Origin of the sequence: Paractinoplanes abujensis, assembly GCF_014204895.1 — a bacterium.
In the GTDB taxonomy this organism is placed as follows: domain Bacteria; phylum Actinomycetota; class Actinomycetes; order Mycobacteriales; family Micromonosporaceae; genus Actinoplanes; species Actinoplanes abujensis.
The window spans coordinates 4,771,536-4,886,194 of sequence record NZ_JACHMF010000001.1 but is presented as its reverse complement, the minus strand read 5'-3'; the positions used below and the strand labels follow the sequence as shown (position 1 = coordinate 4,886,194).

Annotated in this window: 103 protein-coding genes, 1 tRNA gene and 1 pseudogene (2 of these 105 cut by a window edge); 70 read left to right on the top strand and 35 right to left on the bottom strand. The window is 70.5% G+C overall.

What is annotated here, in order from left to right:
• Nucleotides 1-434, top strand: partial view of a membrane protein YczE gene (gene yczE, locus BKA14_RS22015; RefSeq protein ID WP_184952781.1) — the 3' portion only. 214 nt of this gene lie to the left of the window's left edge; 434 of the gene's 648 nt are visible here — the last part of the coding sequence; its start codon lies off the left edge, out of view; its stop codon occupies nt 432-434.
• Between the two features lie 264 nt (nt 435-698).
• Entirely contained in the window at nt 699-1,127 is a 429-nt protein-coding gene (locus tag BKA14_RS22010) for a hypothetical protein (RefSeq protein WP_184952780.1), read from the top strand.
• 317 nt (nt 1,128-1,444) lie between these two features.
• On the opposite strand, the gene BKA14_RS22005 is transcribed toward BKA14_RS22010, so the two are convergent.
• Nucleotides 1,445-2,665: an MFS transporter gene (locus BKA14_RS22005; protein ID WP_184952779.1), complete on the bottom strand. Its 1,221-nt coding sequence runs from the start codon at nt 2,663-2,665 to the stop codon at nt 1,445-1,447.
• An 80-nt stretch (nt 2,666-2,745) separates the two neighbouring features.
• Nucleotides 2,746-3,879 (bottom strand): S8 family peptidase, encoded by a 1,134-nt coding sequence (locus tag BKA14_RS22000; protein ID WP_184952778.1) that lies wholly within the window; start codon nt 3,877-3,879, stop codon nt 2,746-2,748.
• A gap of 123 nt (nt 3,880-4,002) precedes the next feature.
• Between BKA14_RS22000 and pdxR the strand changes: the two genes are divergently transcribed.
• Nucleotides 4,003-5,406 (top strand): MocR-like pyridoxine biosynthesis transcription factor PdxR, encoded by a 1,404-nt coding sequence (gene pdxR, locus BKA14_RS21995; protein ID WP_184952777.1) that lies wholly within the window; start codon nt 4,003-4,005, stop codon nt 5,404-5,406.
• On the opposite strand, the gene BKA14_RS21990 is transcribed toward pdxR, so the two are convergent.
• Together BKA14_RS21990 and BKA14_RS21985 are read right to left on the bottom strand one after the other, a co-directional pair.
• Nucleotides 5,295-6,593 (bottom strand): amino acid permease, encoded by a 1,299-nt coding sequence (locus tag BKA14_RS21990; RefSeq protein WP_184952776.1) that lies wholly within the window; start codon nt 6,591-6,593, stop codon nt 5,295-5,297. The two genes, pdxR and BKA14_RS21990, sit on opposite strands and share 112 nt — an antisense overlap.
• A gap of 66 nt (nt 6,594-6,659) precedes the next feature.
• Nucleotides 6,660-7,271 carry a TIGR03085 family metal-binding protein gene (locus tag BKA14_RS21985; RefSeq protein ID WP_184952775.1) on the bottom strand — a complete coding sequence of 204 codons (612 nt, stop codon included), beginning with the start codon at nt 7,269-7,271 and terminating at the stop codon, nt 6,660-6,662.
• A 110-nt stretch (nt 7,272-7,381) separates the two neighbouring features.
• Between BKA14_RS21985 and BKA14_RS21980 the strand changes: the two genes are divergently transcribed.
• Entirely contained in the window at nt 7,382-9,166 is a 1,785-nt protein-coding gene (locus tag BKA14_RS21980; protein WP_184952774.1) for an ABC transporter ATP-binding protein, read from the top strand.
• Entirely contained in the window at nt 9,163-10,920 is a 1,758-nt protein-coding gene (locus tag BKA14_RS21975) for an ABC transporter ATP-binding protein (RefSeq protein ID WP_184952773.1), read from the top strand. The genes BKA14_RS21980 and BKA14_RS21975 overlap by 4 nt, the downstream gene beginning before the upstream one ends.
• 90 nt (nt 10,921-11,010) lie before the next feature.
• Here BKA14_RS21975 and rpsD read toward each other — a convergent pair whose 3' ends face one another.
• On the bottom strand, nt 11,011-11,619 hold the full coding sequence (gene rpsD / locus BKA14_RS21970; RefSeq protein ID WP_184952772.1) for a 30S ribosomal protein S4: 609 nt from the start codon (nt 11,617-11,619) through the stop codon (nt 11,011-11,013).
• Between the two features lie 121 nt (nt 11,620-11,740).
• Here rpsD and BKA14_RS21965 point away from each other — a divergent pair, with 121 nt between their 5' ends.
• Nucleotides 11,741-12,466, top strand: a complete 726-nt coding sequence (locus tag BKA14_RS21965) for a DUF2470 domain-containing protein (protein WP_184952771.1) — start codon at nt 11,741-11,743, stop codon at nt 12,464-12,466.
• On the opposite strand, the gene BKA14_RS21960 is transcribed toward BKA14_RS21965, so the two are convergent.
• The 4 genes from BKA14_RS21960 to BKA14_RS21945 all read right to left on the bottom strand — a co-directional run bounded on the left by BKA14_RS21960 (nt 12,463) and on the right by BKA14_RS21945 (nt 17,336).
• Entirely contained in the window at nt 12,463-13,071 is a 609-nt protein-coding gene (locus tag BKA14_RS21960) for a TetR/AcrR family transcriptional regulator (RefSeq protein ID WP_184952770.1), read from the bottom strand. The two genes, BKA14_RS21965 and BKA14_RS21960, sit on opposite strands and share 4 nt — an antisense overlap.
• A gap of 8 nt (nt 13,072-13,079) precedes the next feature.
• Nucleotides 13,080-13,817, bottom strand: a complete 738-nt coding sequence (locus BKA14_RS21955; RefSeq protein WP_184952769.1) for an ABC transporter permease — start codon at nt 13,815-13,817, stop codon at nt 13,080-13,082.
• Complete coding sequence (locus BKA14_RS21950; RefSeq protein WP_184952768.1) at nt 13,814-14,533, bottom strand: ABC transporter ATP-binding protein; 720 nt, start codon at nt 14,531-14,533, stop codon at nt 13,814-13,816. Before BKA14_RS21950 ends, BKA14_RS21955 begins: the two co-directional genes overlap by 4 nt.
• Nucleotides 14,534-14,642: 109 nt before the next feature.
• A complete protein-coding gene (locus BKA14_RS21945; protein ID WP_184952767.1) occupies nt 14,643-17,336 on the bottom strand; it encodes a hypothetical protein in 2,694 nt (897 codons plus the stop codon).
• An 854-nt stretch (nt 17,337-18,190) separates the two neighbouring features.
• On the opposite strand from BKA14_RS21945, the gene hisI reads away from it, so the two are divergent.
• From hisI to BKA14_RS21930, 3 genes are read left to right on the top strand one after another with little or no spacing between them, the layout of a single operon-like run.
• Entirely contained in the window at nt 18,191-18,583 is a 393-nt protein-coding gene (gene hisI, locus BKA14_RS21940) for a phosphoribosyl-AMP cyclohydrolase (protein ID WP_184952766.1), read from the top strand.
• The gene (locus tag BKA14_RS21935; protein ID WP_184952765.1) at nt 18,580-20,112 is read left to right on the top strand and encodes an anthranilate synthase component I; all 1,533 of its coding nucleotides are present in this window, start codon (nt 18,580-18,582) and stop codon (nt 20,110-20,112) included. The genes hisI and BKA14_RS21935 overlap by 4 nt, the downstream gene beginning before the upstream one ends.
• Entirely contained in the window at nt 20,109-20,909 is an 801-nt protein-coding gene (locus tag BKA14_RS21930) for a Trp biosynthesis-associated membrane protein (protein WP_239092771.1), read from the top strand. The genes BKA14_RS21935 and BKA14_RS21930 overlap by 4 nt, the downstream gene beginning before the upstream one ends.
• A 125-nt stretch (nt 20,910-21,034) precedes the next feature.
• On the opposite strand, the gene BKA14_RS21925 is transcribed toward BKA14_RS21930, so the two are convergent.
• Complete coding sequence (locus tag BKA14_RS21925) at nt 21,035-21,295, bottom strand: hypothetical protein (protein WP_260416568.1); 261 nt, start codon at nt 21,293-21,295, stop codon at nt 21,035-21,037.
• A 369-nt stretch (nt 21,296-21,664) separates the two neighbouring features.
• Between BKA14_RS21925 and trpC the strand changes: the two genes are divergently transcribed.
• From trpC to BKA14_RS21895, 6 genes are all read left to right on the top strand, one after another.
• Nucleotides 21,665-22,468, top strand: a complete 804-nt coding sequence (gene trpC, locus BKA14_RS21920; RefSeq protein WP_184956883.1) for an indole-3-glycerol phosphate synthase TrpC — start codon at nt 21,665-21,667, stop codon at nt 22,466-22,468.
• Complete coding sequence (gene trpB, locus BKA14_RS21915; protein ID WP_184952763.1) at nt 22,465-23,706, top strand: tryptophan synthase subunit beta; 1,242 nt, start codon at nt 22,465-22,467, stop codon at nt 23,704-23,706. The genes trpC and trpB overlap by 4 nt, the downstream gene beginning before the upstream one ends.
• Complete coding sequence (gene trpA, locus BKA14_RS21910) at nt 23,703-24,506, top strand: tryptophan synthase subunit alpha (protein ID WP_184952762.1); 804 nt, start codon at nt 23,703-23,705, stop codon at nt 24,504-24,506. Before trpB ends, trpA begins: the two co-directional genes overlap by 4 nt.
• Nucleotides 24,507-24,525: 19 nt before the next feature.
• Nucleotides 24,526-25,704, top strand: a complete 1,179-nt coding sequence (gene lgt, locus BKA14_RS21905; protein WP_184952761.1) for a prolipoprotein diacylglyceryl transferase — start codon at nt 24,526-24,528, stop codon at nt 25,702-25,704.
• The gene (locus BKA14_RS21900) at nt 25,704-26,867 is read left to right on the top strand and encodes an FAD-dependent oxidoreductase (protein ID WP_184952760.1); all 1,164 of its coding nucleotides are present in this window, start codon (nt 25,704-25,706) and stop codon (nt 26,865-26,867) included. Before lgt ends, BKA14_RS21900 begins: the two co-directional genes overlap by 1 nt.
• Before the next feature lie 272 nt (nt 26,868-27,139).
• Nucleotides 27,140-27,511: an LPXTG cell wall anchor domain-containing protein gene (locus BKA14_RS21895; protein WP_184952759.1), complete on the top strand. Its 372-nt coding sequence runs from the start codon at nt 27,140-27,142 to the stop codon at nt 27,509-27,511.
• Here the strand turns inward: BKA14_RS21895 and BKA14_RS21890 are convergent.
• Nucleotides 27,506-28,372, bottom strand: coding sequence for a GNAT family N-acetyltransferase (locus BKA14_RS21890; protein WP_184952758.1), 867 nt, complete (start codon nt 28,370-28,372; stop codon nt 27,506-27,508). The genes BKA14_RS21895 and BKA14_RS21890 overlap by 6 nt on opposite strands.
• A 191-nt stretch (nt 28,373-28,563) precedes the next feature.
• Between BKA14_RS21890 and gltB the strand changes: the two genes are divergently transcribed.
• From gltB to BKA14_RS21870, 4 genes are all read left to right on the top strand, one after another.
• The gene (gene gltB / locus BKA14_RS21885; RefSeq protein ID WP_184952757.1) at nt 28,564-33,114 is read left to right on the top strand and encodes a glutamate synthase large subunit; all 4,551 of its coding nucleotides are present in this window, start codon (nt 28,564-28,566) and stop codon (nt 33,112-33,114) included.
• A complete protein-coding gene (locus BKA14_RS21880; RefSeq protein WP_184952756.1) occupies nt 33,107-34,579 on the top strand; it encodes a glutamate synthase subunit beta in 1,473 nt (490 codons plus the stop codon). The genes gltB and BKA14_RS21880 overlap by 8 nt, the downstream gene beginning before the upstream one ends.
• A 226-nt stretch (nt 34,580-34,805) precedes the next feature.
• Nucleotides 34,806-36,245, top strand: a complete 1,440-nt coding sequence (gene pyk / locus BKA14_RS21875) for a pyruvate kinase (protein ID WP_184952755.1) — start codon at nt 34,806-34,808, stop codon at nt 36,243-36,245.
• Entirely contained in the window at nt 36,242-37,126 is an 885-nt protein-coding gene (locus BKA14_RS21870) for an acyl-CoA thioesterase (protein WP_184952754.1), read from the top strand. Before pyk ends, BKA14_RS21870 begins: the two co-directional genes overlap by 4 nt.
• Nucleotides 37,127-37,201: 75 nt before the next feature.
• On the opposite strand, the gene BKA14_RS21865 is transcribed toward BKA14_RS21870, so the two are convergent.
• On the bottom strand, nt 37,202-37,888 hold the full coding sequence (locus tag BKA14_RS21865; protein WP_184957300.1) for a DUF308 domain-containing protein: 687 nt from the start codon (nt 37,886-37,888) through the stop codon (nt 37,202-37,204).
• A gap of 115 nt (nt 37,889-38,003) precedes the next feature.
• Between BKA14_RS21865 and BKA14_RS21860 the strand changes: the two genes are divergently transcribed.
• Nucleotides 38,004-38,546, top strand: a complete 543-nt coding sequence (locus BKA14_RS21860) for an RNA polymerase sigma factor (RefSeq protein ID WP_203722256.1) — start codon at nt 38,004-38,006, stop codon at nt 38,544-38,546.
• 4 nt (nt 38,547-38,550) lie between these two features.
• Nucleotides 38,551-39,312 (top strand): hypothetical protein, encoded by a 762-nt coding sequence (locus BKA14_RS21855; protein ID WP_184952752.1) that lies wholly within the window; start codon nt 38,551-38,553, stop codon nt 39,310-39,312.
• 265 nt (nt 39,313-39,577) lie between these two features.
• Here BKA14_RS21855 and BKA14_RS21850 read toward each other — a convergent pair.
• Nucleotides 39,578-39,663: transfer RNA gene (locus BKA14_RS21850), tRNA-Leu, on the bottom strand.
• A 126-nt stretch (nt 39,664-39,789) separates the two neighbouring features.
• On the opposite strand from BKA14_RS21850, the gene BKA14_RS21845 reads away from it, so the two are divergent.
• The 10 genes from BKA14_RS21845 to polA all read left to right on the top strand — a co-directional run bounded on the left by BKA14_RS21845 (nt 39,790) and on the right by polA (nt 51,038).
• A complete protein-coding gene (locus BKA14_RS21845; protein ID WP_184952751.1) occupies nt 39,790-40,413 on the top strand; it encodes an ANTAR domain-containing response regulator in 624 nt (207 codons plus the stop codon).
• 209 nt (nt 40,414-40,622) lie between these two features.
• Complete coding sequence (locus BKA14_RS21840) at nt 40,623-41,789, top strand: branched-chain amino acid ABC transporter substrate-binding protein (RefSeq protein WP_184952750.1); 1,167 nt, start codon at nt 40,623-40,625, stop codon at nt 41,787-41,789.
• Nucleotides 41,790-41,871: 82 nt separating this feature from the next.
• Nucleotides 41,872-42,822, top strand: a complete 951-nt coding sequence (locus tag BKA14_RS21835; protein WP_184952749.1) for a branched-chain amino acid ABC transporter permease — start codon at nt 41,872-41,874, stop codon at nt 42,820-42,822.
• Nucleotides 42,819-43,925: a branched-chain amino acid ABC transporter permease gene (locus BKA14_RS21830; protein ID WP_184952748.1), complete on the top strand. Its 1,107-nt coding sequence runs from the start codon at nt 42,819-42,821 to the stop codon at nt 43,923-43,925. Before BKA14_RS21835 ends, BKA14_RS21830 begins: the two co-directional genes overlap by 4 nt.
• Nucleotides 43,922-44,815: an ABC transporter ATP-binding protein gene (locus BKA14_RS21825; RefSeq protein WP_239092773.1), complete on the top strand. Its 894-nt coding sequence runs from the start codon at nt 43,922-43,924 to the stop codon at nt 44,813-44,815. Before BKA14_RS21830 ends, BKA14_RS21825 begins: the two co-directional genes overlap by 4 nt.
• Entirely contained in the window at nt 44,805-45,515 is a 711-nt protein-coding gene (locus BKA14_RS21820; RefSeq protein WP_184952747.1) for an ABC transporter ATP-binding protein, read from the top strand. The genes BKA14_RS21825 and BKA14_RS21820 overlap by 11 nt, the downstream gene beginning before the upstream one ends.
• Before the next feature lie 27 nt (nt 45,516-45,542).
• Nucleotides 45,543-46,448: an ABC transporter substrate-binding protein gene (locus tag BKA14_RS21815; protein ID WP_184952746.1), complete on the top strand. Its 906-nt coding sequence runs from the start codon at nt 45,543-45,545 to the stop codon at nt 46,446-46,448.
• Between the two features lie 8 nt (nt 46,449-46,456).
• A complete protein-coding gene (locus BKA14_RS21810) occupies nt 46,457-47,461 on the top strand; it encodes an amino acid ABC transporter permease (RefSeq protein ID WP_184952745.1) in 1,005 nt (334 codons plus the stop codon).
• A gap of 71 nt (nt 47,462-47,532) precedes the next feature.
• Entirely contained in the window at nt 47,533-48,285 is a 753-nt protein-coding gene (locus BKA14_RS21805) for an amino acid ABC transporter ATP-binding protein (RefSeq protein ID WP_184956881.1), read from the top strand.
• A 53-nt stretch (nt 48,286-48,338) separates the two neighbouring features.
• Nucleotides 48,339-51,038 (top strand): DNA polymerase I, encoded by a 2,700-nt coding sequence (gene polA / locus BKA14_RS21800; RefSeq protein WP_184952744.1) that lies wholly within the window; start codon nt 48,339-48,341, stop codon nt 51,036-51,038.
• Between the two features lie 866 nt (nt 51,039-51,904).
• On the opposite strand, the gene BKA14_RS21795 is transcribed toward polA, so the two are convergent.
• Nucleotides 51,905-52,354 carry a hypothetical protein gene (locus BKA14_RS21795; RefSeq protein ID WP_184952743.1) on the bottom strand — a complete coding sequence of 150 codons (450 nt, stop codon included), beginning with the start codon at nt 52,352-52,354 and terminating at the stop codon, nt 51,905-51,907.
• Between the two features lie 230 nt (nt 52,355-52,584).
• On the opposite strand from BKA14_RS21795, the gene BKA14_RS21790 reads away from it, so the two are divergent.
• A complete protein-coding gene (locus BKA14_RS21790) occupies nt 52,585-52,920 on the top strand; it encodes an ArsR/SmtB family transcription factor (RefSeq protein ID WP_239092783.1) in 336 nt (111 codons plus the stop codon).
• Between the two features lie 3 nt (nt 52,921-52,923).
• Here the strand turns inward: BKA14_RS21790 and BKA14_RS21785 are convergent, their stop codons facing one another.
• Genes BKA14_RS21785 through BKA14_RS21775 form a run of 3 tightly spaced genes read right to left on the bottom strand, consistent with a single transcriptional unit; the run spans nt 52,924 to nt 54,331 of the window.
• Entirely contained in the window at nt 52,924-53,253 is a 330-nt protein-coding gene (locus BKA14_RS21785) for a DUF3140 domain-containing protein (RefSeq protein WP_184952742.1), read from the bottom strand.
• The gene (locus tag BKA14_RS21780) at nt 53,246-53,467 is read right to left on the bottom strand and encodes a hypervirulence associated TUDOR domain-containing protein (RefSeq protein ID WP_184952741.1); all 222 of its coding nucleotides are present in this window, start codon (nt 53,465-53,467) and stop codon (nt 53,246-53,248) included. The genes BKA14_RS21785 and BKA14_RS21780 overlap by 8 nt, the downstream gene beginning before the upstream one ends.
• 48 nt (nt 53,468-53,515) lie before the next feature.
• Nucleotides 53,516-54,331: a class I SAM-dependent methyltransferase gene (locus tag BKA14_RS21775; protein ID WP_438861897.1), complete on the bottom strand. Its 816-nt coding sequence runs from the start codon at nt 54,329-54,331 to the stop codon at nt 53,516-53,518.
• Nucleotides 54,332-54,658: 327 nt separating this feature from the next.
• Here BKA14_RS21775 and rpsA point away from each other — a divergent pair, with 327 nt between their 5' ends.
• The 5 genes from rpsA to BKA14_RS21750 all read left to right on the top strand — a co-directional run bounded on the left by rpsA (nt 54,659) and on the right by BKA14_RS21750 (nt 61,628).
• Entirely contained in the window at nt 54,659-56,176 is a 1,518-nt protein-coding gene (gene rpsA / locus BKA14_RS21770; protein WP_184952740.1) for a 30S ribosomal protein S1, read from the top strand.
• 108 nt (nt 56,177-56,284) lie between these two features.
• Nucleotides 56,285-57,469 carry a dephospho-CoA kinase gene (gene coaE / locus BKA14_RS21765; protein WP_184952739.1) on the top strand — a complete coding sequence of 395 codons (1,185 nt, stop codon included), beginning with the start codon at nt 56,285-56,287 and terminating at the stop codon, nt 57,467-57,469.
• Between the two features lie 332 nt (nt 57,470-57,801).
• Complete coding sequence (gene uvrB / locus BKA14_RS21760) at nt 57,802-59,919, top strand: excinuclease ABC subunit UvrB (protein WP_184952738.1); 2,118 nt, start codon at nt 57,802-57,804, stop codon at nt 59,917-59,919.
• Nucleotides 59,920-59,955: 36 nt separating this feature from the next.
• Nucleotides 59,956-60,852 (top strand): GNAT family N-acetyltransferase, encoded by an 897-nt coding sequence (locus BKA14_RS21755; RefSeq protein WP_184952737.1) that lies wholly within the window; start codon nt 59,956-59,958, stop codon nt 60,850-60,852.
• Between the two features lie 47 nt (nt 60,853-60,899).
• On the top strand, nt 60,900-61,628 hold the full coding sequence (locus BKA14_RS21750) for a VOC family protein (protein ID WP_184952736.1): 729 nt from the start codon (nt 60,900-60,902) through the stop codon (nt 61,626-61,628).
• 364 nt (nt 61,629-61,992) lie between these two features.
• Here the strand turns inward: BKA14_RS21750 and BKA14_RS21745 are convergent, their stop codons facing one another.
• A complete protein-coding gene (locus BKA14_RS21745; RefSeq protein WP_184952735.1) occupies nt 61,993-62,295 on the bottom strand; it encodes an antibiotic biosynthesis monooxygenase family protein in 303 nt (100 codons plus the stop codon).
• Between the two features lie 659 nt (nt 62,296-62,954).
• Here BKA14_RS21745 and BKA14_RS21740 point away from each other — a divergent pair.
• On the top strand, nt 62,955-63,956 hold the full coding sequence (locus BKA14_RS21740; protein ID WP_184952734.1) for a TerC family protein: 1,002 nt from the start codon (nt 62,955-62,957) through the stop codon (nt 63,954-63,956).
• A 54-nt stretch (nt 63,957-64,010) separates the two neighbouring features.
• On the opposite strand, the gene typA is transcribed toward BKA14_RS21740, so the two are convergent.
• Nucleotides 64,011-65,876 carry a translational GTPase TypA gene (typA, locus tag BKA14_RS21735; protein ID WP_184952733.1) on the bottom strand — a complete coding sequence of 622 codons (1,866 nt, stop codon included), beginning with the start codon at nt 65,874-65,876 and terminating at the stop codon, nt 64,011-64,013.
• Nucleotides 65,877-66,039: 163 nt separating this feature from the next.
• On the opposite strand from typA, the gene BKA14_RS21730 reads away from it, so the two are divergent.
• A complete protein-coding gene (locus tag BKA14_RS21730; protein WP_239092785.1) occupies nt 66,040-66,828 on the top strand; it encodes a transglycosylase SLT domain-containing protein in 789 nt (262 codons plus the stop codon).
• 145 nt (nt 66,829-66,973) lie between these two features.
• Nucleotides 66,974-67,399 carry an uL11 family ribosomal protein gene (locus tag BKA14_RS21725; RefSeq protein WP_184952731.1) on the top strand — a complete coding sequence of 142 codons (426 nt, stop codon included), beginning with the start codon at nt 66,974-66,976 and terminating at the stop codon, nt 67,397-67,399.
• A 45-nt stretch (nt 67,400-67,444) separates the two neighbouring features.
• Here the strand turns inward: BKA14_RS21725 and BKA14_RS21720 are convergent, their stop codons facing one another.
• Nucleotides 67,445-68,050 carry an ATP-dependent Clp protease proteolytic subunit gene (locus tag BKA14_RS21720; protein WP_221477290.1) on the bottom strand — a complete coding sequence of 202 codons (606 nt, stop codon included), beginning with the start codon at nt 68,048-68,050 and terminating at the stop codon, nt 67,445-67,447.
• Nucleotides 68,051-68,210: 160 nt separating this feature from the next.
• On the opposite strand from BKA14_RS21720, the gene BKA14_RS21715 reads away from it, so the two are divergent.
• The 3 genes from BKA14_RS21715 to BKA14_RS21705 are packed head-to-tail and all read left to right on the top strand — an operon-like array spanning nt 68,211 to nt 71,222.
• The gene (locus BKA14_RS21715) at nt 68,211-68,927 is read left to right on the top strand and encodes a GntR family transcriptional regulator (RefSeq protein ID WP_184952730.1); all 717 of its coding nucleotides are present in this window, start codon (nt 68,211-68,213) and stop codon (nt 68,925-68,927) included.
• Nucleotides 68,928-68,962: 35 nt separating this feature from the next.
• Nucleotides 68,963-70,504: an NCS1 family nucleobase:cation symporter-1 gene (locus BKA14_RS21710; protein WP_239092787.1), complete on the top strand. Its 1,542-nt coding sequence runs from the start codon at nt 68,963-68,965 to the stop codon at nt 70,502-70,504.
• 1 nt (nt 70,505) lies between these two features.
• Nucleotides 70,506-71,222 (top strand): aspartate/glutamate racemase family protein, encoded by a 717-nt coding sequence (locus BKA14_RS21705; RefSeq protein ID WP_184952729.1) that lies wholly within the window; start codon nt 70,506-70,508, stop codon nt 71,220-71,222.
• Between the two features lie 18 nt (nt 71,223-71,240).
• On the opposite strand, the gene BKA14_RS21700 is transcribed toward BKA14_RS21705, so the two are convergent.
• From BKA14_RS21700 to BKA14_RS21685, 4 genes are read right to left on the bottom strand one after another with little or no spacing between them, the layout of a single operon-like run.
• Nucleotides 71,241-71,666, bottom strand: a complete 426-nt coding sequence (locus tag BKA14_RS21700; protein WP_184952728.1) for a PIN domain nuclease — start codon at nt 71,664-71,666, stop codon at nt 71,241-71,243.
• Nucleotides 71,663-71,872: a type II toxin-antitoxin system VapB family antitoxin gene (locus BKA14_RS21695; RefSeq protein WP_184952727.1), complete on the bottom strand. Its 210-nt coding sequence runs from the start codon at nt 71,870-71,872 to the stop codon at nt 71,663-71,665. Before BKA14_RS21695 ends, BKA14_RS21700 begins: the two co-directional genes overlap by 4 nt.
• Before the next feature lie 60 nt (nt 71,873-71,932).
• Entirely contained in the window at nt 71,933-72,580 is a 648-nt protein-coding gene (locus BKA14_RS21690) for an MBL fold metallo-hydrolase (protein ID WP_184952726.1), read from the bottom strand.
• 2 nt (nt 72,581-72,582) lie between these two features.
• Entirely contained in the window at nt 72,583-73,284 is a 702-nt protein-coding gene (locus BKA14_RS21685; RefSeq protein WP_184952725.1) for a maleylpyruvate isomerase family mycothiol-dependent enzyme, read from the bottom strand.
• A 367-nt stretch (nt 73,285-73,651) separates the two neighbouring features.
• On the opposite strand from BKA14_RS21685, the gene rsgA reads away from it, so the two are divergent.
• From rsgA to BKA14_RS21620, 13 genes and pseudogenes are all read left to right on the top strand, one after another.
• A complete protein-coding gene (rsgA, locus tag BKA14_RS21680) occupies nt 73,652-74,689 on the top strand; it encodes a ribosome small subunit-dependent GTPase A (protein ID WP_184952724.1) in 1,038 nt (345 codons plus the stop codon).
• Between the two features lie 25 nt (nt 74,690-74,714).
• Nucleotides 74,715-76,508: a DUF6311 domain-containing protein gene (locus tag BKA14_RS21675; RefSeq protein WP_184952723.1), complete on the top strand. Its 1,794-nt coding sequence runs from the start codon at nt 74,715-74,717 to the stop codon at nt 76,506-76,508.
• A 146-nt stretch (nt 76,509-76,654) separates the two neighbouring features.
• Nucleotides 76,655-79,606, top strand: a pseudogene (gene uvrA, locus BKA14_RS21670) (excinuclease ABC subunit UvrA); the annotation flags it as partial.
• A gap of 358 nt (nt 79,607-79,964) precedes the next feature.
• A complete protein-coding gene (locus tag BKA14_RS21665; RefSeq protein ID WP_184952722.1) occupies nt 79,965-80,501 on the top strand; it encodes a Rieske (2Fe-2S) protein in 537 nt (178 codons plus the stop codon).
• Nucleotides 80,502-80,609: 108 nt separating this feature from the next.
• Entirely contained in the window at nt 80,610-82,952 is a 2,343-nt protein-coding gene (gene uvrC / locus BKA14_RS21660) for an excinuclease ABC subunit UvrC (protein ID WP_239092789.1), read from the top strand.
• Between the two features lie 1,044 nt (nt 82,953-83,996).
• Nucleotides 83,997-84,896 carry an RNase adapter RapZ gene (rapZ, locus tag BKA14_RS21655; protein ID WP_184952721.1) on the top strand — a complete coding sequence of 300 codons (900 nt, stop codon included), beginning with the start codon at nt 83,997-83,999 and terminating at the stop codon, nt 84,894-84,896.
• Between the two features lie 2 nt (nt 84,897-84,898).
• Entirely contained in the window at nt 84,899-85,882 is a 984-nt protein-coding gene (locus BKA14_RS21650; RefSeq protein WP_184952720.1) for a gluconeogenesis factor YvcK family protein, read from the top strand.
• Nucleotides 85,883-85,935: 53 nt separating this feature from the next.
• Entirely contained in the window at nt 85,936-86,916 is a 981-nt protein-coding gene (whiA, locus tag BKA14_RS21645; protein WP_097322458.1) for a DNA-binding protein WhiA, read from the top strand.
• A gap of 377 nt (nt 86,917-87,293) precedes the next feature.
• The gene (gene gap, locus BKA14_RS21640; RefSeq protein WP_184952719.1) at nt 87,294-88,292 is read left to right on the top strand and encodes a type I glyceraldehyde-3-phosphate dehydrogenase; all 999 of its coding nucleotides are present in this window, start codon (nt 87,294-87,296) and stop codon (nt 88,290-88,292) included.
• Nucleotides 88,292-89,494, top strand: coding sequence for a phosphoglycerate kinase (locus BKA14_RS21635; protein ID WP_184956876.1), 1,203 nt, complete (start codon nt 88,292-88,294; stop codon nt 89,492-89,494). Before gap ends, BKA14_RS21635 begins: the two co-directional genes overlap by 1 nt.
• Nucleotides 89,495-90,283 (top strand): triose-phosphate isomerase, encoded by a 789-nt coding sequence (gene tpiA / locus BKA14_RS21630; RefSeq protein ID WP_184952718.1) that lies wholly within the window; start codon nt 89,495-89,497, stop codon nt 90,281-90,283.
• Nucleotides 90,284-90,380: 97 nt separating this feature from the next.
• Complete coding sequence (secG, locus tag BKA14_RS21625) at nt 90,381-90,638, top strand: preprotein translocase subunit SecG (protein ID WP_184952717.1); 258 nt, start codon at nt 90,381-90,383, stop codon at nt 90,636-90,638.
• A 161-nt stretch (nt 90,639-90,799) separates the two neighbouring features.
• The gene (locus BKA14_RS21620) at nt 90,800-91,144 is read left to right on the top strand and encodes an RNA polymerase-binding protein RbpA (protein ID WP_184952716.1); all 345 of its coding nucleotides are present in this window, start codon (nt 90,800-90,802) and stop codon (nt 91,142-91,144) included.
• A gap of 5 nt (nt 91,145-91,149) precedes the next feature.
• Here the strand turns inward: BKA14_RS21620 and BKA14_RS21615 are convergent, their stop codons facing one another.
• Entirely contained in the window at nt 91,150-91,749 is a 600-nt protein-coding gene (locus tag BKA14_RS21615) for a GNAT family N-acetyltransferase (protein WP_184952715.1), read from the bottom strand.
• A gap of 63 nt (nt 91,750-91,812) precedes the next feature.
• On the opposite strand from BKA14_RS21615, the gene BKA14_RS21610 reads away from it, so the two are divergent.
• Complete coding sequence (locus BKA14_RS21610; RefSeq protein ID WP_184952714.1) at nt 91,813-92,223, top strand: VOC family protein; 411 nt, start codon at nt 91,813-91,815, stop codon at nt 92,221-92,223.
• Here BKA14_RS21610 and pgl read toward each other — a convergent pair.
• The 5 genes from pgl to tkt form a co-directional block, all read right to left on the bottom strand.
• The gene (gene pgl / locus BKA14_RS21605; protein WP_184952713.1) at nt 92,216-92,950 is read right to left on the bottom strand and encodes a 6-phosphogluconolactonase; all 735 of its coding nucleotides are present in this window, start codon (nt 92,948-92,950) and stop codon (nt 92,216-92,218) included. The genes BKA14_RS21610 and pgl overlap by 8 nt on opposite strands.
• Nucleotides 92,951-93,023: 73 nt before the next feature.
• Nucleotides 93,024-94,037 (bottom strand): glucose-6-phosphate dehydrogenase assembly protein OpcA, encoded by a 1,014-nt coding sequence (locus BKA14_RS21600; protein ID WP_184952712.1) that lies wholly within the window; start codon nt 94,035-94,037, stop codon nt 93,024-93,026.
• Nucleotides 94,034-95,551: a glucose-6-phosphate dehydrogenase gene (gene zwf, locus BKA14_RS21595; protein ID WP_184952711.1), complete on the bottom strand. Its 1,518-nt coding sequence runs from the start codon at nt 95,549-95,551 to the stop codon at nt 94,034-94,036. Before zwf ends, BKA14_RS21600 begins: the two co-directional genes overlap by 4 nt.
• A gap of 92 nt (nt 95,552-95,643) precedes the next feature.
• Entirely contained in the window at nt 95,644-96,780 is a 1,137-nt protein-coding gene (gene tal / locus BKA14_RS21590) for a transaldolase (RefSeq protein ID WP_184952710.1), read from the bottom strand.
• Between the two features lie 11 nt (nt 96,781-96,791).
• Nucleotides 96,792-98,924: a transketolase gene (gene tkt, locus BKA14_RS21585; RefSeq protein WP_184952709.1), complete on the bottom strand. Its 2,133-nt coding sequence runs from the start codon at nt 98,922-98,924 to the stop codon at nt 96,792-96,794.
• Between the two features lie 285 nt (nt 98,925-99,209).
• On the opposite strand from tkt, the gene BKA14_RS21580 reads away from it, so the two are divergent.
• From BKA14_RS21580 to BKA14_RS21570, 3 genes are all read left to right on the top strand, one after another.
• A complete protein-coding gene (locus tag BKA14_RS21580; RefSeq protein ID WP_184956875.1) occupies nt 99,210-100,175 on the top strand; it encodes a heme o synthase in 966 nt (321 codons plus the stop codon).
• A 403-nt stretch (nt 100,176-100,578) separates the two neighbouring features.
• A complete protein-coding gene (locus BKA14_RS21575) occupies nt 100,579-100,872 on the top strand; it encodes a hypothetical protein (protein WP_184952708.1) in 294 nt (97 codons plus the stop codon).
• 2 nt (nt 100,873-100,874) lie between these two features.
• Nucleotides 100,875-101,780, top strand: coding sequence for an ATP-grasp domain-containing protein (locus tag BKA14_RS21570; RefSeq protein WP_184952707.1), 906 nt, complete (start codon nt 100,875-100,877; stop codon nt 101,778-101,780).
• A gap of 809 nt (nt 101,781-102,589) precedes the next feature.
• On the opposite strand, the gene BKA14_RS21565 is transcribed toward BKA14_RS21570, so the two are convergent.
• The gene (locus tag BKA14_RS21565; protein WP_239092791.1) at nt 102,590-103,513 is read right to left on the bottom strand and encodes a COX15/CtaA family protein; all 924 of its coding nucleotides are present in this window, start codon (nt 103,511-103,513) and stop codon (nt 102,590-102,592) included.
• Between the two features lie 71 nt (nt 103,514-103,584).
• Between BKA14_RS21565 and BKA14_RS21560 the strand changes: the two genes are divergently transcribed.
• The 9 genes from BKA14_RS21560 to BKA14_RS21520 are packed head-to-tail and all read left to right on the top strand — an operon-like array spanning nt 103,585 to nt 110,768.
• Nucleotides 103,585-104,307, top strand: coding sequence for a helix-turn-helix transcriptional regulator (locus tag BKA14_RS21560; protein ID WP_438861946.1), 723 nt, complete (start codon nt 103,585-103,587; stop codon nt 104,305-104,307).
• Nucleotides 104,304-105,725: a Fe-S cluster assembly protein SufB gene (sufB, locus tag BKA14_RS21555; protein ID WP_184952704.1), complete on the top strand. Its 1,422-nt coding sequence runs from the start codon at nt 104,304-104,306 to the stop codon at nt 105,723-105,725. Before BKA14_RS21560 ends, sufB begins: the two co-directional genes overlap by 4 nt.
• Nucleotides 105,726-105,729: 4 nt before the next feature.
• Nucleotides 105,730-106,860 carry a Fe-S cluster assembly protein SufD gene (gene sufD, locus BKA14_RS21550; RefSeq protein WP_184952703.1) on the top strand — a complete coding sequence of 377 codons (1,131 nt, stop codon included), beginning with the start codon at nt 105,730-105,732 and terminating at the stop codon, nt 106,858-106,860.
• The gene (locus tag BKA14_RS21545) at nt 106,857-107,189 is read left to right on the top strand and encodes a non-heme iron oxygenase ferredoxin subunit (RefSeq protein WP_184952702.1); all 333 of its coding nucleotides are present in this window, start codon (nt 106,857-106,859) and stop codon (nt 107,187-107,189) included. Before sufD ends, BKA14_RS21545 begins: the two co-directional genes overlap by 4 nt.
• Nucleotides 107,186-107,947, top strand: a complete 762-nt coding sequence (gene sufC, locus BKA14_RS21540) for a Fe-S cluster assembly ATPase SufC (RefSeq protein WP_184952701.1) — start codon at nt 107,186-107,188, stop codon at nt 107,945-107,947. The genes BKA14_RS21545 and sufC overlap by 4 nt, the downstream gene beginning before the upstream one ends.
• A 16-nt stretch (nt 107,948-107,963) precedes the next feature.
• A complete protein-coding gene (locus tag BKA14_RS21535; RefSeq protein WP_184952700.1) occupies nt 107,964-109,193 on the top strand; it encodes a cysteine desulfurase in 1,230 nt (409 codons plus the stop codon).
• On the top strand, nt 109,190-109,651 hold the full coding sequence (gene sufU / locus BKA14_RS21530; RefSeq protein WP_184952699.1) for a Fe-S cluster assembly sulfur transfer protein SufU: 462 nt from the start codon (nt 109,190-109,192) through the stop codon (nt 109,649-109,651). The genes BKA14_RS21535 and sufU overlap by 4 nt, the downstream gene beginning before the upstream one ends.
• The gene (locus BKA14_RS21525; protein ID WP_438861896.1) at nt 109,567-109,992 is read left to right on the top strand and encodes a metal-sulfur cluster assembly factor; all 426 of its coding nucleotides are present in this window, start codon (nt 109,567-109,569) and stop codon (nt 109,990-109,992) included. Before sufU ends, BKA14_RS21525 begins: the two co-directional genes overlap by 85 nt.
• Before the next feature lie 32 nt (nt 109,993-110,024).
• The gene (locus BKA14_RS21520) at nt 110,025-110,768 is read left to right on the top strand and encodes a maleylpyruvate isomerase family mycothiol-dependent enzyme (protein WP_184952698.1); all 744 of its coding nucleotides are present in this window, start codon (nt 110,025-110,027) and stop codon (nt 110,766-110,768) included.
• Here the strand turns inward: BKA14_RS21520 and BKA14_RS21515 are convergent.
• Together BKA14_RS21515 and BKA14_RS21510 are read right to left on the bottom strand one after the other, a co-directional pair.
• On the bottom strand, nt 110,765-111,460 hold the full coding sequence (locus tag BKA14_RS21515) for a histidine phosphatase family protein (RefSeq protein WP_184952697.1): 696 nt from the start codon (nt 111,458-111,460) through the stop codon (nt 110,765-110,767). The genes BKA14_RS21520 and BKA14_RS21515 overlap by 4 nt on opposite strands.
• Before the next feature lie 330 nt (nt 111,461-111,790).
• The gene (locus BKA14_RS21510) at nt 111,791-112,387 is read right to left on the bottom strand and encodes a DJ-1/PfpI family protein (RefSeq protein ID WP_203722268.1); all 597 of its coding nucleotides are present in this window, start codon (nt 112,385-112,387) and stop codon (nt 111,791-111,793) included.
• Nucleotides 112,388-112,473: 86 nt separating this feature from the next.
• On the opposite strand from BKA14_RS21510, the gene BKA14_RS21505 reads away from it, so the two are divergent.
• Nucleotides 112,474-113,076: a LysE family transporter gene (locus tag BKA14_RS21505; RefSeq protein ID WP_184952696.1), complete on the top strand. Its 603-nt coding sequence runs from the start codon at nt 112,474-112,476 to the stop codon at nt 113,074-113,076.
• Here BKA14_RS21505 and BKA14_RS21500 read toward each other — a convergent pair.
• Together BKA14_RS21500 and BKA14_RS21495 are read right to left on the bottom strand one after the other, a co-directional pair.
• The gene (locus BKA14_RS21500; protein WP_239092793.1) at nt 113,073-113,951 is read right to left on the bottom strand and encodes a Vgb family protein; all 879 of its coding nucleotides are present in this window, start codon (nt 113,949-113,951) and stop codon (nt 113,073-113,075) included. The genes BKA14_RS21505 and BKA14_RS21500 overlap by 4 nt on opposite strands.
• Nucleotides 113,952-114,107: 156 nt before the next feature.
• Nucleotides 114,108-114,659, bottom strand: partial view of a DNA alkylation repair protein gene (locus BKA14_RS21495; RefSeq protein WP_239092795.1) — the 3' portion only. It continues 126 nt past the right edge of the window; the window shows 552 of its 678 coding nt (coding positions 127-678); the start codon falls outside the window, past its right edge — the gene reads right to left on this strand; its stop codon occupies nt 114,108-114,110.

The following is a 114,659-nucleotide window of genomic DNA, read 5'->3' as shown; positions in this document are numbered from 1 at the left end:
GGATCCCGCTGCGGCAGAAACCCGGCTTCGGCACCCTGGCCAACCTGGTCGTCGTCGGCTTCGCGGTGGACGCCGCGCTGACCGTGCTGCCCGCCGGCGGCACGCTCCCCGCACGGATCGGCTACCTGGTCGGCGGCATCCTGCTCAACGGGCTGGCCACCGGCCTCTACATCGGCAGCCGGTTCGGCCCCGGCCCGCGCGACGGCCTGATGACCGGCATCGTCGGACGCTTCCCGCGGCTCTCCGTCCGCCTCGTGCGCACCACGATCGAGCTGCTCGTTCTGGGGGCGGGTTTCCTGCTCGGCGGCACGGTCGGCATCGGGACCGTCGCGTACGCTCTCGCCATCGGCCCGCTCGTGCACGTCTTCCTGCCGTGGTGCACCGTCAAGCCGCGCCCTGCGGTGCCGGCGGAACCGGCGCCCGCGGCGGCCTAGCCGCTCGGCCGGCTCGCGCCTCGCGGCTCGCTGCTCGCTCGGCTGGTGGGTCGCGCGGCTGGTGGCTCGCGGCTCGCGGCTCGCGGTGAGGCTCGCCGCTCGCCCGGCAGCCCTCACGTTCACTCATCAGTGGCTTGTGTCCTGTTTGGACTGAGCGTTTTGCCCCTCTGATTCGGTTTAGCACCCGAGATCCTCGGTCACAGCTTTGTGATCATCGCGACACATTCGCTTCCTCGCACCCATGCGGCACGGCATCATTGCCGCATGGGGGCTGGCGACTGGCAATGGAACGACGCTTGGATCTTCGTGTCCGCGGTCATAGCCGAACGCCTCGAACGTGACCGGGCCCTGCACGCCGCCCTCCCCATGACCGGCGCCAGCCTCGCCGACGTGCTCGCGGCAGCCGACTTCCTGCATCACAGCGTGCCCAGCCGGACCGAGCTGGAAGAATCCGTACGCCGCCTGGCCGGCGCGGGCCTGCTCGTCGTCGAGGACGACCTGGTCGAGGTGGCGCCCGCGGGGGAGCAGCTGTGGCGGAGCCGGCCGTTCAGCGGACTGTCGTCGGCCGTGATGACCCTGCAGGCGCAGCTCAACCGGGCCGCCTCACCGGGGGATGCCGAGTGGGCACTCGACGAGCAGACGTATGCGGCCGCCGTGCGGGAGTACAGCCACCGGCTGGCCGACGGGCGCTGACCTCGGACTCGCAGTGCCCCGTGGCGCCGTGGCCTTCGGATCCGCAACCGCGCCATGGGGCGAAGCGCTGATCGCCCCGTACGCCGGCCCAGCTGCCCCTGCGTAGCGCGGGACAAGCTGCATTCTCGAGCGCTGAGCGTGTGTTCCCTGGTTGCGCGTTCGCGCCGGATTCGGCGCCGGTCCGCCACCAACTTGACAGGAGACCGGTTGAAAAGAAACGACTCTCTTCCTGGCGAAGCGGCTCCATAGAGGAGTGCCACCGCGGACCCCGGCCGAACCGCAGCGGCCGTACGTGTGCCGCGTCGGGCCGCGGACTTTCAGGCGGGCACTGATTGCTCGATCGGGCGCATCGTGCGGATTGCCGGGGAGAAGGTGGCCGTGAGGGCCGACGCCGACACGGCGGCCGCGAAGAGCAGGACGCTCACAGTGGGCGTCCACACCGTGACGAACACGCCGGCCAGCAGCGGGGCCGCCGCGGCGGCGGACATGGCGACCAGGAAGATGACGCTCAGGACCCGCCCCTGCAGGTGGTCGGGGGTGATCGCAGCCTGGTAGCCGAACAGGGCCGCGTTGCAGGCCGGGCCCACGAGGATGGCCAGAGCCACCGGCACGGCCGCGGCCACGCTCATCGTGAGCAGGGCGCTGACCGTCAGGAACAGGGTGGCCGCCCAGCCCAGGCCGCGGATCAGGGCGGGGAACGACAACCTGCGCAGCAGGGCGGGGGCGGCCAGGGCGCCGATCAGGCCGCCCGCGCTGACGATGGTTTCGGTCAGTCCGATGACTCCGGGGGCCACGTCGTGGCTCTGCAGCGTGACGATGATGGTGAAGATCGCCCCGTACAGGGCGAAGTTGAGCGGCGCCGCGATCAGCAGCACGGCGCGCAGGAACGCGTTGCCGAAAACGAATCGGATGCCCTCCACCAGGGCCTTCGTGTGGCTGGGAGGGTCGGCGGGGCGGGCCGTCTGCAGCGGTTTGCGGATCAGCGCCACGCCGATCAGGGAGGCCAGGTACGACACGGCGTTGCCCAGGAACGGCAGCGCGTGGGCTATGCCGAAGAGCAGGCCGCCCAGCGGGGGTCCGGCCAGTGAGGTGCCGTAGCTGCGGGCCTCGTTGCGGGCCACGGCGTCGGGCAGCTGGGTGGCGGGCACGATGCTGCGCAGCGAGGCGTGTTCGGTGGTGTTGAACAGGGAGCCGCAGACCGCGTCGATCACGGCCACGACGATGATCGCGGCGAGGGCGGGCCGGTCCAGCGCGACCGCCACGGCCAGACCGGCGAAGGCCAGCAGCCGTACGATGTCGCAGGCCAGCATCGCCTGGCGGCGGTTGACCCGGTCGGCCAGCACCCCGGCCGGGAGCCGGCAGAGCAGCTTGGTGGCCTGGGCCGCGGTGCCCACCGCGCCGGCCTGCACGGCGGAACCGGTCACGTCGAGCACCAGCAGCGGGATGGCCAGCAGGGCGATCGCGCCGCCCAGGTCGGACAGGCATTGGCTGGTCCACAGCAGAGTGAACTCGCGGTTGCGCCACAGGCTGGAGTTCATTCCTCGGAGAGTATGTACTGCGATCGATGTCTGCCGTCCCCGCGGGCGCCCGGGGAAACCCGGACGCCCGGTGGAGGGAGCTATTGGACGACGAAGAGCAGCCGGTTCGGGGAGCCGGTGCCCGGGTTGGTGACGACCCCGGTGGTGGCGTTGTTGACCAGGCTGTCGCGCACCTGGGCCGGGGTGTAGCCGGTGTTGCGGGACAGGACGAGCGCGGCCGCGCCGGCCACGTGCGGGCTGGCCATCGACGTGCCGCTGATGGTGCTGGTCGCGGTGTTCGAGTTGTACCAGGCCGACGTGATCGACGAGCCGGGCGCGAAGATGTCCAGGCAGGTGCCGTAGTTGGAGTAGCTCGCGCGGGCGTCGGTGCTGGTCGTGGCGCCGACCGTGATCGCCGCGGCGACGCGTGAGGGCGACGAGTTGCACGCGTTGGCGGTCGAGTTGCCGGCCGCCAGGGCGTACGTGACCCCGCTGTTGATCGAGGCCGCGACCGCGTTGTCGAGCGTCGTGCTGACGCCGCCGCCGAGGCTCATGTTGGCGACCGCCGGCTTGACGGCGTTGTTGGTGACCCAGTTGACGCCCGCGATGACCCCGGCCGTGGTGCCGCTGCCCGAGCAGTTCAGCACGCGTACGCCGACGAGCCGGACAGCCTTGGCGACCCCGTACGTGCTCCCGCCGACCGTGCCGGCGACATGCGTACCGTGGCCGTTGCAGTCGACGCCGCCGCTGCCCACCGCGTCGTAGCCGAATCGGGCCCGCCCGCCGAAGTCGTTGTGCGTGTACCGGATGCCGGTGTCGATGATGTACGCCGTCACGTTGGACGCGGTCACCGGATACGTGTACGTGGTGCTCAACGGCCGGTTGCGCTGGTCGATGCGGTCGATGCCCCACGTCGCGTTGCTCTGTGTGGCGCTCAGTGCGATGGTCTGGTTCTGTTCCACGTACGCAACACCGGGGCTGGCCGCGAGCTTCTTGGCCTGGGCCTCCGACAGGGACGCCTCGTACCCGTTGATCACGGGCAGGCTGCGCTTGAGGCCGGTCGTGACCGAGGCGCCGGGCTTCATGACCACGATGTAGCTGCCGGCGATCGCGTTCGCGGTTCCGGCGAGCCGGATGTCTCCGGTGGCGGGGGCGGCCACGGCGGGGGTGCCGGAAGCCACGGCGGCGGTGACTACGGCGAGCAGGCCGGCGGCCACGATGCGGGGAGTCGCCATGCTGATCCTCTCTGAGCCGACTGGGGTTTGAAGAGATGGATATCGATACAGCTACGCAGAGCGTAAGCGGGGACCCCCGCGATCGCCGCATATCGATTGGGCCATAGTGCGCAGAATGAACACGTGGACCTGATCATTCGGCTCGACGGCGCGGACGGGAAGACGGCCGCGGTCTATCGCGCGTTGCGCACGGCGATCGTGGACGGCCGGCTCCCGGCGGGGGAACGGCTGCCCCCGACCCGGGCCCTCGCGGCCGACCTGGGCGTGGCCCGGGGCAGCGTGGCCACCGCGTACGAGCGCCTGGTGGCCGAGGGTTATCTCGAAGCCCGGGTCGGCGCGGGCACCTTCGTCGCGCTGAAAGCAATAAATCGAACACGGAGGAGGCATGCGGCCGACCCCATCCGGCCGCGCGACGACTGGAACTTCGAGCCGCTCGCCACCAGCGGCGCCGCGCGCAAACCCCGCTACGATTTCCGCTCCGGCATCCCCGACGCCCAGCTGTTCCCGTTCGACGCCTGGCGCCGCCTCGTCACCGCCGAGCTCCGCCTGCGAGCCAACAATCCCGGCACGTACGGGGATCCGGCCGGACACCCCGCGCTGAGAGAAGCAGTCGCGCGTTACCTCGGCGTCTCCCGCGGCGTCCGCACCACCGCGGCCGACGTGGTGGTCACCAACGGCGCCCAGCACGCGTTCGACCTGATCGCCCGGGTGCTGGTGAAGCCGGGTGACGTGGTCGCCGTCGAGGAGCCCGGTTATCCGCCGGCCCGCCGCATCCTGGCCGCGCTCGGCGCGAAGGTGGCCGGCGTCCGGGTCGACGACGAAGGCCTGGTGGTCGCGGACCTGCCCGCGCACTGCCGGCTCGTCCACACCACCCCGTCGCATCAGTTCCCGCTGGGCCGCGCGATGAGTCTGGCCCGCCGGCGGGAACTGCTCGACTGGGCCCGCGCCCGGCCCGCGGCGATCGTCGAGGACGACTACGACAGCGAGTTCCGCTTCTCGGCCCGTCCCCTGGAGCCGCTGCACAGCCTCGACACGGCCGGTCGCGTGCTCTATGTGGGCACGTTCTCCAAGAGCATGCTGCCGGCCCTCCGTACGGGCTTCGTGCTGGCCACACCCGGTCTGCGCGACCCGTTGATCGCCGCCCGGCAGCTGGGCGACGGCTACGGGCAGCCGGCGATCCAGGCCGCACTGGCCCGTTTCCTCGACGAGGGGCTGCTCGCGCGGCACGTCCGCAGGGCCGGCCGGGCGTACGGGGAAAGACACGCCCGGATCGCCGCGGCGCTGGCCGCCATGCCGGGCCTCGACGTCCTGCCCTCGGCGGCCGGGCTGCACGTGACGGCGCTGACCGGCGCCGACTCGACCGCGGTGGTGTCCGCGGCGGCCCGCGCCGGTCTGGCCGTCGACGACCTGCGCGCCTACTCGGCGTCGACGCCCGCGCCGACCGGGTTCGTCTTCGGGTTCGGCGCCACCGACCCGGCACTGCTCGACGAGGGGATGGCGCTCTTCGAGGCGCTGCTGAAAGCCTGATACGCCAGCGACGCCGCCACGATCACCAGGCTCAGCAGGGCGGGCGCGCCGTTGAGCCAGAGCAGCCCGGCCACGGCCACGAACGCGATCCCGGCGACCACCCGCCACGGCCCGGCCGGCAGCAGGCGCAGCGCGGCCGCCGTGCCGATCACGTAGACCAGCGTGAAGCACCCGGTGACCAGCAGCAGCGAGGTGTGCAGGCTGAGCGGCAGGGCGGCCGAGGCCAGGCTCAGCAGAAAGACCGTGAGCAGGGCCCGGCGCGGCGTGCGGCCCATCCACACCGGCAGCGCGCCGTCGCGGGTCAGGGCCGCCCCGAGCTGCGAGGCCCCGGCCAGGTAGGCGTTGACCGCACCCACGGTCAGCAGCACCGCCACGATCGCGGTGAGGATCCGCACCGGCCCGCCGACCCCGGCCGCGAGCAGGTCGGCCAGCGGCGCCGGGCTCGCGCCGAGCGCCGGGCCCAGCACGAGCACGCTGGTCACCGCGACCGCCAGGTAGAGCAGGCCGACCAGCACGACCGCGACGGCGGTGGCCCGGGGCACGTCCCGGCGCGGGTTGCGATAGGAGGCGGCCAGCGACGACACCGCCTCCCAGCCCGCGAAGCCCCAGACCAGCACGGCCGCCGCCGAACCGACGCCGGACCAGCCGTGCGGCGCGAACGGGGTCAGGTTGTCCCAGTTCGCGTGGGGCAGCGCGGTGAGCACGGTGATCAGCAGCAGGACGGCCAGCACCCCGGTCAGCACGAGCTGCACCCGGCCCGAGACCCGGACGCCGTACCAGTTCATCGCGAACACCGCGGACACGACGGCCAGGAACGTCAGCAGGGTGGTGACGCGGCCGCCCCCGATGATGTCGGCCACGTAACCCCCGGCGAACGCGACCGCGGCGGGCGCGCCCAGGGGGACGGCGAAGAAGAACGTCCAGCCGATCGCCGCGCCCACGCGCGGGCCGAAGGCGAGCCGGACGTAGGTGGAGACGCCGCCGCCGTCGGGGTGCCGGGCGCCCAGCGCGGCGAAGGTCAACGCGAGCGGTGCGGACAGGACGATCAGCGCGAGCCAGGCGACGAGCGAGGCGGGACCGGCCACCTCGGCGGCCAGGGCGGGCATCGAGATGACGCCGGTGCCGAGGACGGCGCCGACGCAGAGCGCGGTGCCCTGGGCCGTGGAGAGTCCGGAGTTCTGTGCCATGACCCCACGCTAAATCCGCATTGGCCTGTCGTTTGGACCAATGTGAGGCCGATCATTTAGGCCAATTCACAGACCCAGCCGTACGCCTTCCAGGCCGTCGCCGGCGATCTCGACCCGGGCCGCTCCCGTCCGCCCGGTGAGGTAGAGCGCGAGTTCCCCGGGCGGCCCCGAAAGGGTGGTCGCGGGCGCCTCGCCGACGGTGAAGGAGCCGTACCCGTCGGAGCGGACCGTCACCGCGACACCCGCCCGGCGTAGCACCAGCTTGCCCGTGACCTGCACGTTTCGCCACAGCGCGGCTTCCAGGCCGGGGTCCAGCGCGCGGGGTTCCCACTCGGGTTGCCCGCGCCGCGCGTCTTCGTGGTGCACGAAGAATTCGATGGTGTTGGCCAGTTCGTCGGTGAGAGGGTTGCTGACGGGACTCCACCAGGGCGGTGTCCGCACCTCGTGCACCACTTCCTCGTACGGGCGGTCCGCGGTTCGCAGCCGCACCCGTTCGCCGTGGTCGTGCAGGGGCTTGATCATCGCCCCGGCCGCCGCGTCGGGCCGCCGGTCCCGCACCACGAGGTGGGCCGCGAGATCGCGAGTCGTCCATCCCTCGCACAGGGTGGGCTGGTCGGGGCCGAGGCGAAGAAGCAGGTCGGCGAGCAGTCGCCGCTCCCGCTGGGCATAGGCGGTCACAAACGTGATCGTAGACACATGTCACGAAGGTGAACGGCGGCGGCCGGTTCGGCAGGATGGAGATGTAAGGCCGGAACGGTCGGCGAACACTTACCAGTCAGGTAGGAATTTTGAGCACCAGGTCCAGCGGCGATGTGCTGCTACGGGGGCTGCGGGTGCTGGGCCAGGCGATCAAGGCGGAGCCGCGTCTCTTCACCGTCGGCGTGGCCGGCAGCAGTCTGTTCGGCATTCTGGTCATCGCCAACTCGTACGTCGTGGGCGCGGTCATCGGACGCGTCGTGGTCCCCGCCTTCTCCAGCGGCTCGGTCGCCACGGGCACCCTGGCCCTGATCGCCGCGACGTTTCTCGGGCTCAGCGCGCTGCGGGTGGGCACCATCTTCGGCCGTCGTCTCGGCGCCGGTTACATGCAGTTCCGCCTGCAGGCCCGCTACCGCCGCGCGGTGACCCGGCGTTACCTGTCGCTGCCGCCGGCCTGGCACCAGAAACACGCCACGGGCACCCTGCTGTCCAACGCGAACTCCGACGTCGAGGCGGCCTGGGTGCCGATCGCGCCGCTGCCGTTCGCGGTGGGCACGATCGTGATGATCTTCGCCGCGGTGGTCGCTCTGTTCCTCACCGACTGGGTGCTGGCACTGGTCGGCGTCGTCCTCTTCCCACTTCTGTTCGCCCTCAACACGTTCTACGCGCGGATGATGTCGCCGCGGCAGATCCGGGCCCAGCAGATGCGGGCCAAGGTCAGCGCGGTCGCCCACGAGAGCTTCGACGGCGCGCTGGTGGTCAAGACCATGGGCCGCGAGGAGGACGAGGCCCGCCGGTTCAAGGCGTTCGTCGACGAGCTGCGCGACGCGCTGATCTCGGTCGGCCGGCTGCGTGGCCTGTTCGACCCGCTGATGGATTCGCTGCCCAGCGTGGGCACGCTGGCCGTGCTGCTGCTGGGGGCCTGGCGGCTGCAGGCCGGGGCGATCAGCGTCAGCGAAGTCGTCACCGTCGCGTTCCTGTTCACGGTGCTGGCCTTCCCGGTGCGCGCGATCGGCTGGGTGCTCGGCGAGCTGCCGCGCAGCGTCGCCGGGTGGGACAGGGTGCAGGCGGTGCTCGCGGCCGAAGGTGATCTCGCCTACGGATCGGCCACCGCGCCCGCGTCGGGTCCGGCCACACTGCGGTTCGAGCAGGTCGATTTCTCGTACGGGGACGGGCCGTTGGTTCTGCACGACGTGTCGTTCACCGTGCCGCCGGGCAAGACGGTGGCGCTCGTCGGCGCGACCGGCTCGGGCAAGTCGACCATCGCGTCGCTGGCGGTGCGCCTGGTCGACCCCGAGCAGGGCCGGGTCACCCTCGACGAGACCCCCCTGCCCGAGCTGAGCGAGGCCGCCCTGACGAGCGCGTCCGCCCTGGTGCCGCAGCTGCCGTTCGTCTTCGACGACACCGTGCGCGGCAACATCACCCTCGAACGCGACGGCCTGGGCGACGACGAGGTCTGGGCGGCTCTGCGGCTGGCCCAGGCCGACGGGTTCGTGGCCAAGCTGCCCGACGGGCTCGAGACGGCGGTCGGTGAGCGCGGCGCGTCGCTGTCGGGCGGGCAGCGGCAACGGCTCACGCTGGCCCGCGCGCTGGCCGGGCAGCCCCGGCTGCTCGTGCTGGACGACGCGACCAGCGCCGTCGACCCGCGCGTGGAGGCCGACATCCTGGCCGCGCTGCGCGGTCGCGACACGGGGGCGTCGATCCTGGTCGTCGCCTACCGGCGGGCCACGATCGCGCTGGCCGACGAGGTCGTCTACCTGGAGCAGGGCAAGGTCGTGGCGACCGGGACGCACCTCGAGCTGCTGGCCGCGCACCCCGGGTATGCCGATCTGGTCACGGCGTACGAGAAAGCTGAGTCGGAAAGAGTCGAAGCTTGAGCGAGGGAACGTTCGCCACCATCAAGCGGGGGTTGTCGCTCTCGCCCGAGCTGCGCCCGGGGCTGGCCGGCACGATCGCCCTGGCCGTGGTGCAGATGTCCGGCCGGGTCGCCGTCCCGATCGCCGTGCAGCAGGGCATCGACCACGGCATCCGCGCCGAGGGCGGCCCCGACCTGCAGTTCGTCGTCGTGGTGGTCGCGTTCACGCTGCTCGCGCTGATGATTTCGACGCTGGCCGGCTACCTGATGACCCGGCGCCTGTTCACGGTCAGCGAGACCGCGCTGGGCGCCCTGCGCTCGCGCACGTTCCGGCACATCCACGACCTGTCGATGCTGCACCAGCAGTCCGAGCGGCGCGGCACGATGGTGTCCCGGGTGACCAGCGACGTCGACCAGATCTCGATCTTCCTGCAGACCGGCGGCGTGCAGCTGCTGCTGGCCAGTGGTCAGCTGCTGGTCTCCACGATCGTGATGGCGATCTACTCCTGGCAGCTCACCATCGTGGTGCTGCTGGCGTTCGGCCCGGCCGTCGCGGTCATCCGGCTGTTCCAGAAGCGGCTGGCCGCGGTCTACGGCGCGGTCCGCGAACGCACCGGCGTGATGCTGGGCGCCATCGCCGAGAGCGTCGTCGGGGCCATGGTGATCCGGGCGTACGGGGTGGCCGGCCGCACCGAGAAGCGTCTCGACACCTCGATCGACCGGCTGCGGGTGGCCCAGCAGCGGGCCCTGCGCACGAGTGTGACCAGCTTCTCCAGCGGCGAGGTGGGCGCGGGTCTGGCCCTGGCCGCGGTGGTGGTGGTCGGCGTGCTGATCGGCGTCGACGGCGGCCTCACGGTGGGCCGGCTGACCGCGTTCCTGTTCCTGGTCACGCTGTTCATCCAGCCCGTGCAGATCGCCACCGACATGCTCAACGAGGCCCAGAACGCGGTGGCCGGCTGGCGGCGCGTGCTCGACGTGCTCGACCTCGAACCCGACGTCAAGGACCCGGACGAGGTGGGCGTGGACCTGCCGGCCGGTCCGTTGTCCGTACGGTTCGCCGACGTCTCGTTCCGGTACCCGGGCGGCCCGATCGTGCTGGCCGACGTGGATCTGACCATTCCCGCCCGGACGAAGGTGGCCGTGGTCGGCGAGACCGGCAGCGGCAAGACCACGTTTGCGAAGCTGCTCACCCGTCTGATGGACCCCGTGGAGGGTGAGGTCCAGCTGTCGGGCACGTCGCTGCGGAACGTGAAGTTCGCGGCGCTGCGCTCGCGGGTGGTGATGGTGCCGCAGGACGGCTTCCTGTTCGACGCGACGGTCGCCGAGAACATCCGCTTCGCCCAGCCGTCCCTCACCGACGAGCAGCTGAGGTCCGCTTTCGTCGAGCTCGGGCTGGCGGACTGGCTGGCCGGCCTGCCGCAGGGGCTCGAAACCCCGGTGGGCGAGCGCGGCGAGGCCCTGAGCGTGGGGGAGCGGCAGCTGGTGGCCCTCGTACGGGCTTATGTGGCCGACCCCGACCTGCTGGTGCTGGACGAGGCGACCAGCGCCGTCGACCCCGCGACCGAGGTGCGCCTGCAGCGCGCCCTCGACACGGTCACCCGCGGCCGTACGACGGTGGCCATCGCCCACCGCCTGTCGACGGCGCAGTCCGCCGACGAGGTCATCGTGGTAGACGCGGGCCGCGTCGTCCAACGCGGCCCGCACGCACAACTGGTCACCCAGGAGGGATCGATCTACGCCAAGCTCTACGCGAGCTGGCTGGAGCAGACCCGCTGATTTCCCGCGTACTCACTCCAGCGACCCGCGATCGCCTCTCCTCCTTTGCCGCAAAGAGGCGATCGCTTGCGGAGCGAAGCGGAGCCAGGATTACCGCGCGTAGAACTCGACCACCAGCTGCTCGTCGCACTGGACGCGGATCTCGGAGCGCTCGGGGATCCGCAGCACGGTGATGCGCAGGTCCTCGACCACTGTCGACAGGTAGGGCGCGGTCGGGCCGTCCAGGTGGGCGCCCGCCTTGGCCAGCTCGAACGGCGGCTTGGCCCGGCTGCTCTCGCGCACCTCGACGACCTGGCCCGGCTTGAGCCGGTAGCCGGGGCGGTCCACCTTCTTGCCGTCGACCGTGAAGTGGCCGTGCACGACGAGCTGGCGGGCCTGATAGATCGTGCGGGCCAGGCCGGCCCGCATGACGGTGGCGTCGAGGCGGCGCTCCAGCAGGGCCACCATCGTCTCGCCGGTCTTGCCCTCGGCGCGGTGGGCGTCGTCGTACGCCTTGCGCATCTGCGACTCGCTGATGTTGTACTGGTGGCGCAGGCGCTGCTTCTCGAGCAGCCGGACCTGGTAGTCCGAGGCCTTGCGGCGGGACCGGCCGTGCACACCCGGCGGGAACGGCCGCTTCTCGAAGTACTTCACGCACTTCGGCGTCAGGGGGATGCCGAGCGCCCGTGAGAGCTTGGCCTTCGGTCGGGAGTTGTTCATGAAGTCTCCGAGTCACTTGCGCTTGAGGCTGTGCTTACCAGGGGTCGACTTCGCCGACCTTGGTGTTACGGTTAGCCTCACCTTACTAAGGCAAGCCTAACGTAGGCCCGGAGGTACCACCATGCAGCCCACCCACGCCGAGATCGCGCGCACGCTCGCCGCCGGCCACCTCCCCGGCGTCGCGCACATCGCGTGCCGTCCGGGACCACTTCCGGTGCGGCACGTCACCGACGCGAACGGCCGGGTGCTGCTGCTCTCGCCGGCCGACGGCGCCTTCGCGGCCGCCCTGCGCCCGCAGGAGGGCAACGACGACACCGCGATGGTGCTCGACATCGCCGACGTGCCCCCGATGGCCGGGTCGCCCGCCCTGGGCCGCGTGTGGATCTCGGGCTGGGCCACGCTGCTGGAGGGCGACGAGGCCCGGGCCGCCGCGCTCGACTACGCCGAGATCGACGCCTCGGGCGATCTGCTCGACGTCGGTGAGGGCCAGGTGCTGCACCGCATGGACGTGGCCGAGGTGCGTTACGAGCGCAACGAGAACCTGCGCGACGTCGACGTGGACGACTTCGCCGCGGCCACGCCCGATCCGCTCTGCCGCATCGAGTTCGACCTGATCGCCGACCTGATCGACCACCACGAGGCCGAGATGAGCGCCTACGTGCGGCGTCAGCTGGGCAAGACGTTCCAGCCGGTGGCCGAGCCCAAGGTCGTACGGATGGACCGCTACGGCTTCATGGTGCGCCTGGACGACAAGCTGGCCCGGCTCGCTTTCCCCCGCCCGGTGGCCGACCGCCACGACCTCGCGCACCTGCTGCACCCGGTGCTCTGCCACCGCTGCACCGACTAGTCGCGTTTGAAGACCTCGGGCATCGGGTCGGTGAGGAAGCGCTGGACGTTGGGGCCCAGCGCCGCGGCCAGCACGTCGATGTCGGCACTGGCCAGTGGCTCGATCTTGAGCACGTACCGGGCCATGATCGTGCCGGCGATCTGCGTGGCCACCAGGGCCGCCCGCAGGTCCGCCTCGGCCGGGTCGAACGCCATCTCGTGCACCGCCCGGCGCAGCACCTGGGTGACCACGAAGTCGCGGAGCAGCCGCGCCGTCCACTCGTTGCTCAGCGCCGAGCGGAAGACGGCCAGCGCGGCGGTGCCGGCCGGCGAGTCCCACACACCCAGGGCCATCCGGACGAGCCGCTCCCCGGCCTGCTCCCGGGGCCCGGCCAGCGCCTGTGGCACCAGCTCGGCCGGGTTGATGGGCGCGTTCATCACCGCCAGGAACAGTTTCTCCTTGGTGCCGAAATAGTGGTGCACCAGGGCCGGATCGACACCGGCGTCGCTCGCGATGGCCCGGATCGACGCCTTGTCGTACCCCTTCTCGGCGAAACCGGTCCGGGCGGCCGCCAGGATGGACTCGCGCGTGTCCTGGTTGCCGGGACGTCGTCCGCTGCGCGCCAACTGCTCTCCTAACCGGTTCGCCGCCTCAGGGTCGCCGCCGCCAGCACCAGCGCGATCACCGCGGCCCCCGTGACGACGGCCAGGTCCTGCCACATCGTCGTGGTCGGCTCGGCCGAGACGCCCACCTGGGTCAGCGCTTCCACCGCGTACGTCAGGGGCAGCGCATCGCTGACGCCGGAGAGCCAGCCGGCCATCTGCGCGCGCGGCACGAACAAACCGCACAGCAGCAGCTGCGGCACGACGACCACCGGTAGGAACTGTACGGCCTGGAACTCCGTACGGGCGAAAGCGCTGCAGAACAGGCCGAGCGCGACCCCGAGCACGGCGTTGACGACCGCGATGAGCACGACCAGCCCGGCGCTTCCGGTGGTTTCCAGACCGAGCAGCCAGTACGCCGCCCCGGTCGCGACCGCTCCCTGGAGGGCCGCCGCGAGGCCGAACGCCAGCCCGTACCCGAAAAGCAGGTCGATCTTGCCCAGCGGTGTGGTGAGCAGGCGTTCCAGCGTGCCGGTCGTGCGCTCGCGGAGCATGGCGATGCTGGTCACCAAAAACATGATCACGAACGGGAAGACGCCCAGCATGATCAGGGCGATCCGGTCGAAGGTGCCGTCCGATCCGTCGTACATGAAACGAAGCAGAGCCAGAAGCAGTGCCGGTACGGCGATGAGCAGCGCGACGGTCCGGCGGTCGTGCCGCAGCTGCCGCAGCACCCGCCCGGCGGTGGCCACAGTGATCCGCGGACTCATGCCGCCACCTCCCGCTCGCGGATCAACCGCAGGAACGCCTCTTCCAGGTCGTCGGAGCCGGCCGCCGTACGGATGGCCGCCGGGGTGTCGTCGCCGATCAGCCGGCCGTCGCGAATCAGCAGCAGCCGGTCGCAACGACCCGCCTCGTCCATCACGTGGCTCGACACCAGCAGCGTGGTGCCCGCGCCGGCCAGCTCGTGGAAGCGGGACCACAGGTCGGCCCGCAGCACCGGGTCCTGCCCCACGGTCGGCTCGTCGAGCACCAGCAGCTTCGGCTCGCCGATCAGCGCGCAGGCCAGCGAGGCCCGGCTGCGCTGCCCGCCGGACAGGTTGCCGACCAGCTGATGCCGCGCGCCGGCCAGCCCGACGTCGGCGATCGCGCGGTCTGCCTCCGCCGCGGACAGGCCGAGCAGGGTGGCGAAGTAGCGCGCGTTCTCCCGTACGGAAAGGTCGGCGTAGACGCTGGGCGCCTGCGTGACATAGCCGAGCTCACGCCGCAGGGGAGCACTGCCCGCGGGCCGGCCCAGCACCGTCACCTCGCCCGAGCGGACGATCTGAACGCCCACGATCGCCCTGATCAGGGTGGTCTTGCCGCTGCCGCTCGGCCCGAGCAGGCCGGTCACCGAGCCGCCCGGGATCGAGCAGGTGATGCCGTGCAGCACCCGTCGTCTGCCTCGGTCGACGACGAGGCCGCGCACCTCGATGGCGTTCTCCATGATTCCTCCGGTTAATTCATCACCTGTTGAACTCAACGGTAGATGAATTACGCGCGCAGAAAAAGACCCCCATCGCTGGGGGTCGTCTTCTTGACTCTCTGCAGGCTTCTTACAGGCTCAGAATACGGTCCAGGAACTCCCGGTAGCCGCGCATCGCCATCCGCATGCTCTCCGTGTCGGGCTTGCCGTTGCCGCGCAGCGGGTCCAACTCGTCGCGCTCGGCCAGCAGCGCCTCCGTGAGCTCGTTGACGGCGTCCGTGAGCAGGTCGTGCGCCCGGGTCAGAGCCGTCTCCGGGTCGTCCACGAACTCGGCCTTGACCTCGTGCCAGGCCGCCCGGAAGTGGCGGACCGCGTCGTCGTCCCAGAACGCGATGTGCCCCGCCGCGACGTCACCCGGGCGCAGGGCGGGCTCCTCGGCCACCGGCTCGGCCTCGGGCTCCGCCTCCGGGGCGGCGCGACGGCCCCGGCGGGCCGGCTCGGCGTCCTCCAGGCTGGCCGAGCGGCGCGGCTCCTGCGCCGGGGCCGGCTCGGCCGCCGGTGCGTCGCCGGTCTGCGGCTTCGCCACCGGCACCGGGATGCTGGCCGCGGAACGCGGCGCGGGCACACCCGACACCGGGCCGGCCTCCGGGTCGGGCAGGGCCGGGGTGTACGCGGGCGGCTGACCGTAGCCGGCCCCGAACACCGGGCCCGGCGAGACCGGGGTGGCCGACACCGGGGCCGCCGACACCGGGGCGCTGGAAACAGGGGCGCTCGACACCGGGTTGCTCGACACCGGGTTGCTCGGGGCCGGCGGCGACGAAGTGGGGCCGACGATGGGGTGGGTCGAGGTGGGCACGGAGGCCCAGCCCGCGGCGGCCCGGCGGGCATCGATGTCGTCGTCGGCGCCGGGCGGCCCGGAGACCGGCTTCGCGGGCCCGGTGCCGGGAACCCGTCCGTTCATGTCGTCACGCCCGTTCTCGTCATGCGCTTCCGCGTCGGCCGCCCGCCCGTTCGTCCCCCCGGGCCCGTGGCCGTTCAGCCCGGGCTTCGCGTCCATCGGGTTGCGGCCGCCGAACAGGAACCGGTTGTTGCGCCCGCCCAGACCGAAACCACCGAAGTCCCGGTCCCAGGGGTTGCCCCGTCCGGACTCTACGGCCGTCTGGTTCCGGCCCTCCTCCGCCGCGTCACGGGAGTGATCAGGATCGCGCTCGGCCGGGCCGCCGGACTGCGGCGGGCCACTGACCGGGCCGCTGACCGAAGCGCTGTCCGGGCCGCTGCTCTGCCGCGGCGGGCCGCTGATCGGCTGCGGCGGTCCGCTGACCTGGTGCGGCACGACACCGGCGGGACCGTCGGCACTGTGCGCGCCGCCCCGGCTGCTCCCGCCGAAAAGCCCGGTGCCGCGGTCGCCCAGCGGGTCCTTCGTGGCGGGCCGGCCGCCGAGCGACTCGTCACCGTCCCGGTGCTGCGGGCCGGCCGAGTCGCCGCGGCTCAGGGGACGGTTGTCGGCAGTGGTGGCCGGCTCGTTGCTCTTCTCGTTCGCGGCGCTGCCCGACGGGCCCTGGCCGGCGCTGCCCGACGGGCCCTGGCCGGTGCGGCCCAGCGGGTCGTTCGCGCCACCGGCGAGCGGCCGGTTGTCGCCTGCCCCGCGGGGCCTGTCGGCGCCGATGGAATCACTTCCGAGCGGCCCGTTGGCGCCGATGGGGTCACTGCCGAAGGGTCCGTTGCCGCCGACGGCGTCATTCCTGAGGGGCCGGTTGGTGTCGGCCGCGCGGGGACCGTCGGAGCCGAAGGAGGGGCCGCCGAGCGGTCGGTTGTCATCGGGTCCGAGAGGGCCGTTGCCGCCGAAGGAGGAGCCGCCGAGCGGGTCGTGCGCGGCGCTCGGGCCGTAGTCGCCGGCCAGACTGTGCGTGCCACCCGGACCGCGGACGCCTCCGAAGCCGGCGGGGCTGCTTCCCGTTCCGCTTCCGCTTCCCGTTCCGCTTCCGCTTCCCGTTCCGCTTCCGCCGAAGTCGCTCGGACCCCTGCCGTGCTGGCTGCCCACAGCGGGGGAGCCCGCCGGGCCGCCGGGCCGTGGCGCTCCGGTAGGCCGAGGGCTGTCGGGAGCCGGACCGCCGGGCCCGCCGTGCCCCGGAGCACCCGAGGCGTACGGCGTCAGGGGCGCGCCGGAGCGTCCCGGCCCGGGCGGCGTCAGCGGCATCTGCGCCTGCCGGTTGGCCGCGGACTGCCCCACCGGAATGCCGATGTGCGGCGGCTCGCCGGCCTGCCTCGGCCCACCGGCCTGGCCCGGACCACTGACCTGCCTCGGCGCGCCGATGTGACCCGATCCGCCGGTTTGTCCCCCATGCGGCGCACCGCTGACCTGGCCCGGCTGCGGTGGCCCGCTGATCTGCCCGGGCTGGGGCAATCCGCTCGTCTGCCCGGGGTGCGGCAACCCGCTCGTCTGCCCGGGGTGCGGCAACCCGTTCGGCTGGCCGACGTGCGGCAATCCGCTCGTCTGCCCGATGTGTGGCAGCCCGCTCGTCTGGCTGACGTGTGGCAGCCCGCTCGTCTGGCCGACGTGTGGCAGACCGCTCGTCTGGCCGGGGTGGGGCGGGCCGGAGATCTGGCCGTTGTCCGGCGGCCCGCTGACCGAGCGGTCGCCGTCCAAGCCGTCGACCGTGCGCCGCGAACCCAACGGAACCATCTCGGTTTCACCCGAAAGAGTGCCCGACATCTCCGGCGAATCGGGCGCGACACCCTCGTCCTCGGCGTCGCGGTGCACCGGCCAGAAACGGGCCAGCCCGCGCGACGACCGACTGTTGTCGGGGTTGGACGTCGGCTCCATCGGTTTGAGACTCCCGTCGCTCCGGCTCCGCCACCCGCGGACTTGAGCTGCGGTAACCCGTTGGGGAGGCGGCGGCAAACACCCCTGACTGGGTGCAACGCAGGACGACGGTACCGTCCCGCGCTGCAAGAGGCATCCCCCGTGCCCGGATCGTGGGCCGCGTCGCCCCGGTACCCAGCCGCTTCGTTCGCTGCCGGAGCGAGCCCGTCCGCGCCACCCCGTCGCGCCGATCTGTGGACAACTTCGCCGCACCGTCACCGAGCGCATCCGCGGCCGTCCACCCGAGCCGATCGGCCCCGGAACGACGACCACGGACGGTCATCCCGCGCGACTGCCGAGAACATGGCGTCCTTCAGCACCGGCGATGCCCGCCGGCACCTCGCTGTCGGAAACCAGCCACCTCGGACACGCCCGGCCGACCCTCGGCCGCTCGCTCGTTTCCGGCGACGAGGGACGCGACTTGCTCGTTCCCGCGACGAGGGACGTGGCTCGGCGTCTCTGGCGACGAGAGACGCGACTCGCTCGTTCTCTGCGCCAAGACCCGCTCGCTTCCTGCACCAAGAGACGCGACTTGCTCGCTTCCTGCGCCAAGAGACGCGACTTGCTCGCTTCCTGCGCCAAGAGACGCGACTCGCACATCTCCGGCGACGAGGGAGGCGACTCGCTCGTTTTGTGCGGCAAAAGACGCGAAAAGAGGCCAACTGGTTGCGCCGAGTGACCGACAGGCGCCTGTGGACAACTCCGGCCCCGAACGTGATCAAGGTCTAGGGTCTGGGCCAGCCCCCTGGGTGGGTGGGGTGGGGTGAGTGGGGACCCGGCGGCGTCGTCGGCCGGGCGGCAGTGATGAGCGGTGGATGGGGGAGAATCGTCGCGTGGCAGTGAAGACCGACTTGGATCCCGCGATCGCCGACCGGCTCAAGCGCACCTCCGACGGCCTCGTGGCGGCGATCGTCCGCGAGCACGGCAGCGGCGACGTGCTCATGCTGGCCTGGATGGACGACGAGGCGTTGCATCGCACGCTCACCACGGGGCGGGCGACCTACTGGTCCCGCAGCCGCGAGGAGTATTGGGTCAAGGGTGCGACCTCCGGCCACTTCCAATACGTGCGCAGCGTCGCCCTCGACTGTGACGGTGACGCCTTGCTCGTGACCGTCGACCAGGTCGGCGCGGCCTGTCACACCGGCGCGCACACCTGTTTCTTCGACGAGCTGCCGGTGACGAGCCCGGCCGGTGGGGCGGACCGATGACCAGCGGAGCGGTGTTCCCCGACGAGGCCGGTTTCCTGCGGCAGCGGCAACGGGTGGTGCCGGTGACCCGGCGGTTGCTGGCCGACGGCGAGACCCCGGTGGGCGTCTACACGAAGCTGGCCGGCGGCCCGGGCACCTTCCTGCTCGAGTCGGCTGAGCAGGGCGCCGGGCCGTCGGGTGCGGCCTGGTCTCGCTATTCGTTCGTCGGGGTGCGCAGCGCGGCCACGCTGGTGGAGCGGGGCGGCGAGGCGCACTGGCTGGGCACACCGCCCGCGGGGGTGCCGCTCGACGGTGACCCGGTCGCGGCGCTGCGCGAGACCGTGGCCGCCTTGGCCGACGGGCCCGCTCCCGACGATCTGCCCCCGCTGACCGGCGGCATGGTGGGCTATCTGAGCTACGACCTCGTACGGCGGTTCGAGCGTCTGCCCTCGTCGGCCGAGGACGACTTGGCGCTGCCCGAGCTGGGCATGATGCTGGCGACCGATCTGGTGGTGCTCGACCACTTCGACGGCTCGGCCATCCTGGTGGCCAACGCGGTGCTGGCGGCCGACGCCGACGATCAGGCCCGGCGCGCGGCCTACCACAACGCGGTCGGCCGGCTCGACGCGATGACGACCGCCCTGTCCCGGCCCACGCCGCCGATGATCTCCACGGTGGAGCGCCGGCCGGCCGGGGAGCCGGTGAGCCGGACCGCGCCGGGGGAGTATCAGAAGGCGGTCGAGGAGGCCAAGGAGGCGATCCGGGCCGGCGAGTGCTTCCAGATCGTCGTGGCGCAGCGGTTCGAGCGGCCCACCGACGCCGACCCGCTCGACGTCTACCGGGTGCTGCGGGCCACCAACCCCAGCCCGTACATGTATTTGCTGCGCTTCGACGATTTCGACATCGTCGGTTCCTCGCCCGAGGCACATCTGAAGGTCAGCGCCGATGAGGAGGGCACGCGCCGGGCTCTTCTGCACCCCATCGCCGGTACGAGGTGGCGGGGCGCGACGCCCGAGCAGGACAACGCGCTCGCGGCCGAGTTGCTGGCCGACCCCAAGGAACGCTCCGAGCACGTGATGCTGGTCGACCTGGGCCGCAACGATCTGGGCCGGGTGTGCAAGGCGGGCTCGGTCGAGGTGCCGGAGTTCGCCCGGATCGAGCGGTACAGCCACGTCATGCACATCGTGTCGACGGTCATCGGTGAGCTGCGCGACGACCGGTCGGCCTTCGACGCGCTGGCCGCGACCTTCCCGGCGGGCACGCTCTCGGGCGCGCCCAAGGTGCGGGCCATGGAGATCATCGAGTCGCTGGAGCCGACGCGCCGCGGGCTGTACGGCGGCACCGTGGGCTATTTCGGGTTCGCGGGCGACATGGACATGGCGATCGCGATCCGCACGGCCCTGATCAAGGAGGGCGTGGCCTACGTGGGCGCGGGCGCGGGGATCGTGGCCGACTCGGACCCGGCGGCCGAGGAGCAGGAGACCCGCAACAAGGCGGCAGCGGTGCTGGCGGCGATCGCGTCGGCCGAGACGCTGCGCGCAGCCCGATGACCGAGCCGGCCGAGCAGGCGCAGGCCGCGCGGGCGGGGCTCGGGCGGACGCAGTCCGGCCAGACGGGTCCAGGGCAGCCCCAGGCCGGCCAATCTCAGGCCGGGCGGACTCAGGCCGGCCGGACCGAGACGGGGCAGACCGAGACCGGCCGATCCCAGACCGGGCAGACCGAGACCGGGCGGACCGAGACCGGGCAGGCCGAGACCGGGCAGGCCGAGACCGGGCAGGCCGAGACCGGGCAGACGGGGGCCGGCGGAGGAAACAGGCGGCCCTATCTGCTGGCGCTGCTGGCCTGCCTGGCCGGAGCCGGGATCGCCGCCTACGGGGCGACCCGCACCTGGTCCGTGGAAATCACTCCACGGCCTGAAATGTCAAACCTGCGGACAGTGCGGACCGGGGTCGACATCGCGCCCTGGGTGATCGGGCTGGCCCTGGTCGGGCTGGCCGGCACGGGCGCCCTGCTGGCCACGCACGGCCGGCTCCGGCGGGCCCTGGGCGGCCTGCTCATGCTGGTCGGGGCCGGGGTGGCGATCAGCGCCGTCGCCGGCCGGGCCGGTCTCGACACCGGGGAGGCGGGCCCCGGCGGCACGATCTGGCCCCTCGCTTGCGTCCTGGGCGGAGTGATCGTCGCGCTGGGCGGCCTGACCGCGGCCCGGCTGGGGCATCTGTGGCCGCGCATGTCGGCCCGTTACGAGCGCAAACCGGCGGCGACGGAGAACCGCGAGGTCACCACCGGCCCCGTCGACAGCCGCGCGGCCTGGGACTCGCTCGACCGCGGCGACGACCCCACGGTGTAGAGACGACCCCACGGTGTAGAGACGACCCCACGGCGTAGAGACGACCCCACGGTGGGACGACCGCACAGCGTAGGTACGACCGAACGGTGCAGGCGGGCGGTCGTGCTGCGTATGGCGGAAGGGGTCTAGCGGGTCGGCGTGAGGTGCCGGCGCGGGGAGCGGCGGGCGACCAGGGCGGCCACCTCGCGGGTGAGCTCGGCCCGGGCCTCGTTGCGGGCACGGTCCTCGAGGGTGGCGGCCCAGGCGTTGTCGCGCGCGGTGCGGATGTTGGCGTCACCGATCACGCGGCGCTGGACGCCGATCACGAGGTCGGCGGCGGCGGCGACGAGGGCGCGGGAAGCGTTGGCGAAGCCGGCGGGAACGTCCGGCTGGGCGGTGGCGGCCACGGGCAACTCCACATCGATCGCTCGGTCTGGTCGGCGCCGTCGGGCGCCCGCACCAGTTTGCCTCGGACCCATCATGGCCGGACCCTATTTCCGGTGCGTGACGCTCGTGTCAACGCGCCGTGGTATCCACCGATCAGATGAGGTGTCGCAGCACAGCGGCCGGAGCGGACGGGGCCGCTGTGACCGAAGTGACAGGTCGCGGGCGGGCAGGCGGCATTATGCCCCAGACCGGTTGGTGAGGCGCGCCATACCCCGGGGGGCCTTGCACGACCGCGACCTCCTAGCATCGGGCGGAGGACACCCGGAGAGGGGAGTCGTTTCGTGACATCCGATCAGCAGGCGGAAGCGGGTTCTGGCGGACCGCAGAACGTGCTGGAGGAGATCCTCGCCGGAGTGCGCGAGGACGTGGCGGCCCGGCAGGAGCAGGTGCCGCTGGAGCAGGTGCGGGAGGCCGCCGCGGCGGCGCCACCGGCCATCGACGCCTACGCGGCGTTGCGCAAGCCCGGGGTGGCGGTGATCGCTGAGGTCAAGCGGTCGTCGCCGTCGAAGGGCGCGCTGGCCGACATTCCCGACCCGGCCGAGTTGGCGGGGGAGTACGCGGCGGGTGGCGCCCGCTGCATCAGCGTGCTCACCGAGGGCCGGTGGTTCGGCGGGTCGCTCGACGACTTGCGGGCGGTCCGGGCCTCGGTCCGGATCCCGGTGCTGCGCAAGGATTTCGTGGTCTCCAGCTATCAGGTGCACGAGGCCCGGGCCCACGGCGCCGACCTGGTGCTCCTGATCGTGGCCGCGCTCGAGCAGAACGTGCTCGTCGGGCTGCTGGAGCGCATCGAGTCGCTGGGCATGACAGCGCTCGTGGAGGTGCACAACGAGGAGGAGGCGGATCGCGCTTTGGAGGCGAACGCCAAAGTCATCGGGGTCAACGCCCGTGACCTGCGCACCCTCGAGGTGGACCGCGCGGTCTTCGAGCGCATCGCGCCCGGCCTGCCCAACAACGTCGTGAAGATCGCCGAGTCGGGGGTGCGCGGGCCGCACGACCTGATCCGGTACGCGTCGGCGGGCGCCGATGCCGTGCTGGTGGGCGAGGGCCTGGTGACCCAGAAGTCGCCGCGCGACGCCGTGGCCGAGCTGGTCAACGCGGGTAACCACCCGGCGACGCCGAGGCCGGTCCGATGAGCGCACCGGTGCTGCCCGACCTGTCCGGGCATTTCGGGCGGTACGGCGGCCGGTTCGTGCCCGAGGCGCTTGTCCGCGCGTTGGACGAGCTCGATGCGGCATATCGGACAGCCAAGACGGATCCGGAATTTCAGGCGCAGTTCAAGGACCTGCTCCTGAACTATGCCGGCACCCCGTCGCTGCTGTACCGGGCGGAGCGGCTCTCGGCCGCACTCAACGCGGAGATCCTGCTCAAGCGGGAGGACCTCAACCACACGGGCGCCCACAAGGTGCGCAACGTGCTGGGCCAGGCCCTGCTGGCCAAGCGGATGGGCAAGCCCCGCGTGATCGCCGAGACCGGGGCCGGTCAGCACGGCGTGGCCAGCGCGACCGCGGCCGCCCTGCTCGACCTCGAGTGCGTCGTCTACATGGGCGAGACCGACACCGAGCGGCAGGCGCTCAACGTGGCCCGGATGCGCATGCTCGGCGCCATGGTCGTCCCGGTCACCAACGGCTCCCGGACGCTCAAGGACGCGCTCAACGAGGCCTTGCGCGACTGGGTGGCCAGCGTCGACACCACGCACTACCTGCTCGGCACCGCGGCCGGGCCGCACCCGTTCCCCGAGATCGTGCGCGACTTCGTGGGCGGCATCGGCATCGAGGCCCGGCAGCAGTGCCTCGACCAGCTCGGCCGGCTGCCCGACGCGGTGGCGGCCTGTGTCGGCGGCGGCTCCAACGCGATCGGCATCTTCCACGCGTTCGTTCCCGATGAGAGCGTGCAGCTGTACGGCTTCGAGGCCGGCGGCGACGGCGTGGCCACCGGCCGGCACGCGGCGTCCATCACCGGCGGCTCGTCGGGCGTGCTGCACGGCGCCCGCACATACGTGCTGCAGGACGAGGACGGCCAGACCGTCGAGTCGCACTCCATCTCGGCCGGTCTCGACTATCCGGGTGTCGGGCCCGAGCACGCCTGGCTGCACGACACCGGCCGGGCCGAGTACGAGCCGGTCACCGACGCCGAGGCGATGACCGCGTTCCAGCTGCTGTGCCGTACGGAGGGGATCATCCCGGCCATCGAGAGCGCCCACGCCCTCGCGGGCGCCGCCCGCATCGTACCGACGTTGACGGCAGAGCTCGGCCGCAAGCCGACGATCGTGATCAACCTGTCCGGCCGCGGCGACAAGGACGTGCACACCGCGGGCGCGTACTTCGGCATTCTCGATCCGGTCGAGACGCTGGTCCCGGGGGAGAACTCATGAGCATCGCCGAGATCTTCCACAAGGCTCGCGCCGAGGACCGGGCGCTGCTGATCGGCTGCATGCCGGCCGGCTTCCCGACCGTCGAGGACAGCATCGCCTCGATGGTCGCGATGCACGAGGCCGGCTGCGACGTGATCGAGGTCGAGCTGCCCTACTCCGACCCGGTCATGGACGGCCCGGTCATCCAGAAGGCCAGCGACATCGCGCTCGGCCGGGGCGTGCGCACCCGCGACACGCTGCGGATCATCGAGGCGGTGGCGAGCGCCGGGGCCCCGGTCGTGCTGATGACCTACTGGAACCCGATCGAGAAGTACGGGGTCAGCGCGTTTGCCCGGGACCTGGCCGCGGCCGGCGCCACGGGCATGATCACGCCCGACCTGATCCCGGACGAGGCCGGCGAGTGGATCGCCGCCGCCGACGAGCACCGGATCGACCGGACGTTCCTGGTCTCGCCGTCCTCGACCGACGAGCGGATCGCCATGACGGTGGCCCAGTGCCGTGGCTTCGTCTACGCGACCGCGCTGATGGGGGTCACCGGCGCCCGTACGGCGGTCTCGTCGCAGGCCCCCGAGCTGGTCGAGCGGGTGCGGCACGCCAACCCCGACATGCCGGTCGGCGTGGGCCTGGGGGTCGGCAACGGCGCGCAGGCGGCCGAGGTGGCCGGGTTCGCCGACGGAGTGATCGTCGGCAGTGCGCTGATCCGGTGCGTGCTCGATGCCCCCGACCGGGCCACCGGTCTGTCACGACTGCGTAACCTGAGCTCGGAACTGGCCGAGGGAGTGCGTAACCCGGCTCGGTGAACCGGTAGCGTGTGCACCCGTGAACCTCGCCGCGATCCCGAGTCCGACAACGTCTGTCTGGCACGTGCTCGGCCTGCCCGTGCGGGCGTATGCGATCTGCATCGTCCTGGGCATCGTCGCGTCCTGCCTGATCATGGAATATCGGCTGCGCAGCCGGGGCGTGGCCCGCTGGGCCTCGCTCGACATCGCGGTGTGGGCGGTGCCGTTCGGCATCGTCGGCGCCCGGATCTATCACCTGATCACCTCGCCGCAGGACTACTTCGGCGCCGGCGGTGACCCGATCCGCGCCTTCTACATCTGGGAGGGCGGCCTCGGCATCTGGGGCGCGGTGCTCGGCGGCGCCCTCGGCGCCTACCTGGGCGCTCGCCAGCTCGGCCTGCCGTTCGGCGTGGTGGCCGATTCGCTCGCGGTCGGCCTGCCGGTGGGCCAGGCGATCGGCCGGGTCGGCAACTGGTTCAACAACGAGCTCTACGGCAAGGAGACCACGCTGCCGTGGGGTCTCGAGGTCCACGACATGGACAGGTCGAATCCCGGGCACGCCACGGTGATCGACGGGCAGGCGGTCACGCTGCCCGACCTCTATCACCCGACGTTCCTGTACGAGCTGCTCTGGAACCTCGGCGTCGCGCTGCTGGTCTACCTGGCCGACAAGAAGTTCAAGTTCGGCCGCGGCCGGGCCTTCGCGCTCTACGTCATGGCGTACACGCTGGGCCGGGTCTGGATCGAGGCGCTGCGGGTCGACGAGGCCAACCACCTGTTCGGCATCCGGCTCAACGTGTTCACCTCGATCATTGTGTTCCTCGGCGCGCTGATCTACTTCCTGGTCGTGCGTGGACCCCGGGCGTACGTGGTGCCCGACGACGCGCCCGAGACCGCCCCCGAGCCCTCGGCCGCGAGCGACGTCTCTCAGGTCGACGTGACCGCGGCCGCCGGCTCGCGCGAGGCCACCCCCAAGGGCTATCAGGTGGTCAGCGAGGCGAGGTTCGAGGCCTACCGCCGTACGGGCATCCTGCCGCCCGACACCCCGCAGGACATGGCGGAGGAGATCGCCGCCGGCGGGCACCCGGTCGAGCGCGATCCGGCCGGCCCGGCCGGGGTCGAGGAAGCCGTGCTGGCCACGGGTGCGGCCGCCGGCGCCGGGCCGGACGGCGCCTCCGGCGGCGACGTCGAGCAAGAGTCTCGTAAAGACGACCGCTAGTGCGCACCGCCGTGGTGGTGGGCGCGGGCATGGCCGGGCTGGCCACCGCCGGCGGTCTCGCTCGCTGCGGCTGGCAGGTCGTGCTCCTCGAGCGCGGCGAGCGGATCGCCGCCCCGCCCACGGCCCTGGTGCTGTGGCCCAACGGCCGGCGCGCCCTGGAGTCGATCGATCCCGAGGGCGGCTGGTCGGCCATCGCGGCCCCGCTGCCCGACGGCGGGGTGCGCCGCCCCGACGGGCAGTGGCTGGTCGCCCCGCGCGGCGCGGGCGCCGGCCCGGCCCCGGCCGCGGTGCACCTGGAAGACCTGTACGACGCGCTCGTGGCCGGGCTGAACGACAACGTGCAGATCCGCACCGGCTTCGACGTCACCTCGGTGCGCACGGGCCCGCGGCAGCGCCCGGTCGTGAGCGACGGCCGCACCGAGATCGAGGCCGACCTCGTGGTCGCGGCCGACGGCATCGACAGCGCGGTCCGGCGGCTGCTCGCGCCCGAGGCGACCGCGGTCGGGTCCGGTTTCGCCGCGTGGCAGGCCGTGATCCCGGGCTTCCGGATGCCCCGGCTCCCGGCCGAGCAGGCCGCCGGGGGCGAGACGCTGGGCGCGGGCTTCCGGTTCGTGTCGATCCCGCTGGGCGAGCGGGCCGCGGGCCGGGGTGGCGTCTACTGGGTGGCCACGGCGGCCGGAGCGCCCCGTCCCGAGCCGCCCGCCACCCAGCTGGCCCTGTTGCGGCGGTGGTTCGCCGGTTGGCACGAGCCCGTGGGCGCGTTGCTGGCCGCGACCCACGCCGACGACCTGGTGCCGCAGGAGGTCCGCGAGCTGCGGCCGCTTCCCCGCGCGTACGGTTTCTCCTCCGGCCCGGGCGGTGTCGTGCTGCTCGGGGACGCCGCTCACGCCATGCCGCACCACCTCGGGCAGGGCGCCTGCCTCGCGTTCGAGGACGCGGCCACCCTGCAGTCGCTGGTAAAAGGCGCGGCGCCGGGCGTGGCCCTGTGCGCGGCCGTCGAGGAGTACGGCCGGCTGCGGCGCCCTCGCACGACGAGCGTCGTGCGGCAGGCCCGGCGCATGTCGGCGGTGGTGCAGGCCCGGGGCCGCCTGGCCCTGCGCGCTCGGGACGCCGCCCTGAGCCACATGCGTCCGCGCATGCCCGAGTGGTCGCCGCCGGAGTGACCCGGCGGGGGTCGCTGGGCCGAATACGTCGACCTGGGCCCGGTCGTGCGGGGCGGGGGCTCGCTGGTGGTCCGTGACCGCACCGCCCCGGTCACCGTCGGCCTCAAGCCGCTCCGGAACGAGTGGTACGGCTACAAGGGCGCCGGCGCGGCCGTCAACGGCACCGAACTCACCGCGAGGATCCCTCGTCGGCCTCCAGCGGTGGCCGCCTGACCGTCACCGGGAAGTCCGGGCAGCTGGCCCGCGTCTGCGACCTGGCCTCCTGCGAGGCGATGGACTGGCTCGACCCGGCCCGCGAGCTGAGGCTGCAGGCGCGTGCGGGCGCGAACGCGCCGTGGCGGACCGTCGCCACCACGAAGAGCCGCGCCGACGGCACGTATGCGTTCACCACCCCGTTCGCCGGGACCAGCGACTATCGGGTCATCGCCCCGCCGGTCGCGTGGGTCCCGAACGAAGAGGCCCTCGCGTACGCGGAGACGCCCGCCACGACCGTGCGCGGCGCGGCGGGCGGCGGCGGTCAGGGTGGTGGCGGCGGCCTGCCCGTTACCGGCGCCTCCGTGACACCGATCGCGATCGCCGGCGGCCTGCTCGTCCTGCTGGGTGTTCTCTTCGCCACTCTCGGCCGCCGCCGGCGCGACTCATAGCGGAGCGGCGGCGGGCTCGGCGATGCAGGCCGTGCCGATCCGGCGGAAGCCCACCTTGGTGTAGAGGCGGGCCACGTCGTCGTCGCCCGCCGACAGGAAGACCAGCGTGGCCCCCTCGGCCAGCGCGCGGCGGGCCAGCGCGGCGGTGAGCTGCGAGGCGTACCCGCGGCGGCGCGCCGACGGCAGGGTGGCCACGCCGGCCACCTCGGCCACGTCGCCCGAGCGCATCGCGGCGCCGGTGGCCAGCAGCCCGTCCGGCGAGTCGATCACGGCGGTGAAGTAGTCGCCCGACGCGCTGCGTTCCCGCTGGCTGGCCACGAGGGCGTCGCTGAGCCGGGTGGTGGCGGCATCCCGCTCGGCCGGCCCGGCCGGCGCGATCAGCAGCGAGCCCTGCAGCGGTGACGCGGGCCCGGCGGGGGCGCCGAAGCCGAGCTGGGCCACGGCCTGCGAGGCGGCCAGGTCGTCGGCGAACGCGGGGCCGTCGGGGTCGAGGAAGCGGACCGTGCCCCGGTCGACCGGCAGGTCGGGCACCAGCGCGGCCGGGTCGAGCACGAGCAGGGGCGCCAGCAGCACGTCCAGCCCGGCCGAGCGGGCCACCGCGAGCAGGTCGGGGGTGGTCTCGTGGACCCACTCGAACGACTCGGGGACGCCCAGCTCGCGCTGCCTCTGCCGGACCGCAGTAATATCGGCCGCGGACGGTGTGTCGGCCCCCGCGCGGGGCCGGGCATAGTAGGGCCAGCCCTCACCCTCGCGGACGAACAGCACAAGTCCGCCGATTTCCTCGGCTCGTGCGTAGGGTCGGGGGAGGGCGTCGTAAAAACGCTCGAGCCTGACGAAGACGTCGGTATCCTGTTGCGCCACCGCGCGAGACTACCCAACCGGAGCGGATGATCGGCCACCCGTTTATGCCGCGACGGGGGATTGGTCCCGCGGGAAGTGTGATCCATCCGAACTGGCGGAGATCGGTATCCCTTACCGTAGACTCTAGAGACTTTGCAGGGCCGACGTCGTCCCGACCTTGATCTGTAACACCAGCGACGACAGGAGGCCCGGTGGCATTTCCGCACCCCCAGGGGCTTTACGACCCCACTCAGGAGCGCGACGCCTGCGGTGTGGCCTTCGTGGCCGACCTCTACGGGCGACGCTCGCATGATGTGGTCGCCAAGGGTCTGTCGGCGCTGATCCGCCTCGACCACCGGGGCGCGCGTGGCGCCGAGTACAACACCGGCGACGGCGCCGGCATCATGATCGGAGTTCCGGACGAGTTCTACCGCGCGGTGGCCGGCTTCGAGCTGCCCGCCGCCGGTCACTACGTCACGGGCCTGGCCTTCGTGCCCACCGACGCCGATGAGCGTGCCCGAGCGATCAAGGTCTTCGAGAAGTACGCCCTGGTCGAGGGGGGCGACATCCTCGGCTGGCGGGACGTGCCGGTGCGGCCCGACGGGCTGGGCCAGACCGCCGAGGACGCCCGTCCCACGATCATCCAGGTCTTCCTGGCCGCGCACCGCCTCACCGACACCCCCGCCGGCCCGGCCGGCGAGCAGCTCAGCGGCATCGAACTGGACCGGGTGGCCTTCACCATCCGTAAGCAGGCCGAGCGGGAGTCGACGCAGCGTGGCGTCGGCATGTATTTCCCGTCGCTGTCCTCGCGCACGATCACCTACAAGGGCATGCTCACGCCCGACCAGCTGCCGGCGTTCTTCCCCGACCTGGTCGACGAGCGGGTGTCCAGCGCGATCGCGCTCGTCCACTCCCGCTTCGCGACGAACACCTTCCCGGCCTGGGCGCTGGCCCACCCGTATCGGTTCATCGCGCACAACGGCGAGATCAACACCATCCGCGGCAACAAGAACTGGATGGCCGCCCGCGAGGCGCTGCTCCAGTCGAAGGTGCTGCCGGGCAGCCTCAAGCGGCTGTTCCCGATCAACACGCCCGAGGCGTCCGACTCGGCCAGCTTCGACGAGGTGCTCGAGCTGCTGCATCTGTCCGGGCGCAGCCTGCCGCACGCGATGCTGATGATGATCCCCGAGGCGTGGGAGAACGACCCGGGCATGGAGCCGAAGCGGCGCGCGTTCTACCGCTTCCACGCCAGCCTGATGGAGCCGTGGGACGGCCCGGCCAGCGTCGCGTTCACCGACGGCGAGATCATCGGCGCCGTGCTCGACCGCAACGGCCTGCGTCCCGGCCGCTGGTGGCACACGTCGGACGGCCTGGTGGTGCTCGGCTCCGAGGCCGGCGTGCTCGACCTGGAGCCGTCGTCGGTGGTGGCCAAGGGCCGTCTCCAGCCCGGCAAGATGTTCCTGGTCGACACGGCCGCGGGCCGCATCGTGCACGACGACGAGATCAAGGCCGAGCTGGCCGCCGCCCAGCCGTACGACGAGTGGCTGCACGCCGGCCTGATCCACCTCGACGACCTGCCGCCGCGCGAGCACGTCATCTACACGCACGACTCGGTCACGCGCCGTCAGCAGGTGTTCGGCTACAGCGAGGAAGAGCTCAAGATCCTGATCGGGCCGATGGCCCGTACGGGTGCGGAGCCGCTCGGGTCGATGGGCACCGACACGCCGATCTCGCCGCTGTCGTCGCGCCCCCGGCTGCTGTTCGACTACTTCCACCAGCTCTTCGCGCAGGTGACCAACCCGCCGCTGGACGCCATCCGTGAGGAACTGGTGACCAGCCTGTCGACCACGATCGGGCCCGAGGCCAACCTGCTCGACCCGGGCCCGGCCTCCTGCCGCCAGATCGTCCTGCCCTATCCGGTGATCGACAACGACGAGCTGGCCAAGCTGCTCTCCATCGACGAGGACGGCGACCTGCCGGGCTTCAAGGCCGTACGGGTCTCGGGTCTCTATCCGCTGCGTGACGGCGCGGCCGGCATCAAGGCTCGCCTGACCCAGATCTGCCGGCACGTCTCCGAGGCGATCGAGGACGGCGTACGCATCCTCGTGCTGAGCGACCGCGACTCCAACGCCGACCTCGCGCCGATCCCGTCGCTGCTGCTCACCGCCGCGGTCCACCAGCACCTGGTCCGCGAGCAGACCCGGACGCAGGTGGCGCTGGTCGTCGAGTCGGGCGACTGCCGCGAGGTGCACCACGCCGCCGTGCTGATCGGCTACGGCGCCGCCGCGGTCAACCCGTACCTGGCCTTCGAGTCGGTCGACGACCTGATCGCGACCGGTTCGCTGGCCGGGCTCGACCCCAAGGTGGCGATCCGCAACTACGTCAAGGCGCTCGGCAAGGGCGTCCTGAAGATCATGTCGAAGATGGGCATCTCGACGGTGTCGTCGTACTGCGGCGCGCAGGTCTTCGAGGCGGTCGGTCTCGACAACCGGCTGCTGCAGCGCTACTTCGCCGGCACCAACGGGCGGATCGGCGGCTCCGGCCTGGCCGACATCCACGCCGAGGTCAAGGCGCGGCACGAGAAGGCGTACCCGGCCAACCCGGCCGAGCGCACGCACCGGCGGCTCGAGGTCGGCGGCGAATACCAGTGGCGCCGCGAGGGGGAGGTCCACCTCTTCAACCCCGAGACGGTGTTCCTGCTGCAGCACGCCACGCGGTCCAAGCAGTACGACGTCTTCCGCAAGTACACCGAGAAGGTGGACGGCCTGGCCGCCGAGGCCGGATCGCTGCGCGGGCTGTTCGAGTTCAAGAAGCGGACCCCGATCCCGATCGAGGAGGTCGAGCCCGCGTCCGACATCGTGAAGCGCTTCGCGACCGGTGCCATGTCGTACGGGTCGATCTCCGCGGAGTCGCACGAGACGCTCGCCATCGCGATGAACCGCCTCGGCGGCAAGTCCAACACCGGCGAGGGCGGCGAGGACGTGGAGCGCCTGCGCGACCCCGAGCGCCGCTCCTCGGTCAAGCAGATCGCCTCCGGCCGCTTCGGCGTCACCAGCGAATACCTGGTCAACGCGGACGACCTGCAGATCAAGATGGCGCAGGGCGCGAAGCCCGGCGAGGGCGGCCAGCTGCCCGGCAACAAGGTGTGGCCGTGGATCGCCAAGACCCGGCACGCCACCCCGGGCGTCGGCCTCATCTCGCCGCCGCCGCACCACGACATCTACTCCATCGAGGACCTGGCCCAGCTGGTCCACGACCTCAAGAACGTCAACCCGATGTCGCGGGTGCACGTCAAGCTGGTCAGCGAGATCGGCGTGGGCACGGTGGCCGCGGGTGTGGCCAAGCTCAAGGCCGACGTCATCCTGATCTCGGGGCACGACGGCGGCACCGGCGCCTCCCCGCTCAACTCGCTCAAGCACGCCGGCTCCCCGTGGGAGCTCGGCCTGGCCGAGGCCCAGCAGACGCTGCTGCTCAACAAGCTGCGCGACCGGGTCACCGTGCAGGTCGACGGTCAGCTCAAGACCGGCCGCGACGTGGTGGTGGCGGCGCTGCTGGGCGCCGAGGAGTTCGGCTTCGCGACCGCGCCGCTGATCGTCAGCGGCTGCATCATGATGCGCGTCTGCCACCTCGACACCTGCCCGGTCGGCATCGCCACGCAGAACCCGGTGCTGCGCGAGCGCTTCACCGGCAAGCCCGAGTTCGTCGAGAACTTCTTCCTGTTCCTCGCCGAGGAGGTCCGGGAGTACCTGGCCGAGCTGGGCTTCCGCAGCATCGACGAGGCGATCGGGCACGCCGAGGTGCTCGACGTGCGGCCCGCGGTCGACCACTGGAAGGGCAAGGGCCTCGACCTGTCGCCCGTCCTGTTCGTGCCCGAGCTGCCCGAGGGCACGGCCCGGCGCGGCATCGTCGCGCAGGACCACGAGCTGGAGAAGGCGCTCGACAACAAGCTGATCGAGCTGGCCGGTCCGGCCCTGACCGACGGCGCCCCGGTGCACGCCGAGGTGGCCATCCGCAACGACAACCGCAGTGTGGGCGCGATGCTGGGTGGCGAGGTGACCCGTCGCCACGGCGGGGCCGGGCTGCCCGACGACACCATCGCGTTCACCTTGCGCGGCACGGGCGGGCAGTCGTTCGGCGCCTTCCTGCCCCGCGGCGTGACCCTGCGGCTGATCGGCGACACCAACGACTACGTGGCCAAGGGCCTGTCCGGCGGCCGGGTCGTCGTGCGGCCCGACGAGAACGCGCCGTTCGTGGCCGAGGACAACATCATCGCGGGCAACACCATCCTGTACGGGGCGACCGCCGGTGAGCTGTTCCTGCGCGGCCGCGCGGGCGAGCGGTTCGCCGTCCGCAACTCGGGCGGCCAGGCCGTCGTCGAGGGCGTCGGCGACCACGGCTGCGAATACATGACGGGCGGCACAGTGGTCGTGCTCGGCCCGACCGGGCGCAACTTCGCGGCCGGCATGAGCGGCGGCAAGGCGTTCGTGCTCGACCTCGCGCCGACCCGGGTCAACCCGGAGCTGGTCGACCTGGCCCCGCTCACCGACGAGGAGCAGGACACCCTGCGCACGCTCGTCGAGAAGCACGCCGCCGAGACCGGTTCGGGCGTCGCCGAGCGGCTGCTCAAGGATTGGCCCGCGGCCGTCGAGCGGTTCACCGCAGTGGTGCCGCGCGACTACAAGCGCGTGATGGAACTGATCAGGACCGCCGAAGCCGCCGGTCGCAACGTCGACGAGGCAGTCATGGGGGTCAAGGGTGCCTGATCCGAACGGTTTTCTTCGCTACGAGCGGCAGCTGCCCAAGCGCCGCCCGGTCCCGGTCCGCATCCAGGACTGGCGGGAGGTCTATCCGCCCGCCGGTGAGGAGCTGATCCGCGACCAGGCCACCCGGTGCATGGACTGCGGCATCCCGTTCTGTCACGAGGGCTGCCCGCTGGGCAACCGCATCCCCGACTGGAACGATCTGGTGCGTACGGGGGCCTGGGAAGCGGCGGCCGAGGCGCTGCACGCGACGAACAACTTCCCGGAGTTCACCGGCCGGCTCTGCCCCGCGCCCTGCGAGGCGGCCTGCGTGCTCGGCATCGCCGACGACCCGGTCACCATCAAGCAGGTCGAGGTCGAGATCGCCAACCACGCGTTCGATCTGGGCTACGTGCGGCCGCAGCCGGCCCCGGCGGCCACGGGCAAGAAGGTGGCCGTGGTCGGTTCCGGCCCGGCCGGCCTGGCCGCGGCCCAGCAGCTGGCCCGTGCGGGGCACGCGGTGACGGTCTACGAGCGCGACGACCGGATCGGCGGCCTGCTCCGCTACGGCATTCCCGACTTCAAGATCGAGAAGGACGTGGTGGACGCGCGGCTGGCCCAGATGGCCGCCGAGGGCGTCGTCTTCGAGACCGGCGTCGAGGTCGGCGTCGACGTGACCGCCGACGACCTGCGCGACCGGTTCGACGCGGTGCTGCTGGCGGCGGGCGCGCTGGCCGGGCGGGACGCCGCCGAGACGCCGGGCCGTGGCCTCAACGGCGTGCACCTGGCCATGGAGCACCTGGTGCCGGCCAACCGCGTCGTGGCGGGCCTGCAGGACACCACCCCGGTCGACGCGGCGGGCAAGAACGTGGTCATCATCGGCGGCGGCGACACCGGTGCCGACAGCCTGGGCGTGGCCCACCGGCAGGGCGCGGCCAACGTGATCCAGCTCGACCAGTACCCGCTGCCCCCGTCGGTGCGGGCGGCCGAGCAGCACCCGTGGCCCACCTGGCCGGTCATCCTGCGCAACTACCCCGCGCACGAGGAGGGCGGCGAGCGCGTCTTCGGCGTGGCCGTGCAGGAGTTCGTGGACGACGGTCAGGGCAACGTCAAGGCCGTACGGGTGGCCGACGTGACGGTGGAGCGCATCGACGGCGTCCGCACCGTCACGGTGGCCGAGGGCTCGGAGCGCGACCTCCCGGCCGACCTGGTGCTGCTGGCGATCGGCTTCGAGGGCACCGAGAAGCAGCCGCTGCTGGAGCAGTTCGGCATCGAGCGCAACCGGCGCGGCGTGCTCGACGCCGACCAGACGTGGCAGACGTCGGCCCCCGGTGTCTTCGTGGCGGGCGACATGCACCGCGGCGCCTCGCTGATCGTCTGGGCGATCGCCGAGGGCCGCTCGGCCGCCGCCGCGATCCACGACTACTTGGGCGCCGCGGGTGAACTGCCTGCTCCAGTGACCGCTTCGGCCCAGCCGATCGGCGTCTGACGGGTTTTGTGCGGACGGGCTCACCTTCGGGTGAGCCCGTTCGTCGTTGCGGTGCGGGCATGCCGATAAGCTGAGGGCGCGGTCGTCGAAGCCCGCCAGTTTTGCACGGTGTCGCGCGCCGGGTCCCTGAGGAGAGGCCCAGGCAGCCCGCCGTCGCCCGACAGACGCAGTTCACCCCGCGTACGGGGGTCGGCCGCCAGGCCGATGAGGAAGGAAGACTAGCCTGATGGCCGTGACACGCCGCGTAAAGATCGTCTGCACCATGGGGCCCGCGACCGCCTCGCCCGAGCGCATGCTCGGTCTTGTCGAGGCCGGCATGGACGTGGCCCGCATGAACTTCAGCCACGGCAGCCACGAGGACCACCAGAAGGTGTACGACCTCGTGCGCAGCTCCAGCGAGCAGGCCGACCGGGCCGTCGCGGTCCTGGCCGACCTGCAGGGCCCCAAGATCCGGCTGGGCAAGTTCGCCGACGGCCCGCACGTCTGGAACACCGGCGACCTGGTCACCATCACCAGCGAGGACATCCTCGGCACCAAGGACCGGGTCTCCTGCACCTACACCAAGCTGCCGCTGGAGGTGAAGCCCGGCGACCGCCTGCTCATCGACGACGGCAAGGTCGCCGTCGAGGTCACCGCGGTCGACGATCACACCGACATCCGCTGCCTGGTCGTCGAGGGCGGCCCGGTCAGCAACAACAAGGGTGTCTCGCTGCCCAACGTCGCCGTCAGCGTCCCCGCGCTCAGCGACAAGGACGCGGAGGACCTGCGCTTCGCCCTCGGCCTCGGTGTCGACCTGGTCGCGCTCTCCTTCGTGCGCTCGCCCGACGACATCAAGCTGGTCCACGAGATCATGGCCGAGGAGGGGCGCACCGTCCCGGTCATCGCCAAGGTCGAGAAGCCCGAGGCGGTCGAGCACCTCGAGGCCATCGTCCTCGCGTTCGACGGCGTCATGGTGGCCCGCGGCGACCTGGGTGTGGAACTCCCGCTCGACCAGGTGCCGCTGGTGCAGAAGCGGGCCGTGCAGCTCTGCCGCGAGAACGCCAAGCCGGTCATCGTGGCCACCCAGATGCTCGACTCGATGATCGAGAATTCGCGCCCGACCCGCGCCGAGGCCTCCGACGTGGCCAACGCCGTGCTCGACGGCACCGACGCCGTGATGCTCTCCGGCGAGACCTCGGTCGGCAAGTACCCCGTGCTCACCGTGAGCACGATGGCCAAGATCGTCAGCACCACCGAGGCCGGCTCGATCCCGGTCCCGCGGCTGCAGCACGACCCGCGCACCCACGGCGGCGCGCTCACCGTCGCGGCGTCGCAGATCGCCCGCAACATCGGGGCCAAGGCGCTGGTCGCGTTCTCGCAGACCGGTGACACGGTTCGCCGCCTGGCCCGCCTGCACTGCGAGCTCCCGCTGTTCGCCTTCACCCCGACCCCCGAGGTGCGCGACCAGCTGGCGCTGAGCTGGGGCGTCGAGACGTTCCTGACCGACATGGTGCAGCACACCGACGACATGTTCCGGCAGGTCGACGCCAAGATGCTCGGTCTCGGGCTGGCCAAGCCGGGCGACTACGTGGTCGTCGTGGCCGGCTCCCCGCCGAACGCGCCCGGCTCCACCAACACCCTGCGCGTGCACCGGCTGGGCGACCTCACCGATCCGAACAAGCTGTGACGCAACCGCTCAGCGGACAGGCCGCCGTCGACCAGCTGCTCGAGGTGCTCGACCTCAAGCAGCTGGAGGCGGCGACCTTCGTGGGCGAGAGCCCGCAGACCGGCGCCCAGCGCGTGTTCGGCGGCCAGGTCGCCGGGCAGGCCCTGGTCGCCGCGGGCCGCACGGTCGATCCGGAGCGGTTCGTCCACTCGCTGCACGGCTATTTCGTGCGCCCGGGCGACCCGACCGAGCCCATCCGGTTCACCGTCGAGACGATCCGGGACGGGCGCTCGTTCTCGGTGCGCCGCTCCACGGCCCAGCAGCACGGCAAGACCATCTTCTTCATGTCGGCCTCGTTCCAGGTGCTCGAGGAGGGTCTCGACCACCACACCGCCGCCCCCGAAGGGGTGCCCGGGCCCGACGAGGTGCAGACGATGGCCGACTGGGTGCGCAGATACCCCAGCCGCCGGGGTGCCTTCGCGGCGGCGCCCCGCGCCGTCGACGTGCGCTACGTCAACGACCCCGGCTGGGTGCCGCCCGGTGACCGCAACGCCAGCGAGCAGCAGCGCGTCTGGATGCGCGTCGACGGCAAGCTGCCGGACGACCCGCTGATCCACGCCTGCGCCCTGACCTACGCGTCCGACCTGTCGCTGCTGGACTCGGTGCTCTCGGTCCACGGCGAGGTCTGGGGTCCGGGCGGGGTCATCGGGGCCAGCCTCGACCACGCGCTCTGGTTCCACCGCCCGTTCCGGGCCGACGAATGGTTCCTCTACGACTGCGCCAGCCCGTCCGCCAGCGGCAGCCGCGGCCTGGCCAACGGCCGGATGTACACCCAGGACGGCCGGCACATCGCGAGCGCCGTCCAGGAGGGCCTGCTGCGCCGGGTGGGCGAGCGCAAGTAGACAGGAGCCCCGCCGGTGGGGATCCCGGCCCGGCGACTGACCGACTGCGGATCCCGCCCGGCGGGGCTGGGGAGACTAAAGCTTCTCCACCTGTTCCATCCCGGCGTCGGCGCGATGCCGGGCCGGCGGCTGCGGCTGAGCCTCGTAGTCGTTCATCCCCGCGGCGTATCCGGTCATCCCGGCCTCCCGTTCCGGCGTCAGCCGCAGCACGTCGTGCCGGGCCGCGGCCACCTCACGCAGCCGCAACGCCGTGACCAGGTCGGCGATGGCCCGCAGCACACCGAGCGCGCCGAGGGTGACGATCACCGGGTCGGCCGTACGGGCAAAAGGGCTCGCGGCGTAGAAACCGAGCCCGGCCTGCAGCGCCCCGACCACCACCATCAGGCCCCACGTGCGGTCGGTGCCCCGGTTCATGGTGGCCACGGCGATGTCGACCGCACCCCGGACCATCAGGAACCACCCGATCAGCGAGGCCGGGGTCGTGTACGTCGAGTCCCGGTCCAGCAGCACGACGACTCCGGTGCCCACGAACAGCACGGCCATCGCCGCGTTGACCCACCACGTCTTCGTGCCGGCCAGCGCGCGGACGATCTCGCACAGGGCCCCGAAGAAGATGACCGGGCCGGTCACACCCACGATGTCGGCCGGTTCCAGCCGCAGCACGCTCCACCCCACGGCCAGCCAGGCCACGCCGGCGAACAGCAGAAACCCCCACATGCTCTCGCGCATCACGGAGAGGGGCGAGGAACCGGACCACAGCATCAGGCCTCCAGGAAAGTGTCCCTGCCATGACAACATCCGGCAGACGCTCGAACGGGAGGTTCGCGCAGATTCACAGCGGGGTACAAGACGGGCCGCCCCCACCCCCGGAGAGCCCGTGCCCGACGAGGAACTCGCAGCCGCTCTGCGCGCCGCCCAAGACGGCGACGCGCGGGGGTTCGCCACGCTCTGGCGCGCCCTGCACCCCAACGTGCTGCGGTATCTGCGCGTCCTGGCGGGCGAGCACGCCGAGGACGCCGCCAGCGAGACGTGGCTGCACGTGATCCGCGACCTGCACCGCTTCAGCGGGGATCTGGGCGCCTTCCGGGGCTGGCTCTTCCGCATCGCCCGGCACCGCGGCATCGACGAGAAAAGGCGTTCCTCCCGTACGAGGGAGACCGCCGAACCCCGTACGGAAAGCGCACCGGACGCCGCCGCCGCAGCGGCCGAGGGCGCCTCCACGGCCTGGGCCATCGGCATGATCGCGAACCTGCCGCCGGACCAGGCGGAGGCCGTGATGCTGCGCGTGGTGGCCGGGCTCGACGTCGCCACCACTGCCGACATCCTCGGCAAGAAGCCGGGGGCCGTCCGCATCGCCACCATGCGGGGGCTGCGCCGCCTGGCCACCCACCCGCAGATCCGCACCCGGCAGGGGGTGTAACGCCATGCACTCCTTGCGCGCTCTCCTCCGTGCACTGCGTACGCGCCGGCGCTCGCGCATCGACCGCGGCCGGGCCGACATGATCGCCGCCACGCACCCGCCCGGCGACGATCACCCCGGCCTGGCTGCCCTTCTCGAGGCGGCCCGCGCCCCCGGGACACCGGAGGAGCTGGCCGGTGAGAAGGAGATGGTGGCTGCCTTCACCGCGCATCGCAAACGTGCTGCCCGCAGCGTCCGACGCCGCCGAACGGCGAGTTTCCGGGCCGCTCTCGTGCCCGTCACGACCGGCCTGGCTCTCCTGATACTCGCCGGGACCGCCGTCGCCGCCCGCACCGGCAACCTCCCCGTGGAGGCCCAGCAGCACGCGCATCGCCTGTTCTCGGCGCTGGGCGTACCTGCGCCGGGAACAGGCTCCCCCCAGCCGTCCTCCTCCACCCGGCCCTCGCCCCGTCCGTCGCTCGACGTCACCGCGCTCAGCTGGTGCGAGGCGTGGCGGGGGACCCCCGAGCGGTCGCTCAGCCGCGAGGACCGGCGCAAGCTGACGGACGCGGCCGGTGGCGAGGACGACATCGCCAAGTACTGCGAGAAGCTGCACCCGTCCGCCTCGCCGTCGCCCTCCGCCACGCCGAGCGGGCCCGCGAGCCCGTCCACGACCGGCACGCCGTCGGCGCCGGCCACTTCCTCGACGCCGTCGGAAACGCCTTCGGAGACCGAGCCGCCGCCGACCCCTGGAAGTGACCCATCCCTCAGCACGGATCGTGACTGAACCTCGCTTTTTCGATCACCGTTACCGAGCGCATGGGATCGACCTGCCCGATCATCACTCGATCGGGTGGGCTGACGGTCAAGGTTCTTCTGCGGGATGAAAGCCCACCCTCGCACTTTGCCTTCGATTGTTCTGCTCGGGCGGCGCGGGGCCTAACAATGCAATGTTCAGAGCTTTTGCCGAGGGCGCACGGATTTCGCGGCGTGAAACATCATGGGCATCCTGCGGAAATGTGCCGTCAGCACAGTAAGGAAAGACGTTCGGTTGGTGCCGGGGACGGGAGTCGAACCCGCATGCCCTCTCGAGCAAATCATTTTGAGTGACCCGTGTATGCCATTCCACCACCCCGGCGGGCCGGGATCCCGCGAGACAAGGTCACGCTGATCCAAGCAGGGGACAGCGTACCCACTAGGCTTAGGGCGGCGACACCCGCATACCGGGGTGTCGCGACTTCAGGGACGTTGGGGGTAGGGGTTCGTGGCCGACTCGCAGGCTGGTGCCGAGCGCAAGCGGGTGTTGATCGCCGAGGACGAGGCGCTCATCCGACTCGACCTGGCCGAGATGCTCGTCGAGGAGGGCTACGACGTCGTCGGTGAGGCCGGTGACGGCGAGACCGCCGTCCGCCTGGCCGAGGAGTTGCGTCCTGACCTCGTCATTCTTGACATCAAGATGCCGATCATGGACGGTCTGGCGGCTGCCGAGCGGATCGCCGGGGGCCGGATCGCTCCTGTCGTCATTCTGACTGCGTTCAGCCAGCGCGACCTCGTCGAGCGGGCCCGCGCGGCCGGCGCGATGGCCTATCTGGTCAAGCCGTTCCAGAAGTCGGACCTCGTGCCCGCGATCGAGATCGCCCTCTCGCGGTACTCCGAGATCGCCGTTCTCGAGTCCGAGGTGGCCGGGCTGACCGACCGTCTGGAGACCCGCAAGTCGGTCGAGCGGGCCAAGGGCGAGCTGATGACCAAATACCAGATGACCGAACCGCAGGCGTTCAAGTGGATTCAACGCACCGCGATGGACCACCGCATGACCATGCGTGAAGTCGCCGACCGGATCCTGGCCGAGGGTCAGGAAGCCGACGGCGCTCAACCCGCCAATAGTTGATCAAGTTCCGCCCTTGGTTGTAACACCACCTCCGGCCTGCGGGTCAACGGACGTAACGGTTCGGTGAAAGCCCGAGTGAACTCTTTCAGCAGGCCATGAACCTGGGATAACGTCCCGCCCCATAACGGGGCACGGATGGTCGTGAGCACGCGCAAGTGCCAATCGACCGGCAGTGGCTCGGTGGGTTCGTATGGAGGAGGGTTCCAACCTTGAGGCAGGTTCTCGCACGAGCCATCGGCGGGGTGGCCATCATCGGGCTCATCGCCGGTGCTGCTGCTTGTAACAGCGGATCGAGCAGCGACGACACCGCGAGCGAGGGGAACTGCGGCTACAAGCTCGCGTTCTTCGGCGCTCTGACCGGCTCGGCCGCCAACCTCGGTGTGAACATCGAGCAGGGCTTCGAGCTGGCTATCGACCAGTACAACAAGGCCAAGGGTTCGACGTGTATCGAGGTCGCGAAGTTCGACTCCCAGGGTGAGGCCTCGGTCGCGCCCGGTGTCGCTCGCAGCCTGGTCGCGGACAAGAAGATCCTCGGCATCGTCGGCCCGCCCTTCTCGGGCGAGTCCGAGGCCGCGGACCCGATCTTCGAGTCGGCCGGCATCCCGACCATCACGCCGTCCGCGACCCGCGTGTCGCTGGCGTCCAAGGGCTGGAAGGTGTTCCACCGCGCCGTCGCCAACGACGACGCGCAGGGCCCGGCCGCCGCGGCGTACATCAAGGACAACCTGAAGGCGCAGAAGGTCTTCGTGGCGGACGACCAGTCGGCGTACGGCGCCGGTCTGGCCGACGTGGTCAAGAAGACGCTCGGCTCGCTGGTCGTCTCGAGTGACAAGACCGAGGGCGACGGCAAGCAGGCCGACTTCTCGGCCCTGGTGCAGAAGGTCACCGCGAGCGGCGCAACCGCGCTGTTCTACGGCGGCTACTACACCAACGCCGGCATCATCCGCAAGCAGCTCACCGCTGCGGGCTGGAAGGGCACGCTGGTCGGCGGCGACGGCATGAAGGACCCGGGCCTGTCCAAGGCGTCGGGTGTCGCGGCCGCGGTCGGTACCGTGGTGACCTGCCCGTGCTCCCCGCCGGAGGCGGCGGGCGGCACCTTCGTCAACGACTACAAGGCGAAGTGGAACCAGGACGCCGGTACCTACTCCGACGTCGCGTTCGACGCCGCGAACATCTTCCTTCAGGGCATCGACGCGGGTAACAACACCCCGCAGAAGCTCAACGACTTCCTGAAGACGGTGAACTACAAGGGCATCGCGAACACCTACAAGTTCACCGAGACCGGTGAGCTCGACCCCAGCCTGATCAAGGTGTGGGCGTTCAAGTTCGACAGCTCTGGCGACTCCAAGGCCGACGTGGAGATCAAGACCTCCTGATCGGTCAGCGCTAACTCTCTGTAGGGCCGGTGCGGCCGGATGATCTCCGGCCGCACCGACCTCGTCGTTTTGGAGCCCCTCTGTGGATTTTTCCGGTCTGATCGATAATTTCGGGCCGCTCACCGTGACGGGTCTGGCCCAGGGCGCGATCATCGCGTTGTTCGCCCTGGGCTACACATTGGTCTACGGCGTGTTGCGGCTCATCAACTTCGCGCACTCCGAGGTCTTCCTCCTCGGCACGTACGCTTGCTTGTTCGCCTGGGGCCTGTTCGGCCTCGACCAGAACTCGGCCACCCCGGCGGTCGGCCCGATGCTCCTCTACATGGTGGTCGGCCTGATCGCGGCGATCATCATCTCGGGCGCGACCGCGCTCACCGTGGAGTTCGTCGCCTACCGGCCGCTGCGCCGGCGCAACGCGCCGCCGCTGGCCTTCCTGATCACCGCCATCGGCGCCTCGTTGTTCATCTCCGAGGTCGTCGGCGTGCTGACGCGGCGCAATCAGACGGGCGTGCCGCCGATCATCCAGGCCAAGCCGGTCTTCACCATCGGCAACACCACGGTCACGAACCTCCAGATCCTCATCATCGTGCTGGCGCTGGTGATGATGTTCCTGCTGGATCGTTTCATCAACGGGTCGCGGCTGGGCCGGGGCGTTCGCGCGGTGGCGCAGAACCCCGACAGCGCCGCCCTCATGGGTGTCAACAAGTCGCGGGTCATCGCGCTGGTGTTCCTGCTGGGCGGTCTGATGGCGGGCATCGCCGCCGTCATGTACGACCTCAAGATCGGTGTCACGCGGTACGACGCCGGGTTCCTGCTGGGCATCGACGCCTTCGCGGCGGCGGTTCTCGGCGGCATCGGCAACCTGCGCGGCGCGCTGCTGGGCGGCCTGCTCCTCGGTGTCCTGCAGAACTACGCGGCCGGATTGTTCGGTTCGCAGTGGCTGCACGCGGCGTCGTTCGTGTTGCTTGTGGTCATCCTGCTGTTCCGGCCGACCGGTCTGCTGGGTGAGTCGCTGGGAAGGGCAAGAGCATGAGCGAGAAGGCGTCTTTCCGCTCGAACGGCGGGGTCCGGGGCTGGCTGGGCCGGCAGCCGGCGTATGTGCGCTGGCTGATCATTCTGCTCGCGGCCGTGGCGGCATACCTGCTGCCGTACGTGGGCGACGTCCCGGTGATCGGGCCGCAGATCGTCACCGAGGGCATCGACTGGCCGTCGGCGCTGTTCAACATGAGCTACTACGTGCTGCTGGCCCTGGGCCTGAACGTGGTGGTCGGCTACGCGGGCCTGCTCGACCTGGGCTACGTCGGCTTCTTCGCCGTCGGCGCCTACGGCACGGCCCTGCTCACCTCGCCCGACTCGATCCTCTACGAGGACACGGGCTGGAAGTGGCTCATGGCAGTACCCGCGGCACTGGTCCTCACCATGATCGCGGGCGTGCTCCTGGGCTGGCCGACGCTGCGGTTGCGCGGTGACTATCTCGCCATCGTGACGCTGGGCTTCGCCGAGATCATCCGCATCGTGGCCACGTCGACCACGACCCTGCGCGGCGACCGCGGCTTCGCGAGCATCCCGCACCCGCCGGGCTCCTGGGGCGGCGAGCCGATCTTCGGAGTGACCGACGCGGTGCCGTACTTCTGGCTCGGCCTGACCGTCATCATCCTGGTCATCCTGGGTGTGCGGAACCTGGACCGGAGCCGGGTCGGCCGTTCGTGGCTGGCCATCCGCGAGGACGAGGAAGCCGCCGAGGTCATGGGCGTGCGCACGTTCAAGTACAAGCTGTGGGCGTTCGCCATCGGCGCGTTCATCGGTGGTCTGGGCGGCGTGCTGTTCGCCGGCGAGCAGAGCTTCATCAACTCGCAGACGTTCGTGCTCCAGTTCTCCATTTTGGTGCTGGCGGGCGTGGTCATGGGTGGCTCCGGCAACATGGCCGGCGCGATCCTGGGCGGCGTGCTGATCTCGTACATCCCCGACCGGCTGCGCGGCCTCTCGGTCGGCGACACCGACCTGTACGAGTACCGGTTCGCGATGTTCGGCGCGGTGATCATCCTGATCATGGTGCTGCGGCCGCAGGGCCTGATCCCCAGCCGCCGCCGCGCGATGGAGCTCAAGGACCGCGAGAAGGAGGTGGCTCCGCAATGACCGAGCCGCATCAGGAAACGCCGGAGGAGCTCGACCGGCAGAACGCGCGTCCGGTCGACCAGGCTGCCCCCACGGGTCAGTCGCACGCAGAGCCCAACCCTTCCCCCGTACGGGGTGAGGAGGTTCTGCTCGAGGTGGACCACGTGACGCTGCGCTTCGGCGGTGTCGTCGCTCTCAACGACGTCAGCTTCTCGCTGCGCAAGGGCGAGATCTTCGGGCTCATCGGGCCCAACGGCGCCGGCAAGACCACCTGCTTCAACGCGATGACCGGCGTCTACCGGCCGACCGAGGGAGCCATCCGCTTCCAGGGCGAGTCGATCGTCGGCAAGAAGAAGCACGAGATCACCCGGGGCGGCATCGCCCGTACGTTCCAGAACGTGCGGCTGTTCCCCGAGATGACGGCGCTCGAGAACGTCATGGTGGGCGCGGACGCGCACCACAAGACGAGCGTGATCAGCGCGCTGTTCCGCCTGCCGCGGTTCTGGCGGGAGGAGAAGTCGGGCCGCGAACGCTCGCTGGAGCTGCTGCGCTTCGTCGGGATCGCGCACCGGGCGGGCGACGTCAGCCGTAACCTCTCCTACGGCGAGCAGCGCCGCCTGGAGATCGCGCGGGCGCTGGCCACCAACCCGACCCTGCTCTGCCTGGACGAGCCGGCTGCCGGCTTCAACCCGGCCGAGAAGGAGGAGTTGCTCCAGCTCATCCGCCGGATCCGTGACACCGGGGTGACGGTGCTGCTCATCGAGCACGACATGCGCCTGGTCATGGGCGTCACCGATCGGATCGTCGTGCTGGAGTTCGGCAAGAAGATCGCCGAGGGGACACCCGCCGAGGTGCGGGACAACCCCGCGGTCATCGCCGCCTACCTGGGGGTGCCCACCGATGCTGCTTGAGATCGACAACGTGACGCTGGCCTACGGGCGCATCCAGGCCCTGCACGGCATCAGCCTCACCGTCGGGCAGGGCGAGGTCGTGGCGCTGATCGGGGCCAACGGCGCCGGCAAGTCGACCACGATGCGGGCCATCTCGGGCCTGCGGCCGGTGTCCCAGGGCACGATCAAGTTCGACGGCGAGGACATCACCAAGCTGCGGGCCGACCTGCGGGTGATCCGCGGCGTCTCGCAGTCACCCGAGGGCCGGGGCATCTTCCCGGGCATGACGGTGCGGGAAAACCTCGAGATGGGCGCCTACACCCGCAAGAACCGCTCGGAGATCGACGAGGACCTGCAGCGTGCCTTCACCCTGTTCCCGCGGCTCAAGGAGCGCGAGAAGCAGGCCGGCGGCACGCTCTCCGGCGGTGAGCAGCAGATGCTGGCGGTGGGCCGGGCCCTGATGAGCCGGCCCAAGCTGCTGCTGCTCGACGAGCCGTCGATGGGCCTGGCGCCGATGCTGATCCAGCAGATCTTCGACATCATCGTGGAGATCAACCAGCAGGGCACGACAGTGCTGCTGGTGGAACAAAACGCCCAGCAGGCCCTGTCCCGGGCCCACCGCGCGTACGTTCTGGAGACCGGGCGGATCGTGAAGGAGGGCACCGGCAGGGAGCTCCTCAACGATCCGGCGGTCAAGGACGCCTACCTGGGCGTTGCTTAAAAAGATCTCTCGCACATAGGAGTCATCATGTTGCGCACCACCCCCGGCCGCCGGGCGATCCTCGGCCTGGCCGCCGCGGCGGCGCTGACGCTGTCGATGGGCGCCTGCGGCTCGGAGTCGGAGGACTCCGGATCGAGCGGCGCCCCGGCGCCCAGCGCGTCCGCCGACACCACGCTCGCCGACAAGGTCCCGGCCGACATCAAGGCCACGGGCAAGCTGAGCATCGGCACCGACTCGTCGTACGCGCCGAACGAGTTCATCGACACCGACGGCAAGACGATCGTGGGCTTCGACGTCGACCTGTTCAACGCGGTCGCGCAGAAGCTCAACCTGAAGACCGAGTGGACCTCGGCCACGTTCGACAGCATCATCCCGGGCGTGAGCAGCGACAAGTACGCCGTCGGGGTCTCGTCGTTCACCATCAACGCGGACCGGCTGAAGGAGGTCAACATGGTCTCCTACTTCTCGGCGGGCACCCAGTGGGCCGCCAAGACCGGCGTGGCGATCAACCCGGACGACGCGTGCGGCAAGAAGATCGCCGTGCAGACCGCGACCGTCCAGGTGGAGGACCTGGAGGCCCGGTCCAAGAAGTGCACCGACGCGGGCAAGGCCAAGATCACGATCGACCAGTACCAGAAGCAGTCGGACGCCACCAACGCCGTGAACACCGGCAAGGACGAGGCCATGCTGGCCGACTCGCCGATCGTGGCGTACGCGGTGAAGCAGACCGGCGGCTCGCTCGCGCTGGTCGGCGACATCTACGACTCGGCCCCGTACGGCTACGTCGTGGCCAAGGACCAGGAGGCGTTCGCCGGCGTGATCGGCGAGGCCGTGCAGGCCCTGATCGCCGACGGCACGTACAAGCAGATCCTCGACAAGTGGGGCGTCACCGCGGGTGCCATCACCACGCCCGAAGTGAACCCCTCGGTCTGATCCGCTAGATGAGCGAGCAGTCCACCACCGAACGGGCACGGCCTGAAGCGATCAAGGCCGTGCCCGTGCGGCACCCCGTACGGTGGGTGTCGATCGCCGTCATCGCGGTGCTCGTCGCGATGTTCGTGCACCTGCTGCTGACCAACGACAACTTCCGCTGGTCCTACATCTTCGTCAGCTACGAAGAGGGCAAGCGCGGGGTCATGTTCACCGGCCCCGTCCTCGAGGGTCTGCGCGGCACGATCCTGCTGACCATCACCTCGATGGCGATCGGCATCGGGCTCGGCACCCTCCTGGCCGTCATGCGGCTGTCACCGAACCGGATCCTGTCGTCGGTGGCGTTCGTCTACACCTGGTTCTTCCGGGCGGTGCCCCGGCTGATCCTGGCCATCCTCTTCGGCAACCTGAACATCCTGTGGAGCCGGATCGGCTTCGGTCTGCCGTTCGACCAGCAGATCGGCGAGCTGTTCGGCATCGACAACTTCAACGGCCAGTTCTACAGCATCCGGGCCGTCGACCTGCTCGCCGGATTCGTGGCGGGCATGCTGGCCCTGGGCCTGTCCGAGGCCGCCTACATGGCCGAGATCGTCCGGGCCGGCCTGCAGTCGGTCGACACCGGGCAGAGCGAGGCCGCGGTCGCCCTGGGCATGAGCCGCTTCCAGGTGCTGCGCCGCATCGTGCTGCCGCAGGCCATGCGGGTGATCGTGCCGCCCACCGGCAACGAGACCATCGCCATGGTCAAGGACACGTCGCTGGTGGCCTTCGTGCCGGTGGCGGGCGAGCTGTGGTTCCAGCTCAACAACATCTCGGCCCGCACCTTCGTGGTCTTCCCCGTGCTGGTGGCGGCCGTGATCTGGTATCTGATCATCTGCACCGTGCTGATGATCGGCCAGTACTACGTCGAGCGGCACTACGGCAAGGGGTACGGCGCCAGCGCCCGGGCCAAGCAGCGGCTGCGCAACATCGAGGTCGAGCAGGGCGGCCGGATCACCACCACCGGGGAGGCCCCATGACCGACAAGTCTTCGGACGTCGCCGCTCCCGAGCCGTCGGACGTCGCCGACGATGCCGTTCCCGGGCCCGAGATGGTGCGGGCCGACAACGTGCACAAGTCGTTCGGCGCGCTCGAGGTGCTCAAGGGCATCGACCTGGTCGTCCGGCCGGGTGAGGTGTGCTGCGTGCTGGGGCCCTCGGGGTCCGGCAAGTCGACGTTCCTGCGCTGCATCAACCACCTCGAAAAGATCAACGCCGGGCGGATCTTCGTCGACGGCGACCTGGTCGGCTATCGCGAGCGCGGCGGCAAGCTGCACGAGCTGAGCGAGAAGGACGTCGCCAAGCAGCGCCGGTCGATCGGCATGGTCTTCCAGCGCTTCAACCTGTTCCCGCACATGACGGTGCTCGACAACGTCATGGAGGCGCCCTGCCGGGTCAAGCGGGAGAGCAAGGCGGAGGTCCGCGAGCGGGCGACCGCCCTGCTCGAGCGGGTGGGCCTGAGCAGCAAGATCGCCAACTATCCGGGTCAGCTCTCCGGCGGCCAGCAGCAGCGGGTGGCCATCGCCCGGGCCCTGGCCATGCGGCCCAAGCTGATGCTCTTCGACGAGCCCACCAGCGCGCTCGACCCGGAGCTGGTGGGCGAGGTCCTCGACACGATGAAGGACCTGGCCGCCGACGGCATGACCATGATCGTGGTGACCCACGAGATCGGCTTCGCCCGCGAGGTGGGCGACAACCTGATCTTCATGGACGGCGGTGTGGTGGTGGAGCAGGGCGCGCCCCGCGCCGTCATCGCCAACCCGCAGCATGAGCGAACCAGGGCATTCCTCAGCAAGGTGCTCTAACCAGGCGGGGCGGTCCGGCTTCTTGTCGGACCCCCCGACTAGAGTTCCTGAACGTGAGCGACGACGCCCAGACTCCCCGTTTGCTGCTGCTCGACGGCCACTCCCTGGCCTACCGCGCGTTCCACGCGCTGCCCAAGGAGAACTTCAGCACGCAGACCGGGCAGCACACGAATGCCGTGTTCGGCTTCACCTCGATGCTGATCAACATGCTGCGCGACGAGAAGCCCACGCACATCGTGGTCGCGTTCGACGTCTCCCGCGTCTCCTTCCGCACGGAGCGCTACCCGGAATACAAGGCCGGCCGGTCGGCCACCCCCACCGAGTTCCAGGGCCAGGTCAGCCTGGTCAAGGAGATCCTCGACGCGCTGCGCATCCCCTACGTGGAGAAACCCGGCTTCGAGGCCGACGACGTCATCGCCACCCTGGCCACCCAGGCCCGCGCGGCCGGCATGGAGGTGCTCATCTCCTCCGGCGACCGCGACGCCCTGCAGCTGGTCGACGAGCACACCACGGTGCTCTACCCGAGCCGCGGCGTCTCCGAGGTCTGGCGCATGACGCCCGCGCTGGTCGAGGAGAAGCAGCTCGTCCCGCCCCACCTCTATCGCGACAAGGCCGCCCTGGTCGGCGAGACCAGCGACAACCTGATCGGCGTGCCCGGCGTCGGGCCCAAGACGGCGGCCAAGTGGATCACCGAGTTCGGCGGCATCGACGGCGTCGTGGCCAACGCCGACAAGATCAAGGGCAAGGCCGGCGACAACCTGCGCGCCCACCTGTCCTCGGTGATGCTGAATTACGAGCTCAACGCCCTGCGCACCGACCTCGAGCTGTCCGTCCGCCCCGAGGACGTGCGCTGGCACGGCTGGGATCGCGAGGCCGTGCACCAGGTGTTCGACGCGCTCGAGTTCCGGGTGCTGCGCGAGCGGCTCTATTCGTATCTCGACGCCGTCGAGCCCGAGGCCGAGGCGGGCTTCGACCTCGAGGGCCAGATCCTCACGGCCGGGCAGGTCGCCGGCTGGCTCGCGCAGCACGCCGCCGCGGCCCCGGTCGGCGTCGCCGTCACCGGCACGTTCGGCCGCGGCACGGGCGCGCTCACCGGTGTCGCCGTGTCCACCGGCGACGGGCCGGCCGCGTGGTTCGACCCGGCCGCCCTCGACGAGGCCGACGAGCGCGCGGTCGCCGAGTGGCTGGCCGACCCCGAGCGGCCCAAGGTGCTGCACGACGCCAAGCCGGCCACGCTGGCGTTCCGCGCCCACGGCTGGACGTTGGGCGGCGTCCGCGTCGACACCGCGCTGGCGGCCTATCTGGCCAAGCCCGACCAGCGGGCCTACGACCTGACCGACCTGGCCCTGCGCTACCTCAAGCGCGAGCTGCGGGTCGAGGAGCCCAGCACCGGCCAGCTCGACCTGCTCTCCGGCCTCGGCGGCGAGACCGACGGCGCCGCCGAGCAGAACGTGATGCTGCGCGCCCGGGCCACGCTCGACCTGGCCGACGTGCTCACCGAGGAACTGTCGCGCGACGGTGGCGAGTCGCAGAAACTGCTGATGGAGGTCGAGCAGCCGCTCTCCCAGGTGCTGGGCGAGATGGAACACCTGGGCATCGCGGCCGACACCGAATACCTCTCCGAGCTCGAGGCGCACTTCGCGGCCGAGGTGAAATCGGCTCAGCAGGCGGCGCACGAGGTGGTCGGGCGCGAGTTCAACCTGGGCTCGCCCAAGCAGCTGCAGCAAATCCTCTTCGACGAGCGCGGCCTGCCCAAGACCAAGCGGATCAAGTCGGGTTACACCACCGACGCCGACGCGCTGCAGAGCCTGTTCGCCCAGACCGGCGACCCGGTGCTCGAGCATCTGCTGCGGCACCGCGACGTGGCCAAGCTCAAGTCCACCGTCGACGGCCTGCTCAAGTCGGTCTCCGACGACGGGCGCATCCACACCACGTTCAACCAGACCGTCGCCGCCACCGGCCGGCTCTCGTCCACCGACCCCAACCTGCAAAACATCCCCATCCGTACGGAGGAGGGCCGCCGGATCCGGCGTGCGTTCGTCGTCGGCGAGGGCTTCGAGCAGCTGCTGACGGCCGACTACAGCCAGATCGAGATGCGCATCATGGCCCACCTGTCCGGCGACGAGGCGCTCATCGCGGCGTTCAACTCGGCGTTCGACTTCCACGCGGCCACCGCCTCGTCGGTGTTCCACGTGCCCGTCGAAGAGGTCGTGCCCGACCAGCGCCGCAAGATCAAGGCGATGAACTACGGCCTGGCCTACGGGCTGAGCGCGTTCGGCCTGTCCAACCAGCTCACCATCCCGACCGACGAGGCGCGCGGGCTGATGGACGAATACTTCGAGCGCTTCGGCGGCGTTCGCGACTACCTGCAGGCCGTCGTGCGCCGCGCCGTGCAGGACGGCTACACGGCCACGATCCTGGGCCGCCGGCGCTACCTGCCCGACCTGTCGAGCGACAACCGCCAGCGCCGCGAGATGGCCGAACGGATGGCGCTCAACGCCCCCATCCAGGGCTCCGCGGCCGACATCATCAAGATTGCGATGCTGCGGGTCGACAAGGCACTCAAGGAAACCGGTCTCAAGTCCCGCATGCTCCTGCAGGTGCACGACGAGCTGGTCTTCGACGTGGCCCCGGGCGAACGCGAGCCCCTGGAGGAGCTGGTGCGCCGCGAGATGGGCGGGGCCTACCCCCTCTCCGTGCCGCTGGAGGTCTCGGTCGGCTCCGGCCAGGACTGGAACGGCGCCGACCACTGACGCCCCGCTGACGGGCCGCTCGCCCCCGCGGGCGGTCCCTGTCGCGCTGCCCGTGTCGGCGGGCGGTCCGGTGGTGCTGCCCGCGTGTGCGGGTGGCCTTGTCGTCCTGCCCGCGTGTGCGGGCGGTCCTGTCGCTCTGCCCGCGTGTGCGGGTGGCCTTGTCGTCCTGCCCGCGTGTGCGGGCGGTCCTGTCGCTCTGCCCGCGTGTGCGGGTGGCCCTGTCGTCTTGCCCCGCCTGTGCGGTCGGGCCTGTGGCGCTGCCCGCCTCTTCGGGCGGCCCCGTCGCGCTGCCCGCGTCTGTGGGCGGCAATCTCTCGCCGCTCACGCTCCTGCGCTGCAGGGCTCTCGCGCCGCCTAGGTTCACCACGCGCCGCCTATGTTCTCGCGCCGCGCACGGTCTCGCGCCGCGCACGGTTTCGCCCGCGCACGGTTTCGCGCTGCTCAGGGTCTCGCGCGGCTCACGTTGCGCAACTCAGGGTCTCGCGAGGTGCCTGCTCCCGTTGCCCACGGTCGCGCAGCGCGCCTTTTCGCGCTGTGCATCCTGCAGTGCCGGGCGCCCCTCGCGCTACGCGTCTTCTCGTGCTGCGCGTCGTCTCGCGTCGGGCGTCTTCTCGTGTCGGGCGTCGTCTCGTGCCGGGCACCCCTCGCGCTGCGCGTCTTCTCGTGCCGGGCCCCTTCTCGTGCCGTGCGGCGCCCCCCAGACGCCGCCGAGCGGTCGGCGGTGTGAGGTTGGGGCGGAGATGTGTTCGCGCTGGGCGGCTTCGCTCAGACCGCACCAAGCGCCGGTCGGTGTGAGGGTTTGCGGAGACGCGTTCGTGGCGGGCGGCTTCGCTCGGGCCGTGCCGGGCGGTGGGCGGCGCAGGGGCTCAGGCGGAGACGCGTGTGCGGCGGGCGGCGACCGCTCCGAAGGCGGCGCCCGCCGTCAGGGCTGCGGCGGCCAGGGCGGTGAACCACGCCCAGAAGCCCGAGCCGGGCAGCAGGGCCAGGGCGGCCGCGGCGGTCAGCGCGCCGGCGGGCAGGGCCGCGGCGAGCGGGAGGGGCGCGGCGCCCGGCCGGCGGGCCACGGCGATCGCCAGCGGGAGGACCAGCAGGAGGTAGGGGAGTGGCCAGGTGGCCGGCACCGCGTCCTCCTTGACCGCGGCGTAGATGACCCCGGCTGCAATGGCCAGCACGATCGCGGCCACGGTCTGCACGAGCAGGAACGCCGCTCCCGTGCGGGCCGGGGCCGCCGATTCCTCGGGTTCGCCGAAGCCGAGCCACATCATGGCGACCTGAACGAGTTCCCGGATTCCCTGCCGTGCCCCGTTGTCCCCCATGGGCGTAAGTCTATTGGGGCCGGTGCGCCCGGCCGATCAGCCGATTTCCCCTGGCGCCGGCCCGGAGTGGCGAACACGGCATTGTCCGGCGACGCCGCCGGGCGGTCTTCTGGCGTACGCTCTCCGCGGTCGTGCATTGCGCGGCCGCCAGGGGGATGCGCACCGTGATCGGGCTTGATCGGGCCGTGGTTGCGGGGCTTTGCAAGGGTGTGGCCATGGGGAGCCAAACGATGGGGATTTCCAGCAGCGGGGGCGGGTCGCTCACCCGTGAACCGCTCGACTCGGCTCAGGCCGACGCGTTCGCGCCGATGTTCAAGGCCTTGGGTGACCCGGTGCGCCTGCGGCTGTTGTCGATGATCGCCTCGGCCCGCGGCGGCGAGGTGTGTGTCTGCGACTTGACCGGCGAGTTCCATCTGACCGGCCCGACCATCTCGCATCACCTCAAGGTGCTGCGTGAGGCCGGCCTGGTCGACAGCGACCGCCGCGGCACGTGGGTCTATTACCGCATGATCCCGGCGGCCTTGGCCGTGATGGGCACCCTGCTGGAGACCGGCCTCCCCGTCTGAGCTTCACTTCTTGAGCGGGTCGTGCCCCCAGTTCATCAGGGAGTAGCGCCACTTCGTGTCCTCGACGTCGCCTTTGGGGCGCTGGGCGAGGTGCCGGTGCACGTATCCGACGACCTTGCGCATGTGGGCCTCGTCGGCCTCGGTGAGGTCGGCCTTCTTCGTACCCAGGATCTTCACGATCTTGCGGCCGGAGTCGTGGCCGACCGACTCGCCGCCCGACGACGACTTCTGGCCCACGTCTTTGGCCTCGTCGGTCTCGAGCCACTTCTTCAGTTCGCCCGCCGTCATGTTCACGGCGTCCTTGAACTCGGCGTACGTGTCCTGCTCAGCCATCCTTCTTCAGCGCCCCGGGCTTGTGGACCGCCTCGCGCCCGGTCTTGTCGCTTTTGACCTTGTACTGCGGGTCGTCGGGGGAGGCGTCGACGGTGCGGCCCGCGGTCTCGGTGCGCTTCGTGATCTTCTGTTCGACCTCGCCGTGGACGGTCTGCCCGTGGCTCTTCCAGGTCACGTCATCGCCCTTTTTCAGGCTTTTATTCGCTTCAGCCATATCAGCGGGATACCCGGGAGGCCGTGGCGGAAACGGCGGATGCGCAGTTCAGCGCAGGTCGGCCACGAAGATCGCGGTGCCCGGGAACAGCCGGCCCCGCAGCGGGCTCCACTGGCCCCAGACCTCCTCGTGACCCGCCGGCCACTCCGGTTCGACCAGATCGCGCAGCACGAACCCGGCGGCCACGAGCTCGCGCACCCGGTCGCCCAGGGTGCGGTGCTGTTCCACGTACGAGGGAACGCCTTTTTCGTCTGTCTCGACGTAGGGCGTGCGATCGAAGTAGGAGTTGCGCGCGACCAGGCCCGTCTCGTCGGGCTCGTCCCAGAAGATCCAGCGCATCGGGTGGGTGATCGAGAAGACCCAGGACCCTCCCGTACGCAGGACGCGCGCGACCTCCCGCATGGCGGCACCCGAGTCGGCCACGAACGGGATCGCTCCGAAGGCGGTGCAGACGATGTCGAATACGCTGTCCGCGAACGGCAGGGCCAGCGCGTCGGCTTGGACGAGGGGCACCCGCACCCCCGTACGGGCCTCGGCCTGTCTCGCGTGCCGCAGCATCCCGGCCGACAGATCGAGGGCGGTCACCTCGGCGCCCTGTCCGTCGAGCCAGCGGGCGCCCGCGGCCGCACCCGCCCCGAGTTCCAGCACCCGCCGGCCTCGTACGTCGCCGAGCAGCCGGGCGTCGGCCTCCCGCAGTCCCTCGGGACACCACACGAAGTCGAGATCGCCCAGGAAGCCGCCGTGTTCGGCTTGGTAGTCGTCGGCGTCGGCGTCCCACCAGCCGCGGCTGGCGACCCGGCTCTCGGCGTCGGTGATCGCCCGCCGGTGGGGCACGTCGGACCCCGACAGGTTGATCTCGGTCACCCGGACACCGTACGGCACGGCGTGCCGACGTCATGATTGCGGACATTACGGGCATGCTGCGAGGTTTGGGCCGAACATTGTGCCTCGGTCGTCAGGAGGGCTTGCAACCTGTGGTAATGCGCACGGTAAGCTAGTCGATGCGCTCGCGGATCGTGTGCCTCGGCAGGGAGCAGGTTCCGTGGTCGTCGGTCTCGACATGATCGACTGCAAGGATTCTGGTCCTTCTGGGTTGCCCGATCCTTCTGGTGTTGTTCGTGCCGTGCCCGCCGGCAGTTCCGCGGAGCGCGAGAGACACCACGAATCCATCCGTTCGGAGCAACAGTCCACATGACGAGCAGCATCGAGGCCACCTCGAGCGCCAACAAGGTCACCGTCGACGATCTCGGGTCCGAGGAAGCATTCCTCGCCGCCATCGACGAGACCATCAAGTACTTCAACGACGGCGACATTGTCGAAGGCACCGTCGTCAAGGTCGATCGGGACGAGGTCCTGCTCGACATCGGCTACAAGACCGAGGGTGTCATCCCCTCGCGCGAGTTGTCGATCAAGCATGACGTGGACCCCGCGGAAGTGGTGTCGGTCGGTGACCACATCGAAGCCCTCGTCCTCACCAAGGAGGACAAGGAAGGCCGTCTGATCCTCTCGAAGAAGCGCGCTCAGTACGAGCGCGCCTGGGGCACCATCGAGAAGATCAAGGAGGACGACGGCGTCGTTCGCGGCTCCGTCATCGAGGTCGTCAAGGGTGGTCTCATCCTCGACATCGGCCTCCGTGGCTTCCTGCCGGCCTCCCTGGTCGAGATGCGTCGTGTCCGCGACCTTCAGCCCTACGTGGGTCGCGAGCTCGAGGCCAAGATCATCGAGCTGGACAAGAACCGCAACAACGTGGTCCTGTCCCGCCGGGCCTGGCTCGAGCAGACGCAGTCCGAGGTTCGCACCGAGTTCCTCAACAAGCTGCAGAAGGGCCAGGTCCGCAAGGGCGTCGTGTCCTCGATCGTCAACTTCGGCGCGTTCGTCGACCTCGGCGGCGTCGACGGTCTGGTGCACGTCTCCGAGCTCTCCTGGAAGCACATCGACCACCCGTCCGAGGTTGTCGAGGTCGGCCAGGAGGTCGAGGTCGAGGTGCTCGACGTCGACCTGGACCGCGAGCGCGTCTCGCTGTCGCTGAAGGCGACCCAGGAAGACCCGTGGCGCCAGTTCGCCCGCACCCACGCGATCAACCAGATCGTGCCGGGCAAGGTCACCAAGCTGGTTCCGTTCGGCGCCTTCGTCCGGGTGGACGACGGCATCGAGGGCCTGGTGCACATCTCCGAGCTGGCCGAGCGGCACGTCGAGCTGCCCGAGCAGGTCGTCCAGGTGGGCTCCGACGTCCTGGTCAAGGTCATCGACATCGACCTGGAGCGCCGCCGGATCTCGCTGTCGCTCAAGCAGGCCAACGAGGGCTTCGTCGAGGGCGAGGAGCACTTCGACCCGACCCTCTACGGCATGGCCGCGACGTACGACGCCGAGGGCAACTACATCTACCCGGAGGGCTTCGACCCCGAGACGGGCGAGTGGCTCGAGGGCTTCGACAAGCAGCGCGAGGCGTGGGAGAAGCAGTACGCCGACGCCCGCGAGCGCTGGGAGGCCCACACCAAGCAGGTGCAGGCGTCCCGCGACGCCGACGCCGAGGCCGCGCTCAACCCGGCTCCGGCCGGTGGCACGACCACCTCGTCGTCGACCTCCACCTCGACGAGCTCCTCGAGCTCGTCGGCCCCGGCGCGCGCGTCGGAGGAGCCGTCCGGCACCCTGGCCACCGACGAGGCGCTCGCCGCTCTGCGCGAGAAGCTCGCCGGCGGCAAGAGCTGACCCCAGCTCCGGTCTCCTGAAGGCCGTCCCGACTTCGGTCGGGGCGGCCTTCGCCGTTCCCCGGATCCCAGGCGTGCTTTCGGTCGCCCTGACCGGGATACTGGGCGGGTGTTGCGAGTGGGGCTGACCGGTGGCATCGGGGCGGGCAAGAGTGCGGTGGCGCGGCGGCTGGCGCAGCGCGGTGCGGTGATCATCGATGCCGACGTGCTGTCCCGTGAGGTGGTGGCCCGGGGCACCGAGGGGCTGACCGAGATCGTGGCGGCCTTCGGTCCGGGCGTCGTCACAGCGGAGGGCGATCTCGACCGTCCGGCACTGGCGGCCGAGGTCTTCGGCGACGACGCGGCCCGCCGCACCCTCGAAAAGATCATTCACCCCCGCGTACGGGCTCGGACCGCTGCGCTGATCCGCGAGGCGCCCGCCGAGGCGATCGTCGTCAACGACGTGCCGCTGCTCGTCGAGACCGGGCTGGCCCCCTCCTACCACCTGGTCGTCGTGGTCGAGGCCGACCGTGACCAGCGCATCCGGCGGCTCGTGAAAACCCGCGGCATGACCGCCGAGCAGGCCGAGGCCCGCATCGCCGCGCAGGCCGCCGACACCGACCGCCGCCGCGCCGCCGACGTGGTGCTGACCAACGACGGCACCCTCGACGACCTGCACGCCCGCGTCGACAAGCTGTACAAACTGCGCCTGAAGCCGTACGAGGAAAATCTGCGCACCGGCTGCTCGGCCCGCGCCGACCGCCGCCTGCACATCGCCGAGGCCGACCCGACGTGGCCCGACCAGGCGGCCCGGCTGATCGCGCGGATCGAGCACGCGCTGCCCGCCGGCAACAAGGTCTCGCACATCGGCTCGACCGCCGTGCCCGGGCTGCCCGCCAAGGACATCATCGACCTCATGCTGGCCGTCCGGACCCTCGACGAGGCCGACGCGCTGGCCGACCCGCTGGGTGCGGCGGGCTTCCCGCGCCGGTCGGGGGAGTGGTACGACAACGCGCGTGGCCTGCCCGGCCAGACGTGGCCCAAGCGCCTGCACGGCGGGGCCGACCCCGGCCGTACGGTCAACCTGCACGTCCGGGTGACCGGTTCCCCCGGGTGGCGGTTCGCCCTGCTGATGCGCGACCACCTGCGGGCCGTGCCCGAGGCCCGCGACGGCTACGCGGCGGCCAAGGAACGCTGGGCGGCGGAACATCAGGACCGCTACACGTACGGCGACGCGAAGGAACCCTGGTTCGACGAGGAGGCCGTGGCCGCCGACGACTGGGCCGAGGCCACCGGATGGCAGCCGAGCCCCTGAGATTCCCCCGTACGCGATGACGCGTACGGAATGCTGGTTTTGATCGTGGGGTTGAAAGAAGGGCGCTCGCGGCGGCCGGTCAGCGCACAGCGCGACCACCAGCGGGTGCGCTCGCCGTGAGCCGGGGCGCAACAACCACGGGCCGGCCGAGGGGACCGTTTGATGATCCCGCTCGATGCCGGGCGGCCGCCGCGAGCGGCCTACCCGAACAGGTTAGGCGGGCCACGCAACGCCTAACAATGCCGCCGGACGGGGCCGAATGTGCACCCACCGCACGCGTGCTCCACGGCGGCGGCCGAAACTTGTCAGACCCTCGACGTACGGTGGTTTCCATGGCGCTCGACATCCCACGACTCGACGGCCGCTTCGAGGTCGTCAGCGAATTCCAGCCTGCCGGTGACCAGCCGGCGGCCATCGCCGAGCTCGACCGGCGGGTCCGGAGCGGCGATCGCCACACGGTGCTGCTCGGCGCGACCGGCACGGGCAAGAGCGCGACGACCGCGTGGCTGATCGAGAAGCTGCAGCGGCCCGCGCTCGTGCTCGCGCCCAACAAGACGCTGTGCGCTCAGCTCGCCAAAGAGTTCCGCGAGCTGCTGCCCAACAACGCCGTCGAATACTTCGTCAGCTACTACGACTACTACCAGCCCGAGGCTTACATCGCCCAGACCGACACCTACATCGAGAAGGACTCGTCGGTCAACGAAGAGGTCGAGCGCCTGCGCCACTCGGCCACGATGTCGCTGCTGACCCGGCGCGACACGATCGTGGTGGCCACGGTGAGCGCGATCTACGGCCTGGGCACCCCGCAGGAATACCTGGATCGTTCCGTCGCGGTCAAGGTGGGCGACGAGATCGACCGTGACCAGGTGCTGCGCCGTCTGGTCGACATTCAGTACTCGCGCAACGACATGGCCTTCCAGCGGGGCACGTTCCGGGTCCGCGGCGACACGCTCGAGATCATCCCGGCCTACGAGGAGCTCGCGGTCCGCATCGAGCTGTTCGGCGACGAGATCGAGAAGCTGTATTACCTGCACCCGCTGACCGGCGAGATCGTCCGCGAGGTCGACCAGCTGGTCATCTTCCCGGCCTCGCACTACGTGGCCGGCCCCGAGCGGATGGAGCGGGCGATCCGCCAGATCGAGGCCGAGCTCGAGGAGCGGCTGGCCGAGTTCGAGCGGCAGGGCAAGCTGCTCGAGGCGCAGCGCCTGCGCATGCGCACGCAGTACGACGTCGAGATGATGCGGCAGGTCGGCTTCTGCAACGGCATCGAGAACTATTCGATGCACATGGACGGCCGCTCACCCGGCGAGCCGTCGTTCACCCTGCTCGACTACTTCCCCGACGACTACATCACGGTCATCGACGAGTCCCACGTGACGATCCCGCAGATCGGCGGCATGTACGAGGGTGACGCGTCCCGCAAGCGCATCCTCATCGAGCACGGCTTCCGGCTGCCCAGCGCGGCCGACAACCGTCCGCTGCGGTTCGACGAGTTCCTCGAGCGGGTCGGCCAGATGGTGTTCCTGTCGGCCACACCCGGCCCGTGGGAGATGCAGCAGGCCCAGGGCGAGTTCGTCGAGCAGGTGATCCGCCCGACCGGCCTGATCGACCCGCAGGTGGTCGTGAAGCCGACCAAGGGCCAGATCGACGACCTCATGCACGAGATCAAGCTGCGCACCGAACGCGACGAGCGGGTGCTGGTCACGACGCTGACCAAGAAGATGGCCGAGGACCTCACGGACTATCTGCTCGAGAACGGCATCCGCGTGCGCTACCTGCACTCCGAGGTGGACACGCTGCGCCGCGTCGAGCTGCTCAAGGAGTTGCGCAAGGGCGACTACGACGTGCTCGTCGGCATCAACCTGCTGCGCGAAGGTCTCGACCTGCCCGAGGTGTCGCTGGTTGCGATCCTCGACGCCGACAAGGAGGGCTTCCTGCGCTCCGGCCGGTCGCTGATCCAGACCATCGGCCGCGCCGCCCGAAACGTCTCGGGCGAGGTCCACATGTATGCCGACAAGATGACCCCGTCGATGCGCGACGCGATCGAGGAGACCAACCGGCGCCGCGACAAGCAGATCGCGCACAACAAGGCCAACGGCATCACCCCGCAGGCGCTGCGCAAGCGGATCCACGACATCCTCGACGACATCTACCGCGAGGCGGAGGACACCGACGCGGCAGTCAACCCGATGGTCGGCGGCGGCGGCCGGCAGATCTCGCGCGGCAAGGCGCCGGTGCCCGAGACCAGGTCGAAGGGCCGCGCCGCGGCCGGGGCCACGGCCGCCAAGGGCATGGCCCGCACGGAGCTGGCGCAGCTCATCCAGGATCTCAACGAGCAGATGCTGGGGGCGGCGCGCGAGCTGCAGTTCGAGCTGGCGGCCCGGATCCGGGACGAGATGAGTGAGCTCAAGAAGGAGCTGCGGGGCATGGACGCTGCGGGGGTGAAATAGTTCGAGCCGTCCGGCCGCCCTGGCTAATGTGGCCGGATGACTGCGACCGGCGACACCACGTGGATCGAGCTGACCGGCCTGCCCGCGGAGCTGCTCGCCCTGGCCGAGCGGTGCTACGCGGCCGACGGCGGGATGCCGCTGGCGACCGACCCGGCTTTCCTCGGGCGGCGCTGGGCCCAGGGCTTCGGGCTGGCCGCCGAGGACGGTTCGCTGCTCGCCGCCGGGGCGGTCCGGTCCGGGCCGTTCTTCACCGGTCTTGTCGACCCTGACGCACGAGGGCGCGGGCTTGGCGCCGAGGTGCTCGATCGCGGGCTGGCGCTCGCGGCCTCGGCGGGCTCCGTGGGCCCGGCGGCCTCGACCGGTGATCGGGTCGTGACCGTGGAGTCGGAGACGATGACCGACGACGCGGCGGAGCTGTTCGAGTCGCGGGGCCTGCGGCAGACCTTCGCCGAGGACGTCATGCGCATCGACGACCTCGACCTGCCCCCGGCCGAGTGGCCCAGCGGGGCGACCGTCACGGCCTGGGACGGGCCCGCGATCGCCCGGCGCTTCCACACGACGTATGACGCGTCGTTCCGCGACCGGCCCGGCTTCCCCGGCGACCCGGCCGAGGAGTGGATCGCCGAGAACGAGGAGGACGAGGACTTCCTGCCCGGCTGCTCCCTGCTGGTGACGCTGCCCGGCCTGGGCGACGCCGGGTTCGTGGTGGCCGCCCGGGGCTGGATCGTGCAGGCCGGCGTGGTGCCGTTCGCCAGGCGCCGGGGTCTCGGGGCGGCCCTGATCACCGAGGCGCTGACCCGCATGCGCTCCGCCGGTGAGGCCGACCACGCCTGGCTGACCGTCAACATCAACAACCCGGGGGCGGCGGCGCTCTACCGCCGGCTGGGTTTCGTGGAGCGAGGGCTGCGGGCCCGGTACCAGCGACCCGTCTGATCGGCTGTTCCCGGCATCAGACGCGCCCGGCCGGGTACGCGACGGGCATGATTCGCTGGGTGGACGCCTTCCTCGACCGGCCCTCCGAAAAGCTCGACGACGCCGTCACGTTCTGGGCGACGATCACCGGGTCCACTCCCGCGCCGCAGAAGCATCCCGGGTTCGTACGGCTGCGGACAGCGGCCGGCGACGACTGGCTCGAACTCCAAGGCGTCCGCGAAGGTCCCGGCGGTCACCACCCCGACATCTGGGTCGACGACCGCGCCGGTTTCAACGGCCGGGCCCTGACGGCGGGCGGGACCGTCCTGGCCGACCACGGCGACTGGCAGACGCTCCGTTCCCCGGCCGGCCTGCGCTTCTGCACGGCGACGTGGCGTGACCAGCATGTGCGGCCGCGACCGTACGGCGGGCCGGGTGGCGTGACGCTGCGCCCCCACCAGCTCTGCTTCGACCTGGCGCCGGCCGAGTACGACCGCGAGGTGCACTTCTGGCGGACACTGACCGGCTGGGAACTGGACGAAGGTGAGCAGGCCGACGAGTTCGTACGCCTGCAGCCACAGCCCCCGGTCCCGATCCGCTTCCTGTTCCAGCGGCTCGACTCGGACCGGCCGGCCTCGATCCACCTGGACGTCTCGTGCTCCGACATCCCGGCCGCCCGCACCTGGCACGAGTCCCTGGGCGCCACGTTAGTGGGGGAGTGGCCGCACTGGTCCACGTTCCGCGACCCCGCAGGCGGCGTGTACTGCTTGACCAGCGGCGACCCCGCCACCGACTGAGCCGGGCCGCGCCTCCGACTGAGCTGCCTCACCCGGACTGAGCGGGTGCCCGCCGCCCGCCGCCTGAGCCGGCGCCCGCCGCCCACCGCCCACCGTCCGAGCGGGCACCGCCACCGACGTAGCCGGCGCCCACCGCCCGAGTTCGCGCCCACCGTCCGAGCGGGCACCGCCACCGGCGCCCACCGCCCGAGTTTGCGCCCACCGTCCGAGCGGGCACCGCCACCGACGTAGCCGGCACCCGCCGCCCGAGCGGGCACCGGCACCGACGGAGCCGGCCCGCTGGAGCACTTCCGCTCAAGCCGGCCCTGCTCAGCCCGGCCTGCTCAGCCTGGCCCTGCTCGCTCTGAGGCTCAGGGGCGTCGCTTCAGCTTTCGTCGGCGGGAACGTCGACGTAGTGCTCAACCAGCGGCGGGTTGGCGAAGTAGGGCCCGATCAGGTCGCGCCACTGCTGGAAGCGTTCGGTGGCGCGGAAGTTCTTCTCATGGGCTTCGACGTCGTCCCACTCGACGAGCAGCACGAACCGGGACGCCGACTCGATGCCACGGGTCATGCGCACTGAGCGGCACCCCGGCGTGCCGGCCAGGATCGGATGGCCCGTCCGGTAGGCCGCGGCGAAGGCGTCCTCGGAGCCGGGAGTGATGTCGATCAGCGCAACCTCAAGAACCATGCTGGCAGCCTCCCACAGACCCAAACAAACTAGCCTCCTAGGACGCACTAGAGCTTGTGAGTTGGGGCTGGCGGGCGATCACAAGACTTCGAGGGGTACGGGGCAGAGCTGGGCGCGGCTGAGACCGACCAGGGCCGAGTTGGCGGGAAAGGACTACCAGGCCGCCGGCAGGTGAGTTCCTACGGGTGAGAGCGACCACAGGGCCCGAGCAGGCGGGAGAGGACGACCACCAGGCCGTGAGCAGGAACGAAGCGGAGTTGCCCGCGGGTGAGGGCGGCCACAACGCCTGACTTGGGCCTGTTCCGGGTGGCGAAGGAACAGGAGTGAAGGTCTCGGGAGCGGATACCTGGAAGGCCGCCGGGGTAACGTGAAGATGAGCGTTTGGGGAGGGTTGGGCCGAGAGACTCGACACGCTTTCCCGGGGTGCTCTGCCGTTGGGTCGTTCGATGCGACACAATGGCTGCCGTAGGAGGGGAGTATTCCCTCGTGCCGGTCTCGTCAACACGGAGCGCCCACCCCCTGAGGGCGTGCCCGGGGCCGGCGGTCGCCACTCGTGCATGACGGCGGCGGAAGAGACCTCCGACAGTCGCACGTCGCTGTTCCCGCCGATTACCCCCGGTGCGGGCGCAGCGCCGAACCGTGTCTGCCGGAGGTTGTAGTTGAACATTTCCGCCTGGGTGTGGATCGTCACCCTGGTTGCCGTCGTCGTGGTGCTGGCGATCGACCTTCTGATCATCGGCCGGCGACCGCACGAGCCTTCGATGAAAGAGTCGGGCGGCTGGGTGGCCTTCTACATCGCCCTCGCGTTGGCGTTCGGCGGTGGCCTCTGGTTCTTCGCCGGGGCGGGACCGGCCGCGGAGTTCTACACCGGCTGGCTCACCGAGTATTCGCTGAGCGTCGACAACCTCTTCATCTTCATGATCATCATGGCCCGGTTCGCCGTGCCGCGGCAGTTCCAGCAGAAGGTGCTGCTCATCGGCATCGTGCTGGCTCTGATCATGCGTGGCCTGTTCATCGCCGCCGGCGCCGCGCTGATCTCGCAGTTCTCGTGGGTGTTCTACATCTTCGGCGCGTTCCTCGTCTACACGGCGATCACCCTGCTCAAGGAGGGTGAGAACGACGAGGAGGACTTCAAGGAGAACATCTTGATCCGGTGGGCCAAGCGCGCCCTGCCGGTGTCGTCGTCGTTCGACAGCGGCCGGATGACGGTGGTCACCGAGACCGGCAAGCGCCTGTTCACACCGATGCTGATCGTGATGATCGCGATCGGCACGACGGACCTGCTGTTCGCGCTCGACTCAATCCCTGCGATCTTCGGCATCACCAAGGAGCCGTATCTGGTCTTCACGGCCAACGTGTTCGCGTTGATGGGTCTGCGGCAGCTGTTCTTCCTGCTGGGCGGCCTGCTCGAACGCCTGGTCTACCTCAATTACGGCCTGGCCGCGGTGCTCGCCTTCATCGGCGTCAAGCTGTTCCTCGAGGCCTTGCACACCAACAACCTCGACTTCATCAACGGCGGCGACGGCGTCCACTGGGCCCCCGAGATCCCGATCTGGCTGTCGCTCCTGGTTATCATCGGCACCCTCGGCATCGCCACGGTGGCCAGTCTGATCAAGTCGTCCCGCGACCGGCGGAAAGAGCTGGCCGGCACCCCCTCCTGACACGCACACGAAAAACGGGCGCCGGTGAGAACCGGCGCCCGTTTTCGTGTGTCTTTACTGCTGGTGCTTGCGGCGGGCGGCCTGGCGGCCTCGGGTCTGCTGGTCGAGGATGACCTTGCGAATGCGGACGGCGGCCGGGGTGACCTCGACGCACTCGTCCTCGCGGCAGAACTCGAGGGCCTGTTCCAGGGAGAGCTTGCGCGGCGGGATCACCTTCTCGGTGTTGTCGGCGCTGGCCGCGCGCATGTTGGTGAGCTTCTTCTCCTTGGTGATGTTGACGTCCATGTCGTCCTCACGGGAGTTCTCACCGACGATCATGCCCTCGTAGACCTCGGTGGTCGGCTCGACGAACAGCTGACCACGCTCCTGGATGTTGATCATCGCGAACGGGGTGACGGCGCCCGCGCGGTCGGCCACGAGCGAGCCGTTGTTGCGGGTGCGCAGCTCACCGAACCACGGCTCGTAGTCCTCGAACAGGTGGTGCATGATGCCGGTGCCGCGGGTCTCGGTCAGGAACTCCGTCCGGAAGCCGATCAGGCCGCGCGCCGGGACCAGCCACTCCATGCGCAGCCAGCCGGTGCCGTGGTTGATCAGCTCTTCCATCCGGCCCTTGCGGGTGGACAGCAGCGTGGTGATGGCGCCCATGTATTCATCGGGGGCGTCGATCGTGAGCCGCTCGACCGGCTCGTGGAGCTTGCCGTCGATGGTCTTGGTGACTACCTGCGGCTTGCCCACGGTAAGCTCGTAGTTCTCGCGGCGCATCTGCTCGACCAGGATGGCCAGCGCGAGCTCGCCACGACCCTGGACCTCCCAGGCGTCCGGCCGCTCGGTCGGGAGGACCCGCAGCGAGACGTTACCGATGAGCTCGCGGTCGAGGCGGTCCTTGACCATGCGGGCCGTGACCTTGGCCCCCTTGACCTTGCCGACCAGCGGCGACGTGTTGGTGCCGAGGACCATCGAGATGGCCGGCTCGTCCACGGTGATCAGGGGAAGCGGCTTGGGGTTCTCCGCGTCGGCCAGCGTCTCGCCGATCATGATCTCGGCGATGCCGGCCACGGCCATGATGTCGCCCGGACCGGCGCTCTCGGCCGGCTTGCGGTCGAGGCCCTCGGTGATCAGCAGCTCGGAGATGCGGACGTTGCTGATCGTGCCGTCGGTCTTGCACCAGGCGACGGTCTGACCCTTGCGGATCGTGCCCTCGTGCACCCGGCACAGCGCGAGCCGGCCGAGGAAGTTCGAGGCGTCGAGGTTGACGACGTGCGCCTGGAGCGGGGCGCCCTCGGTGTAGGTGGGCGCGGGAATGGTCTCCAGGATCGTGCTGAACAGCACCTCGAGGTCGGCCGAGTCTTCCGGGACGGTGCCGTCCTTGGGCTGGGTCAGCGAGGCGATGCCGTCGCGGGCGCAGGCGTAGACGATCGGGAACTCGATCTGGTGCTCGTCGGCGTCGAGGTCGAGGAAGAGCTCGTACGTCTCGTCGACGACCTCCTTGATGCGGGCGTCGGGCCGGTCGACCTTGTTGATGATCAGGATGATCGGGAGCTTGGCCGCCAGCGCCTTGCGCAGCACGAAGCGGGTCTGCGGCAGCGGGCCCTCGGAGGCGTCGACGAGCAGGGCGACGCCGTCGACCATGGTGAGGCCGCGCTCGACCTCACCGCCGAAGTCGGCGTGGCCCGGGGTGTCGATGATGTTGATGGTGACGGGGTCACCTTCGGCGGGCTGGTAGCTGATCGCCGTGTTCTTGGCGAGAATGGTGATGCCCTTTTCCCGCTCCAGGTCCATGGAGTCCATGACGCGGTCGGCCATCTCGCCGCGCGCGTGGGACTGGCTGCCCTGACGCAACATGGCGTCGACCAGGGTGGTTTTGCCATGGTCGACGTGAGCGATGATGGCGACGTTGCGTAGGTCGGTGCGGGTCTGCATACCACCATTGTCCCCGGTCCAGGTTGCGATCGGAGGCTCGGGGTTCGATCGACGTTTCAGTCCTGCTTTAAGGGTGCAGCGGCCGGGTGTGGCCGAGGGCTAGCGTGCCCCTCGACAGTGCGAACGGGGGAGGGCGATCGGGTTGATGGCACGAAGATTGCAGGTGGCAGCGGCACTGGCCACGCTGGCCGTGGTAGCCGGGTGCGGCCTGGTCGGCGGCGGGGACGACGACGTGGCGGCTCCGCCCGCGGCCACGGAATCGGCTTCGCCGGTCGCCGAGGAGCCCGAGTTCGAGCCGATCACGGAGTCGCCGACGCCGGAACCGGTGGTGACCACCACAGCGCCCAAGCCCAGGAAAACGACAAAAACGCCGAAAGCCACCGAGCCTACCCAGCCCGCGTTCTGGAGCGAGCTGCCGGCCTGCGCGCACTACGACAAGACGAAGCCGGTGGCCAAGAAGACGGTCAAGAAGGCGCTCAAGTCGGCCTCGGCGCGCGTCTACTGGCGTACGGAAGCTCCGACCTTGAAGTTGAATTATCCGCTCGTCAAGGCGATCGCCTGGCAGGAGAGCGGCTGGCAGACCAACATCCACAACTGCGACGGCGGCACGGGTGTCATGCAGGTCATGCCGGACACCGTCGACTTCGTCAACAACCGGTTCGGCCTTCAGTACGACGCGAAGAACTACAAGGACAACGCGTATGCCGGGGCCAACTACATCGCTTGGTTCACCCGGTGGGCGGGGCAGAACTACTTCAAGGAGAACTACAACCTGAGCACCAGCAAGTGCAAGTCGCACACCTCGTGGTGCCTGCTGAACGTGGTCATCTCGGGTTACAACGCGGGTCAGGGGGCGATCGAGGCGGCCGCCGAGACCAAGACCCTGCCCAACCCGGAGTACGTGGCGGCGGTGCGCTCGCTGATGAGCCGGTGCGAGTGCGACCAGTTCTGAGGCCCGAGATACACTAGTGGGCAGTACCCGAGACCCGTTTTGACCCGCTTATCGCGGCGAGTGTAAGGTCTCGGGGTTGTCGTGTGTTAGTAGCTGGCGAGCTGCGTCATCAAAGCTTGCAGCTCACCCTAAGGAGCCCTACGCAATGCCGCCCAAGAAGAAGACTCATGAGGTAACCCTCGCGCTTGAGGCGGGTAACGCCGCGATGGTCGACCTCGGCAAGATGCTTGGTCCGACCGGGGCCAACATGCGTGCCGTCAAGGTCGAGTACGACGAGGCGACGGCGAAGAACCGCGGCGAGATCATCCCGGTCATCGTCTCGGTCTACGAGGACCGCAGCCACACGCTGGCCTACAAGACGCCGCCGACCAGCTTCCTGATCCGCAAGGCTCTGGGCATCCAGTCGGGCGCGTCCAACCCGCTGACCCAGACCGTGGGCACGCTCAGCGCGACCCAGGTCAAGGAGATCGCCGAGCGCAAGCTTCCCGACCTCAACGCGAACGACATCGACGCCGCGATCCAGATCGTCTCCGGCACCGCCCGTTCCATGGGCGTGAAGGTCAACGTCTGATCCCGTCTGTGAAAACGGGCCCCGGGTGATCCCGGGGCCCGTTTTTCATGCCTTGCCGAGGATCTCGTCGATCAGCCCGTACTCCAGGGCCTCCTGCGCGGTCAGGCTGCGGCCGGCGGACATGTCGTCCTCGACGCGGCTGCGGGACTGACCGGTCACCTCGACCAGTCGCAGCGTGATCTCTTCGAGCTCGCGCAGGTGCTGCCCGGCGGCCCGGGCCACCTCGTCGGCGGTGCCGGTGACGCCGGCCGAGCGGGGCTCGTTGAGCTTGAACCGGGCGTGCCGGTACGCCGCGCGGCGCTCGGCCGCGGCCAGCAGGGCCACGACGGCCCCGCCCGCCTGCGACGTGACGACGGCCTGCACGGGCGCGGCCATGGAGTCGATCACGTCGATGACCGAGAGCGCGGCCCCGAGCTCGCCTCCGGCGCTGGCCACGTGCAGCTGCACCGGGGCCGGGCCGTGCGCGTCGAGCGTCATCAGGGCCGCGGCGATGCCCGAGGCGGCCTCCGAGGTGAGCTGGCCGCGGACCATCACGATCCGCTGGTCGAAAAGCTTCTCCTCGAGCCAGCCCGGCAGGCCCGGCGACGAGGACTCCGGCGACTGTGGCGGCTGACCCCACCGCATCGGATCGTGGCGCATCTCCACCGACATACCTCCCAGGCGAGTGTCCTTCAGCCTAATCAGACCCTCCGGCCCCGACTTCCCCTTCCGCTGAGGGCAGAGAGGTGCTTGCGTAGAGGGAGTGACGCGGGCCACAGCGGAGGAGGCGCAGGTGACCGGCTTTGTAACGGACCCCGTCTAGATTCCCGTCATGCCCGGACCCCGGCGCCGATCGGTGCTGATCTCGCGCTTGACCGACCGGCCGCTCGGGAGCCCGCAGGACGAGCTGCGCAGCATCATCCTGGACGGGCAGGTGCCGCCGGGCTCGGCCATCCCCGTGGACGCGGTGGCGGCCGCGTTCGGAGTGAGCCGGATCCCCGTACGGGAAGCTCTGATGACGTTGATCGGGGAGGGGCTCGTCGATCATCGGCCCAACGGTGGGTATCGGGTGGCCATGATGACCGCGCGCGAGTTCGCGGAGATCTACCTGGTGCGCGAGGCGCTGGAGACGGCCGGGTTGCGCGCGGCTGTGGAACGGGCCTGCGCGGACGACGACGCTCAGGCCCGTTCGGCGCTGCGGGCCTTGGACGCGGCGATCACCGCGTACGACGGGCGCCTTTATCACCGGGAAAGCCGGCGCTTCCACCTGGCCCTGATCCGCCCGTGCCGGATGCGCCGCCTGCTGCACATGCTCGACCTGGCGTGGAATCAGACCGAGCCGTTGCAGCCGATGTCGCATCTGGACAGCACGGAGCGGGAGCAGTTGCACGCCGATCACGCGGGCATGCTGGCCGCCTTCCAGAGGCGTGACGCCGACGCCCTGGCCGCCGTCTTCGCCGCCCACCACCACCGGCTGCAGACCGCGATCGGTGCCCTCCCGGTGGACACCGGCCTGTTCGAAGCCGAGGAAGATATACATTTCCGCTAATCCCTGTGAAACGGCCGGTACCTAGCGTCACCACTATGGCCGACATCACAACCAGCAAACACCAGGACATGGTCGAAGCCGCCGGCATGCCGGTGGGCAGCGGCGTCATCAAACCCACGTACGACCCCCGCCTGACCAATGAGGACCTGGCGCCTCTGCGGAAACAGCATTGGGGTTCGTACAACATCTTCGCGTTCTGGATGTCCGATGTGCACAGCGTCGGCGGCTACGTGACCGCGGGCAGCCTGTTCGCGCTGGGCCTGTCGAGCTGGCAGGTGCTCGTCTCGCTGGTCGTCGGCATCACGATCGTCTACTTCTTCTGCAACCTGGTGGCCAAGCCCAGCCAGGTCACCGGCGTGCCCTACCCGGTGATCAACCGGGCCGCGTTCGGGGTGCTGGGGGCGAACGTGCCCGCGATCATCCGGGGCGCGATCGCGGTCGCCTGGTACGGCATCCAGACCTACCTGGCCTCGGCCGCGCTCGACGTCGTGGTCCTCAAGTTCTGGCCCGGCCTGGCCCCGTACGCCGACGTCGACCAGTACGGCTTCCTCGGCCTGCCGCTGCTCGGGTGGTGCACGTACGCGCTGCTCTGGGTTCTGCAGGCGGCCGTGTTCTGGACCGGCATGGAGACGATCCGCAAGTTCATCGACTTCTGCGGCCCGGCCGTCTACGTCGTGATGATCCTGCTCTGCGGCTACCTGATCTACCGGGCGGGCTGGAGCGAGATCGACCTCAACCTGGGCGACGTGCGGTATCACGGCTGGGACGCGGTGCCGGTCATGCTGGGCGCGATCGCCCTGGTGGTGTCCTACTTCTCCGGCCCGATGCTCAACTTCGGCGACTTCTCCCGCTACGGCAAGTCGTTCGCCGCGGTCAAACGGGGCAACCTGCTCGGCCTGCCGCTGAACTTCCTGTTCTTCGCGATCCTGGTCGTCGTCACCGCGTCGCTGACCCTGCCGGTGTTCGGCGAGCTGATCACCGACCCGGTCGAGACGGTGTCGCGCATCGACAGCACCTTCGCGATCGCCCTGGGCGCGCTGACCTTCACGATCGCGACCATCGGCATCAACATCGTGGCCAACTTCATCTCGCCCGCGTTCGACTTCTCCAACGTCAGCCCGCAGAGGATCAGCTGGCGGGCCGGCGGCATGATCGCCGCGGTCGGGTCGGTGCTGCTCACACCGTGGAACCTCTACAACAACCCGGACGTCATCCACTACACGCTGGAGACGCTGGGCGCCTTCATCGGGCCGCTGTTCGGAGTGCTGATCGCCGACTACTACCTGATCCGCCGCCAGCGGGTCGACGTCGATGACATGTTCACCATGTCGCCCGAGGGCCGCTATCACTATCGGCGTGGATACAACCCGGCGGCGGTCGTCTCGACCGGGGTGGGAGCCGCGGTCGCCATGGTCCCGGTGCTCTGGACGACCGGTCCGCACATGAAGACGGTGGCCCAGTACAGCTGGTTCATCGGCATGGCGCTGGGCTTCGCGGTGTACTTCGTGCTGGCCGAGGTGTTCAAGGTCAAGCAGCTGAGCCGGGTCGAGGAGGAGCCGGCGGGGGCGGCGGTCTGAGATGCGGATCCGTGTCATCAACCCCAACACCACGGAGTCGATGACCGCGCTGATCGCGGCGAGCGCCCGGGCCGTGGCCGGTCCGGGCACCGTCGTGGAGGCGGTCACGTCGGCGATGGGCCCGGCCTCGATCGAGAGTCACTACGACGAGGCCCTCGCGGTGCCGGGCATCCTGGCCGCCCTGCACGACGCCGACGGGTACGTGCTGGCCTGCTTCGGCGACCCCGGCCTGGACGCCGCCCGCGAGGTGGCGGCCGGTCCGGTGGTCGGCCTCGCCGAGGCCGCCATGCACGCGGCGACGATGGTGGGCCGCGGTTTCAGCGTCGTGACCACCCTTTCCCGTACGAAGGGGCGCGCGCACGACCTGGCCGGGCGTTACGTGGCCGCGGGAGCCTGTCGCGGGGTGCACGCCTGCGATATCCCGGTCCTGGACCTCGAGTCGGACCCGGCCGCTCGCAAGGAGGTCGTCGCGCTGGCCCGGCACGCCCTCGAGCGGGACGAGTCGGACGTGATCGTGCTCGGCTGCGCGGGCATGGCCGACTTCGCCTCGGCGATGAGCGCCGAGCTGGGGGTGCCGGTGATCGACGGGGTCGCCGCGGCCACGGTCCTGGTGCAGTCGCTGATCACTCTCGAACTGCGCACGTCGACGCGGGGCGAGTACGCGCCCCCGCCCGCGAAACGCTATTCGGGCCTGCTGCAACCGTTCGAGCGAACCTGAGGGTGTCGCTCCGCCGGGCTACGGGATCGAGCCCGGCGGAGCGAGCCACGTCGCGGGCTGGACGGTCGCCTTGGCGACCTCATCGAAGTCGCGGTCGTAATGGAGCAGTGTCAAACCGTGCAGCTCCGCCGTCGCAGCGAGGATCAGATCGGCGGTGCCGGCGGACCGATGGGTGCCGCGGGCTGTCATCGCGGCCTGAACCTCGGCCGCCCGGCTGAATACCTGGTCGGGCATGACCACCCACGCGAAGGTCGCGTTCAGCAGCTCCAGCCATTCCTCACGGTCAGCCTTGGAACGAGCGCTGTGCAGCAGTTCCAGCTCGGTGATCGGGCAGATGCCCATCAGGCCCGCCGTGATCTGCGGCTGCCAACGGGCTCGGACCTCCCGTTCGCGGAGCAGCCGCACAACGGCACTCGTGTCGACGAGGAAACGGGCGAGGTTCATGCCCGGTAGGAGTCCTTGTTCAGCAACTCGTCGAACGCGCCGGTCTCCCCGATCTCGGCCAGTCGCGTCAGCGCCTTGGCCCGGCGCAGCTGATTTGCGGTCTCCCGAAGAGCGGTGTTGACGGTGTCTTTCTTCGTCTTGGTGCCGAGCAGTGCCGCCGCTTCAGCGAGTGCGTCGTCGTCGACATCGATAAGCACTTTCGCCATGAGATTTCCTCCTGCGGCGATCCTTATATACAGACTTGGCGACGAGTATATAACCGCCTGCTACCAGCCGCGGGCGCGCCATTCGGGCAGGTGGGGGCGTTCGGCGCCGAGGGTGGAGTCCTTGCCGTGGCCGGGGTAGAACCACGTGTCGTCGCCGAAGCGGTCGAAGATTTTGTGTTCGACGTCGTTGATCAGGGACGCGAAGTTCGCGGCGTTCTTGCGGGTGTTGCCGACGCCGCCCGGGAAGAGGCTGTCTCCGGTCCACAGGTGGGCCGGGCCGGCCGGCTCCTGATAGAGCAGGGCGATCGAGCCGGGGGTGTGGCCGACCAGCTGAATGACCTCGAGCGTGGCGTCGCCCACGGTGAGGTGCTCGCCGTCGCGCAGGGTGCGGTTGACCAGGGGGATCTCGGCGGCGTCGTCGATGTGGGCCAGCGACTCGGCGCCGGTCGCCGCGACCACGTCCGTGAGCGCCTGCCAGTGGTCGGCGTGGCGGTGGGTGGTCACGATCGTGCGCAGACCGGCCGCGCCGGCCAGGGCGACCAGGGTGCCGGCGTCGTCGGCGGCGTCGATCAGCAGCTGGTCGTCGCCGCTGCGCAGCAGGTAGGCGTTGTTGTCCATCGGGCCCACCGACACCTTGGTGACGGTCAGGCCGGCCAGGTCGCGCACGTCGGGCGCGCCGCCCCGGGTCACTTCACCGGTGTAAGTCATGGTTACTTCCACCTCTTCGGTTTCGGGAGTTCGCCGTCGGGCGAGACGGTCAGGTCGGCGCCGTCGCCGCGCCCGATCAGCCAGGCCGCGATCGACTTGGTCGGGCCGCCCACCACCGGAGCCGGCCCGTCGCCGATCGCCAGCACGTGATCGATGCCGTACGGCCGCAGATGCATGACGGGCCAGTCGTCACCGGCGCCGGCGGTCACCTCGCGCAGCAGGCGCAGCGCGAACGCGTCGGTCCAGTCGGCCGGGGTGTAGGCCGCGCCGAGGTCGGCGTGGTGCACTGTCACTTCGCGCAGCCTGGTCCACGGCACCGCGGCGGCTGACTGCCCCAGCCACGGCAGCGGAAACGCCCAGGCCTCGGCGGGCATGGCCGCCCCGGCGTCGGCGAACCGCTCGTGTGCGGCCCGGATGTCTTCGAGCTGGTCGCGCAGGGGACGGCGGGCGCCCTCCTCGATGCCCGCGTCGCGTGCCTGCGGGGACGCGTACGGCAGGGTTTCGACACCCGTACGGGCCCAGGTCAGCAGGTTGGTGAGCGCGTCGGCGTTGCGGGCCACGTGGGTCAGCACGTGCCCGACCGTCCAGCCGGGCAGCAGCGACGGCGTGCCCACCGCGGCCGGGTCGAGATCGGCCGCCGTACGCAGAAGGTCTTCGGTCGCCCGGTCGACGTCGGTCAACATGACAAGCGGATCCATGGTCATGACGGACTGCACCGAGCGAAGCGAGGGCCGGGACGGCATGACGACTGAGGCTCGGTCATGACGGACTGCACCGAGCGAAGCGAGGGCCGGGACGGCATGACGACTGAGGCTCGGTCATGACGGACTGCACCGAGCGAAGCGAGGGCCGGGACGGCATGACGACTGAAACTCGGTCATGCCGGAAACCCTAGTGGGTCGGAAATCGCTTTCGCTCGCGTAGGCGCGTCCGTACCGTCGGTGCTGACGCGCCGATCAGATCCCGCGGAGGAGGTGGGGAGCGTGCTGTTCGTCTTTGCGTCCCTTCACCCGGAGGCCGCCGCCTGACCACGCTGGTCCGGCCGCTTCCCCGATCCCGAAACGGGTCACCATGGCACACGAGCTGTCCCAGCTGGGCTGGGACGAGTCCCTTGCATCCGCATATCACCCCTTCGACCGTTCCGACGCCTCTCCGGGCCGGGTGCTGCGCGCCGACCGCGGTGTCTGCACCGTGCTCGACGCGAACGGTGTCACCCGGGCCAGCCTCGGCGGCAATGTGCTGCTCGGCGCGGCCCGCGACCCCGCCTCACTGCCCTGCGCGGGCGACTGGGTGGTGCTGCGGCACTGGCCCGACCGCCGCGTGACCGCCGAGGCGCTGCTGCCCCGGCGTACGTGTCTGATCCGGCGCACTTCCGACAAGGACAGCACCGGCCAGGTGCTCGCCGCGAACATGGACACCGTGGCCGTCGTCGAGCCGATCCACCCCGAACCCGACGACGCCCGCATCGAGCGGCTGCTCGCCCTGGCCTGGGAGTCCGGCGCGAAACCGCTGATAGTGCTGACCAAGGCCGACACCTCCGCCGACCCCGACGCGATCCGCCGCCAGATCGAGGAGATCGCGCCCGGCGTGCCGGTGCTCACGGTGAGCGTGCGGCAACGGCAGAACCTCGAGCAGATCTCCCCGTACGCCGGGAAGGGTCGCACGCTGGCCCTGCTGGGGCGCTCCGGGGCGGGCAAGTCGACGCTAGTCAACGCGCTGGCCGGCACGCCGGTCATGCCGGTGCAGCAGATCCGTGACGTCGACGGCAAGGGCCGGCACACCACGGCGTACCGGAATCTGGTGCTGCTGCCCGAGGGCGGCGCCGTGCTCGACACGCCGGGCATCCGCGGGGTGGGTCTGCTCGACACCGCCGAGGGGCTGAGCCGGGCCTTCGCCGACATCACCGGTCTGGCCGCGCGGTGCCGGTTCGACGACTGCCGGCACGACGCCGAACCGGGGTGCGCGGTCTTGCCGGCCGTGGCCGACGGGTCGCTGGCGCCGCGGCGGCTGGCCGGCTGGCGCAAGCTCCGGCAGGAGATCGAGGTCGAATCGGCACGTCAGTCGGCCCGGCTGGCGGGTGCGGCCGGTCACCGCCGCAGGCGTTCCTGACAGACCCCTCTGTCACAATGCTCCGGTGCGTGCGGTGGAGGAAGTCGTCGAAGACAGGGCCGATTCCCGGTCCGAGCCGCCGGCGCCCCGGCGTGCGCGGGCCGATCTGTGGGCCCTGCTGAGCTACGCGGTGCTCTCCGCCCTGGTCACCTTTCAGATCTGGCGCGACCCCAACGGGCGGGTGCTGGCCAGCAACGACGACGACCACAACGTGTTCCTGTTCATGCTGGCCCACGGCGAGCGGGTGATCTTCCACGGCGACAACCCGTTCTTCAGCGACCGGCTGAACGTGCCGGACGGCGTGAACATGATGGCCAACACGTCGGTGCTGGTGCTGAGCCTGCCGCTGGCCCCGGTCACGCACTGGTTCGGGCCCGGTTTCACGGTGGCGCTGCTGATCACGCTGGGGCTGGCCGGCACGGCCACCGCCTGGTACTGGGTGCTCTCCCGGCATCTGGTGCGCAGCCGGCTCGCCGCGTGGATCGGCGGCCTGTGGTGCGGGTTCGCGCCCACGATGATCTCCCACGCCAACGGCCACGTGAATTTCGTCAGCCAGTGGGTGCTGCCGTTCATCGTCTGGCAGGCGCTGCGCTTGCGCGAGCCGGGCCGGGCCCTGCGCGGCGGGCTGATCCTGGGTCTGCTGATCGTGCTGCAGGTCTTCATCAACGAGGAGAGCCTGCTCTTCACCGCGCTGGCCCTGGGCGTTTTCGTGATCGCGTACGCGGTGCTGGCCCCGGCCCGGGCCCGCGGTGCGGCGCGGCACATGGCCGCCGGCCTCGGCGTCGCGGCCACTGTCGCGGTGACCCTGCTGGCCTACCCGCTGTGGTATCAGTTCTTCGCCAAGGGCAACTACCACGGCCAGCCGTTCGCCCCCGACATGTATGCGACCGATCTGGCCTCGATCGTCGGGTTCGCCCGGCAGTCGCTGGCCGGCAACGCCGAGCTGACCCGGCGGATGAGCGTCAGCGCGACCGAGGACAACATGTTCTTCGGCCCGATCGGCTTCGTGATGATCGTCGCCTCGGTGGTCGTGCTGTGGCGTTCGGTGGCGGCCCGGGCCGCCGCCGTCTCCGCGCTGGTCCTGCTGGTCATGTCGATGGGCCCGGAGCTGGTCGTGTTCGGCTCGCGCACCGGCATCCCGCTGCCGTTCGGCCTGATCAGCCACGTGCCGATCATCGACCTGGTCAGCGTGACGCGGTTCGCGATGGTGCCCGCCACGATCGCCGGTGTGCTGCTCGCGCTGGCCACCGACCGGCGGCGCGAGTTCAGCCCGCGCGGGCAGCGGCTGTGGCAGGTCGGCCTGGTGCTGGCGCTGGTCCCGCTGTTCCCCAAGCCGTTGCCGGTCGTGCCGGGCGACCCGCTGCCGCCGTTCCTGACCCAGGGCACCTGGCGGCAGTACGTGTCCGACGACCGCACCCTGGTCACCGTCCCGCTGCCCGAGGTCACCACCGGGCGCACGGGCATGCGCTGGGCCACGCTCAACCACCTGGAGTACCGGACGCCGCGCGGCTACTTCATGGGCCCGGTCAACCCGCCCAGCGACCACACCGGCTCGTGGAACGCCCCCCGCCGGTTCACCTCCGACCTGCTGTGGCGCGTCCGCGAGTACGGGGAGCGCCCACAGCTGACCGCGAGCGACAAGGCCCGCATCACCGAGGATCTGATCTTCTGGCGGGCCGCCGTGGTGATCATGGTGCCGGGGGGCCGCAACGAGGGCCCGCAGGTCGACACGCTGACCGCCGCCCTGGGCCGTCCGCAGCTGATCGGCGGCGTCCAGGTCTGGGACGTACGCTCTCTTCCGGTTCCTCCTTCCGAGTGAGTTTGGCCTCGCCCGAACTGCGGGAATGTGCGCGATAGGCCAGGCGCTACACCCTCTTGGCGCCCGCGGCGGCAAAACTTGTCGTACCCCATGGCTAGAGTGGCCGCGGCTCTTCTGACTCAAACACCTGTACGGAGAGGCTGGCTGTGGCCGACCGTTTGACTATTAGAGGCGCGCGCGAGCACAACCTGCGTGACGTCAACCTTGACCTGCCCCGCGACGCGATGATCGTGTTCACCGGTCTGTCCGGGTCCGGCAAGTCCAGCCTCGCGTTCGACACGATCTTCGCCGAGGGGCAGCGGCGCTACGTCGAGTCCCTCTCGTCGTACGCGAGGCAGTTCCTCGGGCAGATGGACAAGCCCGACGTCGACTTCATCGAGGGCCTGTCCCCGGCGGTGTCGATCGATCAGAAGTCGACCTCGCGCAACCCGCGCTCGACGGTCGGCACGATCACCGAGGTCTACGACTATCTGCGCCTGCTCTTCGCGCGCACGGGCATTCCGCACTGCCCGGTCTGCGGCGAGCGGATCAGCAAGCAGACGCCGCAGCAGATCGTCGACCGGGTGCTGGCCATGGAGGAGGGCACCCGTTTCATGGTGCTCGCCCCGGTCATCCGCGGCCGCAAGGGGGAGTACGTCGACCTCTTCGCCGAGCTGCAGGCCAAGGGTTACGCGCGGGCCCGGGTCGACGGTGTGGTGCACCCGCTGACCGAGCCGCCGAAGCTGAAGAAGCAGGAGAAGCACACCATCGAGGTGGTGGTCGACCGGCTCAGCGTCAAGGCGAGCAGCAAGCAGCGCCTCACCGACTCCATCGAGTCGGCGCTCGGCCTGGCCGGCGGCATCGTGCTGCTCGAGTTCGTCGACCTGCCGGAGGACGACCCGCAGCGCGAGCGCCGCTTCAGCGAGCACCTGGCCTGCCCCAACGACCACCCGCTGGCCATCGAGGACCTTGAGCCCCGGGTGTTCTCGTTCAACGCGCCCTACGGCGCCTGCCCCGAGTGCTCCGGCCTCGGCACCAAGAAAGAGGTCGACCCCGAGCTGCTCATCCCCGACGAGGAGCGCAGCATCCGCGGGGGCGCGATCCAGCCGTGGTCGGGCGGCCAGACCCAGGAGTATTTCCTGCGGCTGCTGGAGGCGCTGGCCAAGGCCGAGAAGTTCAGCGTCGACACGCCGTGGCGTCAGCTTCCGGCCCGCGCGCAGAAGACGATCCTGCACGGCTCCGAAGACCAGGTGCACGTGCGCTACCGCAACAAGTACGGTCGCGAGCGCTCCTACTACACCGGCTTCGAGGGCGTGGTGCAGTGGATCGAGCGGCGGCACAACGACACCGAGAGCGACTGGTCGCGCGACAAGTACGAGGGGTACATGCGCGACGTGCCCTGCCCGGTCTGCCGCGGCTCCCGGCTCAAGCCCGAGGTGCTGGCCGTGACGATCGACGGCAAGAGCATCGCCGAGGTCTGCAACCTGTCGATCGGCGAGTGCGCCGAGATGCTGGCCGGCATCGAGCTCGACGACCGGCAGAAAATGATCGCCGAGCGGGTCCTCAAGGAGATCAACGCCCGGCTGCAGTTCCTGGTCGACGTCGGTCTGGACTACCTGTCGCTCGACCGCGGCGCCGGCACCCTTTCGGGCGGCGAGGCGCAGCGCATCCGGCTCGCCACCCAGATCGGTTCCGGCCTGGTCGGCGTGCTCTACGTGCTCGACGAGCCGTCGATCGGCCTGCACCAGCGCGACAACCACCGGCTCATCGAGACCCTCGTCCGGCTGAAGAACCTGGGCAACACGCTGATCGTGGTCGAGCACGACGAGGACACGATCCGCACGGCCGACTGGATCGTCGACATCGGCCCCGGTGCCGGTGAGCACGGCGGCCACATCGTGCACAGCGGCTCGGTGGCGGGTCTGCTGAAGAACAAGAACTCGCCCACGGGGGCCTACCTGTCGGGCCGCAAGTCGATCCCCATCCCGGCCGGGCGCCGCCCGCAGATTCCGGGCCGCGAGCTGGTAGTGCAGGGCGCCCGCGAGCACAACCTGCGCGGGCTGACCGTCCCGTTCCCGCTGGGCCAGTTCATCGCCGTCACCGGGGTCAGCGGCTCCGGCAAGTCCACACTGGTCAACGACATCCTCTACACCGTGCTGGCCAACCAGATCAACGGCGCCCGCATGGTGCCGGGCCGGCACACCCGGATCACCGGCCTGGAGGAAGTGGACAAGGTCGTCGGCGTCGACCAGTCACCGATCGGCCGCACCCCGCGGTCCAACCCCGCGACGTACACGGGGGTCTTCGACAACATCCGCAAGCTGTTCGCGGAGACGGCCGAGGCCAAGGTGCGCGGCTACGGCCCCGGCCGGTTCTCGTTCAACGTCAAGGGCGGCCGCTGCGAGAACTGCTCCGGCGACGGCACGATCAAGATCGAGATGAACTTCCTGCCCGACGTCTACGTCCCGTGTGAGGTGTGCAAGGGCGCGCGGTACAACCGCGAGACGCTCGAGGTGCACTACAAGGGCAAGACGATCTCCGAGGTGCTGGAGATGCCGATCGAGGAGGCCGCGGGCTTCTTCGAGCCGATCTCGTCGATCCACCGGCACCTCAAGACCCTGGTCGACGTGGGCCTGGGCTACGTGCGGCTCGGTCAGCCCGCGCCCACGCTCTCCGGTGGTGAGGCGCAGCGCGTCAAGCTGGCGTCCGAGCTGCAGAAGCGGTCGACCGGCAAGACGGTCTACGTGCTCGACGAGCCGACCACCGGCCTGCACTTCGAGGACATCCGCAAGCTGCTGCTGGTGCTCAACGGCCTGGTCGACAAGGGCAACACGGTGATCACGATCGAGCACAACCTCGACGTGATCAAGAACGCCGACTGGCTGATCGACATGGGTCCCGAGGGCGGCAGCAAGGGCGGCCTGGTGCTGGCCACCGGCACCCCGGAGGAGCTGGCCGAGGTGCCCGAGAGCCACACCGGTCAGTTCCTGCGCCACATGCTCGGGCTCGAAGGCGAGGGCGGGGGGTCGGCCGCCGCGATCGGCCGGGCCGCCAAGGCGAACGGGACCGCGGGCAAGGCCGCGAACGGTTCGGCGGCGGGCCGGAGCGTCCCGGCCCGCAAGAGCACCCCGGCGGCGAAGTCGGCGGTCAACGGGGCTGCGGTGGCCAAGCCGCGGGCCGCCCGCACGCGGGCCAAGGCCACGTCCTAGTCACCCGCAGCCGCGGGCAGGGCGTGTCTTCAGCAACATCACAGGTGACTCATAGCTACGACGCCCGGTCGAGGACATAGCCTCGACCGGGCGTCGCCGCACGGGTCAACCGCGCGACCGCGCCCGGCGAAAGCCCGCAAACCCGGATGGACCGCCGCGGCAACGGCGGATAATTTCACGGTGCGCCTGAACCCGGTGGACCGCAAGAGCGTATGTAGAGGCGACGCCGCGTGACCATTGACGCGGACCAGGCACTGGAGGACACACGATGACAGACGTGCAGACCAAGACCGACACCGAGACCTCCGCCGAGGAACCCGGTCGGCAGACGTCCTCGACGCGCCGTGTGGTCCTGCTCGGCGCGGGCGCGGCCGGCGCCACCGCTGTCCTCGCCGCGTGCGGCACGAGCTCGTCGACCAACAGCAACGGCAGCGAATTCACCAACGAGCCCGGCCCGGCCGGCAGCGCGGCGGCCCCCGGCGGCAGCAACGACGGCGGCTCGGGCAGCAACGGCGGCTCCGGCGGGGCGACGCTGGCGGCCGTGGGCGACGTGCCCGAGGGCGGCGGCGTGATCCAGGGCGACTACGTGATCACCCAGCCCACCGCGGGCCAGTTCAAGGCGTTCAGCAAGGTCTGCACCCACGCCGGCTGCGACGTCAACAAGATCGACGGCGGGCAGATCTCGTGCCCCTGCCACAACAGCAAGTTCTCGATCGAGACCGGCGAGCCGACCTCCGGCCCGGCCAGCAAGGCCCTGCCCGAGACGAAGGTCAAGGTGGACGGCGACAACATCGTCGCTGCCTGATCCGTTCGGGCTTCATGAGGCGACCAGGCCGGAGGTCCGACACCGTGGCGGCGGCGACGGACCTCCGGTCGGGTAATCATGTCAGTCCCCCGCACTACTGTTGAGCCTGTGCCAGACCCCTCTAGCTATCGCCCGGCCACCGGCACCATTCCGGAGGCCCCGGGCGTCTACCGTTTCCGCGATCAGACCGGCCGCGTGATCTACGTCGGCAAGGCGAAAAACCTGCGGAACAGGCTGAATTCCTACTTCGCCGACACGTGGTCGCTGCACGCGCGCACGCAGCAGATGGTCACCACGGCGGCCAGTGTGGACTGGGTGACGGTCGGCACCGAGGTCGAGGCGCTGCAGCTCGAGTTCTCCTGGATCAAAGAGTTCGACCCGCGCTTCAACGTGAAGTATCGGGACGACAAGTCGTACCCGTTCCTCGCGGTCACGCTGAACGAGGAGTTCCCCCGGTTGCAGGTGATGCGCGGGGCGAAACGCAAAGGCGTCCGCTACTTCGGGCCCTACTCCCACGCCTGGGCCATCCGCGAGACGCTCGACCTGCTGCTGCGCGTCTTCCCGGCCCGCACGTGCTCGGCCGGGGTCTTCAAACGCTCCGGTCAGATCGGCCGCCCCTGCTTGCTGGGCTACATCGGCAAATGCTCGGCCCCGTGCGTCGGTTCGGTCACCGCCGAGCAACACCGCGAGATCGTCGACGACTTCTGCGACTTCATGGGCGGCAAGACCGACACGTTCGTCAAGCGGCTCGAACGCGACATGATGGCCGCCTCCGAGGAACTCGAATTCGAGCGGGCGGCCCGCCTGCGCGACGACATCGCCGCCCTGCGCCGCGCCATGGAGAAGCAGACGGTCGTGCTCGGCGACGGCACCGACGCCGACGTGGTCGCCTTCGCCGAGGACCCGCTCGAGGCGGCCGTGCAGGTCTTCCACGTACGGGACGGGCGCGTGCGCGGCCAGCGGGGCTGGGTCGTGGAAAAGGTGGAAGACCTCACCACCGGCGACCTGGTCCACCACTTCTGCACCCAGATGTACGGCGAGTCCGAAGGCGAAGGCGACGTGCCGCGTGAGCTGCTCGTGCCCGCCCTGCCCGACGACGCCCCGGCCCTGGCCGACTGGCTCTCCGCACGCCGCGGCACGAGCCGGGTGTCGCTGCGCGTGCCTCAGCGCGGCGACAAACGGGCCCTGATGGAGACGGTGGCCCGCAACGCCGGCGAATCCCTGCAGCGGCACAAGCTGCGCCGCGCAGGCGACCTGACCACCCGGAGCAAAGCCCTCGACGAGATCGCCGAGGCGCTCGGGCTCGACACGGCGCCGCTGCGCATCGAATGTTTCGACGTGTCGCAGATCCAAGGCACCGACGTGGTCGCCTCGATGGTCGTCTTCGAGGACGGCCTGGCCCGCAAAAGCGAATACCGCCGCTTCGCCGTGCGCGGCAACCCCGACGGCAGCGGCACGGACGACCTCTCAGCGATGAGTGAAGTGATGCGGCGGCGGTTCGCGCGCTTCCGCGCCCAGCCCGGCGCCGACGCCCCCCGCGACCGCCCCGAATCCGAGGACGCCCCCGACGGATCGGACGCCGCTACCTGGGCCGAGACCGCGCCCCCCGCGCCTGCCCAGGCGGCCGACGAGATCGCCACCAACGACCTGCCCGGCATCGACCCGCTGACCGGACGGCCGCGGCGCTTCGCCTACCCGCCGCAGCTGGTGGTCGTCGACGGCGGCCAGCCACAGGTCAACGCGGTCGCCGCGGTGCTCTCCGACCTGGGCATCACCGACGTGGCGTTGTGCGGCCTGGCCAAGCGGCTCGAAGAGGTGTGGCTGCCCGGCGACGACTTCCCGGTCATCCTGCCCCGCACCTCCGAGGCCCTCTACCTGCTGCAGCGCGTCCGCGACGAAGCCCACCGCTTCGCGATCACCTTCCACCGGCAGCGGCGCTCCAAGCGCATGACGGCGTCGGCGCTGGACAACGTGCCCGGCCTCGGCGAAACCCGCCGCAAGGCACTGCTGCGGCATTTCGGCTCCCTCAAGCGCCTGTCCGCGGCCACCCCCGAAGAGATCACCGAAGTGCCGGGCATCGGTCGCCGCACAGCCGAAGCGTTGCTGGCAGCCCTCAACCCCGACGCGGCGAAGCCGACCACCGGGGGAGACGAGCCCGATTCGGAGGGCTCGGCGGTCGGCGCCGGCATTGCGGGAAGTCCGGCGGTCGGCGACGGCATAGCGGGAAGTCCGGTGGGCGAGGACGGCACAGCGGGGAGTTCGTCGGGCGACGACGGCACAGCGGGGAGTTCGTCGGGCGACGACGGCACAGCTGGAAGTTCGCCGGGTGGTGAGGCTGCCACGAGCGGGACGGCCGAGGCGATGAGCATTCCCGTCGGCGGGGCCGGCCGCACCAAGGCCGGAGCCAATCGTTCGCAAGGGCCACGCCCTGGCACCGACGCGCACCGCTGATCGGAGGGGCGCGGTCCACCACTTACGAGGGCCGCGCCTCGGGGGCTACGAGCCGGGAGCGGTCGCGGGGCGACGAGCCGAGAGTGGCGCGCCGAGGCGACGAGCCAGGAGTGGCTGCGGGGTAACGAACCGCGAGTGGCGGCGGGGCGGTAGCGGCAGCCGGCCATGGTCGCGCGTCTGCCTGGTTCAGGGCGGCTCTTCGGCCCACGGTCGCGACTCGGGGCGACTCAGGGCGGGTCCTGCGACGTCGCGCCCGATGACGGCCGGCTCGTGGTGTCCGCTTGATCTTGGCCAACGGATCTCCACAGGGCCCACCCGACCGGGGGACCCCCGCCCTTGGCCATTTTAGTGCTCGGGGGAGATCTTGGAGTGGGCCCCTGTGGACAAAGGCGGATTGTGGATAACGTCGGCGGCTCGGCCGAGGCGAGTATGGTCGGCAGCGCCTCGGCGGTGGGCCGGTCGGTGACGGTCGAGGTTGGTCGGCGTTCCCGGCGGTGGCTGGGGCGTTGCCGGCGCGGCTGGTGCAGGTGGCTTGATCGGTGGCGGTGCAGCCTGCGGGCGCGGCCAACGGGGTTCGGGGTCGGTGGCGGGGGCCGATGGCGGTCCGGGCTCGGTGGCCGGGCCAACAGGGGTTCGGGGCCAGTGGCCGGGGGGCGATGGCGGTCCGGGCCCGGTGGCCGGGCCAAGTGGTCCGGGATCGGTGGCGGGGGCCGACGGCGGTTTGGGGTCGGTGGCCGGGGCCGACGGCGGTCCGGGGTCGGCAGCCGGGGCGAACGGCGTCGGGAGTCGGTGGCCGGGGTCAACGGCGTGTGGGCTGGGCGGCGTGGCTTGGCCGCTGGCGGTGGGCGTCGGTGGGGTTGTGAGGTTCGCGGCGGGCTGCGGCGGAACTAGCGGTGGCGGCCGGTTGTTGTGACTGCGGGAGGCCCGATCGGATGGACGACACGCGTCCGGAAGGAACGGTCTGCTGGGTTCGGCCTAGGATGTTGTGTCCGCCAGGGGGCGCGGGCGAGGCGACGCTGGGAGGCGTGTGCGTTGACGGAGTCGATGCCGGAGTTCGTGTCCGACGCGACCGATCGTGACGAGGTGACCACCGATCTGGTGGTTGTGACCGGTGTCTCCGGTGGTGGGCGCAGCACGGTGGCGCGCGCCCTGGAGAACGTCGGTTTCTATGTGGTCGACAATTTGCCGCAGGCGCTCATGCTCGACATGGCTCAGCTCGCGTTCCAGGCCGGCGGGGCCGCCCGGCGCACGGCCATGGTGCTCGACGTGCGCAGCCGGGCGTTCTCGACCGATCTGGCCGCCGCCATCCACGCGCTGCGCGAGCGCGGTTTCTCGCCGCGGGTCGTGTTCGTCGACGCCGAGGACGATGTGCTGATCCGCCGGTTCGAGTCGGTCCGGCGGTCGCATCCGCTGCAGGGTGACGGCCGTCTCTCCGACGGCATCGCGGCCGAGCGCAAGCTGCTGGCCGAGGCCCGCGAGCAGGCCGACGTGATCATCGACACCAGCCACCTGAACGTGAACCAGCTGCGCCGCCGGGTCGAGGAGTTGTTCGGCGGGGAGGATGTGCGCCGGCTGCGCATAACCGTGTTGTCGTTCGGCTTCAAGTACGGCCTGCCCCCGGACGCCGACTACGTGATGGACGCCCGGTTCCTGCCCAATCCGTTCTGGGTGCCCGACCTGCGCGACCACACCGGCCTCGAGGAGGCGGTCAGCACGTACGTGCTCGACCAGGAGGGTGCGAGCGACTTCGTGAAGACGTACGCGAGCCTGATCGCGGCCACCGCCCCGGGGTTCGAGCGGGAGGGCAAGCGTTACCTGACCGTCGCGGTCGGCTGTACCGGGGGCAAGCACCGCAGCGTCGCGATCTCCGAGGAGCTGACCGCGCAGCTGCGGGACATGCGGCTGGCCGCGCACTCCTCGCACCGCGATCTCGGGCGGGAGTGACGATGCCCGTACGGGTGGTGGCGTTCGGCGGCGGGCACGGGCTCAGTGCCTCGTTGCGCGCTTTGCGCAGCCGTGCCGCCGACGGCCTCGAGCTCGACATCACGGCCGTGGTGACGGTGGGCGACAACGGTGGTTCCAGCGGCCGGCTGCTGGCCGAGCGGGACGCGCTGTTGCCCCCGGGTGACCTGCGGCAGGCCCTGGCCGCGCTGGCCGACGACCGGGAGACCACCCAGCGCACCGCCCAGCTGCTGCAGTATCGCTTCGCCGAGATCCCGGCCCCGGGTGTCGGCGGCCCCGACCCGCTGGTGGGGCACGCGGTCGGCAATCTGCTGCTGCTCGGGTTGATGGAGATGCTGGGCGACCCGGTGCAGGCCCTCGACCACGCGGCGGCCATGGTGGGTGCGCGGGGGCGGGTGCTGCCGATGGCCCGGCACGCGATCGGCATCGAGGCCGACATGCGCGGCGGCGACCCGGAACGGCCGCACGAGATCGTCACGGTGCGCGGTCAGCACGCGGTCGCGGTCGCCCACGGTCATGTCGAGGCCGTACGGATCCACCCGGCCGATCCGCCGGTCTGCTCGCAGGCCGTCGCGGCGATCGACGAGGCGGACTGGTTGATCTTCGGGCCGGGCAGCTGGTTCACCAGCGTGCTGCCCCACCTGATGGTGCCCCGGCTGGCCGAGGCGATCATGAAGAGCCCGGCCCGGCGGCTGGTCACGCTCAACCTGGCCACCGAGAACGAGACACTCGGCCTTTCGGTCGCCGACCACCTGGCCGCACTGCACTCGTATCTGCCGGGCCTGCGGGTCGACGTGGTGCTGGCCGACGGCCGGTGGGTGGGCGAACCGGAACCGGTGCGGCGGGCCGCCGAGGGTTTGGGGGCGCGGCTGGTGCTGGCACCGGTGGCCGTTGCGGACGGCCGCCCCAAGCATGATCCTGAGTCGTTGGGCGTTGCCCTGGTGCCCGTCTTGGGCGCCACTCGTTAAGCACGCGTAATCGGTACAAATGGTCAAGATCCGGCGCATGAGGTGACATCACGATGGCGATGACGGCAGCGGTCAAGGACGAGCTGAGCCGGGTCGACGTGCCCAAGCCGTGCTGCCGGCGGGCGGAGATGGCGGCCCTGCTGCGGTTCGCCGGCGGTCTGCACATCGTCTCGGGCCGCGTGGTGGTCGAGGCGGAGCTGGACACGGGGGCGGTGGCGCGGCGGCTGCGGCGCGAGATCGCCGACGTCTACGGCTACCCCAGCGAGGTGCACGTGCTGGCGTCGGGCGGCCTGCGCAAGGGCAGCCACTACATCGTGCGCATCGTCAAGGACGGCGAGGCCCTGGCCCGGCAGACGGGGCTGCTCGACGTGCGGGGCCGGCCCGTGCGGGGGCTCCCGCCGCACGTGGTCTCGGCCAACGTGTGCTGCGCGGTGGCGGCGTGGCGGGGCGCGTTCATGGCGCACGGCTCGCTGACCGAGCCGGGCCGCTCCAGCGCGCTCGAGATCACCTGCCCCGGCCCCGAGGCGGCGCTGGCCCTGCGCGGCGCGGCCCGCCGGATCGGCATCACGGCCAAGGAGCGCGAGGTCCGCGGCGTCGACCGGGTCGTGATCAAGGACGGCGACGCGATCGCCGCGCTGCTCACCCGGATCGGCGCGCACGCCAGCGTGCTGGCCTGGGAGGAGCGCCGGGTGCGGCGCGAGGTGCGGGCCACTGCCAACCGGCTGGCCAACTTCGACGACGCGAACCTGCGCCGCTCGGCCCGTGCCGCCGTGGCCGCGGCCGCCCGGGTCACCCGCGCGCTGGAGATCCTGGCCGACGAGGCCCCCAACCACCTCACCTCGGCCGGTCAGCTGCGCCTGGAGCACCGGCAGGCCTCGCTGGAGGAGCTGGGCGCCCTGGCCGACCCGCCGCTGACGAAGGACGCGATCGCCGGCCGTATAAGGCGTCTGCTCGCCCTCGCCGACAAGCGCGCCCGCGACCTGGGCATCCCCGACACGGAGGCGGCTGTGACGCCCGAGATGATGGCCTGCTGAGATACGCGGCGCGGCAGCCCGGTGCGGCACCCGGCCGGGGGAGGGGCCCGGTGCTGTCCCGTTGCGGTTGGTGACGGTCACGTCGCGTACGGGGAAAGGTCTTTCCGCCAGAAGAAGCGCAGGTTAACGAGGAGACACTGTCACGGTTGGGTTGCGACCCCTCGGAAAAGTCTCAGCGGCTCTCGGATAGGGTCTTACCGACGGCGACGGTGCCGGCAGCTCGGCCGACCGCGCTGGGCGCCGCCAGTCTTTTCGCGGCGCCTCCCTCAGTTCAGGCGCGGCGACCGGACGCCCCTCTGCCGGCCCTCGAAACGGTCGGCAACGCAGACCCTCCGCCGGTCGCATAATCCGGCGGACCGAAACGAGGAGATCCACCTGTGACCATCCGGGTTGGCATCAACGGCTTCGGCCGTATCGGCCGCAACTTCTTCCGGGCGGCTGCCGCCTCCGGTGCGGACATCGAGATCGTCGGCGTGAACGACCTGACCGACAACGCCACGCTCGCGCACCTGCTCAAGTACGACTCGATCCTCGGCCGCCTGCCGCACGAGGTGAAGGCGACCGCCGACGAGATCACCGTCGGTGGCAAGACCTTCAAGGCGTTCGCCGAGCGCGACCCGAACAGCCTGCCCTGGGGCGACCTGGGCGCCGACGTCGTGATCGAGTCGACCGGCTTCTTCACCGACGCCACCAAGGCCAAGGCCCACGTCGACAAGGGCGCCAAGAAGGTCATCATCTCGGCCCCGGCCAAGAACGAGGACATCACCGTCGTCATGGGTGTCAACGACAACCTGTACGACGCCGCGCAGCACACGATCATCTCGAACGCGTCCTGCACGACCAACTGCCTCGCGCCGATGGCCAAGGTCCTCAACGACACGATCGGCATCGAGCGTGGCCTGATGACCACGATCCACGCCTACACGCAGGACCAGAACCTGCAGGACGGCCCGCACAAGGACCTGCGTCGCGCCCGCGCCGCCGCCCTCAACGTGGTGCCGACCTCGACCGGCGCCGCCAAGGCCGTCAGCCTGGTGCTGCCCGAACTCAAGGGCAAGCTCGACGGTTTCGCGATGCGCGTGCCGATCCCGACCGGCTCGGCCACCGACCTGACCTTCCAGGCCGCCAAGGAGACCTCGGTCGAGGAGGTCAACGCCGCGATCAAGGCCGCCGCCGAGGGCGCGCTCCGGGGCATCCTGACCTACACCGAGGACGAGATCGTCTCCTCGGACATCGTGACCGACCCGGCCTCCTGCATCTTCGACGCCGGCCTGACCAAGGTCATCGGCAACCAGGTCAAGGTCGTCGGCTGGTACGACAACGAGTGGGGCTACTCGAACCGCCTCGTCGACCTGGTCAAGCTCGTCGGGGCCTGATCATCTTGAAGACTCTCGACGACCTGCTCGGCGAGGGTGTCTCGGGTCGGCGCGTGCTCGTGCGCGCCGACCTGAACGTCCCGTTCGACAAGGCCAACCCGGGCGTCATCAGCGACGACGGCCGCGCCCGCGCGGTGCTGCCGACGCTGATCGCGCTGCGTGACGCGGGCGCCCGCGTCATCGTGATGTCGCACCTGGGCCGCCCCAAGGGCGCGCCCGACCCCAAGTACACCCTCGAGCCGGTCGCCACCCGCCTGGGTGAGCTGCTGGGCTCGCCGGTGGTCTTCGCGACCGACACCGTCGGCCCCGATGCTGCGGCGAAGGCCGAGGCGTTGACCGACGGCCAGGTGCTGCTCCTCGAGAACCTGCGTTTCAACGCCGGGGAGACCGCGAAGGACGACGCCGAGCGCGCCGCTTTCGCGGGCGAGTTGGCGAAGTTCGCCGACTTCTACGTCGATGACGCTTTCGGTGCCGTGCATCGTAAGCACGCCTCGGTCTACGACGTGCCGGCCGTGCTCCCGCACTACGCGGGCGGTCTGGTCCTGCGTGAAGTGGAAGTGCTGAAGAAGGTCACCGAAAGCCCCGAGCAGCCGTACGTGGTCGTGCTCGGCGGCTCGAAGGTCTCCGACAAGCTCGCGGTGATCAAGGCGCTGCTGCCCAAGGTCGACAAGCTTCTGGTCGGCGGCGGCATGTGCTTCACCTTCCTCAAGGCCCAGGGCCACGAGGTCGGCAAGTCGCTGCTCGAGGACGAGATGGTCGGCACCTGCCGCGACCTGCTGGAAGAGGCCCAGGGCCGGATCGTGCTGCCGGTCGACGTGGTCGCGGCGACCGAGTTCTCGGCCGACGCCGACTCGGTGACCGTGCCTGCGCCGGAGATCCCGGCCGACCGGCTGGGTCTCGACATCGGCCCGGAGTCGGTGGCGCTGTTCGCCGAGGCCATCGGCGGCGCCAAGACGGTGTTCTGGAACGGCCCGATGGGCGTGTTCGAGCTGGCCCCGTTCGCGGCGGGCACCCGGGGTGTGGCCGAGGCGATCACCAAGATCGACGGTTTCTCGGTCGTCGGCGGCGGCGACTCGGCCGCGGCCGTGCGCACGCTCGGCCTCGACGAGGGTGCCTTCGGGCACATCTCGACGGGTGGCGGCGCCTCCCTGGAGTATCTCGAGGGCAAGACCCTCCCCGGCATCGAAGCTCTGGAGAAGTAGATGGCTGAGGTCCGTCGGCCCCTGATGGCCGGCAACTGGAAGATGAACCTCAACCACTTCGAGGCCAACCTTCTGGTGCAGAAGCTCGCCGCGAGCCTGAGCGAGCAGCAGCTCACCGACGTCGAGGTGGCCGTGCTGCCGCCGTTCACCGACCTGCGCACCGTGCAGACCGCGGTCGACGGCGACAAGCTGAACATCGTCTACGGCGCGCAGGACATCTCGCAGCACAAGTCGGGCGCCTACACCGGTGAGATCGCCGGGTCGATGCTGGAGAAGCTGGGCTGCACCTTCGTGCTGGCCGGCCACTCCGAGCGCCGCGAATACCACAACGAGGACGACGCGCTGGTCAACGCGAAGGTGAAGGCGGCCTTCGCGAACAACCTGACGCCGATCCTCTGCGTGGGCGAGGGCCTGTCCGTCCGCGAGGAGAACGGTCACGTCGCGCACTGCACCTCGCAGGTCGACGCGGGCCTGGCCGGGCTCAAGCCCGAGCAGGTCAAGCAGATCGTCATCGCGTACGAGCCGGTCTGGGCCATCGGCACCGGCAAGACCGCGACCCCCGAGGACGCCCAGGAGGTGTGCGGGGAGATCCGGGCTCAGCTGGCCAAGGTGTACGGGGCCGAGGTGGCTGACGCCGTGCGGGTGCTCTACGGCGGCTCGGTCAAGGCGGCCAACATCGCCTCGATCATGGCCAAGCCGGACGTGGACGGCGCCCTGATCGGCGGCGCGAGCCTGGACGCCGAGGAGTTCGCCTCGATCGCGCGGTTCCGCGAGCACGTAGCCCGCTGACACAGGACGCACGCAGCGCGTGCCCGGGCGCACCACGCGCCCGGGCACAAGCTATTGTTGGACGGCTCCTGTGCCCTTCGAGAGGAATGACCCGACCATGCCGATGTGGTTCGCGTACACGTTGATCGCGTTGCTGGTCCTCACCAGCTTCTTGCTGACCCTGCTGATCCTGCTGCACCGCGGCAAGGGTGGCGGCATGTCGAGCATGTTCGGCGGTGGCGTGACGTCCAGCCTGGCCGGCTCCTCGGTGGCGGAGAAGAACCTCGACCGCTACACCGTGCTGGTGGGCATCGTCTGGTTCGCCTGCATCGTGGGCCTCGGCCTGTGGCTGCGGGTGTCCGTTCCGGGTTCCTGACTTTCCTTACGTCCCGTTCTTTCTTACGGAGCGTAATAGTCGTAGACTCTGCCGCGCGTCCGGTTCTGCCGGACGCGCGGCGTTTTTATGGTCTGTTTCGGCCGCATTTCCGGCCGTCGACAAATACCGGCCCAGCGCCCCTCGAGACAGGAGTCACGTCCGTGTCCAGTGGCAGTGCGATCCGCGGCAGCCGTGTCGGCTCGTCCCCGGTCCGCCCCGACGAGCGCAGTGAGCCCGCCCCGCGGCGGGAGGTGACCTACTTCTGCGCGGCCGGGCACGCCAGTCAGATCCTGTTCGCGGCCGAGGCGGCGCCGCCCGACGCGTGGGACTGCCCGCGCTGCGGCCAGCCCGCCGGCCTCGATCGGGAGAAGCCGCCGGGCCGGCTGCGCGCCGAGCCGTACAAGTCGCATCTGGCCTACGTCAAGGAGCGGCGCTCCGACGAGGACGGCGCCCGCATCCTGGAGGAGGCGCTGGCCAAGCTGCGCCAGCGCCGCGGCCGCGAGTAGGCCCCTCAGACGGCCGTGTCGCGGCCCAGATAGACCGCGTCGGGCTGGGACGGCACCGGGATCCGCTCGAAGCCGAGCCGGCCGTAGAAGGCCTGCGCCGCGGTGTTCGCCGGGGCCACGCCCAGGTGCACCCGCGGCGCCCCGGCGGCGTGCAGGCCGGCCAGGAACGACCACATCAGCCCGCGCCCGTGCCCACGGCCCTGCCACTCCGGCAGCAGGTCGATGTGCAGGTGCGCGGGATAGCCGGCCAGTTCGGGCACGAGCATGCGCTCGGGATCGTGGTGCAGCCCCAGCCACATCTCGTCGCGCGGGTCGTCGCCGTAGCGGCCGGCCGTGACGGGCAGCCATTCGGTGCGGTAACGCTTCACGAAGGCGGCCGTGTCGGTGGTGCCGACCACGTAGCCCACGGCGTTGCCGTGCCCGTCGTCGAGGATGCGGGCCGTCTCGGGCTCCAGCACGACGTAGGGCGCGGCGAAGATGTCGCCGACCAGCCGGTCACTGCTGGTCTGTCCGCGCCCGTCACCGCCCGCGTCGGCGGTGCGGACGCAGATGTCGTAGACGGCGTCGAGGTCGGTGGGCCGGTAGGCGCGGATCTCTGGGTGCACCCCGGAAGTCTATGATCCGATGCTGGTGTGGCCGGTGTCACCGTCCGATGACAGGATGTGCCGATGCAGTGGACTTTGGAAGTCGTCGTCGTGCCGGTGAGCGATGTGGACCGGGCCAAGGAGTTCTACGCGGACCGTCTCGGCTTCACCGTCGATCACGACACTCGGATCAGCGACGATGTCCGCATCGTGCAGCTCACGCCGCCCGGCAGCGGCTGCTCGATCGTGATCGGCCAGGGCGCGGTGCCCAACATGGCGCCCGGCTCGCTCAAGGGTCTGCAGCTCGTCGTGCCCGACATCGAGGCCGCGCACAAGGAACTGGTGGCGGGCGGGGTCGAGGTGAGCGACGTCCAGGTGGTGGGCGAGAACCCGCGGCCCGTGCCGCACCCCCTGGACAATGTCGGCTTCGTGTTCTTCGACGACCCGGACGGCAACAGCTGGGCCGTGCAGCAGATCTCGTCGCGGGCTAGTTGACGGCGGCCGCGGCGGCCTTGTCGAGCAGCCAGTAGGTCTTCGCCGTGCCGGTGGCCTGCGCCGCGGGCAGCAGCTTGTCGCCATTGAGAGCCCGGCCGATCGCGTCGGACTTGTCGGGGCCGGCCGCGATCAGCCACACCTCGTACGCCGTCTGGATCGCCGGCATGGTCAGCGTGATCCGGGTCGGCGGCGGCTTGGGGCTGTTGTGGACGGCCGCGGTGGTGCCCGCGGTCTCGTTGAGCACCGGGTGCTCCGGGAACAGCGACGCGACGTGGCCGTCCTCGCCCACGCCCAGCATCAGCACGTCGAACGGGGGCAGCTCGGCCCCGCCCAGGCGCAGTTCCTGGGCGTAACGGGCGGCGGCCGCCTCGGCGTCCTCGCCGTCCGGGCCGTCGGAGGCGGGCATGGCGTGCACCCGGGCCGGGTCGAGCGGCAGCGCGTCGAGCAGGGCCTCGCGGGCCTGGGTCTCGTTGCGTTCGGGGTCGCCCGCGGGCAGGAAACGCTCGTCGCCCCAATACAGGTCCACCTGCGACCAGTTGACCGCGGCCGCCTCGGGCAGACCCGGCAGCGCGGCCAGCACCCGCTTGGCGATGCGGCCGCCGGTCAGCACCACACCGGCCGAGCCACGCTCGGCCTGCGCATCCACGATCTTGGCGATCAGGCGGGACGCCACCGTCGCGGCCAGGGTGTCGGCGTCCGGCACCACCACGACCAGGGTCTTGCTCACTTCGGGGTTCTCCTGTCGCGTGAAAGGCGATGGGCCGCCCACCGGATCGGCGGACGGCCCCTTGCAGAAATCGCTATGCGGCTGTGCCGCCCGGGCCCGCCATGGCGCCCTCCTCGTCGGCCTTGGCCGCCAGCGCCGGGTCCTTCCACACGTGCACGCGCATCGCGGGCCGGTGGTCGAGACCGGACACTCCGGCCATCGCGCCGAGCGCGTCGGCGTAGATCTGGTCGGCGTCCAGCCGGCGCAGCTCCTCGGCCAGCTCGTCGCCGACCGGCCGCTTGGGCAGCGGCATGTAACGGTCCTCCTGGCCGGTGCGGCTGAACAGCGCGGTGTTCTCCTCGCGGGTCACCGTCACCGTGTCGCCGTTCTCGCAGAGCAGCTGCACCGAGTGCATCCGCGGCGCGCGTTCGGCCGCCTGCAGCTCGGGCACGATGCCCAGCCGCGACTGCAGCCAGCCCTTCATCAGCCAGGCCGTCGGGTCCTTGCTCGGCGCCACGATCGTCGCGCCGATGACCCGCGCGTCGGTGGTGTCGAAGGCCCCGGCGACCAGGGTGCGCCACAGGGTGATGCGGGTCCAGGTGAGGTCGGTGTCGCCGGGCGCGTAGTCGGCCGCCCGCTGCCGCAGCGCGGCCACCGGGTCGGGCGCCTGCGCGCAGTCGGTGATCCGGCGGTCGGCCACCACGCCCAGGAAGTCGTTCGCGATCGTGTCCGGCGGCTCCTGGTGCCACCAGCTGACCACCGGCACGTCCGGCGCCAGCAGCGGCATGACCACCGACTCGGCGTGCAGCGCGAGCCGGCCGTACATGCGCATCACGACCGCCTCGGCCGGGCCCAGCCGTCCACCCACGACGATCTCGGCGTCGAGGCGGCTGCGGCCCTCGAGGTCGGAGCGCACCACGATGAGCAGCCGGCACGGGTGCGCGGCGGCGGCGATCGTGGCGGCCGCCTCGGCCTCGCGGACCTTCTTCTCCTCGACCACGGCGACCAGGGTCAGGGCGAGGCCGGAGGCCACACCGCCGGCGCTGCGCCGCTCGGCGGCGAGCGCCTTGACCACCTCGTTGCCGGTGGTGTCCCACAAGCCGATCATGCTCGCCTCCAGGCGCGACCCTCGCGGGCCAGCATCTCGTCCGAAGCGCGGGGGCCCCACTCGCCGGACCGGTAGGGCTCGGGCTTGGTGCCCGCCCACGCGGCCTCCAGCGGGTCGATGACCTGCCAGCTCTGCTCGATCTCGGCGGCGTCCGGGAACAGGGTCCGGTCGCCGACCAGCACGTCCAGCACCAGCCGCTCGTACGCCTCGGGGCTGGACTCGGTGAACGCCTCGCCGTACTGGAAGTCCATCGCGATGTCGCGGACCTCCATCGTGGTGCCCGGCACCTTGGAGCCGTACTTCAGGACGACACCCTCGTCCGGCTGCACGCGGATGACCAGCTGGTTGTGGCCCAGCATCTCCACGTCGGCCGGGTCGAACGGCAGGTGCGGCGCCTTCTTGAACAGGATCGCGATCTCGGTCACCCGGCGCGGCATGCGCTTGCCGACGCGCACGTAGAACGGGACCTCGGCCCAGCGCCTGTTCTGGATGCCGAGCCGGACCGCCGCGTACGTCTCCGTGGTGGAGTCGGCCGGGATGTTCTTCTCCTCCAGGTAGCCCACGGCGCGCTCGCCGGCCACCCAGCCGGGGAGGTACTGCCCGCGGACCGAGCCCTTGGAGATGTCCTTCGGGATGGCGATCGCCTTGAGCACCTTGAGCTTCTCGGCCCGTACGTCGTCGGGGTCGAAGCTCGTCGGCTCCTCCATCGCGACCAGGGCCAGCAGCTGGAGCAGGTGGTTCTGCAGCACGTCACGGGCGGCGCCGGACGCGTCGTAGAACGCGGCGCGGGTGCCGATGCCGACGTCCTCGGCCATCGTGATCTGCACCGAGTCGACGTACTTGGAGTTCCACACCGGCTCGAACAGGCTGTTGGCGAAGCGCAGGGCCAGAATGTTCTGGACCGTCTCTTTGCCCAGGTAGTGGTCGATGCGGTAGACGTCGCCGGGGGTGAAGACCTCGTCGACCAGCTGGTTCAGCGAGATCGCGGTCTGCAGGTCGTTGCCGAACGGCTTCTCGACGACGACCCGGCGCCAGCCGCCCGACTTGGCGTTGTCGGCCATCCCCGTACGGGCGAGCTGGTTGAGCACCAGCGGGAACGCGGCGGGCGGGATCGAGAAGTAGAAGGCGGCGTTGCCGGGGATGCCGTTGCGCTCGCGCAGGTCGTCGAGCGTCTCGGCCAGGTGGTCGAACGCGGCGTCGTCGTCGAACGAGCCGGGCACGAACTGGAACTGGCTGGCCAGACGCTGCCAGACGTCCTCGCGCCACGGGGTCCGGGCGCCCTTCTTCGCCGCCTCGTACGCCAGCGATTCGAAGTCGCCGTCGCCCCAGTCGCGGCGGGCGAAGCCCAGAACCACGAAACCGGGCGGCAGCAGACCGCGGTTGGCCAGGTCGTAGACGGCCGGGATGAGCTTCTTTCGGGACAGGTCACCGGTGACTCCGAAGATCACCAGAGCGCACGGCTCCGGGATCCGGGGAAGCCTGCGGTCCTGTGCGGTACGCAGCGGATTGCCCACGTGTTCCATCCTGCCAGTTTTCGGTGTCGGGCAAGTGTCTTAGCAGGGACAAAGCGAAGGGGACTCGCGTCGGCGAGTCCCCTTCGTCGTGGTCAGGCCGCGTCGCTCGGGCTGCCGGAGCCCTTGGCCGCTGCCTTGAGCGACTTGTCGACGCCCTCGAGCAGTTCCTTCCAGCTGGCCTCGAACTTGTCGACGCCCTCGTCCTCGAGCACCTTGAAGACGTCGGGCAGGTCGACCCCGACCCGCTCGAGGTCGGCGAAGACCTGGCGGGCCGTGTCGTACGAGCCGGTCACGGCGTCCTTGCGGGTCTCGCCGTGGTCGGCGAACGCGTGGATCACGGCCTCCGGCATGGTGTTGACCGTGCCCGGGGCCACCAGTTCCTCGACGTAGACGGTGTCCTTGTACTCCGGGTTCTTGGTGGAGGTGGACGCCCACAGCGGACGCTGCGGCTGGGCGCCGGCGGCCTCGAGGGCCTTCCACCGGTCGGTGCCGAAGACCTCCTGGTACGCCTCGTAGGCGAGCTGGGCGTTGGCGATGGCCGCCTTGCCCTTGAGCGCCTTGGCCTCGTCACTGCCGATCTTGTCGAGGCGCTTGTCGATCTCGGAGTCCACGCGGGAGACGAAGAACGACGCCACCGAGCCGATCTTGGTGATGTCGTGGCCGTTGGCCTTGGCCTGCTCGATGCCGTCGAGGAACGCGTCCATCACGGCGCGGTAGCGCTCGTTCGAGAAGATCAGCGTCACGTTGACGCTGATGCCCGCGGCCAGCACCTGGGTGATCGCCGGCAGGCCGGCCAGGGTCGCCGGGATCTTGATGTAGAGGTTCTCGCGGTCGACGAGCCACCAGAGCGTCTTGGCCTCGGCCACGGTGCTCTCGGTCTCGTGGGCCTTGCGCGGGTCGACCTCGATGGACACGCGGCCGTCGACACCGTTGGAGGCGTCGTAGGCCGGGCGCTCGACGTCACACGCGTCGCGCACATCGCGGCCGGTCATCAGCCGTACGGCCTCCTCGACCGTGACGCCCTGCGCAGCCAGGTCCTTGAGCTGCTCGTCGTACGCGTCGGCGTCGGAGAGCGCCTTCTGGAAGATGCTCGGGTTCGTGGTCACGCCGACCACGTGCTGCTCGTCGAGCAGCTTCTTGAGCCCGCCGGTGGTCAGGCGGGGACGGGAGAGGTCGTCGAGCCAGACCGCCACCCCGGCGGCGGAGAGCTCAGCAAGCCTGTCGGTCATCAGGAACTCCCTCAGTTACCGGTCGTGTGACCGGTGATCTCGCCGACCTTGGCCAGGGCGGCGTTGGCCTTGGCCACCACGTTGTCCGCGGTGAACCCGAACTGCTCGAAGAGGATCTTGGCGGGGGCGCTCGCGCCGTAGTGCTCGATGCTCACGGGCTCGCCCGCCTCGCCCAGGATCCGGTCCCAGCTCTGCCGGATGCCGGCTTCCACCGTCACCCGGGCCTTGACGCCGCGCGGCAGCACCTGCTGCTGGTACGCGGTGTCCTGCTCGTAGAACCACTCGAGGCACGGCATCGATACCACGCGGGTGGGCGTGCCCTCGGCCTCGAGGCGCTCCTGCGCGGTCAGGCAGTACTGCACCTCGGAGCCGGTGCCGATGAGGATCACCTTGGGCTCGCCGCCGGACGCCTCGGAAAGGATGTAGCCGCCCTTGAGCGTGCCCTCGGCCGACGCGTACTTGCTGCGGTCGATCGTGGGCAGGTTCTGCCGGGACAGCGCGAGGCCGGTCGGGCGGTCCTTGTGCTCGAGGGCGCCGCGCCAGGCGTACGCGGTCTCGTTGGCGTCGGCCGGGCGCACCACGTCGAGGCCGACGATGGCCCGCAGCGCGGACAGGGTCTCGATCGGCTGGTGGGTCGGTCCGTCCTCGCCGAGACCGATCGAGTCGTGCGTCCACACGTAGATGACCGGGAGCTTCATCAGCGCGGAGAGCCGGACGGCGCCCCGCATGTAGTCGCTGAAGACCAGGAACGTGCCGCCGTAGGGGCGGGTCTTGCCGTTCGCGGTGATGCCGTTGAGGACCGAGCCCATGCCGTGCTCACGGATGCCGAAGTGCAGCGTGCGGCCGTACTCGTGGCCGGGGAAGGCCTTCGTGGCGTACTCGGCGGGGATGAAGGACGGCTCGCCCTTCATGGTGGTGTTGTTGCTCTCGGCGAGGTCGGCCGAGCCGCCCCACAGCTCGGGCAGCACCGGGGCCAGGGCCTCCAGGATCTTGCCGGACGCGGCCCGGGTGGCCAGGCCCTTGGGGTCGGCCGGGAACTCGGGGAGCGCCTTCTCCCAGCCCTGGGGCAGCTCGCCCTTGGTGAGCCGGTCGAACAGGTCGCGGCGCTCGGGGTTGGCCTTGGCCCAGGTCTCGAACTTGGTGGTCCACTCGGCGTGGGCCGCCTTGCCGCGCTCGACCACCTGGCGGGTGTGCGCCAGCACGTCCTCGGCCACCGCGAACGTCTCGTTGGGGTCGAAGCCCAGCACCTGCTTGGTCGCGGCCACCTCCTCGGCGCCCAGCGCGGAGCCGTGGATCTTGCCGGTGTTCTGCTTGTTCGGCGCGGGCCAGCCGATGATCGTGCGCAGCACGATGAACGTCGGCTTGTCGGTGACCTTCTGCCCCTCGACGATCGCGGCGTGCAGCGCCTCGACGTCCTCGTTGTAGTCGCTGCCCTTGGACGGGTCGCCCTGGCGCCAGTCGACGTGCCGCACGTCCCAGCCGTACGCCGCGTAGCGGGCGCCGACGTCCTCGTTCTTGGCGATGCGGGTGTCGTCCTCGATGGAGATCTCGTTGTCGTCGTAGATCACCGTGAGGTTGCCGAGCTTCTGCACGCCGGCGATGGCGCTCGACTCGTGGCTCACGCCCTCCTCGATGTCGCCGTCCGAGCACAGTACGTAAACGTTGTGGTCGAACAGAGAGTCACCGGGCTTGGGCTCGGGATCGAACAGGCCACGCTCGCGGCGGGCGGCCATCGCCATGCCCACCGCGTTGCCGATGCCCTGGCCGAGCGGGCCGGTCGTGACCTCGACGCCGGGGGTGTGCCCGTACTCCGGGTGGCCGGGGGTCAGCGAGTCCCACTGCCGCAGCGAGGCCAGGTCATCCAGGGCGAGGCCGAAGCCGTTGAGATAAAGCTGAATGTAGAGGGTGAGGCTGGAGTGCCCACAGGAGAGCACGAAGCGGTCGCGCCCGGCCCAGTGCGGGTCGGTGGGGTCATGCCGCATCACGCGGTTGAACAGCAGGTAGGCCGCGGGCGCGAGGCTCATCGCCGTGCCGGGGTGGCCGTTGCCGGACTTCTCGACGGCATCCATGGCCAGGACCCGGACAGTGTCCACCGCTTTGCGGTCTAGGTCGGACCAATTGAGAGCAGGATCTGTGGCAGCCACGTCGCTTGTGCTCCTCGGGGCATGGTTTCGGTAAACCTCTTTTGAGGTTGACCCTATCCACTTGCCTTAAACCCGCGCCCGCGGAACGCCCGAGGCCCATACGCTGAGAGCGGACACGCCGCGCTGCCTCCGGTGCTCTTTCACGTGTGACGCCTTGCTCCTGATGTGGGTCGCCGGAGCAGCGCAGATGGCTGAGCGTAGGCTGTCCCAGCGTGCCGCCGGCTGGCGCCGGTCCTGGGCGTGAGGGTGGCTAGTGCCGATGCCGGAAGGTGGCAGTCCGTGAGCATGATCACCGAGCGTTCCGTCGCAGGACGGACGCCCGGCGTTCCTGAGGACGCCGCGGCCGCGGCTGTCCCCGAGACGCGTCCCGATTTCCTGACCCTGGTCCGCGCCTATCTGGCGCTGTGCAAGCCGCAGATCGTCGAGCTCCTGCTGGTGACGACGGTGCCGGCCATGATGGTCGCCGCGGGCGGGTGGCCTGACCTGCGCACTCTCGCCGTGGTGCTGATCGGCGGGGCGATGGCGGGCGGCGCCGCGAGTGCGCTCAACTGCTACATCGACCGCGACATCGACCAGGTCATGCGGCGCACCAAGCGGCGCCCGCTGCCGGCCAACACGGTCACCCCGCGCTCGGTGCTCATCTTCGGCCTGATCCTGGCCGTGATCTCGGTCGCTCTGATGGCCGTCTTCACGAACTGGCTGGCCACGGCGATGACGGCCGGCGCGATCTTCTACTACGACGTGATCTACACGCTCTGGCTCAAGCGCCGCACGCCCGCCAACACGTTCTGGGGCGGCATCTGCGGCTCGGCCCCGGTGATCATCGGCTGGGCCGCCGTGACCGGCACCGTGGCCCCGCTGGGATGGGCGCTTTTTGCGGTTGTCTTCTTTTGGCAGATGCCGCACTTCTATGCCCTCGCCATCAAGTACAAGGACGACTACGCGCGGGCCGGGGTGCCGATGCTGCCGGTCGTCCGCTCGGTGGGCCGGGTCAACTTCGAGATCCTGCTCTTCACCGTGCTGACCGTGGCGTCCTCGCTCGGCGCCTGGGTGCTGGGCCGTGACCTCGGGCTCGGCCTGATCTACCTGCTCGCGGCGATCGGCACCGGGGTGGCCTTCCTGGCCGAGGCGCTGCTGCTGGTGAAGCGGACGCGGGCCGGGCAGCCGGCCAAGCCGATGCGGCTGTTCCACTGGTCGATCACCTACCTGACGATCCTGTTCATCGCGGTGGCGGTGGACGCGCTCATCTGACGTCCCGATTCCGGCCCGTACGCGTCCGCCCGCTCACCGCGGTGCCGGGCGCGTCGCCGTTTCCGGCCCCGGCGTCCCGTTCCGTACTCGGAGCCGCTCGGTGTCAAGATTCGCGTCTCTGGGTTCACCGCGGCTCCGGTGGGTAGGGGATTGAACCGTCGTCACTTTCCGTCCGTACTTCTCGGTGTCGGCCGAGGGTTACGGGTGTCGCACAAGGTGACCCAATATGCCCGAATACTGGTTACTGTCCGTCACTCGATCGATGGAAACCCGTTGATATGCTCAATTCGGGCCTAATCGCTACATAACAATGTGTCCAGCAGTTAAACCTGCAGGTAATTCGTCTCACAAATGGCCCGCGGAGGTACTTGCCTCCGCCTTCGGCGTGCTTACTCTTCCCGTCATGGCTCAAGGTTCCGATACGACACTGACCGCGGGGATCAAATCCTTCGCCGCCGGCCACGGGGGTGCCAAGGCGGTCATCGAGTACGTCGGCAAGCGTGGTGCCCGCATCGTTCTCGTCGGCCAGGACGGCGAGTGGTCCGACCAGTTCGCCGACGACACCATGGTTGCCCGCAAGGCTTGCGAGAGCGCCGGCGTCGAGGTGGAGAACGAGTGGGAGCGCGAGCTGATGGAGCAGATGCGCCCCAGCAACGACCTGTGGCGCTCGATGTCCCGTCGGAGCATGGCCCGCTGACAGTGACCCCCGAAAACCACGCGACCCGGGATCACTCCCGGGTCGCTCTCGTTACGTGCGACCTCTTCCCCGACCTGTGGGACGACGACCACCCGTTGCGCGACGCCCTGCGCGGGCGCGGCCTCGAGGTCGACGCGGTGCGCTGGGACGACCCCGCGGCCGACTGGGCCACGTACGACCTCGCGGTGATCCGCTCCCCGTGGGACTACGTGCCCCGCCGCGACCAGTTCATCGCCTGGGCGCACAGCGTTCCCCGGCTGCTCAACCCGGCCGGCGTGCTCGAGTGGAACACCGACAAGCGCTACCTGAGCCGGCTCGCCCAGGCCGGGCTGCCCGTCACCCCGACCGGCTTCGTGGCCCCCGGCCAGGCCTGGACCCCGCCCACCACCGGCGAATGGGTCGTCAAGCCCACGGTCAGCGCGGGCAGCCAGGACACCGGCCGCTACCGGCTGCCCGCCCAGCGGGAACTCGCCGAGGCCCACGTGGCCCGCCTGACCGCCGCCGGCCGCACGGCGATGGTGCAGCCCTACCTGACCGCGGTCGACGACCTCGGCGAGACGGCGCTGATCTACCTGCCCGACGCGACCGGCGCGCTGACGTTCAGCCACGCCATCCGCAAGGGCCCGATGCTCACCGGCCCCGACGAGGGCACGATCGACCCCGGCAGCGAGCAGATCGACCCCCGTACGCCGTCCGCGGCCGAACGCCGCACAGCCGACCGCGTGCTCGGGCACATCCCCGGCGGTGCCGAGCGTCTCCTCTACGCCCGCGTCGACCTGATCCCCGGCCCCGACGGCGAGCCGCTGCTGGTCGAGCTCGAACTGGCCGAGCCCAGCCTGTTCCTGCGCGAGGGCGAGACCGCGGGCGCCACCCACCGCCTGGCCGAGGCCATCACCAGCCGCCTCTGACGGCCCCCGGCGCTCCGCCGGCTTCAGCCCGCCCGGCAACGGGGGTGGTGACCGGAGAGAGAGGGAGTCACCACCCCGCGCCTGGTCGGCGGGCGACCGCGGCAGGGACACCGGGACAGCGGCCGCCCGCATCGTGGAGTGCTTTCCTTAGGCTCACCTTCTTTCTGGGGAAGGCTTCATCGGAAGCCCGGCGACGCTGCCGTGGCGGAGGCAACGCGGCCAGGGCGACTCGGGCGCGTTGAGGTCTCGACGCCACGGGTGGGCGCGCCGGGTGGGCGGGTGGTGCCCCGCCGAGCCGATCGGTGTTGCCGGACGCCTTCGGCTCGAGGCGGGACGCCACCCGGTCGGCAGGGCTCGCGGGAGCCGATCCGGCTGACGGGATTCGGATCGGCAGCCCTGCCGAGTCTTCATGGCACGGATGCGAGGCCCGATGGGCGTCTCGATCGCTGCGGGTGCGCCCTGGCGGGCGGGTCAGCCCGATTCGGCGCGGGCCTTGGGGACCGCGCGGCCGGCCGGGAGCGACGGCCGATATCCGGTGTGGTGGCTGATGTCGGGGGGACTTCTGTGTGGCATGGGAACAGCGTGCCGAACAGAAGCGATCAACGACGGGCCGATGTGGCGGCCTGTGGACGACACGCGGTTATCCACATGCGGCGCTCGTGGAGGTCCAGGTCAGAGCATTCGGCCGGTCCGAGAGAGACGCTCGGCCCGGGCGCCGCCGGCTGGGGGAGGCGCCGCCAAGGGGCGGGGGATGGCAAGCGAGAGCCCCGGCGGAGGGGAACACGAGAACGCGAACCGCCGTGAAGGGGTCAGCGCGGTGCGGGGACCGGCTCTTTCGCGGTGACGGGGGAGACCACGGCCGGCTCGGCGGGCTCCAGCGGGCGGGCCCGCAACGACCACAGCACGGCCAGGGTGGACGTCCAGACCAGGGCGGAGCCGAGCATGTGGGCGCCGACCAGCAGGACCGGCAGGTGGGTGAAGTACTGCACGAAGCCGATCAGGCCCTGGGCCAGTTCGACGGCCAGCAGGACGATCGCCGCCCGGGCGGGAGCCTTGACCGCCCGCAGCGCGAAGATCATGGCGACGGTGAGGCCGACCAGCAGGAACACCACGTCGGCGTGGGCCTGGGAGACCGTGGCGGGGTCGAGCCCGTTGCGCTTGGCGTCGAGGTCGCCGGCGTGGGGGCCGCTGCCGGTCACGACCACGCCGAGGGCGATCACCGCGGCCGACACGCCGGTCAGGATCCACGCCAGGTGGCGCAGGGGAGCCGGCACCAGGCGGACGGGCGGGCCGTCGCCCTCACCGGCGCGCCGCCACAACGCGTACGCGAAAGCGATGATCACGATGGAGACGAGGAAGTGCAGGCCGACGACCCACGGGTTGAGGTTGGTCAGCACCGTGATGCCGCCGATGACCGCCTGCAACGGGATGTAGAGCAGCACCGCCACGCTGAGCATGACCCGGGAGCGGCGGCGGGGGCGTTCCAGCAGCGCGGCCAGCACACAAGCGACGGCGATGATGCCGAGCGCGAAGGTGAGGAGCCGGTTGCCGAATTCGATGACGCCGTGCACGCCCATCTCGGCGGTCGTCGTGTACGACTCGTCGGTGCACCGGGGCCACGTCGGGCAGCCGAGGCCGGAGCCGGTGAGCCGGACCGCCGCACCGGTGACGATCAGCGCGATGTTGGCGACCAGGGACGCCAGGGCCAGGGGGCGCAGCGGCAAGAACCTCACCCCGGTCATCGTACGCAGGCCGTCTCGGTGGCATGGATCACCGGGGGGTCGGTTTGCAGGCTCCCGCCGAAATACGTAACGTTGCCGTAGTGAAAAACGAGGTGTTGATCCGGACCGGAGCGGTGGCGTCTGCCAGCGCGACGGACGGGCGCACCCGTGACCGGGTCGCCCAGCTGCTGCTGGAGCGGGGCTCGGCCACCGCGGCCGAGCTCGGCGCCTGTCTCGGCCTGAGCCCGGCGGCCATCCGCAAACATCTCGACGCGATGCTGGCCGAAAGCCTGGTGGAGGCGCGTGAGGTGCGAAAGGCCGGCCCCCGCGGTCGCGGCCGCCCGGCCAAGACGTTCGTGCTGACCGCCGCCGCCCGCGAGTCGTTCCCGCACTTCTACGACGGCATCGCCACCGCCGCCCTGCGCTGGATCGCCCAGCACCACGGCCCCGAGGGGGTCACGGCCTTCGCGTCGTCGCAGGTGGTGGCGCTGGAAGAGCGGTGCCGGGCCGCGCTCGAGGAGGCCGGCGCCGACCCTCTGGCCAGGGCGGAGGCTCTCGCCGAGGCGCTGACCGCCGAGGGCTACGCTGCCAACGCGTCGACGATCGCGACCGGCGGGCAGCTGTGCCAGCATCACTGCCCGGTGGCCCACGTGGCCGCCGAGTTCCCTCAGCTTTGTGACGCCGAGACCGAGGTCATCTCCAGGCTCATCGGCACGCACGTCCAGCGTCTCGCCACGATTGCGCACGGTGACGGGGTGTGCACCACGCACATTCCGTCTATCCCACGGGTAAGGACAGATACATGACCGACCAGATCGCTACTCAGGAAGAGCACCTCGCCGCCCTGGGCAAGTACGAGTACGGCTGGGCCGACGCCGACGTCGCGGGCGCCGCGGCTCAGCGCGGTCTGTCCGAGGCCGTGGTGCGTGACATCTCCGCGAAGAAGAACGAGCCCGAGTGGATGCTCAACCTCCGGCTCAAGGGCCTGCGGCTGTTCGACCGCAAGCCGATGCCGTCGTGGGGCGCCGACCTCACCGGGATCGACTTCCAGAACATCAAGTACTTCGTGCGTTCGACCGAGAAGCAGGCCGCCAGCTGGGAAGAGCTGCCGGAGGACATCAAGGCGACGTACGACAAGCTGGGCATCCCCGAGGCCGAGAAGCAGCGCCTCGTGGCCGGTGTCGCCGCGCAGTACGAGTCCGAGGTCGTCTACCACGCGATCCGCGAGGACCTCGAGGAGCAGGGTGTCCTCTTCCTCGACACCGACACGGCGCTCAAGGAGCACCCGGAGATCTTCCAGGAGTACTTCGGCACCGTGATCCCGGTCGGCGACAACAAGTTCGCCGCGCTCAACACCTCGGTGTGGTCGGGTGGCTCGTTCATCTACGTGCCGAAGGGCGTGCACGTCGACATCCCGCTGCAGGCCTACTTCCGGATCAACACCGAGAACATGGGCCAGTTCGAGCGGACGCTGATCATCGCCGACGAGGGCTCGTACGTGCACTACGTCGAGGGCTGCACCGCGCCGATCTACTCGTCCGACTCGCTGCACTCGGCGGTCGTCGAGATCGTCGTCAAGAAGAACGCCCGGGTGCGTTACACGACCATCCAGAACTGGTCGAACAACGTCTACAACCTGGTCACCAAGCGCGCCACCTGCGAGGAGGGCGCGACCATGGAGTGGGTCGACGGCAACATCGGCTCCAAGGTGACGATGAAGTACCCGGCCGTCTACATGACCGGCCCGCACGCCAAGGGCGAGGTGCTCTCGATCGCCATGGCCGGCCAGGGTCAGCACCAGGACTCGGGCGCCAAGATGGTGCACGCCGCGCCGCACACGTCGTCGACGATCGTGTCGAAGTCGATCGCCCGGGGCGGTGGCCGCACGTCGTACCGGGGTCTCGTGCAGGTGCTGGAGGGCTCGGAGTCCTCCAAGAGCACGGTCAAGTGCGACGCACTCCTGGTCGACACCATCAGCCGCTCGGACACCTACCCTTACGTCGACATCCGCGAGGACGACGTGGCGATGGGGCACGAGGCGACCGTCTCCAAGGTCAGCGACGACCAGCTCTTCTACCTGATGAGCCGCGGCCTGACCGAGGACGAGGCGATGGCGATGATCGTGCGCGGCTTCATCGAGCCGATCGCCAAGGAGCTGCCGATGGAGTACGCCCTCGAGTTGAACCGTCTTATCGAGCTCCAGATGGAAGGCGCGGTCGGCTAAAACCATGACCACGGAAACAACGATTGCCCCGCCCAGCACCAAGTCGCAGGTGCTGCGGTCGTTCGACGTCACCGAGTTCCCGGCCGTCACCGGCCTGGAGGAGGACTGGCGTTTCACTCCGATCAAGCGGCTGCGCGAGCTGATCACCGCCACGTCGGTGACCGGCACCGCGCCGCAGCTCGAGACGGGGGAGCTGCCCGCCGGCGTCAGCGTGATCAGCGGGGCGACGGCCGAGCCGGTGCTCACGCCGTTCGACCGGATCAGCGCCCTGGCGTTCGGTTCGGCCGGCGGTGTGACGCTGATCGAGGTCAAGCCCGAGAGCGAGCCCGAGCAGGCCGTGGTGATCCGCCTGGTCGGCAAGGGCGGCGAGGCCGCCGCGGCCCGTACGGTCGTCCGGGTCGGCGCTTTCGCCAAGGTCACGCTCGTGCTCGAGCAGACCGGCACGGCCACCCTGGCCGACAACATCGAGGTCGTGGTGGGCGACAGCGCCCAGCTCACCTTCGTGACGGTCGCCGACTGGGACGCCGGCGCGGTGCAGGCGCAGCACGTCAAGATCCGTCTGGGCCGCGACGCCCGGGCCAGCCACGTGCAGGTGGCGCTGGGCGGCGACCTGGTCCGCCAGTTCACCAGCGTCGAATACACCGGCCGGGGCGGCGACGCCGAGCTGTGGGGCCTGTACTTCGCCGACGCCGGCCAGCACTTCGAGCACCGCCAGCTGGTCGACCACTCGGTGCCGGACTGCCGCAGCTACGTCGGTTACCGGGGCGCCCTGCAGGGTGCGTCCGCGCAGACCGTCTGGGTCGGCGACGTGCTGATCCGGGCCTCGGCCACGGGCACGGAGACGTACGAGATCAATCGCAACCTGGTCCTGACCGACGGGGCGGTGGCCCACTCGGTGCCCAACCTCGAGATCGAGACCGGTGAGATCGTCGGCGCCGGGCACGCCAGCGCGACCGGCCGCTTCGACGAGGAGCAGCTGTTCTACCTGATGGCACGGGGCATCCCCGAGGCCGAGGCGCGCAAGCTGGTGGTCCGCGGGTTCTTCGCCGAGCTGATCAACAAGATCCCCGTCGAGGAGCTGCGCGAGCGGCTGGGCGCGACCATCGAGAAGCGGCTGGCGGAGTCGGCGTCGTGAGCTTCGAGCTGGTCGGCGCGGCCACCGATGTCGCCAAGGGCACGGCGATCTCGGTCGAGCTCGACGGTGTCGACATCGCGGTGGTCCACGCCGACGACGACAACTTCTACGCCGTACGGGATGAGTGCTCCCACGCCGCGGTCCCGCTCTCGGAGGGCGAGATCGAAGGCTGCCTGCTCGAGTGCTGGCTGCACGGCTCCCGGTTCGACCTGCGCACCGGCGAACCGAGCGGCCCGCCCGCGTTCTCCCCGGTGGCGACCTTCCCCGTCGAGATCCGCGACGGCGACATCTATGTTTCGACGACCCCGAGTAATGGAGTAAACCCGTGAGCACCCTGGAGATCCGCGACCTGCAGGTGTCGGTGAAGCTGCCCGAGGGCGAGCTGAAGCCGATCCTGGCCGGGGTCGACCTGACCGTGAAGTCGGGTGAGACCCACGCCATCATGGGTCCGAACGGCTCGGGCAAGTCGACGCTGGCCTACTCCATCGCGGGCCACCCGAGGTACGAGATCACCGGCGGCACGGTGACGCTGGACGGCGACAACGTTCTCGACATGACTGTCGACGAGCGCGCCCGGGCCGGCCTGTTCCTGGCCATGCAGTACCCGGTCGAGGTGCCCGGCGTCTCGGTGGCGAACTTCCTGCGTACGGCGAAGACCGCGGTCGACGGCGAGGCCCCCAAGCTGCGCACGTGGGCCGGCGAGCTGCGTACGGCCATGGAGAAGCTGCAGATGGACCCGTCGTTCGCCCAGCGCAACGTGAACGAGGGCTTCTCCGGCGGTGAGAAGAAGCGTCACGAGATCATGCAGCTGGAGCTGCTCAAGCCGAAGATGGCGATCCTCGACGAGACCGACTCGGGCCTCGACATCGACGCGCTGCGGATCGTCAGCGAGGGCGTCAACCGGGTCCGCGAGAGCGGCGAGACCGGCCTGCTGCTGATCACCCACTACACGCGCATCCTGCGCTACATCAAGCCGGACTTCGTGCACGTGTTCGTGGCCGGCAAGATCGTGCAGGAGGGTGGCCCGGAGCTCGCCGAGCAGCTCGAGGCCGAGGGCTACGAGCGCTACGTCGGCGCCCGGGTCTGACGGAGGGTTCAGGACAATGACGTTCGACGTGGCCCGGGTCCGAGCCGACTTCCCGATCCTCTCGCGGGAGGTCAACGGCCACCCGCTGGTTTATCTGGACAGCGCGAACACCTCGCAGAAACCGGCGCAGGTGATCGAGGCCATGCGTCTGCACAACGAGCGGCACAACGGCAACGTGTCCCGCTCGGTGCACACGCTCGGCACCGAGGCCACGTCGGCGTACGAGGAGGCCCGGGGCAAGGTCGCGGCCTTCATCGGCGCGGCGACCCCCGACGAGATCGTCTTCACGAAGAACTCGACCGAGGCGATCAACCTGGTCGCGCACTCGCTCGGGCAGCACCTGGCGCTGAAGCCGGGCGACGAGATCGTGATCTCCGAGATGGAGCATCACTCGAACATCGTTCCGTGGCAGCTGCTCTGCGAGCGGACGGGCGCCACGCTGCGCTGGTTCTCGGTGACCGACGAGGGGCGTCTCGACCTGTCGTCCGCCGGCGAGCTGATCAACGAGCGCACCAAGATCGTCTCGGTTGTGCACATGTCGAACGTGCTGGGCACGATCAACGACGTGGAGCCGATCGTGGCGCGGGCCCGCGAGGCCGGCGCGCTGGTGCTGCTGGACTGCTCGCAGTCGGTGCCGCACCTGCCGGTCGACGTGCAGGCGCTCGGGGCCGACTTCATCGCGTTCACCGGTCACAAGATGCTCGGCCCGACCGGCATCGGCGTGCTCTGGGGCCGGTACGACCTGCTGGCCGCCATGCCGCCGTTCCTGGCCGGCGGCTCGATGATCGAAACAGTCACGATGAGCGGCACCACGTACGCCCTGCCGCCGGCCCGGTTCGAGGCGGGCACACCGCCGATCGCCGAGGCGGTCGGTCTCGGTGCGGCCGTCGACTACCTGAACGCGCTGGGCATGGAGGCCGTCCACCGGCACGAGCAGGAGATCACCGCGTACGCCCTCAAGACACTGGCGGACGTGCCCGGAGTGCGCATCTTCGGGCCGGCCACGCCGGAAGGACGCGGCGGCACGCTCTCGTTCGAGGTCGACGGGGTGCACCCGCACGACGTGGGCCAGATCCTCGACGCGCTCGGGGTCGAGGTCCGGGTCGGGCATCACTGCGCCAAGCCGACCTGTGTCCGCTTCGGGGTCCCGGCGATGACGCGGGCGTCGTTCTACCTCTACACGACCACGGACGAGATCGACTCCCTCGCCCGCGGCCTCGACCAGGTCCGGAAGGTGTTCGGATGATGCTCGACGGTCTGTACCAGGAGATCATCCTGGACCACTACAAGCACCCGCACGGGCGTGGACTGCGGGATCCGTTCAACGGTGAGGCGCACCACGTCAACCCGACGTGCGGCGACGAGATCACGGTCCGGGTGTCCGCTTCCTCCGCGGAGTTCTCGGACATCTCGTACGACGGGCTGGGCTGCTCGATCAGTCAGGCGTCCGCGTCCGTGCTCCATGAGCTGCTCCAAGGTCGTACGGCGGCCGAAGCGGCGGGAATTCACGACGCGTTCGTGGCGCTGATGCAGGGGCGTGGCCAGGTCGAACCGGACGAGGACGTGCTCGGCGACGCGATCGCGTTCGCCGGGGTGGCCAAGTTCCCGGCCCGGGTGAAGTGCGCGCTGCTGCCGTGGATGGCGTTCAAGGACGCGGCCGCTCGTGCCGGTGTCGATGTTTCTTCAGCAGAGGTGAAAGCATGACCGACTCCGCCGTTTCCAAGGCGTCCATCGACGACATCGAAGAGGCGATGAAGGACGTCGTCGACCCCGAGCTCGGGATCAACGTCGTCGACCTCGGTCTCGTCTACGGCACCCACGTCGACGACGACAACATCGCCACCCTCGACATGACGCTCACCTCGGCGGCGTGCCCGCTGACCGACGTCATCGAGGACCAGACGCGCACGGCGCTGACCAAGGGCCCGGGCGGCGGCCTGGTCGCCGACTTCCGCATCAACTGGGTGTGGCTGCCGCCGTGGGGCCCCGACAAGATCACCGACGACGGCCGCGAGCAGTTGCGCGCCCTCGGCTTCAACGTCTGATTTCTGTCGGACCCTCTTGCTAGAAACAGGGCATGGACTTTGACCACGCCCTCACCCTGATCGACGAGCGGTCGGCGGCGCTGCGTGACGCAGTCGCCGCCGCTGCTGTTTCCGACGCCCGGGTGCCCGGCTGCCCCGAGTGGGATCTGCGCGATCTGGTGGCCCATCTGGGCGCGGTCCAGCGGTTCTGGGCCGCGGTGGTGAAGGCGGCCGATCCCACCGGGCGGCCGCCCCAGGAGGCGGTCGGCGACCAGGAGCCGCGCGGTGACCTGCTCCAGTGGTCCGCCGAGTCGACGTCGATGCTGCTCGAAGCCCTGCGCTCGGCAACGGCCGAGACGCCGGCGTGGGCCTGGTGGGGTGCGTCGTCGTCGCCGCTGACCGTGGGCGCCGTCGCTCGTCACCAGGTGCAGGAGGCCGCGGTGCACGCCCGCGACGCGCAGGAGACGATCGGCCGGCCCGAGCCGCTGCCGGCCCCGGTCGCGGTCGACGGGGTGGCCGAATTCCTGCAGGTCGGCTTGGGGTCGTTGGGGCCGTGGCCGCATCGCCCGGCCCGGGTCGCGTTCGACGCCGTGGACGGGCCGACGAGTGTTGCCGATCTGACGCCCGCGGGCGTGCAGCTCGACCCGGCCGCCGCCGGCGACCCGGTGACCACCGTGCGCGGGCCGGCCAGCGATCTCGTGCTGGCGCTCTACGGCCGAGTGCCTTTCGACGACCTGCACGTCGACGGCGACCGGGAGGTACTGACCCAGTTGCGTGCGTGGGCCAGCGCCTTCTAGTCGGTCGGCAGGTGATCGACCACGTTGTAGTAAGCAAGCTCCAGGTGGTCGCCGACGGCGACGAAGCGGCTCAGGGAGGCGTTGCGGACGTTGCCCGCCTCGCGTTCCGCGGCCAGCACCTGCTCCCAGGTCAAGCCCTCGACCACGGCGCGCGTCATGAGGACCACCGCGTCGTGGGCGACCACGATGACCCGCTCACCGGCGTGCTCGCGGTGCAGGTCGTCGAGGAAGGCGCCCAGCCGCACCTCGATGTCGGCGAACGACTCCCCGCCGGGCGGGGTGTAGTGGTGCTCGCCGGCGTCGGCGCGGCGCTGGGCCTCGCCCGGGTAGCGCTGGGCGACGGCGGCCCGGGTGAGCATTTCGAGGTCGCCCAGCAGCCGGTCGACCAGCCGGTCGTCGGTGGACGGTTCCGGCAGGTCGATGCCGGAGGCCTCGGCGGCCAGCCGCCACGTCTCCCGGGCCCGCAGATACGGCGAGGTGATCACGACCTGGGGCAGTTCGTCGGCGGGGCGGGCGCCGATCCACTCGCCGAGCGCGCGGGCCTGTCTCTCGCCGAACTCGGTCAGCGGAACCTCGGCGTCACGGCCGCTGATCTCGGCCTCGAGCAGGCCCTCCGCGTCGGCGGCGGGGAAAGCGACGTTGGCCAGGCTCTGCCCGTGCCGGACGAGGACGAGTTCGGCGACAACACCCATGATCAGCACCTTATCCACTCACGCGGCCGGGAAACTCGCCCGACAGGTCTGCGGCGGCACCCCGACCAGGCGGCGCAAATGCGGACGCAGGGCCACGCCGTCGCGGAAACCGCAGGCCGGGCCACCGTGTCGACGGGCCGGGCGGTGGTCGTCTCAATGGGCTGGGCCCGCAGCACGCGTTGGTGCAGCAGCCACTGCAGCGGCGAACAACCCGCCGTCGCCCGGAAACGGCGGTCGAAGCCGCGTCGGCTCAGGCTCGCCACCGCGGCCGGCCGGTCGCGTCGAGGCCCTGATCGTCGAGATGCTCCAGGGCGAAGCGCATCGCGGCCGTCACCGTGTCGCCCGCGTCGAGCGGCGGCACCGGCTGCTCGACGAACTGGGCCTGGCCGCCCGGCGTTGCGGGGCCACGACCAGGGACCGCGCGGTGGCGTTGGCGACCGCCGGGCCGTGCTCGCGGCGCAGCAGATGCAGGCAGGCGTCGATCCCGGCGGCGCTGCCGGCGCTGGTCACGATGCGGCCCTCGTCGACGAAGAGCGCGTCGCGCTGCACCTCGACGGCCGGGAAGCTCTCGGTGAGTTCGCGGAGCCGTGCCCAGTGCGTGATGGCGCGGCGGCCGCCCAGCAGCCCGGCCCCGCCCAGCACGAACGCGCCCAGGCAGAGGCCGGCCACGGTGGCGCCTTCGCCGTGAGCCCGGCGCCCGGCCGCCAGCACCTCGGGCGCTGCGGGCCGGCCGCCGGGCAGTCGCCAGCCCGGCACGACCACGACCCCGGCCTCGTCGAGCGCTTCCAGGGGAAGAACGGCGACGACGTACGGGCGGCGTTCGCGGCGGCCGGGCCGGCGGAGCGCTTGCGGTGGCCCGCCGGTAAATGAGTCGCGGCGAGCCGGCCCGAGCGGCACGATGAGCGCGTGACTACGCCGTTTACGCATCCCGCTGTCTGTGTCGCTGTGGCCGATCGGGCCCCGCGACAGCAGCCGTGTGCCCTCAGCGGAACGGTGGTTCGTCAGCAGCTGTCATGAGCGCGGCGTTTCTGGCCGGCCTCACCGCCGGCTACGGAGTTGCGCTGCCCATGGGCGCCATCGGGGTGCTCATCGCCGGCCTCAGCGCCCGCATCTCGCTGCGCGTGGGCGCGGCGGCCGGTCTCGGCGCGGCCACGGCCGACGGGGTGTTCGCCGCGATCGCCGTGGTCGGCGGGGCGGCCGTGGCCGGGGTGATCGCCCCGATCGCCGCACCGCTGCGCTGGGTGGCCGCCGTCGTGCTCCTGGTCATTGCCGTGCTGACCGCGCGGGCCGCCTTCCGCCCGCCCGGTGTGGCCGCCGTCGACCGGCGCCCGGCCACGCCGTGGCGTGCCTACCTGGGCGTGCTCGGCCTGACCCTGCTCAACCCGGCCACCGTCGTCTACTTCGCCGCCCTGGTGCTGGGCCGCGGCGGCGAAGGGGGCGGGATGTGGTTCGTCCTGGGGGTCGTGCTGGCCTCGGCCAGCTGGCAGCTGGTGATCGCCGGGGGCGGGTCACTGGTGGGGCGCCGGCTGACCGGGCGGCGGGGGAGAGCCGTAACCGCACTGGTGTCCAGTGTGGTGATCGCCTACCTGGCGATGCGGCTGCTGCTGCCTTCTTAGCCGAGGTCGCCTCCCGGGACATGGTGGGCGACCGATCCCGTCTCCAAAGCTGTCCACACCGTGCCGTCTGCGGTGACTGCCAGACCGTGAGGTTCAGATGCAGGTGTGGGCAGTTCGTATTCGGTCACCCGGCCGTCGAAAGCGATATGGGCCACGCGGTTCGCGGCCCATTCGGTGAGCCAGCAACCGCCGTCGGGGGCGGCTGCGATCGCGTGCGGACGGGCGGCCCGGTCGGGCAGCGAGAACTCCGTGATGACGCCGTCACCTGTGATACGGCCGATCTGGCCGGCACCGATCTCGGCGAACCACAGGGCGTCGTCCGGGCCGCGGGTGATGCCGACGGGGGCGGCGCCGGGTGTCGGCAGCTCGTGCAGGGTCACTTCGCCGGTGACGGTGATACGGCCGATCGCGTTGGCCTGGTTGAGCGTGAACCATAGGGCGTCGTCGGGGCCGGTGACGATCATCGAGGCGAAGCCGCCCGTGGTGGGCAGCGGAAACTCGGTCACCTGGCCGTCGGTGGTGATGCGGCCGATCGTGTCGGTGTTCATCTCGGTGAACCAGAGCGCGCCGTCGGGGCCGGTGGTGATGCCGAACGGGGCGCCGCGCACGGTGAACGACGTCGTCTCACCATCGGTGCTGATGCGCCCGATGCGGTCGTCCCGGTTACGGGTGAACCACAGCGCGCCGTCGCTGCCGGCGGTGATGATCGACGGGCCGCTCGCCGCGGAGTCGAGGGGGTGGTCCGTGACCTCGCCCTCGGCGGTCAGGCGGGCGATCCGGCCGCTGTGCACGAGCGTGATCCAGAGCGCACCGTCGGGGCCTTCGGCGATCCCGTACGGACCGTCGCCTGCCTTACCCACCGTGAACTCGCGCACCAGCGTCTCCTCGGATCCGACGTGATCGGGCGGCCGGACGGGCCGCCCGACGGCCACGTTACTTCGGTCCCCACACCGGCATGTCGGCGAACTCGGTCGAGTTGCAGTACAGGCTTCCGCGAAGCTGCGATTCCCCGGATCCCGGACGCGGTGCCCTCAGAGGTGCTTTGTCGCTTCCCGTAGCGAGAGGCCGGACAGGACGGAACGGTGCGCCTCCACAAAGGTGCGCACCTCGTGCGGGGCCGTGCGGGCGTATTGGCGTAACGCCCAGCCGATGGCCTTGCGGACGAAGAAGTCGCGATGGCCGGCCTGCGCCGCGCAATAGGCGAACAGCCGTTCCTCGTCGGTGTCGGCGCCGTAGTGCAGTTGGTGCAGGATCGCGACCCGGACCAGCCACAGGTTTTCGGCGCGGGACCATTCGTCCATCACGTCGACGAGCGCGCGGTGCCGTTTCACCAGGCCGCCGGTGAATCGGGTGGCCAGCGGGTCGATCGTGTCCCACCAGGATTTCGTCGTGACCAGGGAACGCAGCACCGGGACGAAATCGGGGCCGGGCACGTCGACGTGGCGCACCAGATAGGAACAGGCCACGTATTGGTATTCGCGCTGCGGACGGGCCCACAACTCCAGCGCGATCGTGCGCAATTGCCCGGGCGTGGGGCGGGGAAGGCCGGACTGTGCCGCCTTGACCATTTTTTGCAGCACGGG

What these genes read in the sequence shown, in the direction of transcription:
- BKA14_RS21665 (WP_184952722.1), top strand. Translation starts at nt 79,965, where the DNA reads ATGACAGACGTGCAGACCAAGACCGACACCGAGACCTCCGCCGAGGAA.
- BKA14_RS21695 (WP_184952727.1), bottom strand. Translation starts at nt 71,872, where the DNA reads ATGGCGAAAGTGCTTATCGATGTCGACGACGACGCACTCGCTGAAGCG.
- pyk (WP_184952755.1), top strand. Translation starts at nt 34,806, where the DNA reads ATGGCCGTGACACGCCGCGTAAAGATCGTCTGCACCATGGGGCCCGCG.
- BKA14_RS21745 (WP_184952735.1), bottom strand. Translation starts at nt 62,295, where the DNA reads ATGGTTCTTGAGGTTGCGCTGATCGACATCACTCCCGGCTCCGAGGAC.
- BKA14_RS21575 (WP_184952708.1), top strand. Translation starts at nt 100,579, where the DNA reads ATGGCTCAAGGTTCCGATACGACACTGACCGCGGGGATCAAATCCTTC.
- BKA14_RS21795 (WP_184952743.1), bottom strand. Translation starts at nt 52,354, where the DNA reads ATGGGGGACAACGGGGCACGGCAGGGAATCCGGGAACTCGTTCAGGTC.
- tpiA (WP_184952718.1), top strand. Translation starts at nt 89,495, where the DNA reads ATGGCTGAGGTCCGTCGGCCCCTGATGGCCGGCAACTGGAAGATGAAC.
- BKA14_RS21830 (WP_184952748.1), top strand. Translation starts at nt 42,819, where the DNA reads ATGAGCGAGAAGGCGTCTTTCCGCTCGAACGGCGGGGTCCGGGGCTGG.
- BKA14_RS21750 (WP_184952736.1), top strand. Translation starts at nt 60,900, where the DNA reads ATGATTCGCTGGGTGGACGCCTTCCTCGACCGGCCCTCCGAAAAGCTC.
- BKA14_RS22005 (WP_184952779.1), bottom strand. Translation starts at nt 2,665, where the DNA reads ATGAACTCCAGCCTGTGGCGCAACCGCGAGTTCACTCTGCTGTGGACC.
- sufU (WP_184952699.1), top strand. Translation starts at nt 109,190, where the DNA reads ATGATGCTCGACGGTCTGTACCAGGAGATCATCCTGGACCACTACAAG.
- BKA14_RS21805 (WP_184956881.1), top strand. Translation starts at nt 47,533, where the DNA reads ATGGTGCGGGCCGACAACGTGCACAAGTCGTTCGGCGCGCTCGAGGTG.
- BKA14_RS21515 (WP_184952697.1), bottom strand. Translation starts at nt 111,460, where the DNA reads ATGGGTGTTGTCGCCGAACTCGTCCTCGTCCGGCACGGGCAGAGCCTG.
- BKA14_RS21820 (WP_184952747.1), top strand. Translation starts at nt 44,805, where the DNA reads ATGCTGCTTGAGATCGACAACGTGACGCTGGCCTACGGGCGCATCCAG.
- BKA14_RS21705 (WP_184952729.1), top strand. Translation starts at nt 70,506, where the DNA reads ATGCGGATCCGTGTCATCAACCCCAACACCACGGAGTCGATGACCGCG.
- BKA14_RS21955 (WP_184952769.1), bottom strand. Translation starts at nt 13,817, where the DNA reads ATGAGTCCGCGGATCACTGTGGCCACCGCCGGGCGGGTGCTGCGGCAG.
- rapZ (WP_184952721.1), top strand. Translation starts at nt 83,997, where the DNA reads ATGCCGGAGTTCGTGTCCGACGCGACCGATCGTGACGAGGTGACCACC.
- uvrB (WP_184952738.1), top strand. Translation starts at nt 57,802, where the DNA reads ATGGCGCTCGACATCCCACGACTCGACGGCCGCTTCGAGGTCGTCAGC.
- BKA14_RS21990 (WP_184952776.1), bottom strand. Translation starts at nt 6,593, where the DNA reads ATGGCACAGAACTCCGGACTCTCCACGGCCCAGGGCACCGCGCTCTGC.
- BKA14_RS21535 (WP_184952700.1), top strand. Translation starts at nt 107,964, where the DNA reads ATGACGTTCGACGTGGCCCGGGTCCGAGCCGACTTCCCGATCCTCTCG.
- tal (WP_184952710.1), bottom strand. Translation starts at nt 96,780, where the DNA reads ATGACCGACAGGCTTGCTGAGCTCTCCGCCGCCGGGGTGGCGGTCTGG.
- BKA14_RS21685 (WP_184952725.1), bottom strand. Translation starts at nt 73,284, where the DNA reads ATGACCATGGATCCGCTTGTCATGTTGACCGACGTCGACCGGGCGACC.
- secG (WP_184952717.1), top strand. Translation starts at nt 90,381, where the DNA reads ATGCCGATGTGGTTCGCGTACACGTTGATCGCGTTGCTGGTCCTCACC.
- BKA14_RS21825 (WP_239092773.1), top strand. Translation starts at nt 43,922, where the DNA reads ATGACCGAGCCGCATCAGGAAACGCCGGAGGAGCTCGACCGGCAGAAC.
- BKA14_RS21810 (WP_184952745.1), top strand. Translation starts at nt 46,457, where the DNA reads ATGAGCGAGCAGTCCACCACCGAACGGGCACGGCCTGAAGCGATCAAG.
- BKA14_RS21815 (WP_184952746.1), top strand. Translation starts at nt 45,543, where the DNA reads ATGTTGCGCACCACCCCCGGCCGCCGGGCGATCCTCGGCCTGGCCGCC.
- BKA14_RS21505 (WP_184952696.1), top strand. Translation starts at nt 112,474, where the DNA reads ATGAGCGCGGCGTTTCTGGCCGGCCTCACCGCCGGCTACGGAGTTGCG.
- rpsA (WP_184952740.1), top strand. Translation starts at nt 54,659, where the DNA reads ATGACGAGCAGCATCGAGGCCACCTCGAGCGCCAACAAGGTCACCGTC.
- BKA14_RS21510 (WP_203722268.1), bottom strand. Translation starts at nt 112,387, where the DNA reads ATGCGTAAACGGCGTAGTCACGCGCTCATCGTGCCGCTCGGGCCGGCT.
- rsgA (WP_184952724.1), top strand. Translation starts at nt 73,652, where the DNA reads ATGGCACACGAGCTGTCCCAGCTGGGCTGGGACGAGTCCCTTGCATCC.
- BKA14_RS21855 (WP_184952752.1), top strand. Translation starts at nt 38,551, where the DNA reads ATGCACTCCTTGCGCGCTCTCCTCCGTGCACTGCGTACGCGCCGGCGC.
- BKA14_RS22010 (WP_184952780.1), top strand. Translation starts at nt 699, where the DNA reads ATGGGGGCTGGCGACTGGCAATGGAACGACGCTTGGATCTTCGTGTCC.
- BKA14_RS21965 (WP_184952771.1), top strand. Translation starts at nt 11,741, where the DNA reads ATGCAGCCCACCCACGCCGAGATCGCGCGCACGCTCGCCGCCGGCCAC.
- BKA14_RS21690 (WP_184952726.1), bottom strand. Translation starts at nt 72,580, where the DNA reads ATGACTTACACCGGTGAAGTGACCCGGGGCGGCGCGCCCGACGTGCGC.
- BKA14_RS21520 (WP_184952698.1), top strand. Translation starts at nt 110,025, where the DNA reads ATGGACTTTGACCACGCCCTCACCCTGATCGACGAGCGGTCGGCGGCG.
- BKA14_RS21895 (WP_184952759.1), top strand. Translation starts at nt 27,140, where the DNA reads ATGGACTGGCTCGACCCGGCCCGCGAGCTGAGGCTGCAGGCGCGTGCG.
- BKA14_RS21725 (WP_184952731.1), top strand. Translation starts at nt 66,974, where the DNA reads ATGCCGCCCAAGAAGAAGACTCATGAGGTAACCCTCGCGCTTGAGGCG.
- BKA14_RS21930 (WP_239092771.1), top strand. Translation starts at nt 20,109, where the DNA reads ATGACCGAGCCGGCCGAGCAGGCGCAGGCCGCGCGGGCGGGGCTCGGG.
- BKA14_RS21720 (WP_221477290.1), bottom strand. Translation starts at nt 68,050, where the DNA reads ATGTCGGTGGAGATGCGCCACGATCCGATGCGGTGGGGTCAGCCGCCA.
- BKA14_RS21785 (WP_184952742.1), bottom strand. Translation starts at nt 53,253, where the DNA reads ATGGCTGAGCAGGACACGTACGCCGAGTTCAAGGACGCCGTGAACATG.
- whiA (WP_097322458.1), top strand. Translation starts at nt 85,936, where the DNA reads ATGGCGATGACGGCAGCGGTCAAGGACGAGCTGAGCCGGGTCGACGTG.
- BKA14_RS21780 (WP_184952741.1), bottom strand. Translation starts at nt 53,467, where the DNA reads ATGGCTGAAGCGAATAAAAGCCTGAAAAAGGGCGATGACGTGACCTGG.
- BKA14_RS21790 (WP_239092783.1), top strand. Translation starts at nt 52,585, where the DNA reads ATGGGGATTTCCAGCAGCGGGGGCGGGTCGCTCACCCGTGAACCGCTC.
- BKA14_RS21710 (WP_239092787.1), top strand. Translation starts at nt 68,963, where the DNA reads ATGGCCGACATCACAACCAGCAAACACCAGGACATGGTCGAAGCCGCC.
- BKA14_RS21650 (WP_184952720.1), top strand. Translation starts at nt 84,899, where the DNA reads ATGCCCGTACGGGTGGTGGCGTTCGGCGGCGGGCACGGGCTCAGTGCC.
- trpB (WP_184952763.1), top strand. Translation starts at nt 22,465, where the DNA reads ATGAGCGCACCGGTGCTGCCCGACCTGTCCGGGCATTTCGGGCGGTAC.
- BKA14_RS21715 (WP_184952730.1), top strand. Translation starts at nt 68,211, where the DNA reads ATGCCCGGACCCCGGCGCCGATCGGTGCTGATCTCGCGCTTGACCGAC.
- BKA14_RS21610 (WP_184952714.1), top strand. Translation starts at nt 91,813, where the DNA reads ATGCAGTGGACTTTGGAAGTCGTCGTCGTGCCGGTGAGCGATGTGGAC.
- hisI (WP_184952766.1), top strand. Translation starts at nt 18,191, where the DNA reads ATGGGGGAGAATCGTCGCGTGGCAGTGAAGACCGACTTGGATCCCGCG.
- rpsD (WP_184952772.1), bottom strand. Translation starts at nt 11,619, where the DNA reads ATGAACAACTCCCGACCGAAGGCCAAGCTCTCACGGGCGCTCGGCATC.
- BKA14_RS21935 (WP_184952765.1), top strand. Translation starts at nt 18,580, where the DNA reads ATGACCAGCGGAGCGGTGTTCCCCGACGAGGCCGGTTTCCTGCGGCAG.
- BKA14_RS21600 (WP_184952712.1), bottom strand. Translation starts at nt 94,037, where the DNA reads ATGATCGGCTTGTGGGACACCACCGGCAACGAGGTGGTCAAGGCGCTC.
- BKA14_RS21945 (WP_184952767.1), bottom strand. Translation starts at nt 17,336, where the DNA reads ATGGAGCCGACGTCCAACCCCGACAACAGTCGGTCGTCGCGCGGGCTG.
- trpA (WP_184952762.1), top strand. Translation starts at nt 23,703, where the DNA reads ATGAGCATCGCCGAGATCTTCCACAAGGCTCGCGCCGAGGACCGGGCG.
- BKA14_RS21865 (WP_184957300.1), bottom strand. Translation starts at nt 37,888, where the DNA reads ATGCTGTGGTCCGGTTCCTCGCCCCTCTCCGTGATGCGCGAGAGCATG.
- sufB (WP_184952704.1), top strand. Translation starts at nt 104,304, where the DNA reads ATGACCGACCAGATCGCTACTCAGGAAGAGCACCTCGCCGCCCTGGGC.
- BKA14_RS21755 (WP_184952737.1), top strand. Translation starts at nt 59,956, where the DNA reads ATGACTGCGACCGGCGACACCACGTGGATCGAGCTGACCGGCCTGCCC.
- BKA14_RS22000 (WP_184952778.1), bottom strand. Translation starts at nt 3,879, where the DNA reads ATGGCGACTCCCCGCATCGTGGCCGCCGGCCTGCTCGCCGTAGTCACC.
- BKA14_RS21700 (WP_184952728.1), bottom strand. Translation starts at nt 71,666, where the DNA reads ATGAACCTCGCCCGTTTCCTCGTCGACACGAGTGCCGTTGTGCGGCTG.
- BKA14_RS21580 (WP_184956875.1), top strand. Translation starts at nt 99,210, where the DNA reads ATGATCACCGAGCGTTCCGTCGCAGGACGGACGCCCGGCGTTCCTGAG.
- BKA14_RS21950 (WP_184952768.1), bottom strand. Translation starts at nt 14,533, where the DNA reads ATGGAGAACGCCATCGAGGTGCGCGGCCTCGTCGTCGACCGAGGCAGA.
- typA (WP_184952733.1), bottom strand. Translation starts at nt 65,876, where the DNA reads ATGCAGACCCGCACCGACCTACGCAACGTCGCCATCATCGCTCACGTC.
- sufD (WP_184952703.1), top strand. Translation starts at nt 105,730, where the DNA reads ATGACCACGGAAACAACGATTGCCCCGCCCAGCACCAAGTCGCAGGTG.